Raw genomic sequence first — 89,694 nt, forward strand, 5'->3', positions numbered from 1 at the left:
AACAGGCTGATCTCCCCCGAGAGCTCACATCGACGGGGAGGTTTGGCACCTCGATGTCGGCTCATCGCATCCTGGGGCTGGAGCAGGTCCCAAGGGTATGGCTGTTCGCCATTTAAAGCGGTACGCGAGCTGGGTTCAGAACGTCGTGAGACAGTTCGGTCCCTATCTGCCGTGGGCGCAGGAAGGTTGAGGAGAGCTAACCCTAGTACGAGAGGACCGGGTTGGACGAGCCACTGGTGTACCAGTTGTCCTGCCAAGGGCAGCGCTGGGTAGCCAAGCTCGGAAGGGATAACCGCTGAAAGCATCTAAGCGGGAAGCCCACTCCAAGATGAGCCTTCCCATGAGGGTGCAGGAAGACTACCTGCTTGATAGGCTGGGGGTGTAAGCCCTGCGAGGGGTTGAGCTGACCAGTACTAATAACCCGAATGGCTTTTAAGCGGACGTGAGACAAGACTTTTAACAGCTAAATATAATTAACAGCTGTTTATTATTAGTATCGGATTTAATCTATCTAAAGAGTTTAGAAAAAAGTAGAAATTATAAAAAATTATTGTAATTTATCTTTTAAATTTAATAATAAATTTTTTTAAGGTTATCCATTCTCCTAATTGAATTAATCATTAACATATCTGCAACTACACATGCTACCATAGATTCTGCCACTACCGCACCTCTGATTGCAACGATTGGATCGTGTCTTCCTTTTAAAGTTACTTCAACCTCATTTTTATTAATATCTATAGATTTTTGTGTTTGAAAAATTGATGGAGTCGGTTTAAAATAAATTTCAAGTTCAATATTTTCTCCGTTGCTTATTCCGCCCAAAATTCCGCCAGAATTATTGCTTAAAAACCCATTTTTACTAATTTCATCATTATTTTTACTGCCTTTTAATTTATGTGAATTAATATTTCCAATATAAATTCCTTTTACAGCATTAATGCTGAGTATTGCGCTTGCTAAAATATTATCAAGTTTACAATAAATCGGTTCACCAAGTCCAATAGGAGTATTTTTTATTCTAAGTTTTACAACTCCTCCTAGGGAATCGTGATTTTTTCTTGCTTCATCTATTAAATCCATCCAAATTTTTTCTTTTTCTTTATCTAAGGCTAAAATAGGAGAATTTTTTGAATAATTAAAATCAATATCTTCTGCTCTAATTCCTCCTATTTCAATAATTCCTGCTTCAATTTCAATGTCAAATTCTTTTAAAATCATTTTAGCTACTGCTCCGGCTGCTACCCTCGCGGCAGTCTCCCTTGCAGAGCTTCTACCACCGCCTCTGTAATCTCTTATTCCGTATTTGTTAAAATAAGTAAAGTCTGCGTGCCCCGGACGGAAAATATCTTTTATATTTGAATAATCGTTACTTTTAGCGTTTTTATTAAAAATTACTATTGCAATAGGAGTTCCTGTAGTTTTTCCTTCAAAAATCCCGCTTAAAACTTCCGGAAAATCCTCTTCTTTTCTTTGGGTCGCAAATCTGTTTTGCCCTGGTCTTCTTCTTTTAAGTTCATTTATTAAAAATTCTTCATCAAAATTGATTCCGGCCGGCACTCCGTCTATTACAACCCCTATTGCTTTTCCGTGCGATTCTCCAAAAGTTGTAAATCTGAAAATTTCTCCAAAACTGTTAAACATATTTCCCCTTTATTTTCTATTGACCATTAATTATAAATTAAGTTCTTTTTTTAAAATATCAATAGTTTTTTTAGCTCCTTCTTGTTGGGCGACTTTTTTACTTTTACCTTTTGCGCTTGCATATTTTTTACCCTGAATAAAAACTGCTATTTCGAATTCTTTTTTATGATCGGGCCCGGAAGTGTTTACAACCCTATATTCCGGTACTTCCCCAAAATATGCCTGAGTAATTTCCTGTAAATTTGTTTTATAATCTCTTAAAAGTTCTTCAGGCGTAATGGTAGGATAAACATTTTTTAATAAATTTAGGGCTATTTCTTTTGTTTTTTCAAAGCCTGCTTCCAAATACAATGCACCGATAAGTGCCTCAAATGCACTTGAAAGAATTGAAGGTTTCTCTCTTCCTTCGTTGTTTTCTTCAGCATTGGAAAGGAGAAGATAATTTCCCAAGTTTAGTTTTTTTGCTAATCTTGTAAAAGATTCCTCATTTACCAACGCCGCCCTCAGTTTTGATAAAATACCTTCTTCAGCTTTGGGAAAGATAAAAAAAAGATATTCCCCGACAATTAAATCCATAACCGCATCACCTAAAAATTCCAGTCTTTCATTATTAAAATCTTTAGAGTAACTTCTGTGTGTAAGAGCCTCGGTTATCAATTTTTCATTTTTAAACTGATACCCCAGACTCTTTTGCAAATCTTTAGCTATCATTGCTTATCCTTTCATATGTTTTTGGAATGTATTCAATACATTTTGGATTAAATTCTATTAAAGAATTTAAATCAAAAAAGGCCGGTTTACTTGTTAAATAAAAAAATATAAAATGATTAAGAGCTGAAAAGGGATTATCACATATTTCACATTCGCTTTTTTTAATTATTTCACATTTTTCTTTTTCTAAATCCCATATTTCAGCAATTTTGGCTGCAATACCAAATAGACTCTCACCTGTTAATCTTTTAAGTAAAGTTCCATATTCTATGGGTGTTGAACTTAAAATAATATTTAATTTCTCTTTTTTAACTCCGAGCAGAGAGTCACATACGCAAACACTTGCCGGAATTATCGCACCGATTTCAGCATATTTTTTGTATATGTTTTCTCCAAATTCTAATGAGGCAAATTCTTTATAAGAATTTAAAAATTCTTTTTGAAAATCTGTAAAATCAATTTTAAATATTTCCCAATTTTTAGGCGTAAGAAGGGATACTAAATATGAATATACAATTGCCCTAATATTCTCAATTCCTAAAAGAGTAAATAACTGTAATATGTCTTTAACTTCTTTTCTTAAGGAAAAAGCTGCTGAATTTACTATTTTTTCCAATTGTTTTTTTAATATTAAATCATTTTTGGCAGCATTTGCCGCTTTTTTTATATTGCCTTCTTTTAAAGCATTCAAACATTCAAGCGCATATTTTGGAATGGGAGGAATATTTTGTAAATATTTTTCAATGTCATTTTTGCTTACAAGCATTAATTTTTCCTTTTTTGTGCTTCCTCTTTTGCAATTTTATCACAAATTTCATTTTCCTTGTGGCCCGAATGTCCTTTTATCCAGTTTATATTGATTGTATGTAATTTTTTTAATTCATATAATTCTTGCCACATTTCTTTGTTTTTCACATTTTTAAAATTTTTTTTAACCCAGTTTTCCAACCATTCGTTTATTCCTTTTAATACATAAGTTGAATCGGAATATAAATTTATAATGCATGGTTTTTTTAATTGTTTTAATGCCTCAATTACTGCCATAAGCTCCATTTTATTATTAGTTGTATAATCTTCTCCTCCGCTTATTATTTTTTCATAATTTTTATACCTTAAAATGGCACACCATCCTCCAGGTCCCGGATTACCAAGAGAACTTCCGTCTGTAAAAACATCTATTTGTTTCATTTAGTAGCCTTTAATAATTTTTTTCTATTAATAAAATACTGATTTTGTCTTTTTTTATTTTTTGTGCTATAATATATTACAAATTTTAACAAAAGGAGGGCAAAATGCCAAAAATTAACAGATACGAAGATATTTCTCAAATTGACAGAGAAGCAAAAAGAGATTATATAGACAGACACTCACCATTTATTCATTGTGAAGACACAGCAAAAAAAGGTGAAAAATTTAAAGTTAAAGTAAAAGTCGGAAATGAATATTCTCATCCAGATGATTTTGACCATTATATTGCATATGTGCAATTATGGGATGGTGAAACACTACTTGGACAAGCTACATTTACTCCAGGTACTCTTGGAAATGAAAAAAGCCAAGTGGAAGTAGATTTTTATATTATTCCTAAAAAATCTAAACTTAAACTTACTGCAATGGCTTACTGTACAAAACACGGACTTTGGGAGAGTGAAACTAAGGAAGTAACCGTTAGCGAATAATTTTTCCTTTTTTCTTTCCTGTATAAAAAATGACCAAATTATATATAAATGAATCTTCATATGTATAAAAAGAGTATTTTTATTCTGTTTTTTTATTAATTTTTTATTAAAAACTATTGACACAATTTAATTTTTGATTTATAATTTTTACTAGCCTCGAAGGAGGGCTTATGTTTAAACGCATCTTGTTTTTTTACATTGACGGGTTTAAAAACCTGTCTGACCTGGGTAAAAAAATCTGGGTCATCGTTATTATTAAACTTGTTGTGATTTTTGTAGTGCTGAAAGTTTTCTTTTTCCCGACAATCAATTCGCAGGTAAAAGGGGAAAAAGCAAAAGCACAGCTTTATGTTAAACAACTTACAAAAATCACAACGAACCATAAAAAGGAGGAATAGAATGGATTATGCAATGCTAGAATGGGCAAGAGCCCAATTTGCAATGACAGCGTTGTTTCACTTCTTTTTCGTTCCATTTACATTAGGAATGTCGTTTTTAGTGGCATTTTTTGAAACTATCTATGTAAAAACCGGAAAAGAAGAGTGGAAAAACATTACACAGTTTTGGCAATTGATATTTGGTATTAACTTTGCCATAGGTTTAGCAACAGGTATTATTCACGAATTTGAATTTGGGACAAACTGGTCTACGTATTCATGGGTTGTAGGTGACTTGTTTGGAGCACCTCTTGCAGTTGAAGGTATTGTTGCATTCTTTATGGAAGCGACTTTTGCGGCAATAGCATTTTTCGGATGGAAAAGAGTCAGTAAAGGTGTTCATTTAAGTGCATCTTGGCTGCTTGCAATTGGTTCAAACCTTTCAGCGCTTTGGATACTAATTGCAAACGGATTTATGCAACATCCAAGCAGTGCGTTTTTAAGATTTTCTATTGACAACGCAAGAGCGGAAATGCAAAATTTCTGGGCATTGATTACCCAACCGGTTGCACAGGTTAAATTTTTACATACTATTAGTGCCAGTTATACATTGGCAGCGGTATTTGTACTTGGTATATCTTCACTTTATCTGCTTAGAAAAAAACATGTAGAATTTGCTAAAAAATCAGCTGCGGTAGCGGCTGCATTCGGTTTAATCGTTTCTATTTTCACTGTAGTTATAGGTGATGAACATGCTTATGAAGTTACAAATACACAACCTACAAAAATAGCTTCAGCAGAAGGGCTTTATGTAGGTGAAAAGGGTGCACCAATAGTGGCTTTTGGATTTCCAAAAGATTTAGATGCAAGAAATGTTAAATCAAATGATGAGGCATGGAGTTTTAAAATTGAAATTCCAGGATTATTATCACTTCTTGGAAAAAGAAATCCAAATGCTTATATTCCTGGACTTAGAGATTTAGTAAATGGAAATGATAAATACGGTATTTGGTCATTTGCCAAATTACATCAAGTTGGTAAAGAAGCTATTGAAGATTTGAAAGCATATCACGTGGCAAAAGCCAAAGGTGATGCTGCGGCAATGGAAGCAGCAAAAAGAGATTTTTATGCTCCGGTTACCACAGTTGACGGATGGACAGTTACAAAAGCAGATTTAATGGGTTACGGATATCTTGATGATCCAACTAAACTGTATCCCCCAGTACCACCAGTATTTTATGCATTCCATATTATGGTTACTTTAGGATTCTGGTTTATAATTTTATTTGCATGGGCATATATTGCAGTTACAAAAGGAACATTTGAAAACAGTGCAGTACTACAAAAGCTTGCAGTTTTATCAGTTCCACTTCCATGGATTGCAACAAGCTTTGGTTGGATGACAGCAGAACTTGGAAGACAACCTTGGACAGTATTCGGATTGCTTCCGACAAAAATTTCAGTAACACCGATTGCATTGCAAAATGTTCAGGCAACATTTTTCTTATTCTTAAGTGCATTTGTAATTTTAGGTATTGCTGAACTTAAAATCCTATTTACGGTCGTAAAAATCGGACCAAAAGGAGCGCACTGATGACTTGGGCACCAATTACAGTGGACGCGACACATTTTTATCTTCAGGTATATTTCTGGATAATTGTCGCGGTTTTAGGAGGACTTTTTTTATTTATGACATTTGTTCAAGGTGGACAAAGTCTAATGCATGTTGCAAAAGATGAAATGGAAGAAAGAGGTATTGTAAACTCCCTTGGTAGAAAATGGGAGCTTACATTTACTACTCTTGTATTATTTGGTGGTGCGTTGTATGCGGCATTTCCATTATTTTATTCTGTATCATTTGGTGGTGCATACTGGGTATGGATGTTAATTTTATTTACATTTGTATTTCAGGCGGTATCATATGAATATATGAATAAACCCAATAACTTAATTGGTAAAAATACATATAAATTCTTTTTATATGTAAACGGTATAGTCGGTATGATTCTAATTGGTGCTGCTGTCGGAACATTTTTTACAGGAAGTAATTTTACTTATGATCCTGTAACAAGAGTGTTACATTGGGGAACAGCAGCCAACGGATTTAATTTAAGAGGGCTTGAAGCTGCTATAGATTTTGGTCACGGAGCTTGGTTTAACTTGGCATTTGGTGTGTTAGCATTTAGTGCCGCTAGAATTTTAGGTGCTTTATGGCTCATGAATGATTTAGACCAAAATGAATTTTCAGCAGTTCATGAAAGATTAAGAGCAGTTTTAAAAAGATGTTTTGTTGTATTGTTGATTGCCCTATTAATAGTACTTTACGGTTTGTTGACAATGAAAGGATATTCTTATAATATCCATGATCCAGCCGGAAAAGTGACATTGGTTGATGGCAAATATTTGCAAAATTTACTTGCATTTGCAGCAATTCCTTTAATTTTATTCTTAGTTGGAGTAGTTCTTTTTGTTATTGGAATTTTCCAAGGAATCAAAGGTTCAACAAAAGGTATCTGGCCAGCAGGACTTGGAATTGTATTAATCGGAATTATTGTCTTTGTTATAGCAGGACTTAACGGAACTCCATTTTATCCAAGCTATGCTGATTTACAAAGCAGCTTAACTATTCAAAACAGTTCAGGAAGTAAATATACTCTTGAAGTTATGGCATGGGTTAGCGTTGCTGTGCCAATAGTATTGGCATATATTGTTTATGTCTGGTATCAGATGAAAAAAGGCGGACCTGTCAGTGTTGAAGAAATTAATGATTCTGAATCACATGCATATTAAGGAGTGGATATGAAAAAATTTTTAACATTAATAACAATTTTCTTCGGAAGTTTCCTTTTCGCTTCTGATAAATTGTTGCCAAACGGGATTAATCCGGAAGCACAACAGATTAATACGACATGGGGAGTTATCTTATTTTTCATGTGGCCTGTATTGATTATAATTGCTTACAAATTTATAGAATTTACACTTAAAAAAACAGGTCTTGAAAAAGACCTTTAATCTCCTCTTTTTTTCTTCATTTTTGTTATAATAATACTCCAAAAACCACATTAGATTAGGAGAATGTTATGTTAAATTTAGACGATTTGGGTATTACAGCCCAAAACATTATTCACAATCCAAGTTACGATAAAATAATAGAAGATACATTAAAAAAAGGTGAAGTTGTAATAACCAAAAGCGGGGCGACAGCAGTTGATACAGGTGAATTTACCGGAAGAAGCCCAGAAGATAAGTTTTTTGTAAAACAATCTCCAAGTGAAAAATATATAGCATGGGGGGAAATAAACCATCCTATAACTCTTGAAACATTCAGAAATCTGGAAGTATTTACAAAAGAAGAATTATCAAAAAAAGATGAATTGTATGTTGTTGATGTATTTGTAGGAGCCAGCAAAAACAGTAGAAGAGCAATAAGATTTATAACTCCTATAGCATGGCAGGCACATTTTGTAATGAATATGTTTATTTTACCGAGTGAAGAAGAATTTAAAAATTTTGAGCCGGATTTTACTTTTTTGGTTGCAGGGGAAGCAAGATATCCAAAATGGAAAGAGGACGGTTTAAACAGTGATATTTTTGTTGCATTTAATGTAGAAGAAAATACAGCTGTAATGACGGGTACTTTGTATGGGGGCGAGCTTAAAAAAGGTATTTTTACTATGATGAATTACTGGCTTCCGCTTGAAGGTAAACTATCAATGCACTGTTCTGCTAATGTAGGTGAAAAAGGTGATGTGGCATTGTTTTTCGGTCTTTCAGGAACAGGAAAAACTACACTCTCAACTGACCCAAACAGAAAACTTATAGGTGATGACGAACATGGATGGGATGATGAAGGTGTATTTAATTTCGAGGGCGGATGCTATGCAAAAGTAATAAATCTTGACAAAGAAAGCGAGCCTGAAATTTATAATGCTATTAAGAGAAATGCCCTTTTGGAAAATGTAGTAATAAATGAAGAGGGAGAAGTGGATTTTACCGACGCATCAAAAACAGAAAATACAAGGGTCAGTTATCCGATAGAACATATTGAAAATCATGAATGCACTCTAACAGGAGGACACCCTAAAAATATAATATTCTTAAGCGCCGATGCTTTTGGAGTATTGCCTCCGGTTTCTAAACTTACAAAAGAACAGGCAATGTATTATTTTTTAAGCGGATATACTGCAAAAGTAGCAGGGACAGAAAGAGGTATTACAGAACCGGTTGCAACATTCAGTGCATGTTTTGGTGAGCCGTTTTTACCTCTTCATCCAACAGTATACGCAAAACTACTTGGAGAAAAAATTGACAAACACGGAGTAAATGTATATTTAGTAAACACAGGATGGACAGGCGGTCCGTATGGTGTTGGAAAAAGAATGAGCATTAAAGACACAAGAGCATGTATTAATGCAATTCTTGACGGAAGTATAAAAATGGCTGAATTTGAAATTTTACCAGTATTTAATTTAGCTATGCCAAAAGAATTAGCAGGAGTTAATACAAAAGTTCTTAATCCGAGAAACACATGGGCAGATAAAAAAGCCTATGATGAGCAATTAAAAAAACTTGCAAATATGTTTATCGAAAATTTTAAAAGATATGAAGATGTAAAAGAAGGAAAAGAATACGAAAAAGCAGGTCCTAAACTTTAATTCTTCTTGCTTTTTTCACTATTTTTTTATATAATTCTATTCCTTAAGCGGGCTTAGCTCAGTTGGCTAGAGCGCCACCTTGCCAAGGTGGAGGCCGCGGGTTCGAGTCCCGTAGCCCGCTCCAGTAAGGCGCCATAGCCAAGTGGCTAAGGCGGGGGCCTGCAAAGCCCTGATCCCCGGTTCGAATCCGGGTGGCGCCTCCACTTGACATAGGTATATATTTTAATTATAATTCCTTTCACATTTGCCCGGGTGGCGGAAATGGTAGACGCAAGGGACTTAAAATCCCTCGGGAGTTTTTCCCGTGCCGGTTCAAGTCCGGCCCCGGGCACCACCGTCAATCAAATATTTAAAATTATTTGTTTTGATTCATTGGAGAGGTGGGTGAGTGGTTGAAACCGGCGGCCTTGAAAGCCGTTGAACGGGCAACCGTTCCGTGGGTTCGAATCCCACCCTCTCCGCCACTGTTAATTTTATACTTTGTCTTTCTTCAAAAATATTTTATCAGTAATTAATTTAGATATGGTATAATATATTCAAATCTTAATATTCAATTGTTTTTTATTTAAATAATTTTTTTAATTTTTTAAAAAATTAACGGAGCTTTAAAAAATGAATATTCATTTAGAAAAAAAGAATAAAAAAATAATTATTTTTTATTCATCTATCGGTTATGGGCATATTAGCGCGGCTCAGGCTATTAAAAAAGAGATACATAAGCATAATCCCTATGCTGTTATTGTTTTGAAAGATATTCGTGATTTTATGAATCCATTGTGGCGTAAAATTGATGAAAAGCTTTATTGGCTCGTGGCCGGAAACTGTCCGGAGTTGTTTGATGTACTTTTTCAAGAAATTCAAATGCGAGGTAACAGTGTTCCTTCACTTGCTTTATTGCCAAATGATTATCCCGATGAAAAGGTTTTTGAATTTATACAATCCCAACAACCGGATGTAATTTTATCCACGCATTACGGAGCGGCACAGGTTCTTGGTAACTTAAGAGAAAAAGGTAAATTAAAAAACATTAAAATAGGATGGCTTCACACTGATTTTTTTCAAGGTTATTTTCCAAGAATTTCCAAACGGATAGATCAGACGTTTCTTGCACACAGGAAACTGTATAAAATGTGGCTTTCGGCAGGTGTTCCTTCTGAAAAAATTATTACAACTGGTATGCCCGTATATGTGCCTGAATATGAGCATAAAGATCAAAAAACAATTTTAGACAAATATAATTTGGCAGAGGATATACCAATAGTATTAATAACTTCCGGAAAAGAAGGGGTTGGAAATTATGCCGCTTTGGTTAAAGATATTGTGGCACATTATAAAGGAGCGCTGCAAATTGTCGCTGTTTGCGGAAAAAATAAAAAACAGCAGTTTTTGCTTAAAACGTTAAAAAAAAATCTGCCGGATAATGTAAAACTGAAAATTTTTTCTTTATTAACGCATGATGATTTGCTCTCTTTAATGAATATAGCCGATGTTTTAATAACTAAAGCCGGAGGGTTAACACCTGTGGAAGCATTTTCTATAGGCGTTCCTACTATTCTTTTAAATATACTCAGCGGGCATGAAAGGGAAAACGCTTCTTTTTTTGCCAGGCTTGGAGTTGCCAAGCTTGCCTCCAATACAAATCAGGCTGCCGAACTGCTGCAGACATTTTTGTTTAACCCTGCGGAGAAAGAAGCTATCTGCAGAGCGCAGAAAAAATTTAAAGAAAATTTTAAAATTGAGCATATTGTCAGGTTTGCGCTTAATGATAATTTTATTTCATGTTCTTTACCGGGGGATTTTGGTGCTGAAAATGGCAAGCCGGTTATTAATGTCAATGATGCTTTATCACAGCTTGATGCCAATTCTCCGGCTGAAGTTGAATTGCTTTTATCATATGCTACTTCCCATTCTCCGCAGCGAATTATTTGGGAAAATCCATTCGGACACATTGCTATTCGCATAGATAAAACTGTTTACAGTGCAAATTATATTGCAAACCCTTCTGTTGATTCCAATTTTTTACAACATTTAAGTCTTGCGGATTATCTTTATGGGGTAAAGCCGCCGTCTCCTTCACAAATACATACCAACACATATGGTATGGCTTACGGAAGGGAGACAATAGGCCTTCGTGTAGCCGGTGTTCCCGCACAGAATTTAACAGCTATGATAGCAGAAATTTATCGTATTGAAAATGATTTTAAACAGGGAATTATAAAATGGGATAAAACAAAATTTAACTGTGCCGATGTTGTTGATAGGATTCTTCAGGCCGGAGGTTACGGAGAGTCAAACATTTATGAAAAATTTAAATTACCTTCAATGCCTCTGGATTCATTTGAAAAAGCCAAAAAAATTTTTGAATCCGATGCCTCTTTAAAAACAGACCTTGTGGCTTATCATATGGTTCCTGGAGCTAATGCCGATTATAACTATTGCCGTTTTCCTCTTTCATTGAAACAGCCCATACGTTCTTTAACTCGTACACTAAGCAATTCAAAAGATTTTCTTGAAATGTCAATTTCTAAGCACTTAGTAGTATATTACGGTGATCCCCGTGTTTATTTTGAAAATTTACGCAGTGATTTTGAAAATAAAAATGCTCATTTTTATAATTCTCATCATTATGTTTATTATAAAGCTTTGGCAAACGATCTCAAAAAATTTTTTAAATTTAAAAAAGCTCCTCCAAAAATTAATTTTTGGAAAATGAGTTTTTTAAAGCAGTGAATTATTATTGTGATAAAGCTTTGTAAATAATATTTTCAATATTGGGATAGTTATATACATTCCCGTGTTTTACCTTATCAAGATAATAAATATTTTTAAGATTTTTAATCTTTTTAATAAGACTATTTAAACATTTTTGTGGAATTTTATCATCATCTTTTAAAGCAATAATACTAACAGGCATATTTGCGTTTGAAATAAATTTTGCTTCATTAAATTTGTATTTTAAAAGGAAAGACACAGGAAAAAAGGGGTATTCCATTTTTGCTATACATCCAATAGAACTAAAAGGTGTAATTAATAAAACTTTTTTAACCTTTCTTTTGCCGGCTACATAACCCGCAACTGCGCTTCCTAAACTTCTGCCTATTAAAATATCCGGTTTATATTTATCGAATATTTCAAGGGCGTATTTTTCAATGCATTTTTCACACGGCTTTCCAACGCTGCCTGCATATCCTGGATAATTAAAACCTAAAAAGTTAAAATTTTTTATTTTTGGGGCGGTTTTATCTAAAAATTCAATTGCATTGTTTGCATTACCGCTGAAATATAGAACTAAAGGGAGATTTTCCCCATTTTTTGTCATTGCTCCTTCAAGTTTAACTCCATCGCTTGTTTTAAAATATATTTTTTTAGCTATTTTTGGAACGTAGGGTTTTGCCCATTTTTTATTAAAAATTTTTTTATCCTGAATCAGGTATAAATAAATACATGCTGCTATATAAAGAAAGAAAAAAAGAAAAAAAAACATAAAGATTAATTTGAGAAGTTTCAAAATTCTATAAGTCCTTCAAGTGGTGAAGAAGCTGTTGCATAAGGTTTTTTAGGAATTCTACCTGCCTTGTAAGCCATTCTACCTGCCATTACCGCATGTTTCATAGCTTCTGCCATTGCAATAGGATTAGAAGCCTTGGCTATGGCAGTATTTGTCAATACTCCGTCGGCTCCAAGTTCCATTGCAACTGCCGCATCGCTTGCAGTTCCTATCCCAGCATCCACAATTACAGGCACATTTACAGCATCTTTAATAAATACCACATTATATCTGTTTTGAATACCAAGGCCACTTCCTATGGGTGCGGCAAGAGGCATTATGGCTGCTGCTCCTGAGTTTTCAAGTCTTTTGGCCATAATTGGGTCGTCATTAGTATATGCCATAATGGTAAAATCTTCTTTTGCCAATGTTTCGCATGCCTTAAGTGTTTCCATAACATCAGGATAGAGTGTTTTTGCCGTATCTCCTATTATTTCCAATTTAATCAAATCGATTCCGATGGCTTCTTTTACCAGTCTGAAAAGAGTTATTGCCTCATCGGCTTTTGTGCAGCCTGCAGAATTTGGCAGAATTTTTACATCGGTATCTTTGAAATAATCCATTAGATTTTCTTCATTAGAATCAAGAATGTTAACCCTTCTGACCGCTACGGTTATCATTTCGGCACCACTTGCAAGTGTAGCGTCCCTTGTTGTTTTAAAGTCCGGGTATTTCCCGCTTCCAACTATAAGTCTACTTGTAAATTCATATTTACCAATTTTCAAAATATCACTCATTTATTTCTCCTTATTTTAATATAATCCCAGATTTCCTTATTTCCCATAATACCACGTCTTGCAAAAAGCATAATTAAAAGTAAAATTAAACTAAATACAACCATTCTAAGACCTGGAATTCCATGAATTGCACCAATACTCCAGTTAGCGTCATCAAGAGGTCTTAAAACTTCCATGCCGCCAATGAGTAAAAATGTACCAATAATACTTCCGCTCATACTTCCGAGTCCGCCTAAAACAATTATAATTAGCAGCTGGAATGTAAGCATAAATGTAAATTGGTCGGGACTGATTGAACCGATTGAGCTTGCTAAAAGCCCGCCTCCGACCCCTTCAAAAAATGCACTTGTCATAAAAGCCTGCGTTTTTGTTTTAAATGTATTAACTCCCATTGCAAGTGCCGCATCTTCATCGTCTCTAACAGCTTTCATAGCACGGCCGTGTTTGGAATAAACGATATTATACACTAAAATAACAGTAATTAAACAAACTATTCCTATCCAAAAATAACTTGCAAATCCGGGGATAGAATCGAGCCCCATTGAACCGTTTGAAATGGAAGGGTTGTTAATTAAGAATATTCTTATAATAAATCCAAATCCTAATGTTACAATTGCCAAATAATCCCCTCTTACCCTAAAAACGGGAAATGCAAGGGTAAGGGCTATAAGAGAAGAAACTATACCGCTGATTAATAACGTAAAAAACGGATTTGGAAGATAAATATCTTTTATTAAAGGAAGCGGATCGGCTATCATATACATATCCGCTTTAACATCGGGGCTCAACATAAGAAGAGCCGTAACATATGCACCGATTGCCACAAAACCGTTCGGTTCCAATGAAAACTGGCCGGCAACCCCGTTTATTAAATTATAGCTGACGGCTAAAATTATAAATATATAAACATTTCCCAAAACAGTGGTGGTGTAATCACTGAATATTTTTGGAGAAATATATAAAAATCCGATAAAAACAGCTGTAACTATGGCAATTAAAGTAAAATATTTACCAAGAGATAAATTATTCATTTTCTCACTCCATTTTTAATTTTTAATTTTATACTTTCCATTTCTAAAATCTTTGTCTTTCAAAATCAATTCCCATAATACCTGTAGGTTTAAATAATAAAACAAAAATTAAGAAAATAAATGCAAATGCGTCTTTCCATCCTCCGAGTTCCGGGAAAAAACCGGGAATTGCAACTTCGGCAAAACCTAAAATAAAGCCTCCTATTACCGCACCTGTTACGCTTCCGATTCCTCCAACAACCGCAGCGGCAAATGCTTTAAGACCGACAAGCATTCCCATATAAGGATCAATACTCGGATAAGCCATTGCATAAGAAATTCCCCCTATTGCCGCAAGGGCAGAGCCAAGCGCAAATACAAAAGCGATTATTTTGTTTGAATCTGCACCCATTAATTTAACCGTATTTATATCAAAAGCCAAAGCTCTTATGGCGATACCTATTTTTGTTTTATAAAGAATATATAAAACAACCAATAATAAAATTAATGTTATTATAGGAATAATTAAAGTAAGCACGGGAATTGTTAATGATTTTATATGTAATATTGTAGAAAACCATTTTGGAAAATAAAATGCCTGATACGTTCCTCCCAAATATTGATTTGCTATAACATTAAAAAGGGATTCCAGGAAAAAAGAAATACCAATCGCTGTAATTAAGAGTGAAATTTTAGGAGCATTCTTATCAAGAAGGGGTTTATATGCACTGACATATGTCAATATTCCGACAATAGCAGTTACTATAATAGATAAAGTTACGGCCACATAAAAATTAAGCCCCATAATTTTGAAAAAAATAAAAGCCATAAAAGCTCCTACCATCATAATGTCACCGTGAGCAAAATTGATAAGTCTTAAAACTCCGTAAACTAATGTATATCCTATTGCAATCAGGGCATACATACTTCCGAGTGAAAATCCGTTTATTATTTGCTGCAATATAAAACTTAAACTCATTTTTTTCCTTTAACAGATTATTTTATTTCTTCCGCAATTTTTTGCAATATATAATTTTTTATCTGTTTTGTCAATAAAATCCTTAATTTTATAGTTGGAATTATACTCAACAACCCCGCCGCTTATTGTAATTTTTATATTTTTTTTGCAAAAACTTTTATTTTCAATAAATTCTCTGAATTTTTCCATTTTTATACAGGCGTCTTTTTGTTTTGTAAAAGGCATTATAATTAAAAATTCTTCCCCTCCGTATCTGAAAGCATAATCACTTTGTCTAAAATTTTTTTCCATTTCTTTTGCCAATGATTTTAAAATACAATCACCCGTTATGTGCCCATAAGCGTCATTTACTTTTTTAAAGCATACTTCATTTTTTTTGACAGGGTTAATACCGCAGATTTCAATTTCCTCTATTGAGGGTATGTTTTGTTTTAAATAAAACAGAAAGCTTTTTAATATAAGATTTAAATCATACTGTGTTAATAAATTGTGAAAGATTTTTTTAATTAATTCATCTGCTTTATTTAATATTTTTAAATCGCTTTCATAATCTCCCATCAAATACAAACCGCATTCTGTCTGGCACTGAAACGGATCGTTTGGTATCAAATAACCTACCCAGTATATATCCGGCATTATTTCTATGGGCTTAGAATAATCTATTTTCATTTATTTCCTTATATAACAGTTAAAAAATGCTTATAAAGCACTTTTTAACTGTTAATCCCCAAAGGGGAGAAAATTAATTAAGGCTGTACTAATTCTTTAAATACTGTTTTACCGTTTACAATTTGTTCTACAACGGCAGGTTTGTTAACTGGATTTCCAGTTTTTGGGTCGATTGTAAGATTTCCTGTTACAGCTTCGAGGTTTTTAGTATGCCTTATTGCATTGTTTACACATTGTTTAAATTGAAGGTTATTTTTTGTATTTGCTTTTGTGTCACATTGTTTAATTCCGTTATAAATCAATAAGTATCCGTCAGCCCCTGTTGCAGCAAACGCACTTGGAAGCCTTCCGTATTTAGCTTTAAAATCTTTAATAAATTCTTTTGATAACGGAGTCGGAGCTTTTGCTGCGTCAAAATGGTCAGTATACATTACGCCGTTTGCCGCTTTTCCAGCAAGTTTTGTAAGTAGTCCTGGGTCTGCAATCCCGTCTCCGCCCATTACAGGTGCTTTTACTCCGGCGGCTCTGAGTTGTCTTAAAAATAAACCTTCTTCAGGTGCATAAATTGGTGTATAAATAAACGCTGGATTTAATCTTTTAATCTGGGCAACTTGTGCGTTAAAGTCTTTGTCTCCTGTGTTTATAAACAGTTTTTTAAGGACTTTTCCTCCGCCTTTTTTATAAGCTTTTTCAAATGCTTTTGCAAGGCCTACTGAATAATCCTGTTTCATATCGAATAGAATTACTGCATTTTTAAGACCGTGTTCAAGGGCGTATTTCGCCGCAACAGTTCCTTGGAAATCATCTGTAAAACACGCACGTGTAAGATATTTGCTCCCTTTTGTAACCCTTGGGTTTGTGGCAATTTGTGTTACAGTCGGAGTTTTAGTGGCCCCCGCAAATCTTTTAACTGCAAGAGCCATGGATGAAGCAAGAGGTCCTTCAATTGCTACAACTTTTTCTCCGCTGGCAAGTCTTTTATAACCGTTAACAGTTTGAACTTTGTCAAATTGGTTATCTACAATAACTAATTTAATGGTATCTCCGTTTGGGAGTGTTGCATATTTTGAATGGATAAGTTTAATACCGTCAAGAGTTTTTTGTCCAAATGATGCAATAGGTCCTGTTAAAGGTTGAAGAATACCTACTTTGATTTCTTTTGCAAATAATGTCGAAGCAACTAATGCACTGAGTCCGAGAGCGATTACTTTTTTCATTTATCCTCCTTTTATGTTAAAATTCTCTAAATTATACCAAAATAACATTTTAATGACAAAGGAATTTAATGCTAAATTTAAAATTACTTGATAGGGATTTTGAAAATATTACTAAAAAACTTAAATTAAAGGGAATTAACGAAAATCTATTAAAAGAAATTAAACAACTTTTTTCCAAAAAGAAAGAATTAAAAACCAGGCTTGATAAATTATTTGAAAAAAGAAACATGCTTTCAAAGCAGATTGGAAATCTTGTAAAAGAGGGTAAAAAAGAAGAAGCTGAGAATTTAAAAAAAGAAGTGGCCGCATTAAAAGAAGAAATAGAAAAATTAAATACAAAATCCAAACAGATAGAGACTGAATTGGAAAATAAAGCATTAAATATTCCCAATATTCCGGATGATGATGTTCCTGTAGGAAAAGACGAAAATGATAATGTGGAAATAAAAAGATGGGGCAAAATTCCAGAGTTTGATTTTGAAATAAAGCCCCATGACGAACTTGGAGAAAAGCTAAACTGGCTGGATTTTAAAAAGGGCGTGAAACTTGCAAAAAGCCGTTTTACTGTGTTAAAGAGCGATGCGGCAAGACTTGAGAGGGCTTTGATTAATTTCTTTTTAAACCACAACAGGGAATACGGATTCGAAGAAGTTTATGTTCCTTTTATTGTAAACAGGGAGACTATGACGGCCACGGGTCAGCTTCCAAAATTTGAAGAGGATCTATTTAAAATAGAGGGGGAAGAGCTTTATTTAATACCTACGGCCGAAGTGCCTTTAACTAATCTTTTCAGAGATGAAATAATTGATGATTTAAGCAAACCAGTAAAACTTACGGCATATACACCGTGTTTTAGAAAAGAAGCCGGAAGTTACGGGAAAGATACAAAAGGAATTATCCGTCAGCATCAGTTTGACAAGGTGGAACTCGTTGCCATTACCCGTCCGGAAGAGAGCGATAAAATGTTTGAGGAAATGGTTGAATGTGCAAGCAGGGCCCTTGAGAAATTAAATTTGCCTTACAGGCAGGTAATGCTCTGCACAGGGGATTTGGGATTCAGTGCGGCGAAAACAATTGATTTGGAAGTATGGATTCCGTCTCAAAACAGATACAGGGAAATAAGTTCTGTTTCCAATACCAGGGATTTTCAAGCCAGACGCGGAAAAATAAGATTTAAAGACGGTAAAAAAAACCGCCTTGTCCATACACTTAATGGAAGCTCTTTAGCAGTCGGCAGGACACTTGTAGCTATTATGGAAAATTATCAAAGAAAAGATGGAACAATTGAAATTCCTGAAGCGTTAAGAAGATATTTATAAAATTATGAATGTTGAATGATGAATTATGAATGCAATAATTAAAATTCAACATCTAACATTCAAAACTTAACATTTAAAGGTAATAAGTGGCGGAAGAAGAAAATGTAATAATCATTGAAGAAGACAATAAGAAAAAAAAGAAATATTTTTTAATTATCATTATTCTTCTGTTAATTGCATTAATACTGCTTTTGGCTTTGGCTTTCGCAGTAATAAAAAAGAAAAAAGAAAATAATGTCGAAAATAAAGAAATTACAGAAATTGCCAAAAAACTTGAAAAAAAGCATATACAAAAAGACACCCTTAAAACAATAATTAAAAAAGCCGCAATTCTTTATAAAAACGGGCAGAAAAAAAAAGCCCTGGAATTATTGAATAAAGTTTCTTCTTTTTCCCAGTCTCTTTCAAATTACAATCTCGGTGTGATTAAAATGAAAGAGGGTAAATTTAATAAAGCTTTAAAATTTTTTCAAAAAGCGATAAACAATAAAGAAAATAGGGTTGTGAGTGCTATAAATGCTGCTGTATGTGCATTGAAGCTTAAAAATAAAAAACTTTTTGATTATTATATAAATTTGGCATATATTACTTTACCTGAAATTGCCAAATCAAAAAGTTATCCTTATTATTATGCCCTTGTGATGTATTATATGGGATATGAGCAAGAAGCGATTCCCGCTCTTAAAATGAACACTCCTTACAGAGAAGATTCTCAAAGGCTTTTAAGCGCAATTTACGAATATAATAATAATTTTATAAAAGCTCAGGATATTCAGAGGGCCCCTTTTTATAAAGGTCTTGATTTGGCGGAAATAGGTGAATATTCTTTGGCAAAACATTATTTGTCCATTTCAGATAAAAAAAAGGCCAAATTTGCCTTGGCTTTGGTGGATTTAAAACTTTCAGAATTTAAAGAAGCTTCAATACTCTTTAAAAATTTCGATGAAAACAATGTTTATCCTATCCGAATAAATTTAAAACCAAGTTTGTTTGACGTGAAAGTGGCACAAAAAGAGTTTAAAAACAGTTTTTTAGCTAAAAAAAGTGATTATTACGATTTGTTTTTTTATTTTGCCCCGTTTAAGGTTTACAGCCTGAACCAGACTATTGCATATTTAAAAAAGGGAATTGCCGGGATACCTATTGGGGCGATTGAAGAATCAAATTCATATCTTTCAAAAAGCGCTGTTTATTCAGGGCTGAATTTGGAAATTTCAAAAGCAATAAAATTAGCTCTAAACGGGCATATTTATCTGGCGAATAAAAAATTTCAGACACTTATAAAAAAAAGGGACACTTCTTATATTCTGCATTATAATCTTGCTTTGACTTATGCGCAGCTTGGGGATTACAAACAAGCCTATTTTCATTTTTTAAGGGCCTATCATTTGAATCCAGGTGATATGCTAAGCGGTATTTATGCACTTATGGCAGTTAGAAAAACAGGCAGAGACGATTCTAATTTACTTGCTTCTCTAAAAGAGGATTTAAACGGCAAAAATGTTTTGGAATATGGGCTTATTTCTTTAATAAACAATAATACCGTGGGCATAGCCGCATTTTTGGAAAAAAACGAAAAGCCAAATCCTCTGTGGATTTTGGCAAAACTTGCCGGTAAAGCTGTTTTAAATGAAAATTATCTTGATGAAGCATTAAAATTAAAAAGTATGTTTAACAGGGATATTATTGCAAATTTACTCTATTTTTATGCTGAGAATAAAAATTTAAGTGTTAAAAAATTAGCTCTTAATTTTCAGAGTCTGTTTCTGGAAAAAAACTGGGATATGAATGATTTTTATTACGGTGCTAAAGTTGTGAGAGACTGGTATTTTGAATTTGCCAAAATTTCCGGACTTTTAAACAAGGTAAGGTTTGATTTAGAAAAAAAAGCTAAAATAGAAAATTTTGATGTTATACCTCTTTTAAAAAGACTTGCTTTTGCAAATCTATATACCAAACATTTTGAAGAATCTTATGTTATTTACAATGATTTAATCAATAACAAAAATGTAGATGATCCTTTTACATTATACCAGGCTGCAGTTGCGGGAATAGGTGCCAATCATCATGCAAATGCAGTAGCTTTAATGGAACTTGCAAAATTAAAAAACCCGACATATTCAGAAGCAAGATACGGACTTGGACTTTTATGGCAGGAAGCCAATAACATTAGGGCAGCAAGAATTCAGTATTCAAAAATTCCTGACGGTTTTGAGAGTAAATATTTCGATTTTAATATAAAACCTCCAAATTCATACTAAATTCATCAATATATAATAAAATCTTATAAAATAAAACTGAGGAGGTAAAATGAAATTTAGTTCAAGTGATTTTAAACAAGGGCTTTTTAATAAAACTATCACAAATGAAACAAATCATGCAACAGAAGATATTAATGTTTTTGTTAAAAAAACATATCAACTTTTAGCCGGAAGTTTAATTGCCGGGGCCGTTGGTGCATATGTAGGAATGGGTTTTGTATCTAATATGATAAACCCGATAAGCGGAGGGCTTACATTTACATATTGGGGTTCTGTAATTTTGGAATTTGTTTTGCTTTTTGGATTATTGGCGGCGAAAAACAAGACACCGCTTAATTTGGTTTTACTTTTTGCGTTTACTTTTATGACAGGGTTTACATTAGCCCCGAGTTTGGCTGTTTTTATAGCAAGAAATATGGGCTATGTAATTGGAGAGGCGTTTGGTTTAACTGCTGTTGCTTTCGGTGCTTTAACTGTTTTTGCAATGAATACAAAAAAAGATTTTACCACTATGGGGAAAATGCTTTTTATTACATTAATTGTTTTAATAGTAGCAAGTATTGCCAATATTTTCTTACATCTGCCTATGCTTCAATTAATAATTGCAAGTGTAGGGGCGGTTTTGTTTAGTATGTTTATTTTATTTGACACTCAAAATATAATAAGGGGAAATGTAAGCAATGAAATAGAGGCTGCCGTTGCGCTTTATCTTGATTTTCTAAACTTGTTTATATCTCTTCTTCAGATTTTGGGATTTTTAAATAATGAAGAATAATTTGTATAGAAGCATTGATGCAAATATAAACAGGTTTAAAGAGGGTATAAGGGTGGTTGAGGATATTTTAAGATATGAATTTTCTTCTCCCCTTGCTTTTAAACTAAAAGAACTTAGACATATTAAAATTCCTGATTATGAAAAATATATAAAATACAGAGACTCAGCAGAGGATATTTTAAAAAAATCCACAAAAGATGAACTAACCCGTAAAGACTTAAAAGAGATAATTATTTCCAATTTAAAAAGAAGCCAGGAGAGTGCAAGGGTTTTAGAAGAGATTTTTAAATTATTTGATATTAATTTATCAGAAAAGTTTAAAAAAGCGAGATATTTATTGTATAATTACGAAAAAGAAATCCTCTCTCTAATAGAGAGTGAAAAGTTAAAAAATAAAAATAATTAAACTTTCCATTTTATACTTTTAATTTTTAGAAGGGGACATGGCTCAGTTGGTAGAGCACTACGCTGGCAGCGTAGGGGTCACGGGTTCGAGTCCCGTTGTCTCCACCAAATATCCATAATCACTGAAAATTCCGTAAACTCCCATTGAAAACAGTTTATTGGCTTCATTCTTAGAATTCATTGTATATACTAAAACTCTGTATTTTTTTAATTTTTCTAAAAATTTTTTTGTGACCAGTTTTTTTGAAATATGAATTGAATCTATGTTTAATGTTTTTAAGTATTCCATTGAAAAAGGCTTGTCAAAAAGTGCTGCGGTGGAAATATTGTTTTGTTTAAAAAATCTTAAATATTTGTGTTCAAAACTTGAAATTAACACTTTATTTTCAAATTCAAATTTTTTTATAGATTTTAATACTTTTTCCAAAAAGACAGGTTCATTTTTAAATACTTTTTTCAGTTCAATATTTACAGGCATATTCATTTCTTTGCACAATTCTAACGTTTCTTTAAGTGTTGGTATTTTTTCATCAGGATATATTGTAAAATTTTTTAATTCTTTCAGTGTAAATTTGCAAACTTCCCCTTTGCCGTTTGTGGTTCTGTCAATTGTGTCATCATGTATTACAACTATTTGATTGTCTTTTGTAAATGTAACGTCAAATTCTATAAAATCGGCGTTGTTTTTAGCTGCTTTGAACGCATTTAACGTATTTTCCGGATACAAAGCGCTTAATCCTCTGTGGGCACCTATAATATGAGGTTTATTAAAATTATCAAAAAAATTCATTATAATTCCTTAAAAAAGGCTTGGTTTGCTTACATTTAAAAAAATATTAAAAGAAATTCAAAAATATAAAAAAGAATTTATTACTGCTCAAATTATAGCACTTTTGGCTACACTTATCTCCATTCCTATACCACTTTTAATGCCTCTTTTAATTGATGAGGTATTACTCCATAAAGGTGGCTGGTGGATAGATTTTATTAACCGTTTCGGGAATTGCAATCCGTTTTGTTATGTGATGATAACTTTGTTTGCGGTGCTGATATTAAGGGGCTCTTTTATGTTTTTGAATATAGCCCAGGCATTTTTTTTTGAAAAAATAACAAAAGATATAACTTATAAAATAAGGTTGAGGGTAATTGAGCATTTAAAAAGAATTTCCCTTAATGAATATGAAAATTTAAAAACGGGGGATATTGCAAGCAGACTTATAAGCGATGTAAATACTCTGGAGGATTTTTTAATAAAATCGGTTTCGAAATTTGTAATTTCATTTTTGACGCTGATTGGAGTCGCTGTAGTTTTACTAAGTATTAATTTAAAACTTGGGCTTTTTATACTTTTGCTTAATCCTTTTGTTGTTGTTTTTTCAGGAAAACTGGCCAGAAAAGTTAAAAAATATAAACTTTCCCAAAATAAAACAATTTCTGTGTTTCAGGAAACTTTAATAGAAACTCTGGAACTGTTTGACCAGATAAAAGCATACAATAAAGAAAATTTTTTCTTTAAAAGACTGTTTTTACTGGCGGGGGAGATGAAGAAAAAAGCATTTGAGTTCAGCTACAAAAGCGAAGCTTTTAACAAAATGAGTTTTTTAATGTTTTTGGTGGGATATGAAATATTCAGGGCTGCCGGAATTTTGGCGGTTGCATATGATGATTTAAGTATCGGTATGATGATAGCGGTTTTCAGTTATCTGTGGTTTATGATGAGCCCTATTCAGGAAATTATAAATATTCAGTACTCTTTTTTCAGTGCAAAAGCGGCACTTGAGAGGATAAATAAATTGTTTGAACTTAAAAAAGAGCCTGTTTATGAGCATCAAAAGAACCCTTTTAGTAAAGAAGTTACTATTGAAACAAAAAATTTATATTTTAAATATAAAGAGATTCAGATTTTGGAAAATGTGAACGTGAAAATAAATCCTTTTAAGATTACGGCATTAATTGGTGCAAGCGGAGGCGGGAAAACTACATTTGCAAAAATTATTTCAGGACTTTTGGTGGCTGATAAGGGAGATATTTTATATAACAGTGTAAGTTATAAAGAGATAGGTTTAAATGAAATAAGAAAACATGTGGCCTTAATCTTGCAGGAAACTAAACTTTTTAATGACACATTAAGATTTAATTTGACTCTGGGTGAAAATTTTAGCGATGATGAAATCAAAGAAGCCCTAAAAAAAGCAGAGCTTTTAAATGTAGTAAATAAACTTCCAAAAGGACTGGATACGTTTATAGGTAAAAACGGAGTGAAACTGAGCGGCGGGGAAAGGCAGAGGGTTGCAATAGCAAGGGCAATTCTTTTTAAACCCGAAGTTGTAATTTTGGATGAATCCACCTCAGCCCTTGATATAGACACAGAAGACAGGGTTTTTAAAAATATAGAAAATTTTTTAAAACAAAGAACATCAATTATTATTGCCCACAGGGCTGAAACAATTGCAAAAGCGGATGAAATTTTAATGGTAAAAGAAAGAAATATTATAAAAGTTTCTTAAATTTATATTTTTTGCATTTTTTAGCTTAAAGTGTTAAAATACAAGGAAAAAAAGGACATAAAATGAGAAGTGATGAAGTAAAAAAAGGATGGCACAGAGCTCCTCACAGAAGTTTATTCAGAGCTACAGGACTTAAAGATGAAGATTTTGAAAAACCTTTTATTGCCGTTGCAAACTCTTTTATAGAAGTAGTTCCAGGGCACTTTTTTTTAAATAAATATGCGGAAATTGTAAAAGATGAAATTAGAAAAAACGGATGTGTGCCTTTTGAATTTAATACAATCGGTGTAGACGACGGTATTGCAATGGGGCACGACGGTATGCTTTATTCTCTGCCAAGCCGTGAGCTTATTGCAAATTCAGTAGAAACCATGATGAATGCTCATAAATTTGATGCGCTTATCTGTATTCCAAACTGTGATAAAATAACTCCGGGAATGGTTATGGGGGCACTCAGGGTAAATGTGCCTACTATTGTAGTGACAGGCGGACCTATGAGAGCTGGACATATGAAAGACGGAACTCCGATTGACCTTGCTACAGTATTTGAAGGTCTTGGTAAATTTGAAAAAGGTGAAATTGATGAGAATACTTTATACGAATTAGAATGTAATGCATGTCCGGGGGGAGGAAGCTGTTCTGGTATGTTTACAGCCAACTCTATGAATACATTAATAGAAGCTATGGGACTTGCCCTTAAAGGAAATGGAACCGTTCCTGCGCTTACATCTGAGAGGGAAGAGCTTCTAAGACTTGCGGCCAGAAGAATCTGCGAAATTGCAAAAGACGAAAAACTTTATGAACAGTATAGAATAAAAAATATTATCAATGAAAAAGCGGTTCATAATGCGTTTGTTGTGGATATGGCGATGGGTGGAAGTACAAATACGGTTTTACATATGATGGCTATTGCAAAAGAAGCCGGGGTTGATTTTGATTTGGCTAAAATTAATGAAATTGCAAGACATGTAAGCCATATTGCAAAAATTTCCCCTTCACTTCAGACAGTTCATATGGAAGATATTAATAAAGCCGGCGGGATCAGTGCGGTTATGAAAGAAATTTCAAAAAGAAGCGATGTAATACTTTACACTGATAATCCTGTAATTGAAGGCGGAAGTGTTGCCGATAGAATTAAAGATGCTAAAGTGCTTGATTATTCTATAATTAAACCTGTTGAAAAACCGTTTAGTAAAGTGGGCGGGCTTGCCGTTTTATTCGGTAATTTGGCTGAAGAAGGATGTGTTATTAAAACAGCCGGAATTGTCGGAAGTAGAAAATTTACTGGTCGTGCGGTATGCTTTAATTCCCAACAGGAGGCAATTGACGGAATTACAGGTGGAAAAGTAAAAGAAGGAGATGTTGTCGTAATCAGATACGAAGGACCAAAAGGCGGACCTGGAATGCAGGAAATGCTGGCACCTACCAGTTTAATTATGGGTATGGGGCTTGGAGACAAAGTTGCCCTTATAACTGATGGGAGATTTTCAGGTGCCACAAGAGGATTAAGCGTCGGGCATGTAAGTCCTGAAGCGGCCGAGGGCGGAATGATTGGACTTTTGAAAGACGGGGATATTATAGAAATTGATGCCGATAATTTTTCTATAAATGTAAAATTAAGCGATGAAGAAATTGAAAAAAGAAAAAAAGAATTTACCCCTATTAAAAAAGAGGTGCCAGGAAAATGGTTAAGGGAATACCGTGCCCTTGTTACAAACGCTGCTAACGGGGCGATACTTAAAGCGGATTAGTGAAAAAATATTTTTTTATTTTCTCTTCTTTTGTTTTTCTTACAAGTATAATACTGCTTTTTTTTATTGTTTTTGATTCTATAAATTATGCAAAAGCCAAAATGAATGAGGGAATTCATCAAAAAAGGATAAAAGAATATAATCTAATAATAAAAGAAAACAGAGACTATTTGTTTTCAATTGCCAAATATTTTGCCAATTCTCCTTTGGTTAAAAAAGCATATAAAGAAAATAATCCTAATTTAATTTATAATGAATTTTTGTCGCTTTTTAATATTATGCATAAAAAAAATCTTATTGAGGAACTTCATTTTTTTAAATATCCCGCTGTTAATTTTTTGGATTTTCCAAACGACAATACAAAAATGTTTGATGTCTCAAAAAAAAGACTTGATATTTTAAATATAGAAACTGCAAAAAAACCTGATGTATTTTATTATATTTGTGCAAAATATCCGGGATTTAGGGCCGTCTTTCCAATAGAGGTTGATTCAAAAATTGTTGGCAGCGTTTCTTTCGCTCAAAATATAGATTTTTTAATAAACAGATTTAAACTTTTGGGGGTTAAAAAAATATCTATTCTTTTAAATGACAAACTGCTTAAATTTTCTTTAATGCCGAAATTTTATAAAAGTTATAAAAAATGCCCTTTAATTGAAAATAAATATAGACTGTTGGGGGATAAAATAGAAAAGAATAGATATTTTATTACCAAAATTGATTTAAAAGATTATTTTGGAAACGAACTGGGAAAAATAATTTTAGCCGATAGAAATGAAATAATGTTTAAAGATATTGTTGTACATATTTTAGGTTATGTTTTTATATTTGTATTAATACTGCTTATGGGATGGTTTTTTTATTTTAGAATGTTAAATTATGTTATAAAAGAGCTTAATAAAACAGATATTTATGTAAAGTTGTTAAAAAATCAGGAGTTTGACAAACTTCCTAAAACTTTTGAGGTAAAAAATGAAATTAACGCTCATCAAAAAGCTATAATAGACGCTGCAAAGGAAATAAAAGCATTTATAAATATTTTACGCTCAAAAAACGAAGAATATTACAATAAAGCTTATATTGATGTTTTAACCGGTGCATTCAACAGAAGATTTTTGGAAGAAAAAGAACATGAATTATTTTTGAAATACAAAACTTTAAAAAAACAGGTTTCAGTATTAATGTTTGATATAGACGATTTTAAAAAAGTAAACGATACATACGGACATGATGTAGGAGATATGGTTTTAAGTGAAATAGGAGAAATTGTAAGAGGGATTTTAAGAAAAGATGATATTTTTATACGTTACGGAGGGGAAGAGTTTGTAATTATTTTAGAAGATGTAAAATTAAAAGAAGCTATAAAAATCGCTGAAAAATTAAGAAAAGCCATAGAAGAGGAAAAAATAAAAATAAATGACGAAAAAGAGATAAGTGTCAGCGTTTCCATTGGAATAAGCGAATTAAATTACGAAACTGACAACAATTTGTTTGATACGATAAAACGGGCGGATGAAAAACTGTATATAGCAAAAAGAAACGGTAAAAACAGGTGGGAAGTATAATAAAAACAGCTTTAGTTATAATAAAACTTGTTATTCCTTTTTATATTTTGGCTGATGTTTTAATCTATTTTCATGTTTTAGAACATATGTCTTTTTTGTTTAAACCTTTTACGTTTATTTTGGGCTTCGATGATAAGCTTGCTTTGAGTTTGGCTGCTGGGATGCTTTTTAATATTTATGCCGGGATTGCATTTGCCGCACCTTTAAATCTTAACCCATACGAATGGACTGCCCTTGGGCTTTTTATGGGAATAGCGCATGCTTTGCCTGTGGAAAATGCAATAATGAAAAAACTTGGTATTTCTGTTTTGTATTCTACAGTTTTAAGAATAAGCGTTGCGACCTTGGCTGTTTATATTTTTAAACTGTTTAATTTTAATTTCAGCGGGGGGGCAGTTTCAAAAAATATTGAAATAAGCCACTATAACAGTTTTTTTGATATGCTTTTGCATTCTGTTTATAATGCTTCAATACTTGCATTAAAAATTATTGTTTTAATCTCAGTTATCATAATCTTTATGGATTTTATAAAAGCTAAATTTTTTAAAGATAAAAATATAAGTTCACATTTTTCAATTGTAACAGGTTTGATTCTCGGAATAACTTACGGGGCAGGAATATTGATTAAAGAAAAAGAAAAACTCTCAAAAAAAGATATACTGTTTATCGGAACTTTTTTAATGATATGTCATTCGGTTATTGAAGATACCGCCCTTTTTGCCATTTTTGGGGCAAGCATATGGATATTGATTTCTATCAGGCTGATTTTGGCAATAATTATCTCTTTTTTAGTTGTAAAACTATATAACAAATCTAATTTTTGATTTTTAAAAAAATTTTCTATTATTTTTGTGTTTTATCTTCTGTCTGCAAAAAAGAAGAAAAATTAATCCTCTTTAACTTCTATTGCCTGATAGGTATAAATTACCGGATGGTATTGTAAACAGTCTCCCGGAAGTCCCGCTTTTAAGCAAAGATGTGCAAAAAACAGATCAAAATTTGGAAGCTCTTCCCATACGCTTGGCAGGAATGTCGCCTGATTGTTTGCAAGCTGTAAAATTACTCCGTCAACGCCCGGTCTGATTTTATTTCTTAAATCGTTTACATCTTCATATTCAAGTTTTTCCGGGATAGTAAGTACGCTTACTTCTATTTCAATCTCATCGAATTCTTCCTCTCTTAATGGTTCAAATCTTGGGTCGCCAAAAGCTGCTGATTTTGCATTTTCAATTACATCATCTATTAAAGGTCTGTATGGTAAAATTGAACCTATACACCCTCTAAGGTTAGAGCCTCTTGGCAGATTTTTCTTTTTTAAAGTTACAAAACAGGCTCTTTTTTCAGCCAAAAAAGGATATTTTTTTAACCATTCGTCTCTATCAATTAATTTTTTGCCTTCAAATTCTTCTAAAATTGAAAGTCTTGCAATTTTTGATAAAATTTTTAAATCTTCCATTTCCCCTCCTTTTTTATTATTTTACCAAAATTCTACACTTTTCATCGTGGCCGCTTTTTTATCAGCCAGATGAGCAAAGCTTATTTTTAACTTTTCACTTAGGTACTGACTAAATGGTAAAATATACAAGGATAACTACAAAGATAAAAATATGACAGCTTCAGAGCTTCATTTTGCTAACGCACCGCTCAAATTTTGCTAAAAATTGCAAACAGCTACGCAGGCCCTAAGGGTTCGGTGCAATTTTTTAAACGCAAAATTTTCGCTAAATTCCGCTACGCTGTCATATTTTTACTTTTTCATTATTTAGTCAGTGTCTTTCACTTAAAACTTGGCCACTTGGAACTTGTTTACTCGGCACTTGGAACTTTTTTATTTACTAAGCTGTGCCCTTTCTTCAAGTTTATAAAGCCATATAAAAACTTCCACGACAGCTTCATACATTTTTGGAGGTATTTCCTCTCCTACTTCAATATTTAAAAGCATATCGGCAAGTTCTTCATTTTGAAAAAGAGGCACATCAAATTCTTTGGCTTTTTGAATGATTTTTTGTGCAATTTCGCCTTTTCCTTTTGCAATAACTTTTGGAGCGTTTTGCTCATAAGCTTTATATTTAAGAGCTACCGCTTTAGTATTTGTAAATTTTTTCATATATAGGGCCTTTTTTTGTTAAAGTTGATTTGTAAAGGTATACTTCAAGCGGAAATTCAAAATTAATATGTTGCCATTTTTGTATTTTTTCTTTTAATTTATCTTTATCTTTTATGTTTTTAATTCTGCAAAGTGTAATGTGAGCTAAAAAGGGTTTATCGTTTTTTAGATTAAATTTTTTATTTATTTCTCTGTTTATTGAATCATTTCCTTCAACTTGCAAATATAAAATTTTATTTTTTAATAGATTTATCCCATTAATTTTCCATTTTCCATTTTGCATTTTCAATTTAATTTTATATTTCTCCGGTTCGTCTTCCCCTATAAATTTATGAGTTAAATGTAAATTCCAACCTTCCACCCATTTGCCATCAATCACATCTTTAAAATCGTTTTTAATAGTCTGATAAACCGGCAGATTAACAGGTGTTGCAATAAACAGTCTCAATGCATAAACCTTGATATGATATAAAAAACAGCACTTAAAACAATTGAAATAATAATTGAAGAAGTTATAGGAAAATAAAAACTAAAATTTTCTTTTTGAATTACAATATCACCCGGCAGATGAAACAGCGGAAAATCTTTAAAAAAATATAAAATAAGGCCTATAACTATAAAAATCACTCCAATAAAAATAAATATTTTTGCCATAAAAAGCCTTTTTGTTATTATTATAGCAAATTGATATAATTCCAATAAAAAAAGGATTTTTATGCCTATGACAATTACTGAAAAAATATTTGCTCAGCATTTAGGTAGAGTTGTTAAACCTGGTGAAATTATAATGTGTGATGTTGATATGACAATAGGAAACGATATTACCACCCCAATTTCAATTAAAGCTTTTAAAGAAAGCGGGGCTAAAAAACTGGCAAAACCGGATAATTTTGCAATAGTTTTGGACCATTTCATTCCCCCAAAAGACATAGCAAGTGCAAATCAGGCAAAAATAAACAGGGATTTTGCGTATGAGCATAATTTAAAAAACTTTTTTGATGAAAAAGATATGGGAATTGAACACAGATTATTACCTGAAAAAGGACTTGTAATTCCAGGAGACATAATAATCGGAGCTGATTCTCATACCTGTACTCACGGGGCGCTTGGGGCTTTTTCTACAGGAATGGGAAGTACTGATATTGCCTTTTGTATGATTACCGGAAAAAGCTGGTTTAAAATACCAGAAAGCATAAAAGTGGTATTTACCGGCAAAAGAGGCGAGCACGTTTATGGAAAAGATTTGATACTTGAGTTAATCAGAAGAATAGGAGTTGCCGGGGCGTTATATAAAGCTCTTGAATTTACAGGCGAAGTAATAGAAGAATTGCCGATGGATGACAGGATGAGTTTGTGTAATATGGCAATAGAAGCCGGGGCAAAAAACGGAATTATTGCTTATGATAAAATAACTGAGGCTTTTTTAGAAGAAGTAAAAAAATTTAATCCATTGAGGTCTGAGCCGAAAATCCACTACTCAGACCTTGATGCTAAATATTCAAAAATAATTGAAATAGATGTTAGCAAACTTGAACCGCTTGTTGCCTATCCATTCCTGCCGAGTAATGGAAAACCGATAAGTAAGGCGGTAAAAGATGATATTGAAATTGACCAGGTATATATAGGAAGCTGTACAAACGGAACTTTAAGCGACCTTAGAACTGCGGCAAACATTCTAAAAGGAAAAAAAGTTCATAAAAGAGTTAGGTTAATAGTAACTCCTGCAACCCAGAGAATTTACAAACAGGCTGAGCATGAAGGAATTCTCGATACGTTAATAGATGCGGGCGCTGTTGTCGCCAATCCTACCTGCGGAGCTTGTCTTGGCGGATATATGGGGATTTTGGGAGACGGAGAAAGGGCTGTTGCCACTACAAACAGAAATTTCCGAGGAAGAATGGGAAGCAGGGAAAGTGAAGTGTATCTTAGCAATTCAGCGGTAGCGGCGGCAAGTGCAATCGCAGGAAAAATTGCAGACCCAAGGAATATATAGTGAGTGGTGAGTAGTGAGTTGTGAGTTGTGCATTATGAAATAAGGAGAATTAATGAATATAATTGATAGTGTTGTGTTAGGGATAGTAGAGGGGATTACAGAATTTTTACCAATTTCTTCTACTGCTCATATGATTATAGTTTCCACTCTTCTTGGTTTAAAACAGACTGTTAGCAATGTGGCTTTTGAGGTTATCATTCAGCTTGGTGCTACATTGGCTATTGTAATGATATATCTTAATAAAATCAATTTTAAAGAATTTGAACTTTGGAAAAAGGTAATTTTGGCATTTTTGCCTCTTGCCGTTGTCGGATTTATACTCAGGCATCAGATAAAAGAGCTTTTTACTGTCACAACTGCCGCCTGGATGTTTATAATAGGCGGGATTGTCTTTTTTATAGTTGAAAAACTGTATAATGAAGAAAATAAAATAAATGAGGTTGAAAAAATAAATTTCAAACAGGCATTTATAATAGGTGTTTTTCAAGTTTTTGCCTTAATTCCTGGCACCAGTAGAAGCGGTGCTACCATCGTAGGCGGAATGCTTGGGGGACTTACAAGAAAAACGGCTGCTGATTTTAGTTTTTTGCTTGCAATTCCGACAATGTTTGCGGCAAGCGGGTATGAGTTTGTAAAAAATATCCACAATTTCAAAGACCAAAACGGCCTTATTTTAGCCGTTGGATTTATTGTAAGTTTTGTTTCGGCCTATATTGCCGTTAAATGGTTTTTAAAATTTGTTGAAAAATATACGCTTATACCTTTTGGAGTTTATAGGATTATTTTTGGATTGGCTTTACTTTATTTGATTCATATAGGATATATTGCATGAAAAAAATAGGATTTTGGGAAGCCTATTCCATAGGTATCGGCGGTATGATAGGAGGCGGTATTTTTGCCGTTTTGGGACTTACAATCCTTTTGGCAAAAGGCGGGGCTCCAATTTCATTTATTTTTGCGGGCATTATAGCCCTTATAACTTCTTATTCATATGCCAAGCTTTCTGTCAGATACCCATCAGAAGGCGGAACGGTTGAATTCTTGGTGAGGGCTTTTAAAAATAATCTGTTTACAGGTTATTTAAATACTCTTTTACTTGCTTCTTATATAATAATGCTTGCACTTTATTCTTATGCTTTTGGCAGTTATGCATCTGCTTTGTTTTTAGGCGGTGAAATGGATTTGGCCAAAAAAATATTTATAGTTATAGTAATTTCATTTTTTACCATAATTAATTTTTTTGGTGCATATGTGAGCGGGAAAGCCGAAGATGTAATGGTTTTTGTAAAAGTTGGAATACTTCTTATATTTTCTGTGTTGGGATTTTTTACAGGGGATTTTAGTAAACTTTCGCCTTCTCATTGGGAGAGTTTATTAAATTTAATGACAGGCGGTCTTATAATATTTTTAGCTTATGAGGGGTTTGAACTTATCGCAAATACAGCCCAGGATGTGGAAGATCCTGAAAAAACACTTCCAAAAGCCTTTTACGCAGCTGTGTCTACAACTATTTTTATTTACGTTTTAGTCAGTATTGTAACGGTTGCAAATGTATCTTACGAAGATGTTCAAAAATACCAGGATTATGTCTTGGCTGTGGCGGCCAAACCTTTTTTGGGAAAAGCGGGATTTATATTAATAGGAATTGCCGCACTTCTATCCACTTCTTCCGCTATTAACGCCACATTATACGGGAGTGCCAGGGTCAGTTATCTGATAGCCAAATTTGGGGAACTTCCAAAAAATTTAACTAAAAATATCTGGAAACACGGAACCGAGGGTCTTTTAATCTTAGCTGTTCTTACCATTGTTTTTGCACTTACATTTAATCTGGAAAATATTTCAATTGCAGGAAGTCTGGGATTTTTGATGATATTTTCTTTTGTTAATCTTGCCAATTTTAAACTTTCAAAATACACAGATTCTAATCCTTTTATACCGTTGGCTGGATTTTTACTTTGTTTAGTTTCTATCATTACTTTAATATCTTATAATTTAAAAACAAATCCTAATTCCCTTGCTTCATCCTTTGTAGTGTTGGTGCTTACTTTTTTGTTTGAGGTCGCTTACAGGTTTTTTACAGACGTGAGGCTTAAAGAAACTGTTGATGTAAAACTTAAAGAAAGAGAAGATTTGTTAAAAGATGCTGAAAAATATATAGATAAAATTTCATCCGCCGTTAAAAACAGTGTTTCTGATTCTGAAGTTTATCTTGTGGGTAAATATCTCTCACATGATAAATTAAAAGTGGGACATGTAAATTTTTATATCTTTTCAGACAAAAATAAGGAAAAAATAAACAGTGCCGTGGAAAAAATAGAAAAAGATTTGAATTTGCCGACATATAGCCCCTTTAATATTAAAGTTTTAAATAAATCTCAAAAAAATCAACTTCCAAAAGAAAATAAAAAACTATGAATTATCTGTTGCCTGAATGGGAAAAACAAAGCTTTATCCAGCTTGTTTTTCCACATAAAAATACAGACTGGGCCTGTTGTTTAAATGAAGCAATAGAGACTTTTAGCGAAATTGCGTATGCCATAGCGAGACATCAAAAAGTTTTGATCTGCTATGAAGATGAAAATACCATAAAGCATTTAAAGCATAAAAATTTTATTTTTAAAAAAATTAAAAACAATGATACATGGGCCAGGGATTTTGGCGCTATCAGCGTAAAAATTGATAATGAAGTTAAGCTGCTTGATTTTAAATTTAACGGCTGGGGGCTTAAATTTCCAAGCAATTTGGATAATGTAATTAATAGAAAAATTTTTAAGTTACATAAAAGCTATAATTTCGTGCTTGAAGGCGGAAGTATTGATACAAACGGGGAAGTTTTACTTACAACATCTCAGTGTCTTTTAGAGGAAAATAGAAATTATCCAATGAGTAAAGAAGAAATTGAGGAATTTTTAAAAAGTGAACTTTTTGTAAAAGAAGTTATTTGGCTAAATCACGGATCTTTGGAAGGGGATGATACAGATTCTCATGTTGATACACTTGCAAGATTTATAAATAAAGATACAATAGTTTACTCTTTATGTGAAGATAAAAATGATATTCACTATAATGAACTTAAGAAAATGGAAAAAGAGCTTAAAAAAACAAAGTTTAATTTAATCCCTCTGCCTCTGCCTTCCCCTAAAATATATGAAGGTGAAAGGCTTCCTGCAACGTATGCCAATTTTTTAATAATAAACAATGCGGTTTTGCTTCCTGTTTATGAGGATGAAAAAGACAAATATGTTTATGATTTGTTTTGCGAAATTTTTCCGGACAGGGAAATTGTTCCGATAAATGCAAATGTGTTAATCAGACAGCATGGAAGTGTTCACTGTATAAGTAAAGAGTATTTTAATGAACCTGAGCAAATTATCATTAGATGAGCTAAAAGAACTTTTAGAAGATGTAAAAGCTGAGATTAAAAAAAGAAAAACAAATTGGTTTTCTTTTAAAACTCCCAAATGTTTTAACCCTTTAAAACACGGTCCGGCTTACATTGCAAAACTTTATATGGCGGATGAGCGGGTTGAGAGGGAATTTTTTAACGATAACGGGAAAGAATGGTGTAAAAAGAAAAAATATTACAAAACTTCGTGGGATGTTGAGCTTAATGAAGACGATGTAATTGAATGCAGGCTTGAAAACGGGGGCAAATTTGACAAAAGAGAGTGGTATATAGTGGAAAATGGAGAATTACAACCTCTTAGCGATTTAAGCGAGGCTATTGAAAAACTTAAAAACTAATAGTTAGTAAAAAACTACAAAGATAAAAATATTACAGTTCAATGCTTCATTTTGCTAACGCACCATTCAAATTTTGCTAAAAATTGCAAACAGCTACGCAGCCCTTACGGGTTAAATGCAATTTTTTAACGCAAAATTTTCGTTAAATTCCGCAACGCTGTAATATTTTTACTTTTTCGTTATTTAAAAGTATTATATATATGAATAGCAAGCCAGATGGCAATTTTTTTGGTTTTTAAAAGAGTATGCGGTGTATTTGCAGGAATAAATAAAGTATCTCCACTTTTTAGCTTTTTAACAACTCCGTTTATTTCTATTTTGGCACATCCTTTTAGTAAAACCACAAATTCATCCTCTTTTTGAATAAAAGTCTGGGGAGTTTTTAGAGTGTTTGAGATAATTTTTTTAATTTCAATGTTTTTGTGTTTTAATAAAGTTTTAAATAGTTCGTTGTCAATTTCTGGTAATTTTTCTATTTCGTAAATATTCATCTGATTTTCTCCAAAACAGTTTAAGGGCTTTTTTCTCCCTCCATCCGAGAGGATAATAAATAATATTGTCTAAATAATCTTTTGCCTCTTTTGTGGAAATTCCAAGTCTTGTAGCATATTTTTTAAGTGTAAGAAAAGGCACTTTTTGTTTTTTTCTTAAAAATTCGTTTATCAGTTTTTCGTATTTTTTATGGTTTTTGTTTGCACAAAAGCAGGCAAATACAAAAGGCAGTTTATATTTTTTATGCCATACTTCTGCCAAATCGATACAGTTTTTCTGCCTGAATGCTTTATCCCCTATTACAACCTGCCCTTTTAAATTTAAAATATTTTTTAACATATTGGATGTATCGCTTTCTGTATCAAACCCTTCACCAGGACACAAAAGTACGGTTTTTACTTTTCTTTTTACAGCAATACCTGCATTAAAACATTGTTCGTTTTTTGCTTTGACTGAAGATATAAAAGCCGCATCAATAATTCTTTTTTTATATAATTTATTTATCTTTGAAGGTACACCTTTTATTATAGGGATATTCTTTTTTTTCAAAAATTGGTAAAATGGTAAAAGATTTAAATAATTGATATGACCGATTTTCATATTGACCTTTTTTTGGAATTTTAACATAAAGGAATCAAATGGTAAAAGTAGAATTTTTAGGACCAATTAACAAAAAAGCCATAGAAGTGGAAGTTAAGAGTTTAAAAGAATTAAGAGAAATTTTGAATAAAGACGAAAATTTAAAAAAATGGCTTGAAAATTCGGCTGTAGCCTTAAATGATAAATTGATTAATACGCTTGAAATAGAATTAAAAGACGGAGATAAAATATCTATTTTACCTCCTGTTTGCGGTGGGTGAAATAGTGAGTGGTGAGTAGTGAGTGGAGAATGCAAAATTAAGTAAAGTGAAAAATGAAAGGAATATAATGGTCGAGGTTTTTAACGGCGGTGTTCCCGTAATTGAAACGGTTGAGAGATGGTATGAGAATTTTAAATTGGAAGGTTTTGGCGCAATGATTCCGTTTATCGGCATAGTCAGACCCGATAAAGGGATTGATGGGCTTAGTTTTGATTTATATCTTCCTATGCTGAATCAGTGGTTTAAAAAATGGAATAATCTAGAAGATGCGAAAATAATGATGGCCCACAGTTTTGGTGATGTTATGGTAGGGGAAACAAGCTTTTTGTGTGCGGTTTTTACAAAACACAGGCGCGAGGGTTTTAAATATTTAGAAGAATTTGTAGAAGATTTTAAAGCAAACGCACCTATTTGGAAATACGATTTAATTAACGGTAAAAGAATTTTTGCAAGCGATAGGGCAAAACCACTGCCACAGGCTGGGATACTTAGATAGTTAAAAGTTAAAAATGAAAAGTTTAAAGTTAAGGAGAATAAATGGCACATATAAGTTTTGAAGAATCACAAAAAATTTTAAAAGAGAATTTGCCAAAAACTAAAGATTCTGAAAAAGTTTTTTTGGATAATGCCCTGAATAGAATTTTAGCCGAAGATATTGCCGCAAAATATGACAATCCTTATATGCCGACCGCCTCTATGGACGGGTATGCAATCAGATATGAGGATATAGAAAAAGAAATAAAAATAATAGGACGAAACCCTGCCGGAAGTTTTGAATTTAATAAAATAAGTAACGGTGAAGCCGTTAAAACATTTACAGGTTCTTTTATGCCGGAAGGTAGCGATACGTTAGTGCCTATTGAAAATGTTGAGGTCAAGGGAGATAAATTAATAGTAAAAGAAAAAGTAGAAAAAGGATATTCGGTTAGACCTATAGGAGAAGATTTTAGAAAAGGTGAAGTTTTAATAAAAAAAGGAACAGTAATTAAAGCCGGAGAAATTGGCGTTTTGGCAAGTCTTGGAATAAGCAGCGTATATGTGGTAAGAAAACCTGTTGTTTCAATTATTGCCACCGGGGAGGAAATTGCAGATATTAATGATGAAGTAAGGCTCGGGCAAATCAGAAGCTCCAATAATTATACCCTGAATGCTCTTGCACGAAGTTTGGGGTATGATTCTCATAATTTGGGAATTGCTGGGGATAAAAAAAATGAAATAAAAGAAAAAATTTTAAATGCGCTTGATTCAAGTGATATTGTTGTTACCACGGGGGGTGTCAGTGTGGGGGATTTTGATTTTGTAAAAGAAGTTACGGGTGAATTTGATGTTTTGTTTCACGGGGTCAATATAAAGCCCGGCCAGTGGATTATGGTGGCAAGGGCCGGCAGTAAATATATAGTTTCGCTTCCGGGATTTCCATACAGTTCGTTTGTTACGTTTCTTTTGTATGTGGCGCCTATTGCCGACAGTTTTGAAAATAAAAAATCTGTTGAGTTTTTAAGCGCGACTCTAAGGGATGATTTTAAAAAGGTTTTTAAAAAAACACAGTTTGTTGCTGTGAATTTATCTTTTGAAAACGGTAAATATGTTGTAGATGTTAGAGGTAAAAAAAGCGGCAGCAGTGCCATTTTGACCAATCTTATAACAACAAAGGCCCTGATGTGGCTTGATGAGGGGCTTTATGAATTAAAAGCGGGAAGCGAAGTTAAAATTATTAAATTTTATTAAAAAGGATTTAAATGATAAAAACTCCGGCTTATATAATAGAAGAAGAAAAATTAGAAAACAATTTAAAAATACTTGAATATGTACAAAAACAGGCAAATTGTAAAATACTTGTGGCTCTTAAAGGATATGCCGCATGGTCTACATTTGATTTATTGGAAAAATATTTAAGCGGAGCTACCGCGAGCGGTCTTTGGGAAGCAAAGCTTGGGAATATGAAACCCTGGGAAGTTCATACCTACTCACCAGCATATAAAGAAGATGAAATAGATGAAATAGCCGATATTTCCCATACAGTTGTTTTTAATTCATTTAATCAGCTTGAAAGATTTGAAAACAGGGTTAAGGATAAAGCTTTAATAGGGCTTAGGATAAATCCCGGTGTTTCAAGCGCCCCTGTGGCGCTTTACGACCCTTGTGCCCTTTTTAGCCGTCTTGGAATTACAAAGGAAAATTTTAAAGCAAATAAATTAAAAAATATAAGCGGTCTGCATTTTCATGCTCTCTGCGAGCAGTTAGACACTGCTTTGGAGAAAACTCTTGAAGGGTTTGAGAACAATTTCGGTGAATACATTAAAGATATGGAATGGGTAAATTTCGGTGGGGGTCATCATATTACAAGAAAAGAATATAATGTTGAAAATTTAATAAAATTAATTAAGGAATTTAAAAACCGTTATCCTAATATCAAAGATGTTTATCTCGAACCGGGCGAAGCTGTTGGGTTAAATGCAGGATATCTTGAAACAGAGGTGCTTGATATAATTGACAACGGAATGAAAATAGCAATTCTTGACACGTCGGCGGAAGCCCATATGCCAGATGTCTTAGCGATGCCATACCGCCCGGAAGTCAGAGGTGCGGGAAAACCGGGTGAGAAAAAATATACTTACAGGTTCGGGGGAGTTACATGCTTAGCCGGTGATGTTATAGGGGATTACAGTTTTGATGAGCCTCTTAAAGTGGGTGAACGGGTTATTTTTGAAGATATGGCGATTTATACTTATGTGAAAAACACCGCATTTAACGGGGTAAGACTTCCTTCAATTATAATAAAAAGAAAAAATGGAGAGTTTTTTGTATCCCGTGAATTTCATTACGAGGATTTCAGGGATAGGCTCAGTTGATTTTTTAATAAATAATTAATATAATTTAAGTCATAAAAAATTAAAGGAGAAAGAGATGAAAGGAAAAGTGTTAGATTTTAATCTTCAGGAGGGAAAAGGTGTAATAAGCGGGGATGACGGCAAACGATATGAATTTGAAATAAAAGAGTGGAAGGAACAGACCCCTCCGCAAAAAAACGATACTGTGGATTTTGAAGTAAATGAAGAAGGCAGGGCTGTAGGAATTTATTATGATTTGGAAAATTCTCCTTCATCAGGTGAAAAAAGTAAAATAGTCGCATTTTTGTTGGCTTTCTTTTTAGGAGGTTTTGGAATACATAAGTTTTATTTGGGATGCAATAAAGAAGGCATAATAATGCTGGTTGTTTTTCTTGTGGGTATTTTTTTAGCGGGAATTCCCTCTTTTGTAATTGCGGTAATCGCATTTATTGAATCATTAATATATATATTTAAATCCGATAAAGATTTTGAAGAAATTTATGTTAAAAATAAACGATGCTGGTTTTAGTAAATGAAAGGAAAAGTGTTAGATTTTAATCTTCAGGAGGGGAAAGGTGTAATAAGCGGAGATGACGGCAAAAGATACGAATTTGAAATAAAAGAGTGGAAGGAACAGACCCCTCCGCAAAAAAACGATACTGTGGATTTTGAAGTAAATGAAGAAAAAGCACTAAAAATTTATCTGTTGGAAACTCCGGATAAAAAAATAAAAGAAAATATTAAAACATTTGGAGGCAGCGGGGGAGTATTGCTGCTGATAGCCGGATTTTTTTCACCCATTCCACATATAGGGGCGGCTATTTCTTTGCTTGCGAGTGTGGTCGGGTTTATACTGATGGCTATTGCAATCAAGCAGCTTTCCGAATTTAAAAAAGATGAAAAAGCTTTTAAAAATTTTATAATAGCAACAGTGCTTTATTTTGTAAATTCTTTTCTGTTTTTATTTTTGATACTCGGTTTTATTATTGCAATAATGGCCGGAAGCGACAATTCTTCCGATGAAATGACTTCCGTTTTGGTTTTTGTCTCAATTATTGGAATTGTGTTATATATTTTGGGCATAGTTAGTTCGCTGTTTTTTAAAAAATGTTTTAATTCTTTAAGCAAAATAACAAATGAAAAAATGTTTTCAACGGGTGGAAATCTTATTTTTATCGGAAGTTTTTTAACAATAATAGTTGTTGGTTTTATAATTATATTAATAGGCTGGATTTTTGTTACCGTGGGATTTTTTTCTTTAAATTCAAACAGTTAATTTGACTTTTTTTCTTTTCATAAATATAATTGCGGCTAAAAAAGGCCTGTATTGAGTAAGAATTTGATAATAGTGGAATCTCCCGCAAAAGCAAAAACAATTAAAAATTTTTTAGGTAAAAATTATGAAGTTGTTGCGAGTAAAGGGCATATAAGGGATTTGCCCAAAACTTCATTTGGTATAAAAATAGAAGATGATAAATTCTTTCCTCAGTATCGCGTTACCAAAGACCATCAGGATATTGCAAAAAAACTGAAAGAACTTGCAAAAAAATCAGAAAATATCTATATAGCTACCGATGAAGACAGAGAAGGTGAGGCGATAGGGTTTCACATAGCAAACGTAATAGGCAAAAATCCGGAAGAACTTCCTAGAATTGTGTTTCATGAAATTACAAAAACCGCTATAAAAAATGCGTTAAAAACACCGAAAAAGCTTGATATTAACAGAGTAAACGCCCAGCAGGCAAGAAGACTTCTTGATCGAATTGTGGGTTATAAACTTTCACCTTTACTTAATAAAAAAATTCAAAAAGGTTTAAGCGCCGGCAGGGTTCAAAGTTCTGCGCTTAAACTTATAGTGGACAGGGAAAGGGAAATCAAAGCGTTTGTTCCTCAGGAATACTGGAGTATAGAAGCCGTTTTTAAAAACAAGGCCGGCAGTTTAATTAAATATAACGGCAAAAAACTTGATAAATTTGATATAAAAACAAAAGATGAAGCGGAAAAAGTAGTAAAAGAGCTTAAGCCTCTTGAATATACGGTTTCTAAAATAGAAAAGAAAAAAACAAAAGTAAAATCACCCGCTCCGTTTATGACTTCAACTCTTCAGCAGGTTGCAAGCAGCGAGCTGGGATTTGGCCCGAGAAGAACAATGCAGATAGCGCAAAAACTTTATGAAGGTGTTAAAACCCCTGTGGGCGAGAGCGGTATTATCACCTATATGAGAACTGACAGTTTAAATATTGCAAAAGAAGCCCGGGAGGGGGCAGTGAAATTTATAAAAGAAAATATAGGTGAGAATTATGCCCAGGCTAAAACATACAAAACAAAATCATCAGGTGCACAGGAGGCGCATGAAGCAATAAGACCGGTTGATGTGAGACTGACCCCGGAGGATTTAAAAAACTATTTAACTAAAGATGAATTAAAATTATATACTCTGATTTATAACAGATTTTTGGCATCTCAGATGAAAGATGCCGAATATGAAACCCAAAATATTTATATTTCCAATGAATTGGGCGAATTTAAAATAAGCGGTAAAAAACTGATTTTTGACGGATTTTATAAAGTTTACGGAAAACCGAGCGCAGATGAATTATTGCCTGAATTCAGAAAAGGCGAAAAATTAAAACCGGATGATGTAAAAGCAATCCAGCATTTTACAAAACCGCCTGAAAGATACACGGAGGCAAGTCTTATTAAAAAACTCGAATCTCTTGGAATCGGAAGGCCTTCCACTTACGCCCCGACCGTCACTTTGCTTCAAAACAGAAATTATGTTGAGGTAAAAGATAAAAAACTTTATCCTACAGAAATTGCCTTTAATGTTATTGAAACGCTTGAAAAACATTTTCCAAATATAGTGGATGCGAATTTTACTGCGAATATGGAAGAAATGCTTGATAAAATTGCGGAAAACAAAAAAGACTGGCAGGAAGTGTTAAAAGAATTTTACAAACCTTTTATGGATATGATTGATAAAGGATATAAAGAAATCCCCTCACAAAAAATTGCAAAACCAATTGATGAGACATGCCCTTTATGCGGGGCGCCTCTTGTTATCAGAAAAGGGAGATTCGGAGAGTTTATAGCCTGCAGCAGCTACCCGAAATGTAAATATACAAGGCCATTGAAAGAAGAAAAAGTAAAAAAAGCCGATGTCAAATGTGACAAATGCGGGGCCGACATGGTTATTAAAAAAGGAAAAAACGGGGAGTTTTTGGCATGCAGCAATTATCCGAAATGTAAAAACACAAAACCGCTTAACCCTCCTGAAATTCTTGAAGATGTAAAATGCCCGGAATGTGGCGGGGATATAATAAAAAGAAAATCCCGTAGAGGCGAGTTTTACGGTTGCAGCAATTATCCGAAATGCAAATTTATTTCCAAATATCGTCCCACCAATGAAAAATGTCCGGAATGCGGATATTTAATGGCCAAGCGTACATACAGGGGAAAAGAAGTACTTGAATGTATAAAATGCAAAACAAGGAAAGATATTTGAAAATAGGTATTATTTCAGATACACATAAAAAACCGGGAAGGGCCAAAAAAGCAATAGATTTGCTTTTGAGCAAAAATATAGAATTTATGCTTCATGCGGGAGATATTGTTAGAGTCGAAGTTTTGGAATATTTAGAAAAGAAAATCAGATATGTGGCTGTTCTTGGTAATAACGACCACCATTTATACAGTGTAATTGATAAGTATAATCTTGTAACTGAACCTTATTATTTTAAACTTGCAAACAAAACATGGAAATTAATGCATTATCCAAAATATATGTTTCCTTTGGATACCGATATAATTGTTTACGGACACACGCATGATGTGGATATAAGCTATAACGGTAAAAATTTGATTCTTAATCCGGGTGAAGTTTGTGCAAGAGACCACGGATTTTCTACATGTATGAGTCTGGATATTGAAGAAAATAAATACATAGTAACTCTTTATTACAGAAAAATTGATGATGGTGAATGGAAAGAAAAGAAAAAAGAATTTATTTTTTAATGCTATAATTAATAAAAAGAAAAATTATGGAATTAAGATTAATTGAAGCTGTTTTACCAAAAGAAAAAAAAGAAGATATACAAACCTTGCTTTCAAAAGAAAATATTGTCGATTTTTGGCGTGAAGAAATTGTTGAAGATAAAATTATTTTTCAAATTTTGGTAGATGCGATATTATCCGAAAAACTGATTGATAAGCTTTCAAGAAAATTTTCAAAAGACGAGAGATTTAGAATTGTCAGCATGGATGTAAAAACAACCCTTCCGCTCCCCCAGCAGGAAATTTCAAAAACCAAACATATAAGAGTAAGTATTCCGGAGCTTTACAATGCCATTGTTTCATCGATTGAAATAAATTATATTTTTATAACAATGATTGTTCTTTCAACAATAATTGCAGCATTTGGGCTTTATAAAAACAGCGGGGCAATTATAATCGGCGCCATGGTGATAGCCCCTTTGCTCTCTCCGAATATTGCCGTTTCGTTTGCCACGGTTTTAGGAGATTTGGAACTTGAAAAAAAAGGAATTGCGGCTTTTTTGATCGGCTGTTTTATTGCTCTGCTTTTATCGGTTGCAATAGGGTGTTTTCTAAATATTGATGTTGACAATTTTGAAATAAAAAGCAGAATAGCTGTAAATTATCCTGATTTGATTATTGCTTTTGTTTCAGGGGTTGCCGGAACATTGGCGTTTACCACAGGTCAAATGATGGGACTTGTGGGTGTTATGGTTGCAATTTCCCTGCTTCCCCCTTTGGTTAACACGGGATTATTAATATCTAACGGATATTTTTTATATGCAACAGGGAGTTTTTTACTTTTTTTGGCAAACTTTGCAAGTTTAAATCTTGCCGGTGTTTTGACATTTTTGTTTCAGGGTGTTAAACCGAGAAAATGGTGGGAAGAAAAAAAAGCAAAAGAGCATAGAATAAAAGCTATTATTTTATGGATGATTTTAATTTTTATTTTAATATTTGCAATTTTTGCGGAAAAAAAATTTTTGGCAAAGAAAAGACTGTTTCAGGAGAATAAAATATATTATTTTAAAAAGTGACCCGTGTATCTACTGTTATAATTGTTCTGATTATTTAGTTTTTATAAAATTGGGCTTTAAGCAAAGTGAAATATTATATTAATAATATGCTATAATAATGTAATACAATAATACAAGGAGTAATAATGCTAAGTATTAGGCTTGATAAAGAATTAGAGAATAAACTTGAAACAATAGTAAAGCAGACTAAAAAATCAAAAAGTTTTTTTATCAGGGAGGCTTTAAAAGAATATCTTCAAAAGTTAGAAGATGAAAGACTTAAAAATAAAAAAGAAGCATTAGAGTATTTTATGAACAATCCGGTTGATACAGGGATAAAAGAATTAAAAGCCATTCAAAAGGTTAAAAGTGAAAAAGATATTCATTGATGCAAATATTCTTATTGATTTTATTGATCCAAAAAGAGCAAAACATAATGCAGCAGTTGACTTTTTTAGAACTCATTTAGAAGATTATTTTTATACCAGTTGCGATATTTTAACCACAATTTATTATATAACTTCTAAAACTCAAAATCCATTACAAGCTATTGAAAATCTTTTAAAATTAGTTAAGATTATACCTTTTGGTAATAAAGAAGCCAAACAAGCCATTGATTTAATGAATGAAGATAAAAAATTTAAAGACTTTGAAGACACCATTCAATATATTTTGGCTAAAAAAGTAAAATCTGATTATATAGCGACAAATGATAAAGGATTTTATTCCTCGGATATTGAAATAATTTCAGTTTAAAATGACCCGTGTGGGAATCGAACCCACAACCCTCGGATTAAGAGTCCGATGCTCTGCCAGTTGAGCTAACGAGTCGTGTGGTATAATTATATCAAAAAAGAAGGTTTATGGATAAGGTATATTTATGTGCTATATCAAATATTAGAAGTGGGGCGTGCAGGGAAGACTGCAGGTTTTGTATCCAGAGTGTCAAATGGGGTGCTAATATAAACAGATACAGGGAAAAAAGTATTAAAACTATTGTTTATGAGGCAAAACTTGCAAAAAAAAACCGGGCAAGCGGATTTTGTCTTGTTACAAGCGGGAAAGGTCTTGATGACAAAACACTTGAATATGTAGGCAGGGCAAGTAAGGCAATACTCAAAGAAGTGGATATAACTATTATTGCATGCAACGGAATTGCAAGCAAAGTTGCATTAAAGGAACTTAAAAACTGCGGTGTAAAAATTTATAACCACAATCTTGAAACAAGTCAGGAATATTATCCTAAAATCTGTTCAACCCACAGCTGGGATGAAAGATTTAAAACATGTGAAAATATAAAATCAGTGGGTCTTGGACTTTGCTGCGGAGGAATTTTTGGAATGGGAGAAAGTGAAGAGGATAGAATAAGTCTTATTAATTCACTAAAAAAACTTAATCCTGAAGGAATACCGATAAACTTTTTTATAGAAAATCCAAAACTGCCTCTAAAAGCAACCCACACAAAAGAATTTGCAGTTAATATAATTAAAAAAATAAGGAGCGAATTTCCAAATTCTATTGTAATGATGGCGGGAGGCCGGGAAATTGTATTTAAAGAGACTTGGATTGAAGGAATAAAAGCAGGTGCTAACTCTATAGTTATCGGGGATTATCTGACAACAAAAGGCGAGAGACCCGACAGGGATATAGAAATATTAAAAAAAGAAAATATAGAGATAGCAAATGCATGCTGAGTTTATTTTGATTTTATCATTAGCAGTAATTATTCTTATTTCACCTTTTATAAGTTCTATATTTCGTTTTCCCATTTTGGCGGTTGAAATTATTTTGGGAGCAATTTTCAGTTTTATAGGATTAATTGGGGAAAATGAAATTTTTAGCTTACTTTCTGAAACAGGTTTTTTATATTTAATGCTGCTTGCCGGGATGGAAATAAACTTAAAAGAGATGTTTAAACTTGAAAAAAAGATATTTATCTATGCTGTTTTATTTTTGATATTAATGTATCTGCTTAGTTTATTGAGCGTTTTTTTCTTAGGATTCAGTAAAATATTTATTGTTGTTTTTCCTCTGGTTTCGGTTGGGCTTATACTCTCTTTGCAACAGGAAATCGGCAAAAAAGAGTGGCTTGAACTTGCAATGAAAGTAGGGGTAATTGCCGAGGTTGTTTCTATTATTGTTTTGACACTTCTTAGCAGTTATTTTGAATTTGGCTTTACATACAGATTTTTTGTAAATATTTCTATATTAATGGCAGTTTTAATTTCCCTTGCGGTTTTGTTTTTTATAATGAGAACACTTTTTTGGTGGTTTCCCGAGATTAAATTTTATCTGATGCCGGGAATTGATAAATATCATCAGGATGTGAGAATTGCAATTAGCCTCTTTTTTATAGTAATTGTTCTTTTGTATAAAATAGGTATTGATGTGGTTTTGGGGGCTTTTGTGGTAGGGGTGTTTTTGAAAACGTTTTTTGAGCATAATAAATCGCTTGAGCACAAATTGGCGCCTTTTGGATTCGGTTTTTTGATTCCAATATTTTTTGTGCATGTGGGTTCAAGTCTTGATATAAAACTTCTTTCTTCAAAAATGTTGATTGACAGTTTTTATATCGTGCTTTTAATGATTTTAATAAGAATTTTTGCTTCATCTGTTTTTTTCCGTATTTTGAATTTAAAAAGTATATTGTTTGGTATAAGCCTTTCCATGCCTCTTACTCTAATGATTGCTGTTGCCGCTCTTGCACATCAGAATCATACAATAAATGATTATTGGTATAATGTTTTGGTTGTTGCGGCTGTAATTGAAGTTATTGTTGTGATGGTAGGAGTTAAAATATTGAATAAATTAATAGTTAAAAGTGAAAAATGAAAAATTTAAAATATTAAGATATTGTTCTTAACTTTTCACTTTTAATTTTTCATTATTAATTGTTGGTATAATTTCACAAAAAAAGGAAAATAATGGTAATTACAAGATTTGCTCCCTCCCCTACAGGATATCTGCATATCGGCGGGCTTAGAACTGCTCTTTTTAACTGGCTTTGGGCCAGAAAAAACAACGGAAAATTCAGACTAAGAATAGAAGATACGGACCGGAAAAGAAATAAACAAGAAGCAGTTGAAGCCATAATAAAAGCGTTTGAGTGGACTGGGCTTAATTATGACGGGGAAGTGGTTTTTCAAAGTGAGAGGTTTGATATTTATAAAGAATTTGTAAACGAACTGCTGCAAAAAGGTCTTGCATATAAATGTTACCTCACAAAAGAAGAGCTTGAAATAATAAGAAACGCCAAAATGAAAGGCGGGGAACCCCCTATTGACATAAGAAAATACAGAGATTTTAAGGGTGAACTTGATAAGCCTTATGTAATAAGATTTAAAACGCCTCTTGAGGGAAAAATTTGTTTTGAAGATGGTGTAAAGGGAATGCAGTGTGTGGATGCAAAAGAAATTGAAGATTTTGTAATTGCCAGGGGTGACGGAACTCCTACATATAATTTTGTGGTTGTAATTGACGACCATGAAATGAGTTTGACGGATATTATAAGGGGGGATGACCATTTAAGAAATACATTCAAACAGATGCTGCTTTATGAAGCTTTCGGATGGAAAATGCCGAAATTTTACCATGTGCCTATGATTCATAATGAAAAAGGCGGCAAAATGAGTAAGCGTGACGGTGCTGTGGATGTGATGGAATATAAGAAAGAAGGCTTTCTTCCGGAAGCTTTGCTTAACTTTTTAGTGCGCCTCGGATGGTCTCACGGGGATCAGGAAATTTTCAGCATGGAAGAAATGATAAACCTGTTTGACCCGAAAGACATTAATAAAGCCCCAAGCAGATTCAATAAAGAAAAGCTTGAGTGGTTAAACTCCCATTATATTAAAAATTCGCCGAATGAAAGATTGGAAATTATATTAAGAGACGATTTTGGTGTTGACATTGTAAATCATGACAGAAAAGAGATTTTAATAGATGAATTGAAAGAGAGGGTAAAAACCCTAAAAGAAATGGCCACAGAAATTGAAAAAATACTAAACGCTCCGGGTGAATATAATGAAAAAGCGGTTAAAAAATTTATAAAAGATGATGTTTTGGCCAATTTAAATGGATTTGTAGTCTTTTTAGAAGATAAAAATCCAAAACTGCCAAATGAATGGCATGATATCATGCATGAATTTTTGGAATTAAAACAGATTAAACCCAAATTTTTAATGCCGCCTCTTAGAATCGCAATGGTGGGGGATACCAAAGGAATTGACCTTGCGGCAATGTTAAGCGTCCTTGGAAAAGAAAAAGTGATAAAAAGAATAGATAAATTACTCGCAAATTTCGAGGTTTTTTAAACCTCTTTTTTGTAAAATTATAAATATTAAAAATACAGCTGTCGCATAAAACATATCAAATCCTATTACAAAGATAATTAAGCTCATTGAAACAACTGCAAAAAAAGAGATTTTGTTTTTTAAAATTTTCAAAGCCGAAAGTGATACCAAAAAATAGATTAATACAAAAACCCCGTTTGCATATGTAATAAGCAAATCCACTTTAAAATTGATTTTAAATTTTAAAATGCTTACAACTAAAATTATTCCCATAATAATAAAAAGTGCTTTTTTAAATTCTATATTCAGGGTGGTTGCTAAGCGTGTAAGAGCCGCAACATATAAATTAAGAGCCATTATGCATATGCTAAAAGCGATAATTGCCATTAATTTGTCGGTATAAGGCATTACTTTTGATGCAATTATTACAAGTGAGTGGAGATTTTTTGATTCGTTTCCATATGCATTGAATACCAAAACCGAAAAAGTTACGGCCATATACAAAAAAGCAACGGTTATTATTCCTGTAACAACCGCTTTAAAAAAGTCGTTTTCATTTTTAAATTCATGTGATATATGGCTCAGTGCCTCTATACCCACAAAACACCAAAACACAATTCCGAGAGTTTTAATAATATGTAATTTGTGATTTGTGATGTGGAAGTTTTGAAAAAGTGCATATATGAAAAAACAGATAATAATACTTGTGATTGTAATTGTTATAAAAATATTTATATTTGATGATATATTAAGAGATAATAGGTTTAATATCAAAATTATTACTGCCGCCAGAATAATAAAATCAACAAGATATTCTTTTCCAAAAGCACCGGCAAGATATGATGCAGCGGTAATTATTACAACAGGTGGGCCTATAGGGATTATTGAAAGATATAAAAATGATGTCGCCTTTTCAAATTTTTTACCAAAAGCCGTACCAACAAATGTAGCGCTTCCTCCTGCACTGGGATACATTTTGCCAAATTTTCCGAATACAAACGCCACAGGTAAAATCATAACCGCTGTTAAAAACCATGCAATTAACGCTGTCCATCCGCTGTAAGTTGCGCTTATTGCGGGGACTATAAACACTCCGCTTCCAAGAAGTGTAATTACAATGGTGGCGATTCCTTGAATTAAATTCATTAAATATCTTTTTTAAAATTATATTTGTTTTATTTGTATTAGTCAATAAGAAACAAATATTTTGTTATAATTCTTAAAAGAAACAAAAGGCTTAATATGACACTTGGAGAGAAAATAAAGTTTCTAAGAGAAAACAAAGGATTAAATTTAAGCGAACTTGCAAAAAGAGCCGGGATTGCAAAATCCACACTTTTTAAAATAGAAGAGAATAAAACAAATCCGACTATCAAAACAATCTGGGCCATTGCCGAAATTTTAGGTGTTCCTTTTGGAGAGCTTGTAGGCGAGGGTGAAATAAAAGAAGAGGGTGTGAGCGTTACACTAATTGAAAAAAACGATTCATTTGAAAGTTATAAAATGAATTTAAAAGAAAATGCAACTTACATTGCGAAACCTCATTTTGCAGGTACAAAAGAAAAAATTTTTGTTTTAAACGGAAGTATCACAGTAGGGAAAGTGGATGATCCAAAAGAAATTAACCAGGGAGATGTTGTTGAATTTGATGCCGATTGTACCCATTTATACAGTGCTAAAAGCGCTTCAACGCTTATAATTACTATTTATTATTCTAAAAGCAGGTATTTTAGTGAAGATGTTTTTGTTGATGTATTTGACAGGGATGTTTATGAAGAACTGAATAATTTAGTTAATTCAGGAGTTGAGGTTATAAGAGTTATTGCCAAACATGACAAATATGATGGGGAAAATGTAATTAAAAATGAAAACGGCATTTTTATATATAAAAAAAGAAATTTAAATTTTTTTGAAGTAAAAAATATAAATTTTGAAAAAATTGAGGGGATTTATCATTTTTTACCAAGTTTTTATACACAAAAAGAGATGGATAGAAGTATTATTTTGCATTTTACAGCGTTTAGGGAAGAACTGATTTTTGAAAGATATCTTGCACTCATTGGGGAAATTAACCTGGCTAAAAGCCTTGCATTAAAAAGTTCTTTTAAAGAACTTGTTGAGTGTATTGATAGGAAAATATATTTGACACACCTTAATAATTTTTTGGATAAAGTAAGAAAAAAAAATATTGAAGTTGAAATTACAAAACTGTTTTCAACTTATACCGATGGGGGGATATATGGAATAAAGTTGAAAAAATGAAAAAAAGAGGTATAATTGAAATGTTTAGTGCCGCCTTTTTATGGGGCAGCACTCCGATAATGTCTATTCTCTCACATCTTCCAAGCGGGGTTTTTGTATTTTTTAGGGTCGTTTTTGCTTTTCCTTTTTTGCTCTATTTTGCTATTAAAAAAACAGGAATTAAAGAATTTTTTAAATTAAGACCTTTTTGGCCAATTTTTTTATCGGGAATTATGCTAAGTTTTAACTGGATTTTTCTATTCTGGGCGGTAAATTTTATAAGTGTTTCAACTGTTATAGTAATGTATTATACGGGTCCTATATTTACCATTATTTTATCTGTAATTTTTTTAAAAGAAAAACTAACAATTAATTTGATAATTGCCATGTTTTTTGCCCTTTTAGGTGTGATTTTCAGTGTAAAAGGCGAAATTGAAGTAAATAAATTTGTTTTTATTGCCTTGCTTTCAGGAGTTTTTTACGGATTTTTGGGTTTTTTTTCCAAAATAGCCACAAAATATCATAAAGCTTTGGATGTTACTGCCTGGCAGGTTTTTATTTCCATTTTTTTAACATTCCCGTTTTTGTTTATAAATAATTATCATATTACAATTCAGGGAATTGTCGTTTCAGCCGTTACCGGAGTTGTCCATACCGCACTGGCACTTTTTCTCTGGTATGATTCCCTAAATTATATAAAACTTTCGGCCGCTTCTATTATTGCATTTACGGATCTTTTTTTTGCAATGATTCTTGCGTGGCTTATTTTAGGCCAAGTGCCTAATATTTATCAGATAACAGGTGGATTTTTAGTGTTTTTGGCAGGTGTGTTTATGAGTATGGGGGAAATAAGGAAGAGAAAATGAAAATATTGTTAGTGGAAGATGATATAGATTTAAATGAGACTATAAAAGAATATCTGCAAAATTTTTATGAAATAGATAGTGTGTTTGACGGGGAAGAAGCTCTAAAAAAAGCTTACGAAAATAATTATGATTTAATGATTTTTGATGTAAAACTTCCAAAAATGGACGGATTTAGTGCAGTAAAAGAGATCAGGAAATTTAAAAACACACCTGTTATTTTTTTAACTTCACTTGATAGTGAAAAAGATGTTGAAGAAGGTTTTTTAAGCGGCGGGGATGATTATATAAAAAAACCTTTTTCCTTAAAAGAACTCAAATACAGAATTGATGCAATTATCAAAAGGGTATATGGAGATTCAAATATAGTAAGATTAAAAAACGGATTTGAATTTGATTTGAATAATTTAGAATTGAAAAAAGATAATAAAACTATTCATTTAAAACCGAAAGTTGCAGAGCTTTTAAAATTTTTTATACAAAACAGAAACAGGGTTGTAAGTAAGGAGGAAATTTTTGAATATCTGTATGGATTAGATGAACCAAATGAAAAATCATTAAGGACTTTTATCAATAATTTAAGGTTTGTTTTAGGAAAAGATAGTATTGAGACAATAAGTGGCAGGGGATATAAATTTGTTGGCTGAAAAGAAGGCTTTAAGGAGGTTTTTGCTAATTTATCTAGTATCTACAATTTTTTTGATAGGTATAGGAGAGTTTTTTTATTATAAATTAGCTTATAAAAATATTATTGAAAGTGAAATTAAGTCAATTGAAACAGAAATAAAGGTTTTTTTAGAACAAAACAGAGGAATGTTTATAAAAATAATCAATTATAAATTTACTTCTCCAACAAATTTAAAAATTGTAATATATAAAGATAAAAAATTAATATATTCGAATTTTAATCCTGAAAAAGTATATTTTGATAAAACGTTTTGGATTAAAAGAAAATATATTTATTACAGGTTTGAAATGATTAAAAGATGGGGAATAATAGATGTTATCGCTGAAAAACCACTTAATAAAACAAAATTTAATATTTTATATAAAAATTTGTTGATATTTAATATTTTCTTTTTATTTTTTTTAACTTTTGTTTCTTTTTGGTTAGGAAGAGTATTTTTAGCTCCTATGAAAGAGGTTATAAATAGTTTAGAAGACTTTATACGAGATTCAACTCATGAAATGAATACTCCTATTAGCATAATTCTTACAAATATTGAGATGATTAAAGAAAAACCAAATAAAAAAGCTATAAAAAGAATAGAAAATGCTAGTATGAGACTTAGTAAAATTTTTGAAGACTTAAAATATATAAGGTTGTATCATAAAAAGAAAAAAGAGTTAAAAAAGATTGATTTAAAAGAGCTTGTTTCTAGGAGGATTTTAGTTTTTGAAACTCAAATTGAAAATAAAAACTTAAAAGTTATAAAAGATTGTGAAAGTTTTGAAGTAATTTTTGATGAAGAAGATTTAATTAGAATTATTGATAATTTACTTTCAAATGCAATTAAATATGCTCCTAATAATTCAACTATTGAGATTAAACTTAAAAAAGGAAAATTTTGTACAAAAAATATTGGTGAAATTAAAAATATTGAAAACATTACAAAAAAATTTGTAAGAGAAAATAGTAGTGAGGGCGGTTTTGGGCTTGGACTTTATATTGTTAAAAAAATAGCAGATGAATATAAAATAAAGTTTGAAATTAGAAATATAGATAAAAAAGTAGCAGTCTGTTTACATTTTGTTTAACTTCCTCTTTTATAATTTTAGAAAAAATTAAGGAGAAAGAAATGAAAAAATTATTAAGCGCATTAGTTTTAGGAGTTTTATTAAGTAGTGCTTATGCAAAAACGCCGATTGAAAATTATGTATTAAGTTTACCTAAAGAGAGTTTATCAAAAGTTGAAATTAATGACTTACTTCATATGAGAGAAGAAGAAAAATTAGCAAGGGATGTTTATCTGACTTTATATAAAAAATGGAAACTGCCGGTATTTAAAAATATTTCAAAAAGTGAAAATTGGCATATGCATATGATTAAATTGCTTTTAGATAAATATGGTTTAAATGACCCGGTTGAAAAAACAGGAGACAGGGTAGGTGTATTTGAGAGTAAAAAGCTTCAAAAACTTTATAATGAATTGGTTGAGAAAGGCTCAATGAGTTTAAAAGACGCTTTAATGGTAGGAGCTACAATAGAAGATTTGGATATTAAAGATTTAGAAGAAGCAATTAAAAGAAGTAATAATAAAGATATAAACTTAGTTTATCAAAATCTTGAAAAAGGAAGCCGTAATCATATGAGAGCTTTTGTTGGAGTGTTAAGAAGATATGGCGGGGATTATACTCCACAATTTATTTCTATGAGTGAATTTAATCAAATTATAAGTTCAAAACACGAAATGGGAATGATGAAAAGTTCTAAGTACTACAATAATGAGTTTTATGGAGTTGTTGAGAGAGTTTATACATTACCTGGTCTTAGAAAAGGTATTTATTGGTGGATGGCAGATGTAAAAACTGATAATGCTACTTTAAAAGTAGCAATTGCACCTACTTGGACTTTACAAAATATCAATATAAGGCCTGGGGATAGAGTAGAAGTAAAAGGTTATAAGGGAATGTATAGTTTTATAACTTGTGAAATAGAAGATAAAACAACAAGTTTGGAGTATAAAAGTAAATCTAGGAGATGTAAATGAGAAAATGGATTGATCTGTTTTTGTTTTATGCAACGATAATTATCATTTTTAGTGGAATTGTATTATACATAATGCCTCATGGAAGGGTGGCTTATTTTACAGGCTGGAAGTTTTTAGGTATTGATAAAGACGGATGGGATAATTTGCATGTAATTTTTGGATTTTTTATGGTTATTGTAGCAATTTGGCATATTGTTGTTAATTGGAGGGCTTTAAAAAAATATCTTTTTTTACAAAAAGAATCAGTGTTTGCTCTTTTAATTATAGCTTTGGTATCTATTGGGACAATAAAGAATATCCAACCCTTTAAGAGTGTAAGTGATTTAGAAGAGTATATTAAAAATTCTTGGGAAGTTTCAAAAAGTGAGATACCAATTGCACACGGAGAGCTTTTGAGTTTAAAAGATTTTTGTGATAAATTGAATATTCCTTTAAATCAAGCGACAGATAAATTAAAAGAAAAAGGAATTAAATTTAATGTAAACGAAACTTTAAAAGAAATTGCCAATAAAAATAACTTAACCCCTGTTAAAATTTATGAAATAATAAAACCTAAAAAAAATAGCAATTTTCAAAATGTAAAGTTTATACCGGGAAGCGGAATTGGAAAAATGACTCTTAGCGATTTTTGTAAAAAATACGGTTGTAATGTAAATGAAACTATTAAAACTCTAAAATCTAAGGGAATAAATGCTAAAAAGACTCAAACTTTAAGAGAAATTGCAGAAGATAATAAAATAACACCTATAGACATAGTAAAAATTATTACTAAATATAATTAAAAAACCGGTACGTAAGAGCTTTGTTTTGGAGGAGGAGAGAGAGGGGTAAAGAGTTCTTTTTTACCGTTTGGCAATGTAAATGTTTTTACTTTTTGAGGTTTTTTAAAATGTCTAATCAGTTCCGGATGAAGGTTTAACAGTTTTTTATAAAATTCTTTGAATACCGGGGCACTTACCCTGCCGCCTGGCATTTTATCTCCGAGTGTTGAATAATCGTCGTTTCCAAACCATATGAGAGTTTGAGTGTTTGGTGTAAATCCGCAAAACCATGCGTCTGTAAAGTTATTTGTTGTCCCTGTTTTACCCGCTATTTCAATGCCTTTTACCCTGGCTTTTCTACCTGTTCCGTGTTTGACTACATCTTTTAATATATCTATCATTAAATATGCCTGATAATCAGGTTCAATATATTCGTATTTCGGCTCTGTTTTTATAATAAGCCCTTCTTTTGGCAAAATGATTTTTTTTACTATATGAATATAACTTTTTGTGCCGTAGTTGCTAAATATTGTATAAAGCTGGGCAAATTTCCACATTGGAATCCCGGCGCTTCCAAGTGCAATGCTTAAATTGTTGGGAAGTTTGTCAAATCCGAAATTATAAAGATTTTTTATAACATTATCTAATCCCATAGACATAACAAGGTTTATGGTTGCAAGATTTCTTGAATGGACAAGGGCTTCTCTTAATGTAATAAGTCCGAGAGCGTTTTTTTCATAATTTTTAGGCTTCCAGTATTTATCTTCTTGAGGGGTATTGCTTGGGATTTTAAATGTTCTTTTAATATCCGGGATAAGACTTGCCGGATTATAGCCTATATTCAAAGCTGTTTGATAAATGAACGGTTTTATTGCGCTTCCCACGCTTCTTCTTGACTGAATAACTCTGTTGAATTTGCTTTTTTTATAATCGACACCCCCGATTAGAGCCAAAACTTCACCTGTTTTTTGGTTTAAGCTTATCATTGCGCCGTTAAGCTCGTTTTTATTTAATTTTGGATTAAGTTTTAACAGTCTTTCATAATTTTCTTTTATGGATTCATTTGCAATTTTTTGTATATTGGTATCTATTGTCAGATAAATATCATATCCACGTGAAAGCAGATTTTTGTATTTTTTAGAGAGTCTGTAAATTGCGCTGTCCACTGCATAGCCTACTAAATTTTTTATTTTCGGCTCAATCATGTATTTATATACTTTCGGGTGTGAAAGTATCGCTTTTTTATATTCTTCGGGGGTAATCCATCCCAAAAGATACAGTCTTTTAATAATGGAATCGGCTCTTTTTAAATTAAGCTCATAATGTCTGGTGGGGTCATATAGACTCGGACCTTTTGGAAGGGCAATTAGCATTGCAATTTCTTTTAAGCTCAAATTTTTCAATTTTTTGTGAAAATATCCGTAAGCCGCCGTGGCAATCCCGTAATATCCATTACCAAAATAGATTTGGTTTAAATATCTCTCGAGAATTTCCTCTTTGGTTAAAAAATGTTCGACTTTTAAAGATATTATTATTTCTTTTAGTTTTCTTTTTAATGTTTTTTTTCTGTTTAAATAAATGTTTCTTACAAGCTGCTGGGTTATTGTCGAAGCCCCTTCAACTTTTCTGCCGGCTTTTATATCCGTAATGAGGGCTCTTAAAATTGCATTTATATTTATACCTTCATGCTCAAAAAAAGAGGTGTCTTCTGTGGCAACCAGTGTTTCTATGACACGTCCGGGAATGTCTTTGTATTTTACATAAAAACGGTTTTGTTTAGAAAACCTGACATCTATTAACTTTCCGTTTCTGTCAAAAAACCGGGCTGAAACAGGCGGGTTGTAATATATTATTTTTGCCGCAACAAACCTTGTGTCGTTATATAAATATAAAAAATACCCTAAACCTGCAATAACTGCCGCCGTTAAAGACATCAATAAAAAAGTAAATATTTTTTTTATCATTTTTCTCCCAAAGAATTTAATGTTTCATGTATTATATCAAGACTTACATTTAATCTTAAAATTATTCTGAAAATGGGGCTTTTTACGGTAGGGGGTCGTATTGCCCCTATTAAAATATTTTTTTCTAAAAGTTCTTTTTGTTTTTTTAGTAAATCTTTGTTTGAAAGGGAAGGGATTATTTTTATTAAGGATTGGGAATCAAATAATTTTTGTCTTTTTTTTATTTTTTCTTTATAAAAATTAAGATTATTTGTAATATCTTCAATGGCATAAAAAGCCAAAAGGGAATCAACGGGGCTCAGGGCTGTTGTATAAATAATGCTTCTTGCTTTATTAAGTAAAAATTCTATTATTTCCTTATTTGCCAGAATATATGCCCCGTAACTTCCGAGTGCTTTTCCGAGGGTCCCCATTTTGATGGTGTTTGTCGGGCTTAATTTATATTCATCGGTAATCCCCATTAAATTGTCTCCACAAATTCCTACGCTGTGAGCCTCGTCTATAATCAGGTATCCGATTTTCTGGGCGTAATCGGTAATTTCTTTTTTTACCTTGTCCCCCATCATGGAATAAATCCCTTCTACCACTGTAAAAACCCTGTTGTATTTTTTATAATTTACGCTTATTTTTTTTAAATTTTCAAAATCGTTGTGTTTAAAAAATTTGACTTCGGCATTTGTCAACCTGCTTCCCGCTATTCCGCTTGCATGATATTCTTCATCTACATAAAAAACGTCCCCCCCTCTTCCAAGCTCAAACAAAGCCATATTTGCCAAAAATCCGCTTCCTACAATTATTGCTTCTTCAAAATTATTAAGTTCTTTTAGTTTCTCTTCAAGTATTTTATGGGCCGGATGATATCCGTTTACAAGCATTGACGCTTTTGCCGAATGGGAGTGGTATTCTTTTGCCTTTTCATATGCTTTATCTAAAATGTCTTTTTTTCAGCAAGACCCAGATAATCGTTGCTTGCCAAATCTATAATATTATCATCATATATTTTTCTTTTACGCAGTCTGTTTTTTTTCTTTAAAATATTCAGTTCTTTTTCATATAACTTTTCACTTTTCATTTTTCACTTTTCATTTTTATTTTATTTAGTTAAAATTTTATCAAAAAAGGCCATTTATGGATATAAGAAAAGAATTTTTAAATTTTTTTGAAAAAAAAGGGCATAAGGTCTACCCTTCATCACCTCTTGTGCCGGATGATCCGAGTTTACTGTTTACAAATGCAGGAATGGTTCAGTTTAAACCTATTTTTACAGGTGAAAAACCGGCCCCTACACCTCCTAGGGCATGCTCTTCTCAGCTTTGTATGAGGGCGGGCGGAAAGCATAATGATTTGGAAAATGTGGGTTATACAAACCGCCACCATACACTTTTTGAAATGCTTGGAAATTTTAGTTTCGGAGATTATTTTAAAGAAAAAGCAATTGAATATGCGTGGGAGTTTGTAACGGATGTTTTAAACTTTGATAAAAGCAGGCTCTGGATTACGATTCACGAAAGTGATGATGAGGCCGGCAAAATCTGGGAGAAGTATGTTCCAAAAAACAGAATTGTAAAAATGGGGGATAAAGACAATTTCTGGCAGATGGGAGATACCGGTCCTTGCGGCCCTTGCAGTGAAATACATTACGACCAGGGGGCGGATAAATTCAATTCTCCTGAAGATTATTTAGGAGGTGAAGGGGACAGATTTCTTGAAATATGGAATCTGGTTTTTATGCAGTATAACAGAGATGAAAAAGGCAAATTATCTCCTTTGCCACGCCCGAGTATTGATACGGGAATGGGACTTGAAAGAATTACGGCTATAAAAGAAGGGGTTACAAGCAATTATGAAACGTCTATTTTTAAGCCTTTAATAAACAAGGTTGTTGAAATTACAGGAAAAGAATATTTTACGGATTCAAAAGGAGCGTCACACAGGGTAATAGCCGATCATATAAGAGCCGTTACGTTTCTTTTGGCCCAGGGGGTCAGGTTTGACAGAGAAGGAAGGGGTTATGTTTTAAGAAGAATTTTAAGAAGGGGCGTAAGACACGGATATATGCTGGGAATGAAAGAACCTTTTATGTATAAAATCGTAGATACCCTGGTTCAGGAGATGGGGCATCAGTATCCTTATTTAATTGAAAAAAAAGAGGCCGTTAAAAACGCTATGAAAATGGAGGAAGAGAGATTTTTTGCCACAATTGATAAGGGAATGGAGCTGTTTAAAGAGGCTCTTTCTAAAACTGCCGGGGATGTTTTCAGCGGGGAAATAGCATTTAAACTTTATGATACATATGGATTTCCTCTTGATTTGACTCAGGATATGCTAAGAGAAGTGGGGAAAAAAGTTGATGTAAACACATTCGAAAAACTTATGCAGGAGCAAAAGACAAGAGCCAGGGCAAACTGGAAAGGAAGCGGGGATAAAAAGATTAATTTAAAAGATTTAGTTAAATATCCGGTAAATAAGTTTGTGGGTTATGAAAAAACGGAACATAAAACAAAAATAAAAGCCCTTTTTGACGAAGATTTTAATGAAGTAAATGAACTTAACGCAAACGGCTGGGTGATGCTGGAAGTTACTCCTTTTTATGCCGAAAGCGGAGGACAGGTCGGAGACAGGGGAGTAATTAAATGTAAAATGGATAACGGAGAATGGAGAGAGTGTGCAAAAGTAATTGATACTAAAAAATTTGAAGAAAAAAACCTTTCAAGAGTAGTTGATGCCGAGTTGAAAGCAGGTGATGAGGTTGAAGCTGTTGTGGATGAATCAAGAAGAGAAATTGCCAAACACCATTCAGCCACGCATTTATTGCAGGCGGCTTTAAGAAAAGTGTTGGGTGAACATGTAACGCAGGCCGGAAGTTTAGTGGAAGCAAACAGGTTAAGATTTGATTTTACCCATCCAAAAGCATTGAGTGCAGAAGAACTTGATAAAATTGAAAATATGGTAAATAATGTAATAGCAAGAGGAATTGAAGGGGAAGTTGCCGAGATGCCGATTGATGAAGCTAAAAAAGCTGGAGCAATGGCACTTTTTGGGGAAAAATACGGCGACATTGTAAGGGTTGTTAAGTTCGGGGATTTTTCGATAGAGCTTTGCGGTGGTACGCATGTAAAAAATACATCTGAAATTGGAAGTTTTTATATAACAAAAGAAAGCGGCGTAAGTGCAGGGGTCAGAAGAATTGAAGCAGTTGCAGGGATAAGTGCATATAAATATGCCAAAGCTTACAGGGACATGGTGGAAGAGATTAAGGCTGAAAATAAAGCAAAAGACATAAAAGCATTTATTGAAAAACAAAAAGATGAGATTAAAAAATTAAAAGATGAAATTAAAATTCTTCAAAAAGCTGCTGTTAAAGAGATAAAGCCAACTGAAAAAGACGGAATAAATTTTGTAATTGAGAGAATTGATAATGCAAATTTAAGAGAAATTGCTACTGATTTAAAAGGGAAAATAGATAATTTAGTTGCATTTTTGGCAGGAAGTAATAACGGAAAAGTTTCAATTGTGGCCGCAAGCGGTGTGGATGGAATTAAAGCGGGGGATTTAATTAAAGAATTTGCCCCAATTGTAGGAGGAAAAGGCGGAGGAAAGAGAGATTTTGCCCAGGGCGGAGGAAAAGATGCAGATAAAATAGATGAAATGATAGAAAAAGTAAAAGAAAAATTTTTATAAAAGGAGTAAAAAGGGGGATGGATATATTAATAGTAGAAGATGATTTGCCTTTGGCAAATGTATTAAAAAAGGTATTGGAAAAAAATGGATTTAATGTAAAAATTGCAAATGACGGTAAAGAGGCATTTAATGAAATTCTGGAAAAAAATTACAATTTGTATTTGTTGGATATTAATTTACCGAAACTTAACGGGCATAAATTATTAAAACTTATAAAACACAAAGACGAAAATGCCATTGTAACAATGATTACGGCTTCGGCCGAAATAGAAGATATAGAAAAAGCGTACAGCTACGGATGCAGTGAATATATAAAAAAACCGTTTCACGCCAAGGAATTGTTGATAAGAATAAACAATTTAATAAATAAAAACGAAATAAATGATGAGATAATTGTTGATAACATAAAATTTGTAAAAAGTACTATGGATTTGTTTATAGACAACAAACCGGTGGAACTTAGAAAAAAAGAAAAAAGACTTTTATATATTCTTTTGGACAATCTTGATAAAACGGTTACAAAAGAAAAAATTATTGAATTTGTCTGGGAAGGTGAAAAAAAAGATTCCTATCCCCTCAGGCAATTGGTAAGTACTTTAAAAGCAAAACTTTCAAACCATAATATAGTCAGTGTCGTAGGAATAGGATATAAGTTTGTCAAAGTATAAATTTTCAATTAACCAAATTATAGTAATTTTTTTCTTTACCTTTTTTTTATTAATGGGGTCTATAGTATATATTCAATATTATAAATCTGAACAAATTCTGAGAAACAATTTTATAAACAAACATAAAATAGAAGCCCTTAAAATTAAAGACAAATTTAAAAATATTTTTGATAAGGCTTTATATATATATAAAATCCATGAACAATTAAACATCAAAAATACATTTAAATTAAATAAGTTTTATAAAAACGGAAAATTTAATATTTCTCAGGCGGCAAAAATTTTAAATTCATCTCTTGAGAGGGGGAAATATGAGATTTTTCAAATAGACAGAAATTATAAAATAATAAACGGCACGTATCAGCCGGATATAGGTTATGATTTAGGCCATTTCCCAGCTTATAAGAAAGTTTTGGACAATGTTTTCAACGGCAAAGAAAAAATAGATATTTCTTATATACATCTGGATATTGCTTCAAAAAATTTAAAAAAATATTATTTAATCCGTTCTTCGGACGGTAAATATCTGCTTCAGTTGGCTTATGTGGTGGATATTTACCCAAAATTAAAAAAAATTTATAAATTTTTAAAGCCTGCTCTTAACAATTTAAAAATTTATTTTGTGGACAGATATCTAGTCTATCCCATAAATTTCAAAAACCGTTATCAGAAAAAACTTTCTGTAAATGAGCTTTGTAATTATTCAAAAAATTTTTTATTGTATTTTAGTAATAATAAAGACATCGCAAAAAAAAGCAATATTGAAATATTAAATAAAATCGTATCTGTTTTTAAAAAGCATAACAATATGATTTATAAAATAAGAGGCAACACCCTTAAAATATTTGTATTAATAAACGGGATTATAAACAATAAAGACAATAGAATGATAATTGAAACAGATTTTAACCTAACTCCTTTAAAAACGGCTGAAAGAAGACTTTTTAAAAATTTTTGGATAATTTTTGTTTTAATGGCTGTATTTATTATTTTAATGTATTTTTTTGCAAAAAAATATTTTATTAAAAAGTTGGATTTATTGGCCAAAGCGTTTAAAGACAACAGAAAATGTAAAATGAATGAATCTTTTATAAAAGAAATAGCGGAATTTCAAACCAGTTATAATAAACTTTTTGAAAAATTAAATGATGAAATAGAAAAAAATAAAAAACTTTTATATTTAAACAGAAGATTTGTTGTAGACACCATACATCAGATAAGAACACCTCTTAATGTTATTTTGTTAAATGTGGAACTGCTAAGGGAATCCTGCGGGGAAGAAGAAATTTTAGATGAAATAGAAGCTTCTGTTTCCATGCTCAGTAATTCTTATGAGGATTTGGCTTATATATCTTCGAATAATGTTGTTGAATATAAACCAGAAAATATTGACATTGCATCGGTACTGAAAGAAAGAATAGAATATTTTTTCAGCATCGCAAAATCTCATAATAAAAATTTTCTCTCAGATATTGATGAAAACTGTATATTTAATATAAACAAAATAGAGCTTGAGAGGGTTATTGACAATAATATTTCAAATGCCGTTAAATATTCAAAAGGTAAAGAGATTATTGTTTCATTAAAAAAATATAAAAATAAATTTGTTTTAAAATTTGCTACCATCGGTGAAAAAATAAAAGATTCAAAAAATATTTTTGAAAAAAATTACAGAGAGCAGCCCCATAAAAGAGGTTTGGGAATAGGGTTGAATATTGTTAAAAAAATTTGTGAAAAATATAATATTAAATATTCTCATTTTTATCAAAATGAAAAAAATATTTTTGAATATCAATTTTTGGTAAAATTTTAGTTAAAAAGGGTTTTATGCTGATACTTTGTTCTTCTTCTGTTACAAGGGCTGAATTATTAAAAAACGCCGGTATTGATTTTATTCAAAAAAACTGTAGTTTTGATGAAGACAAACTGGTGTTTAAAGACCCGTATGAATTTGTGGTAAATGCAAGTTTTGGAAAATTTAAAGAATGTATCAAATGTTTTAATGATAATATTATAACCGCCGATACGGTTGTAAGTGACGGCAGGAATATTTTAAGAAAAGCAAAATCCCGTGAAGATGCAAGAAAAATACTTTTACAACAAAGTGGAGAAAATATTAAAATCATAACTTCCATGTGGATTAAAATAAATTCTAAAGTTTACGGAAGAGTTGATGAAACCATTTATGAATTTTATGAATTTGATAAAACTGATTTGGAAAATTATTTAAATTCCAATGAATGGGTAGGAAAAGCCGGAGCATGTATGGTGGAAGGGTTTTGTAAAAAATATATAAAAAATGTAAAAGGGTATGAATCAACAGCAATGGGACTTTGCATTGAAGAATTAGTAAAAATATTAAAGGAAGAAAAATGTATATAAAAGAAATTCAGGATTTTCAAAAAATCAGAAAAGAGGCAAGAGCCTATTTTTGTTATTTAATGCAAAGAAACATACCAAACAAATTGCCAAATATCGGGGTTGATGTAATATATGAAGGGTTAAAAAGAATTATAAATGAACTTCCCGAAGCCAACGCCGCTTATATTTTGGATGCGAGCGGAAAACAGATAAGCAAAATGATTACAAATAAAGAGAGTTTTAAAAATTATGATATAGAATTTAACCAGTCAAACAGGACATATTTTTATAAAGCTGTAAAAGAGAAAAAATGTATTTTGACAGATCCTTATCCGAGTCTTATAGGAGGGGAAATTGTTGTAAGTGCGGCTTTACCTGTTTTTAACAATAAAGGTGAATTGCTCTATGTGGCTGTAATTGATATTCCTTTGGAGAAAATTTTGAAATTTATTCACAAAGAAAAAGGTGATGTCTGGTTTAATAATTTCAACAGACTTATTTATGCAATGTTCAGCGCCGCACTGTTTGCCATTGTGGTTTTATTGTTTTATTACGGTGTTAAAATGTTTTTTGTGTATACGATTAACAATATCGATGTCAAAAAAATGTTTGAATCGACAATTTTAATAACACTTTCTTTAGCAATATTTGATTTGGTTAAAACCATATTGAGCGAAGAAGTGGTCGGAGAAAAGGAAGAACACCCTTTTGCCATTCATAAAACGATGATTAAATTTTTGGGAAGTATTATAATAGCTTTGGCAATCGAAGGGCTTATGCTTGTATTTAAATTTGCCATGGTCGCCCCGCAAATGCTTATTTATGCGGCAATTTTGATAAGTGCTGTAACACTTCTTTTATTCGCTCTGGCTTATTATATGAAAAATGTGGGTAAGGATATAAAATAGTGAGTTGTGAGTTGTGAGAAAAAAAAAGGAAATAAATGATAGGAATAGTTGATTATAATATGGGAAATTTGGCAAGTGTAAAAAACGCTTTTGATAAAATCGGTGTAAAAGCTGAGGTTGTCAAAGCACCTGAAAGGCTGAAAATTTTTGACAAATTAATTTTTCCGGGAGTCGGAGCTTTTGGCGATGCGGCCGATTTTTTAAAAAAAACGGGTCTGGATGAGGCCATGAGGGAATTTATAAATACCGGCAGGCCTGTTTTGGGTGTGTGTCTCGGGATGCAGCTGCTGTTTGAAAAAAGTGAAGAATTCGGCATACATGAAGGGCTTGGAATTATAGAGGGTGAAGTGGTTAAATTTGATAAAAGCAGGGTGAAAGGGCATAAAATTCCGCATATGGGATGGAATAAAATGTTTTTTGCCAAAAATTCGCCTCTTTTTAATGATTTGGACAATCCGTATTTATATTTCGTCCATTCTTATCATGTGGTATGTGATGAAAAATATGTTATAGGTAAAACAATTTACGGTTATGAATTTGTCAGTGCGGTGAATAAAGACAATGTATACGGCTTTCAGCCCCATCCTGAAAAAAGCCACAACGCCGGGCTTAAAATACTCGAGAATTTTGTAAAAGGCATAAAATGATAATTTTTCCTGCAATAGATTTAAAAGACGGTAAGGCCGTAAGGCTTACAAAAGGTGAAATGAACAGTGCAAAAATATACAGCGAAAATCCGCTAAATTTTGCAAAACAGTTTGAAGATATGGGGGCAAAATGGCTTCATATGGTGGATTTAAACGGAGCATTTAAAGGAAGCCCCCAGAATATTAAAGCAATTGAGGAAATTAGAAAAAACACATCTTTGAAAATTCAGCTCGGAGGTGGAATAAGAGATGAAGATACAATAAAAAAATATTTGGATTTGGGTATTAACAGATTGATTTTGGGAAGTGTCGCCGCAAAAAATCCCGAAATGGTTATAGAATTGGCTGAAAAATATCCTATTGCCGTCGGAATAGACGCAAAAGACGGATATGTGGCCGTAAGCGGATGGGGGAAAAAAGAAAATATAAAAGCCGAAGAACTGGCTAAAAAGTTTGAAAAATCCCAAATTGAATGTATAATTGCAACAGATATAAGTAAAGACGGCACTTTAAAAGGGCTTAATCTCGATTTTGTTTTAAATATTCAAAACGCTTCTAAAAAAAAGGTTATTGCAAGCGGCGGGGTGGCAAGTGAAGAAGACATAATAAAAGCCAAAGAAAAAAATATTTACGGAGTAATTGTCGGAAAAGCTTTTTATGAGGGAAAAATAGATTTAAAAAAATTATTTGAGTTATTTAAGGAGGAAAAATGAAAATTTTAGTTGTGGACGACAGCTCAACTATGAGAAGAATTATTCAAAATACGTTGGCAAGACTCGGATATAAAGATGTAATTCAGGCGGGAGACGGTATTGAGGCATGGGACGCACTTCAGTCAAATCCCGATATTAGGGTGGTTATAACGGACTGGAATATGCCCAATATGAACGGACTTGAGCTTGTGAAAAAAATAAGGGCTGAAGAGAGATATAAATCTCTGCCTATAATTATGGTAACAACAGAAGGCGGTAAAAAAGAGGTTATCACAGCACTTAAAGCTGGCGTAAACAATTATATTGTAAAGCCTTTCACACCACAGGTTTTAAAAGAAAAGCTTGAAGGGGTTCTCGGTAAAAATGAAGGATAATTATTTTGAATTAAGTGTGCAGACTGATTCTTTTAAAGATGAAATAGAAAATTTTTTGATTGAAAGGTTTAATAACGGTATCGAAGAGAAAGAAAACACTCTTGTTTTAAGGAGTGAAGATAATTTTGAACCTTTAATTGAAGAATTAAAAGAATATGTGAGTGCATTGGAAGAGATTTTTAATACAAATATAAATATAAAAACAAATGTAGAAAAAAAATCAAATATTGACTGGATAGAAAATTATAAAAAATCGATAAAACCTATTGAAATAGGCGGGTTTTATATTCATCCGAGCTGGTATAAAAATAAAAATGATAAAGAAAATATAATAATTGACCCCGCACTTGCTTTTGGAAGCGGGCATCATGAAACAACCAGAAGCTGTGTAAAGGCGATTAACAAATATGTAAAAAAAGATAATACATTACTGGATGTCGGGTGCGGCAGCGGTATTTTATCCATTGTGGCTGCAAAAAAAGGAGCTGTCGTAAATTTGTGCGATACAGATGAACTGGCTGTTAAAAGTGCAAAAGAAAATTTTAGGCTAAACAATGTTGAATTTAATAAAATTTGGGTGGGAAGTGCAGGAGATACCGATGAAAAATATGATGTGGTCGTTGCAAATATAATAGCCGATATTTTAATTTTTATGGCGAATGATTTAAAAAAACGGGTTAACGGTTATTTAATTCTTTCTGGTATAATTAACAAATATAAAAACATAGTTTTGGAAAAATATAAAGAATTTGAATTTATTGAGGAAATACCCGATAATGAATGGGTAACACTGATTTTAAAAAATGTTGAATGATAAATGTTGAATGTTGAATTTAAATTAAAGGATATAGATGCCAAAAAACAATAAAAATAACAATGATAATTTTTTTAATAAAAATCCGCTTCTTTTATTTATAATTTTTGCGGTTGTTATAATTTTAATTTTTAGAAGTATTGCACCAAGTGCCGAAAGCAGCGTTTCCGAGCTTGTTTCCGGAAAACCGGCCGTTATGAGTATAACATATTCCGATGTTAAAAAACTTGCAAAAGAAAAACAGTTAAGCTATGTTGCTATAGGAAAAACATATTTAAAAGTTAAATTAAAAGACGGAACAATTATAACAGTTCCTAAAGTTCCGAATGATCCGAGTTTAATTACAATTCTGGATAAAAATTCTATTCCTTACGGCGCCCTGCCAGAATCCAGCAACTGGCTTAACGATTTGATTTTCGGCTGGATTATTCCTATATTTATATTTTTTGCAATTTGGATGTTTTTGGCAAGCAGAATGCAAAAAGGTATGGGGGGAGTTTTCGGCGCAGGAAGTGCAAAAGGGCTTATAAAAAGCGAAAAACCAGATGTTACATTTGATGATGTCGCCGGAAACGATGAAGCCAAAGAAGAGGTAAAAGAAATAGTGGATTTTCTTAAAAATCCTGACAGATATACGGCTTTAGGTGCAAAAATTCCAAAAGGTGTTTTACTCATCGGGCCTCCCGGGACAGGAAAAACTCTTCTTGCAAAAGCGGTTGCGGGTGAGGCAGATGTTCCGTTTTTCGCCGTAAACGGCAGCAGTTTTATAGAAATGTTTGTAGGTGTCGGTGCGGCAAGGGTCAGGGATTTGTTTAACCAGGCTAAAAAAGAGGCGCCGAGCATAATTTTTATAGATGAAATTGACGCTATCGGTAAAAGCAGGGCTGCAGCCGGTCAGTTTGGCGGAAATGACGAAAGGGAGCAGACTTTAAACCAGCTGCTTGCGGAAATGGACGGGTTTGATTCAAACGACCCTGTAATTGTTTTAGCGGCGACAAACAGGCCTGAAATATTAGACCCTGCTTTACTTAGACCCGGAAGATTTGACAGACAGGTATTGGTGGATAAACCTGATTTTGAAGGAAGGGTACAGATATTAAAAGTCCATGTTAAAAAAATTAAAATGGGCAGTGACGTTAATCTGGAAGAAATAGCCAGAATGACGGCGGGACTTGCCGGGGCAGACCTTGCGAATATAGTAAACGAAGCCGCTTTGCTTGCGGGTAGAAAAAATAAAAAAGAAGTAAACCAAAGTGAATTTGTCGAAGCGGTTGAAAGACAGATTGCGGGACTTGAAAAGAAAAGTAGACGTCTTAACGAAAACGATAAAAAAACAGTGGCATATCATGAAAGCGGGCATGCAATAATTGCAGAAGTTACTCCTAAAGCCAGAAAAGTAAAAAAAGTTTCAATCGTTCCAAGAGGTCTGGCCGCGCTCGGTTATACATTAAACCTTCCCGAAGAAGACAAATATCTGATGAGCAAAAGCGAACTTATTGCTCAAATTGATACACTGCTCGGAGGCAGGGCCAGTGAAGAGGTGTTTATTAAAGAAATTTCAACAGGTGCAAGTAACGACTTAGAGAGGGCAACCGACATTATAAAATCAATGGTAATGATTTACGGTATGAGTGATGTGGCCGGGTTAATGGTTTTAGAAAAACAGACAAACAGATTTTTAGGCGGAGGGTTTGGACAAAGCCGTGATTATTCAGAAAAAACCCAGGAAGAAATTGACGTTTTTGTAAAAAATTTTTTAAGCGAGCGTTATGGGCATGTTAAAAATATACTTAAAGAATATGCGCCTGTTATTGAACAAATGGTAAAAGAGCTTTATGAAAAAGAGGTTATAGACGGTTCAAGGGTAAGAGAACTTATAAAAGAGTATAAAGATTCTAAAAAAGAAGGTGATAATGAAGAAAACGGAAATAATTCTTAAAGAAGGGTATCCCTTTATTATTCCTGCAGGTGTAATATTTTTAATCAGCCTTATTTTTGGATTCGGTGCATTTTGGCAGATACTCTTTTTTATTATTTTTGCATTTTTTGTATATTTTTTCAGAAATCCGGAAAGAATTCCCGATGAAGTTGGTGAAAATGTAATAATTTCTCCGGCCGACGGGGAAATTGTAGAGATAACAGAGACCAAAGCCCCTATTTTAAATAAAGAAATGATTAAAATTTCGATAAGGCTATCCATTTTTGATGTGCATGTACAAAGAAGTCCTATAGATGGGAAGATTGATGCAAGAGAATATATTCACGGGTTGTTTTTAAATATTGCAGATGAAAAATCAAGTGAGCTTAACGAACAAAACAGGGTTTTGTTTGAAGGGGCACAAAGTGTTGTTGTTAATCAGATAGCCGGTTTTTTAACAAGAAGGATTATAATGTTTAGAGATTTAGGAAAAATAAAACTCTCCGAGCGTTATGGTATGATAATGTTTGGAAGTCAGGTTGATTTGTATGTGCCTAAAAACTCTGTAATAAAAATAACCGAATTTCAAAAAGTAAAAGCAGGGGAGAGTTTAATAGGATATTTGAATGAAAATTAAATTGGCATATATTTTACCTAATTTTTTTACGGCCCTTAGTGCTTTTTTTGGTGTAATGAGCGTGATTGCCGCATCTCAGGGTAAATTTGAAAAAGCTTATATTTATATACTTTTTTCGCTGGTTGCCGACGGACTTGACGGAAGAATAGCAAGAATTACAAACACAACTTCAAAATTTGGCGTAGAATTTGATTCATTGGCTGATTTAATTGCATTTGGAATGGCACCTGCTATGATGCTTTTTTTCTCAATCGGTAAGAATTACGGAAGATTTGGGGCACTGATCAGCGGACTTTTTGTTGTTTTTGGCGCAATAAGACTTGCAAGATTCAATGTGACAACTTCCATGAACGACCCGAGATTTTTTATAGGGCTTCCAATTCCGACGGCGGCGGTGGTTTTAAGCTCGTGGATAATGCTTGATATAAGATATCAGAGTCATTTTAATATTCTAATTTTAACAGGGGCTTTGTTTTTGGCTTTTTTAATGGTCAGTAATTTCAGATATCCAAGTTTTAAAAAAATTGATTTTAATAAAAATCTGGCAATAAAAATTTTGGTTTTAATTATCTTGGCGGCTTCTTTACTTTATCTTTTCCCTACCGAAGCAATAGCCCTGTATTTGAGCATTTATGCTTTTTACGGGGTATACAGGGGAATAAAAGGATACATTAAAGCCGGGAAATATAAAGGATAATTTTTTTCCATTGAAAAAATTTTTAAAATATGATAAAATTTTATAAAAATTTTTTATAAAAAGGATATATTATGGAAATGGTTAAAATTTTTGATACCACATTAAGAGACGGGGAGCAATCCCCAGGCGCATCTATGACTATCGAAGAAAAAATAAAAGTTGCACTTCAGCTTGAAAAATTAAAAGTTGATATTATCGAAGCAGGATTTGCCGCAGCAAGTCCGGGTGATTTTGAAGCAATAAACAATATTGCAAAAGAGGTTAATAATTCAACTGTCTGTTCTTTGGCCAGGGCTTTGGATAAGGATATTGAAGCCGCTGCTAAGGCGATAGAGCCGGCCCCTTTTAAACGAATTCACACATTTATTGCAACAAGTCCAATTCATATGGAATATAAACTAAAAATGAGCCCCGATGAAGTAATAAAAAGAGCCGTCAGGGCGGTTGAATATTCAAGAAGCTTTGTTGATGACGTGGAATTTTCCTGCGAAGATGCGGGAAGAAGCGAGATGGGCTTTTTAAAAGAGATTATCAGTGCCGTTATTGAAGCGGGGGCAAAAACGATTAATATTCCTGATACGGTAGGTTACAGATTTCCAACAGAAATGGGGGAAATGATAAAAGAACTGGTTGAATATTTTCCAAAAGATATTATTTTTTCAGTACATTGTCATAACGATCTCGGGCTTGCCACCGCCAATTCACTTTACAGTGTGTTAAACGGGGCGAGACAGGTTGAATGTACCATTAACGGTTTGGGAGAGAGGGCTGGAAACGCCGCACTTGAAGAAATTGTAATGGCCATTAAAGTAAGAAGGGATTTGTTTGATGGAATTGATACAAGGATAAATACAAAAGAAATTTATCCGACAAGCAGGCTTGTCTCAAACGTTACTGGAATAGAACCGCAACCGAATAAGGCCATAGTGGGAAGAAACGCATTTGCCCATGAAAGCGGAATCCACCAGGACGGTGTACTTAAACATAAAGAAACATATGAGATTATGAAGGCGGAGGATATAGGGCTTGATATAAAAGACACCCTTGTTCTTGGAAAACACAGCGGAAGACATGCGTTTAAGAAAAAACTTGAGGCTTTGGGATTTAGTAACTTAAGTGATGAAGAATTGAATGAAATATTTATGAAATTTAAAAAACTTGCAGATAAGAAAAAAGAAGTTTATGATGAAGATATTTTGGCACTCATGAATGATGCGTTTGATAAAACACCTAAAACTTATGAACTCCTTTCACTTCAGCTAAGTGATTGCAGTGACGGTATGGCGAGTGCCGCTGCCAAGATTAAATTCGAAGATAAAATTTACGTAGATGCGGCAATAGGTAAAGGTACCATTGATGCCATATTTAAAGTAATAGACAGGATAAGCGGTATTAACGGAAAACTAATGGATTATAAAGTTGAAGCTGTAAGCGAAGGTAAAGACGCTTTGGCCAAAGTTATGGTAAAAGTTGTTTTTGATGAAAATAAACCCGCGGTTATGGGGCATGGACTAAGCATCGATACAATGGTAGCAAGTGCAAAAGCATATATAAACGCACTTAACAATTATTTGCATATGAAAGATTTACTGTCTAAAAAAATCAGTTATAAAGACAGTATTTAAATAATGAAAAGTGAAAAATTAAAAATTAAAGATGAGGAATAAAGTTGAAAAAAATAGCCATTCTCGGTAAGCCGAATGTTGGTAAAAGCTCTCTTTTTAACAGAATTTTAAGAAAGAGAGATGCTGTAATCAGTGAAAAAGCCGGAACCACAAGAGATATAAAAAAAAGAATTATCAGTTTGGATGATGAACTTGAAGATGTTGTTATAATGGATACGGGAGGGCTTGAAGAGCGGGATGAACTGTTTGAGAAAGTAAAAGACAAAGCCCTTCAAATAGCAAAAGATACAGATATACTGCTTTATATGGTTGACGGGAGAAGTCTGCCCGATGAAGATGAAAAAAAATATATAAGAACTCTTCAGAAATTAAATAAAAATATTATATTGGTTGTAAACAAAATAGATAACGACAAATTAAAAGAAAAAGTTTATGATTTTTATGAACTGGGTGTAAAAGAAATATACCCTATTTCCGTTTCCCATAACAGGGGTGTAGGAAAACTGATTGAAAGAATAAAAAAATTTATCCCTAAAAAACAGGTATTTGAAGTAAGCGAATTTGAACAAGACATTCCTTTGGAAGAACTGTTAAGTGAGAGTAATGAAAATTTAGAGGATATTAAAGAGATAAAAGTGGCAATTATAGGCAGGGTAAATGTGGGTAAAAGTTCACTTCTTAACGCACTGGTTGGGGAAGAGCGGGCAATAGTAAGCGAAGTTGACGGGACTACAATCGACCCTATTGATGAAAATATTTATTTCAACGGATATCATATAACTTTTGTTGATACCGCAGGTATCAGAAGAAGAAGCAAAATTAAAGATATAGAAAAATATGCCCTGATTAGAACGGAAGAAGTTTTAAAAGAAGCCGATATCGCCGTATTGGTTATTGACGCCAAAGAAGGTATAGTTGAACTTGATGAAAAAATAGGCTCTCTTATCCAAAAATTTAAAACCGGGGCGATAATTGTTGCAAATAAATGGGATGAAACGTCTATGGATTATAAAAAGTTTGAAAGTGAAGTAAGATACAGGTTTAAATATTTAGATTTTGCCCCTTTTATGGCTGTAAGCGCCAAGACAAAAAGAAATATAGACAAATTAAAAGAAAAGCTTTCTTTTGTTTATAAAAATTATTCAAAAAGAATTCCTACTTCGCTTCTCAACGAATGGATTAAAGAAGCGACTATAAGGCATCATCTGCCTACGGATGTAAGAGGTAGGGAGAGTAAAATTTATTATGCAACCCAGTTTAAAACAAAGCCTCCTACCATAGCTTTAATTATGAACAGAGCTAAACTTCATTTTTCTTATGAGAGATATCTGATAAATTTCTTAAGGAATAAAGAAGATTTTAGAGGAACACCTATTGTATTAATCCCAAAAGAAAAAGGAGAAAAAAAATGAAAAAATTATCTTTAGCTTTAATTTGTGCGGGAGCGGTTACTTTTGCAAATGCTGATATGTTGAGTGTCAGTGCGGGTGCGGGATACGAGCAGCAAAAAATAGACGGATATGTAAAAAACGGAAATGTGATAAATTATTTTAATAATTCATCCGCTCAAAATGACGGAAATCAAAACACAGGGGATTTAGGGTTTGATAATAAAAACAACCCTTATATCTGGGTAAAACTGATTCATCCTGTGCCAATTTTGCCAAATATTAAATTACAATATACAAAATACAACACAACTGGCCATAGTAAATGGGTTGCAGGAGGAGTAAAAATTTTCGGAGATGTAAATATTCCCTCTGGACTCACCGATGTAAGTTCCAAAATGAATATAAACTCTTATGATTTAACACTGTTTTATGAATTTAAACCGGTGGTTGCCGATATAGAAGCCGGATTTGGCGCTGATTTGTGGCAAGGTAATACCAAAATTGACGGTGACAATGCTGCGATTGTTAACGGAAATATTGTAAAAACTCTTGGAAGCACCCATATTAATAAAAACTGGTTTGTGGCGCTTCCATATCTGTATGCAAATGTTGAAACAATGAGTTTTTTCGGGTTTTCAGCCCTTGGATATGTAAAATGGGCAAAAGCGGGGGATAATCACCATTATGATTATTTAGCGGGAATTAAGTATAAATTTGATAAAATTCCTTTGTTTCTAAAAATGGGATACAGATATAAAGAAGCTTACGGGGTAGATGGAGATAATAAAACAAAATTACAATACAAAGGCTATTTTGCCGAAATAGGAGCTAAGTTTTGAGAATTGTAAGCGGAATGAGGCCAACAGGTAAACTTCATTTGGGACATTTTATAGGGGTTCTTAAAAACTGGGTTGCACTTCAAGAAAAATATGACACTTTTTATTTTGTGGCCGACTGGCATGCACTTTCCACGAAATATGACGAAGGGCTTGATTTAAATGAACTCAGCATTGAACTTGTAAAAGAATGGATAGCATGCGGAATTGATCCAAAAAAATCAATTCTTTTCAGACAGAGTGATATAAAAGCTCATGCCGAGCTTTATTTAGTTTTAAATATGATAACGCCTGTTAGCTGGTTAGAGAGAAACCCCACATATAAAGACGCAATGAATCAGCCTGAATACAGAGAAAAAAATAATGCGGGATTTTTAACATATCCTGTACTGCAGACAGCAGACATTATTCTTTATGATGCAAATCTGGTGCCTATCGGTGAAGATCAGAAACCCCATCTTGAGCTTGCTAGGGAAATTGTAAGAAGGTTTCATTATATGTTTAAAAAAGAAATATTTACTGAACCAAAAGAACTTCTGACAGAAATACCTAGACTTCCCGGGCTTGACGGCAGAAAAATGTCCAAAAGTTTTAATAACGCAATATATCTGGATGACGATGAAAAAACCATTTGGGCTAAAGTTAGGATGGCTAAAACGGACCCTGCAAGGATTAAAAAAACAGACCCCGGGCATCCTGAAGTGTGTATAATTTTTGATTACCATAATGCATTTAACAAAGAAGAAGTCGTGGAAATTGAAAAAGAATGCAGGGCGGGAACTATTGGATGTGTGGAATGTAAAAAAAGATGTGCCGCCAAAATAAATGAATTGCTTTCTCCAATCAGAGAAAAAAAGGCATCTTTAAATGAGAGTATGATTTTGGATATAATAAATGAAGGAAATAAAAAAGCTGGAAATATTGCAAACGAAAAAATGGAAGAAGTTAATAAGGTAATATTTTAAAGGAGAAAAATGAAAGCTAAAAAATTTGCATGTGGCGAAAGACTTCAAAGATTTTTAATAGCGTTTATGATGCTTTTAATTTTGGGTTTGCTTGCAAAAGGATACAATTTAGCAGCACTTATTTTGCTTGCATTTATTGCAATAATGTTTGTTATTTACGGTGTTTTTGATTTTTGTCCGTCAACATGGCTGCTTAATAAAATTTTTGGAAGCTGTTACTGCGAATGTAAGGAAGAAAAAAATGAAAATCAGTTATAAAGAAGCGGGGGTTGATATTGACAAAGGAAACAGTTTTGTTGAAAAAATAAAACCTTTTGTAAAAGAGACGTTTAATAAAAATGTTGTCGGTAACATAGGAAGTTTTGCAGGAGCTTTCAGGCTTCCAGCCGGATATAAAAAACCTGTTTTACTCGGTGCAACAGACGGGGTCGGCACAAAACTAAAACTTGCGATTGACGCTAAAAAGTTTGATTGCATAGGAATTGATTTAGTTGCAATGTGTGTAAATGATTTAATCTGTAATTTCGGGGAGCCTCTTTTCTTTTTAGATTATTATGCAACAGCAAAACTCGAAGTAAATGAGGCTGCAGATGTGGTTAAAGGAATTGCCAAGGGTTGTAAACTAAGCGAGTGTGCCCTAATCGGGGGAGAGACTGCAGAAATGCCTGGAATGTATAATGAAGGGGATTTTGATTTGGCAGGATTTGCCGTCGGAATTGCAGAGGAAGACGAACTTAACCCGAAAGTAAAAGAAGGTGATATTCTTTTGGCACTGCCAAGCAGCGGAATACATTCAAACGGATATTCGCTTGTCAGAAAACTGTTTTTTGATAAATTAAACATGAAATTTGATGATGAAATTAACGGAAAAAAACTTATTGATATTCTTTTAACCCCAACAAGAATTTATGTAAAAGAATTTAAACAATTCAAGCCTCTGCTTCATGCTCTTGCTCATATTACAGGAGGAGGAATAGTTGAAAATTTCCCAAGGGTATTGCCTGAAAATTTAGAAGCAGTTGTTTACAAAGATAAAATAAAAGTGTTACCTATTTTTGAATATATGAGAAAATATATAGATGAAGAAGAGATGTTCAGAACGTTTAATATGGGTGTTGGAATGATTTTTGCAATAAGTGAAGAAAATGCGGATGAAATAATAAAAAACTCTGATGCTTATTTTATAGGAAAAATTCAACAAGGTAAAAAAGGAGTAAAACTAAAATGAACCCCTCCCGTTTTATTTCTAATATCGCAGTTAAAATAGCAACCACCTCTTTCCCTAAATTGATTCAATGTTTTATCAATAAAATGTATGTTAAGTTTTATAAAATAGATATGTCAGAATTTGAACCGGAAGATCCCTGTAAATATAAAACATTGAATAATTTATTTACAAGACATAAAAAATATACCGAGTTTTATGAAGAAGACGATATAGTCGTCAGCCCTAGTGACAGTGAAATCATTGCGCATGACGATATAGAAGAAAATCGGGTTTATCAGATAAAAGGAAAAGAATATTCCCTAAAAGAACTTATTCCTTATGATACAAAATTAAATAATGGGTATTTTATTAATTTATATCTTTCACCAAGTGACTATCATAGATTTCATGTTCCTATAGATTTGGAAATTGTGAGGGCTACATTTATCCCCGGTGAACTTAATCCGGTAAAACCGTCTTTTTTGGAAAAAGAGCTTGTATTTCCAAAAAATAAAAGAGTGGTTTTAAGATGCAGGGATTCTAAAGAAAGATATTTTTATATTGTTTTGGTGGGGGCTATGATAGTAGGGAAAATTATTTTAAATTTTGATGAAAAATTTCAAAAAGATTATAACGAGATTTTTGATATAGAATATGAAAAACCTTTAAAACTTAAAAAAGGCGATGAACTTGGAAGGTTTGAATTTGGAAGTTCAATTTTGCTGTTTTTCGGAAAAGAACATTTTAAATATTTAAATCAAAAAGATTATGTTGAAGTAGGAGATATTCTTGGGGAAATTTATTAAAAGTAAAAAATTAAAAGTGAAAAATAAAAAATTAAAAAATATTTTATTTACTGCTTTCACCTTTTTCACCATTTTTACTATTTTCACTCCTCTTTTTGCAGTTGACAATCAGAAACTTCTTGAGTGTTATGAGATATTTGACCAAAAAAAAGCAGAACTTGAAGCAGAGGCTGAAAAAATACTTGAACAAAAAGAGGCTCTTGAATCTTTGAAAAACACATATATGGCTTTAATGAAGAAAAAAGAGTCAAAACTAAAAGAAAAAGAAAAAGAAATTAATAACACTTTGCAAAAAATAGAAAATGAAAAAAAAGAAATTCAAAAATTAATAACTCAAAATCAAAAAATCCTTGAGCAAATAAAAAATGCAAAAATGGATAAAATTACCCAGAGTTATGCAAAGATGAGGCCAAAAAATGCCGCAGGCGTACTTTCTCAGATGAAAGAAAAAGATGCCCTTGCAATTTTAAAAAAGCTCCCTCCTAAAAATGTCGCCAAAATTTTTTCAAAAATGGACCCAGCCAAAGCAGCAAAACTTACAGAAATGATGCAAAAAGATGAGAATAATGAAAGCACAAATACTTCTGACAACGGCGGGGGCTAAACATTTAATAGCAAAAGCCCTGTGTCAATATATAGATTTAAAAAAAAGAATTTATATTGCTTACGGTACAACAAACGAATATCTTTTATATCATTTAGGGATAAATACAGATACTTTATATGCCGCCGGGTGTAATGTAAGAGGCAAATTTAATGTGACTCAAAAAAGAGACAGGCCGATTGTGCTTGAAAACAGTAAGCCGATTGATATAAGCGGATTTGATATAACAAATAATGATTATTTTATAAAAGGTGCAAATGCTCTTTGGTATGAAAACGCTAAAAAGTGTGCCGCCGTAGCGGCTGCCGATAAAAACGGAGGAACTTATGGTAATTTTTATATAAAAGCTGCAAGCAGGGGTGCTAAAGTTATAATTCCTGTAGGACATGAAAAGCTTATTCCTTTTTTTAAAGAAACTTCTCAGGACGTAGATATTTCAACAGGTTCTAAAATTGCGATGCTCAGGTTTTTTTACGGGATGATATTTACTGAAATAGAAGCCTTTAAAACACTTTTTAATTTAAAAGCAAATATTATCTGTGCAGGGGGGATTTTTGATTCAAAAGGTGCGGTAGGTTTTGAAGTTGAAGGAGATGAAGTTAAAGCGGTAGTTGAATTTAGCAAAAAATATAATAATCTGTTTTTAGAAGAGAGTAAGCGGGTTGATTTTCAATTTTAAAGCTTCTTTTTTGATATAATTTTAAAAAAAGGTTTAGTATGCTGATAAAAGAAGCTCAAGTGCCTTTTCTTTCCAGAAAAATTGCATATGATTTATTAAATTCAGGATTTGTGAATTATCCCAAAGGCATTGATAATGCTATTAAAGAAATTGAAGATATTATAATGGATGATGCTTTGTGGGAAAGGGAAATAGAAGATAAAGCCAGAGAAATATTAGCAAAACAGGAAGAAGAAAATGAATTTTTATTTTATGATGTTGACAGAAGAGAAGTGTTTAAACTTATAAAAAAAGAAATTGCAAATGAAGAGGGGTTTAATTTAAAAAGAGATGAAAGAATAGATGATTTGGCACATTTTTTGGTAAAAGAATTATGGGATAAAGAATTAATTGATTATGATGTAAGGGATGGAAAAATAAAAAATATTGTTTTTAAATCTATAATGGATTTTTTAAAAAGGGAAATTGAAGCAAGGGACGAAGTTTATAAAAAGCTTGAAAACTACAAAAGGCCTTTGGTTCCTGGAAGTGAAGAGTGGGAACTTGTATTTAACAGACTTTACGAGCAGGAGTTAAGAAAAAGAGGACTAATTTAGAGGTGAAAATAGTGAAAATGGTGAGTAGTAAAAAGTTGCCAAGCGGCTACGGTGAAAAATTAAAAGTGAAAAGTAAAGGTTTAAAATGAAAGTTACTGTTTTGCTGGAAAACGGAATGAGTTTTACTGCCCGCGGATTTGGGGCAGGCGGAACAAAAGTCGGGGAAATTGTATTTAACACATCAATGACCGGATATCAGGAAATCATTACAGACCCGAGTTATGCCGGCCAGTTTGTGGTTTTTACCATGCCTGAAATCGGGAATGTAGGGGTAAATAAAGATGACAATGAAAGTAAAAAAGCCTATCTTAAAGGTATAATTGTCAGAGAATATGTTGATAACTGGTCAAATTTCAGGGGAGAAAAAAGTCTAAATGAATTTTTAAAAGAGCAAAATATTCTTGGAATCAGCGAAATTGACACAAGGTTTTTAACAAAGCTTATAAGAAAAGAAGGGGCTATGATGATGATAGCCTCAAGCAAAATTCATAATATTCAAAAATTAAAAGAAATTTTAAATCAAACCCCCAGAATTGAAGAAATTGATTATATAAAAGAGGTAAGTACAAAAGAGGCTTATATTCATCCACACGGGGCATGGAACGATAAAGAGTTTAAATATAATCCTAAAAAAACAGATAAAAAAATAGCAGTACTTGATTTTGGGGTAAAAAGAAATATTTTAAACGAACTGACCCAGGCCGGAATGGAGTGTAAAGTAATGCCGGCTTCAACAAAGGCGGAAGAAATTATTGAAATGTATAAAAGTGGGGAAATTCAGGGGGTGTTTTTAAGTAACGGTCCGGGTGATCCTCTGATTTTGAACGAAATTCATAAAGAAATTCAAAAAATATTAAAAGAAAAAATACCGATGTTTGGAATATGTTTGGGACATCAATTACTGAGTATTTCTCACGGATACCCTACGTTTAAACTTAAATTCGGGCATCACGGGGGAAATCATCCGGTAAAAAATTATATAAACAGAAAACCTGTTGTGGAAATAACCGCTCAAAATCATAATTATAATGTCCCGGAAGAGATTGAGAAAATTGCCGAGGTCACACATAAAAATCTTTTTGACGGTTCAATTGAGGGTGTTAAATACAAAAATGAACCTGTTTTTTCTGTTCAGCATCATCCGGAAGCATCACCAGGGCCGCATGACAGTAAATATATATTTAAAGAATTTTATAATATGCTATGAAAAATTTTGATTTTATCCAAAAAATCCTTTTTGGAATTTTTGAACTGTTTTTATTATTTAGCGCTATAGTGATTTTAATAGCCACTTTTACAACTTCTCCTGTTATCTCTTTTATTGTTTTTATTTTTTTAATTTATCTTGTTTATTATTTGGCTTTGAAATATCTGTTTAATTAAAAAATCAATTACCAGCTTCCGCCTCCTCCACCGCCGCTTCCCCCTCCCGATGAATCGCTTCCCCCAAAACTTATTGATGAGCTTTCATTTGGAGAATAATTTTTTGTTGTTTCAAATGACGAATGTAAATTTTTATCTAGATTAAAAAATGAATCCATATCCCCTTCAAACCATAAAATTTGAGTGTTGAAATGTATGTATATTTTTAACCTTCTTCAAGTAATCTGTTAAATAATTTTAAAGTCGCTTTTACGTCTTCTAAAGCGTTATGATAATTTATATTTTTTCTTCCAAAAAAAAATGCTATCGCCTCTTCAAGACGGGGCATTTTCTTTTTTTCAAGCACTACAACGTCGGCGGCGTAATACATTGTGTCAAATATAGGAATATCAATTATGTTCGGATAATGATTAATTCTTTCAAGCTCTCTTTTCATTACGCCGAAATCATATAAAACATTATGTCCCACAACCATATCGAGAGAATTAAAAATATTTAAAATTTCATCTTTTTTTTCTTTAAAGGTCGGCTTGTCTTTCAGCTCTTCCTGAGAAATTTTATGAACGCCGAAAGCTTCTTCTGAAATTTTAGCTTCAGGATTTAGCAGTTCGTAAATTTCTTTTGTGCTCAAATCTTGCATATCCTGTATAACAATCGCATAAGAAATTACATATCCGGTAATATCGGTTGTTTCCGTGTCAAATCCCCCTATTTTTTTTATTTTATTTTCTTTTGGGGTTTTTTTTAAATCATTTATATAATATCTTAAAAAATCTTTACTTGAAAATGCTTTTTGTCTTGGAAACGGTTTGAAACGCTCCATTTTATTTTCTTCTTCTAAAACGACTGAAATTAAATAATCATTGTAATTTCTAAAAATTACATTTTCTTTTATATCTTCTCTTAGGCATTTTATTAAATATGTCTTATCATTTTTTAATTTCTCATATGCTTTTTTTCTTGTTTCTTTATTAAATACACTGGCCTTTCTTAAAGTCTCTGTTTTTGGAGGCAGATTCAAATTTATCCTTTTTTATAAAATTATAACATTTTCTACTTACCACTCAACATTCACCATTTTCACTTTTTTAAGATATAATTACATATAAAAAAGGTTTTTTATGCCAAAAAGAGAAGATATCCATTCAATCCTTCTGATAGGCTCCGGTCCGATTGTCATTGGTCAGGCTTGTGAGTTTGACTATTCGGGCGTTCAAGCGGCAAAAACTCTCAAATCTCTTGGTTACAGGGTCGTTCTTGTTAATTCAAACCCTGCTACAATAATGACTGATCCTGAATTTGCAGATGCCACATATATTGAACCGATTATCCCCGAAGTAGTGGCAAAAATTATTGAAAAAGAAAATATTGATGCAATTCTTCCTACAATGGGGGGTCAGACTGCCCTTAATGTTGCTATGCAAATGTACGAAAGGGGAATGCTTGAGGGGGTTGAATTTTTAGGCGCTAACCCGGAAGCAATTAAAAAAGGCGAAGACAGACAGGCTTTCAAAGAAGCGATGCTGAAAATTGGTATGGATTTGCCTAAAAGCAGATACGCCTATTCCCTTGAAGAAGCCGAACAGGCTGCAAAAGAAATAGGATTTCCGATTATAATAAGGGCAAGTTATACGCTTGGAGGGCTTGGAAGCGGTGTTGCTTACAATATGGAGGAATTTAAAAAACTTGCCAAATTCGGTTTGGAGGCAAGTCCTATAGGGGAGATTTTAATAGAAGAATCTCTTCTTGGATGGAAAGAATATGAGATGGAGGTTATCCGCGACAGAAACGATAACTGCATAATAGTGTGTTCTATTGAAAATATCGATCCGATGGGTGTTCATACAGGGGATTCCATTACTGTTGCCCCGGCTCTTACACTCACTGATAAAGAATATCAGAAAATGAGGGATGCATCTTTTGCAATACTTCGTGAAATAGGCGTTGATACCGGAGGTAGCAACGTTCAGTTTGCCGTAAATCCGGATACCGGCAGAATGATAGTAATAGAAATGAATCCCAGGGTAAGTAGAAGTTCCGCACTTGCAAGTAAGGCGACAGGTTATCCTATTGCGAAAGTCGCAACGCTTCTTGCGCTCGGATATACATTAGACGAAATTAAAAACGATATTACAGGAACTGCCGCAAGTTTTGAGCCTACAATAGATTATATTGTCACAAAAATACCACGTTTTACATTTGAAAAATTTCCTCAGGCCGATTCAACACTTACGACTTCTATGAAAAGTGTCGGGGAAGTAATGGCGATAGGAAGGACATTTAAAGAATCATTGCAAAAGGCGATTTATTCTCTTGAAACAGGTCTTGACGGATTTGAAAAAATTGACTGCGGCGAAGATGAGCTGATTAAAAACATAAGAATTCCAAATGATAAAAGGCTTTTATATATCGGTGAGGCTTTCAGAAGAGAAAAAAGTGTTGAGGAAATTTATGAAATTTGTAAAATAGACAGATGGTTTTTAAATCAGATAAAAGAAATAATCGAACTTGAAAAAGAGATAACTCTTGATATTTTAGAAAATGAAACTCTGCTAAGACGTGCCAAAACATACGGGTTCAGTGATACAATGCTGGCTAAATTAATAAACAAAAGTGAAGAAGATGTATATAAAGCAAGAAAAAAATTCGGAATTGAAATCGATTATAACGAAGTGGACACATGTGCGGCGGAATTTGACACAACTACAAGTTATTTATATTCAAGCGTAAATGTTACAAAAAACGTGCCGCCAAGAAAACCGGATTTTGATGATAAAAAAGTGTTAATCCTTGGAGGCGGTCCAAACAGAATAGGTCAGGGAATTGAATTTGACTACTGCTGTGTTCATGCAGCATTTGCCCTTAATGATTTGAGTGTCAAAACTATTATGTATAACTGCAACCCGGAAACTGTTTCAACAGATTATGACACAAGCGATGTATTGTATTTTGAACCTATTACGTTTGAAAGGGTCAGAAATGTGGTTGAACTTGAAAATCCACACGGCGTAATTGTTCAGTTTGGCGGTCAGACTCCTCTTAAACTTGCAAAACCTTTAACTAAAATAAATGCAAAAATAATAGGAACTTCCGCTGAGGTTATAGATATGGCGGAAGATAGGGAAAAATTTGCCGAATTTATTAACACTCTTGGATTAAATCAGCCTCAAAACGGCACCGCCTTTAAAAAAGAAGAGGCTTTTAAAATTGCAAATACAATAGGATATCCGGTACTTGTAAGACCGAGTTACGTTCTTGGTGGCAGGGCTATGAGAATTGTCTATAATGATGATGAACTTAATGAATATATGAGCGAAGCCGTAAAAGTAAGCGAAGATTCCCCGGTGCTTATAGATAAGTTTCTTGACAGGGCAATTGAACTTGATGTAGATGCAATTAGCGACACAAAAGATGTATATATCGGCGGGATAATGCAGCATATTGAAGAGGCAGGCATTCACAGCGGAGACAGCGCCTGTTCTTTACCTACTGTAAGTATAAGCGAGGAAAAAATAAAAGAAATAGAAAACGCCACAAAAAAGATAGCTCTAAAACTTGGAGTAAAAGGACTTTTAAATATCCAATATGCTCTGCATCGTGATAAACTATATTTGATTGAGGTAAATCCAAGAGCAAGCCGAACTGTACCTTTTGTATCCAAAGCCACAGGACTTCCTCTTGCAAAAGTCGCAACAAGGGTTATGTGGAATTTGGCATATAATCCTGAAATCAATAACGGGAAAGTTTTATTGGAAGCGCTTAATTTTTATGACAAATTTAATGTCGTAACATTTGACAGTAATGTGTATAAACCGAAAATTCATTCTCACATTGCGGTAAAAGAAGCGGTTTTTCCTTTTAATAAACTTACGGGGGCCGATTTAATATTAGGGCCTGAAATGAAATCAACCGGGGAGGTTATGGGAATAAGCTCAAGTTTTGGAGAGAGCTTTGCTAAATCTCAGCTTGCGGTTAAATTCAATCTGCCTAAAAACGGAAAAGTTTTTGTTTCCTTAACCGATTTGGATAAGGAATTTGCCCCTAAACTGGCCAGAAGCTTAAAAAATCTCGGATTTGACATTGTAGCCACAAGCGGAACATACAAAAAAATCAAAGATGCGGGAATTGAAGTTACAAAAGTTTTGAAAATAAGCGAAGGAAGACCGAATATTGTAGATATGATTAAAAACGAAGAAATAGTTCTTGTTATAAATACAAGCGACAATAAAGCAAGCAAAGACGACGCCAAAATCATAAGACGTGAAGTTTTAAACCAGGGAGTTCCGTATTTTACAACCATTGCAGCGGCATTCGCAGCCGTTGAGGCGATTGAATTTTTACAGACAAACGATATAAAAGTGGAATCTCTTCAAAATTATTTTAAAAAATAAAATAATGAGTAAAAAAATTTCACAACTGGAAAGTTTTGACAAACCTCGGGAAAAATTGCTTTCGAAAGGACCGGGTTTTTTAAAAGATTATGAACTGGTTGCTATAATCCTCGGCAGCGGAGTTAAAGGGAAAGATGTTATTAAACTTTCCCGTGAAATTGTTAAATTACTAAAAAACGATTTTAATTCGCTTACGGTTGAGAAATTAATGAATATCAGAGGACTCGGCATGGCAAAGGCCTCCACCATTATAAGTGCCATAGAACTTTCAAAACGCTATCTCATCAAGCAAAACAAAAAAATAACTTCTTCAAAAGACGTTTATGACGAGCTAAAAGAATACCGCAATAAAAAACAGGAATATTTTATAGCTATCTATCTTGACGGAGCAAATCATATCTGTTTTAAACGTGTTATTACAATAGGCACGCTAAATCAAAGCCTTGTGCACCCGAGAGAAGTATTTGCCCCCGCAATTGAACACAGGTGTGCGGGTGTAATCGTTGCCCATAATCATCCATCAGGGCAGTTGGAAGCGAGCGGGGCTGATATTTCGGTTACCAAAAGATTAAAAGAGAGCGGCAGACTGCTTGGAATTGAATTAATTGATCATCTTATTTTTACTCAAAATGGATTTTTAAGTTTTATTGAAGAGGAGATGTTATAACAATTCCCCTATACCTTTAAATTTTTCCACAAATGCGGATATTTTTTCAAACACATTTCTTTTTTTAGTAAGATATTCTGGGTTCAAAGGACTCATTTTAGGGAGTATTTCATTAAGTTCCGTTCCGTTTTCGCTTGCGTATTTTCTCTTTAGTGAAATATTAATATAGCGTTTAGCTGCTTCGGCGTTTAGATTTTCTTCATTTATTAAATTTTTGGCTTCTTCTTTTTGTTTTTGCTGGGCGAATTTGAAAAACGATTCTATAATTTCACTTTTATCTTTGAAACTGTTTAAATCGCTTTTATTTATAAATTCCACTATTAAGCCTTCTTTTGCACGGTTGCCGAGGCTTGCTCTTATAACGCGTTTAATTTCGTCTATAAGGGCGGATTTGTTTTTTTGGAGTTTATGTTTTTCAAAAATAAGCTCAAGTATATAATCGAGATTTATCTCCTGGGATTTTAATAAATCTATCTCGAATTCCACATCGTCCCAGTTTATATCTGATTTTTCTGCGTTTTTTCCGTTTTTTTGCACTCTTATCCAATCTCTTATATCATTGTATGTCGATTTATAATCCTGAATTTCTCTTTCGGGGAGTAAATGTATATTTTGAAGAGTTTTTATATCCTCATTGTTTAATCCGTATTCAATTTTTACGTTTTCAAGTGCGTTTTTATCGTTTTTATCTATATTTTGTAGTTGTTTAAGCGCAATAAATTCATCATAATTTTGAAGTATGTTTTCAAGTTTTAAATATTCTCCGAAAAGTTTAACAAATTCTTTTTTGTCGCTCTCTTTTTCAATTTCAGTAGGGTTTGGAAATTTTTGTTTTAGGCTTTTTACAATTTCTAAAAAACCTTTTTGTATTTTTCCGTTTTCTTCAAAACCTTCGATATATTCTCTGTAACTTTTTTCAAGCACTACATTTCTGGTGTTTTTATCCCCGAAAAGTGAAATGGCGTCTATTGTAGCCTGTTCTAAATCTCTAAACGTTATGATGTTTCCGAAAGGTTTGGTTGCATCATAAATCCTGTTTGTTCTTGAATATGCCTGAATTAATCCGTGATACCTTAAATTTTTATCCACAAACAGAGTATTCAATCGCGGAGCGTCAAAACCGGTTAAAAACATTCCCACAACTATCAATAAATCTATTTCGCCGTTTTTAACTCTTTTTGACAAATCCCGGTAATAATTTTGAAACGATTTGCCGTCGACTCCGAAATTTGTAGAAAACATTTGATTGTAATCGTTTATTGCTTTTGCCAAAAACTCTTTTGCACTTGAATTCATAGCCGACAACTCAAAACTTTCATCGGCAATTTCACCTATTGCGTCTTGTTCTTCGTTGGGGGCGTAAGAAAAAATTGTCGCTATTTTTAATTGATTATTTTTTGCGATTGAAATCGCATCTCCATTTTGTTTTTTATTTAGGAGTTGCGGTTTTAACCGCTTATTATCATTTATTCGCTTATTTTGTAACTCTTTAAATTTTTCGTAATACAATTTTGCCGCATCGATATTGCTAACGGCAAACATTGCGTTAAATCCCTTGCCGTTTTGTAAACGGTGTGTTTTTAGATGAAAGTTTTTCAAAATATACTCTGCTATTTCATTAATTCTCTCTGGATGTAAAAGCGCTTTTTTGTTTTCAAGCGCGCTTAGTTTTTTTTCATCTATTTCTTTTTCAAACTCTTTAAATTTAGGTCTGACGTCGTTGTAATCAACTTTAAATTTAAGAACTTTCTCATCGCGTATTGCATCGGTAATCACATAAGAATGAAGCTGACGGCCAAATACACTTGCCGTTGTTTCACTCCCGAGTGCGTTTTCAGGAAAAATTGGAGTTCCCGTAAATCCGAACTGATAATATTTTGTAAATCTTTTTTTAAGATTTTTCTGAGCTTCACCAAACTGACTGCGGTGAGCTTCGTCGAATATAAAAACAACGTGTTTATTGTAAATTTCGAGATTTTTTTCAGTTTTTAGGAGATTATTTAGTTTTTGAATGGTGGTTACTACAATTTTATTGTCTTTTTTCTCCAAATTTCTTTTAAGTCCCGCTGTATTTTCAGAACCGTTTACGCTATCGGGTGAAAATCTCTGATACTCTTTCATTGTTTGATAATCAAGGTCTTTTCTGTCCACCACAAATAAAACCTTGTCTATAAAAGGAAGCTCTGTGGCAAGTCTTGCCGCTTTGAAACTTGTTAGTGTTTTACCTGAACCGGTGGTGTGCCAGATATATCCGCCCGCTTCAACACTTCCCCATTTTTTTGCATTATATGCTGAATTGATTTTCCACAAAATTCTCTCGGTTGCAGCTATCTGATATGGTCTCATAACAAGCAGGGTGTTGTTTACATCAAAAACCGAGTATTTTAAAATAATATTTAAAAGAGTGTTTTTTTCAAAAAAAGTGGCGGTAAAATCTTTCAAATCTTTTATCGGTGTATTGTCCGAAAGCGCCCAGTTCATTGTAAAATCGAAACTGTTTTTATCCCTTTTTACCGTGTTTGCAAAATATCTGGTATCCGTGCCGTTTGAAATAACGAAAATCTGCAAAAATTTATAAAGTGAACTTTCGGAGTTAAAACTCTCTTTTGAATACCTGTGAATCTGGTTAAACGCTTCGCGGATGGCAACACCCCTTCTTTTGAGCTCTATTTGCACCATCGGCAGGCCGTTTACCAAGATCGTTACATCATATCGGTTTTTGTAATTGCCTCTTTGTTCAAACTGCCTTATAACTTGCGCGCTGTTTTTTGATATGTTTTGTTTATCTACAATATAAATATTTTCTATATGCCCGTCGTCGAAAACAAAATCGTAAATATAATCGTCGTGAATTTTGCGAGTTTTTTCTGTTATTCCATCACCTGGTTTATCAAGATATTCATCTAAAAACCTTTGCCACTCCATATTGCTAAATTTTACATTATTTAATGATTCTATCTGCTCTCTTGCATTTTCGAGCAGTTTTTTGGGTGTTTTTATATCAGGAGAGAGTGTTAGCAATTCCGTGTCAGTCAAGGTAAAATACTAAAGAAGAAAGGACTGACATGGAGAAATTTAATTTTGACAAAGCAGTAAAAGATTTATTAGCAGGTAAGAAGATAGGTGGAAAAGATGGAGTATTAGCTCCATTAATTAAAGAATTAGTAGAAGCTGCACTTGAAGCAGAGATTGAATCTCATATTGCAGATGAAGTTTTACAAGGTAAAAGAAATAGAAGAAACGGTTACAACAGGAAAACAGTTAAATCAACATCAGGAGAATTTGAACTTGCTACCCCAAGAGATAGAGAAGGTAGATTTGAGCCTCAAATAGTAAAAAAACATCAAACAACAATAAGTGATGAAATAGAAGAGAAGATATTATCATTATATGCACTTGGAATGAGCTATA

91 protein-coding genes, 6 tRNA genes and 1 rRNA gene are annotated in these 89,694 nt (G+C 32.8%); 73 read left to right on the forward strand and 25 right to left on the reverse strand.

Features of this window, described 5'->3' with window-relative positions:
- A 23S ribosomal RNA gene (locus DZ67_RS0108460) occupies nt 1-438 on the forward strand; the annotation flags it as partial.
- A gap of 132 nt (nt 439-570) precedes the next feature.
- Here DZ67_RS0108460 and aroC read toward each other — a convergent pair.
- Genes aroC through rnhA form a run of 4 tightly spaced genes read right to left on the reverse strand, consistent with a single transcriptional unit; the run spans nt 571 to nt 3,543 of the window.
- Complete coding sequence (gene aroC, locus DZ67_RS0108465; RefSeq protein ID WP_024788203.1) at nt 571-1,644, reverse strand: chorismate synthase; 1,074 nt, start codon at nt 1,642-1,644, stop codon at nt 571-573.
- A 30-nt stretch (nt 1,645-1,674) separates the two neighbouring features.
- The gene (gene rnc / locus DZ67_RS0108470; RefSeq protein ID WP_024788204.1) at nt 1,675-2,355 is read right to left on the reverse strand and encodes a ribonuclease III; all 681 of its coding nucleotides are present in this window, start codon (nt 2,353-2,355) and stop codon (nt 1,675-1,677) included.
- Entirely contained in the window at nt 2,345-3,121 is a 777-nt protein-coding gene (locus DZ67_RS0108475) for an HDOD domain-containing protein (RefSeq protein ID WP_024788205.1), read from the reverse strand. The genes rnc and DZ67_RS0108475 overlap by 11 nt, the downstream gene beginning before the upstream one ends.
- Nucleotides 3,121-3,543: a ribonuclease HI gene (rnhA, locus tag DZ67_RS0108480; protein WP_024788206.1), complete on the reverse strand. Its 423-nt coding sequence runs from the start codon at nt 3,541-3,543 to the stop codon at nt 3,121-3,123. The genes DZ67_RS0108475 and rnhA overlap by 1 nt, the downstream gene beginning before the upstream one ends.
- Nucleotides 3,544-3,647: 104 nt before the next feature.
- On the opposite strand from rnhA, the gene DZ67_RS0108485 reads away from it, so the two are divergent.
- The 11 genes from DZ67_RS0108485 (at nt 3,648) to DZ67_RS0108535 (ending at nt 11,796) form a co-directional block, all read left to right on the forward strand.
- Entirely contained in the window at nt 3,648-4,034 is a 387-nt protein-coding gene (locus DZ67_RS0108485; RefSeq protein ID WP_024791034.1) for a class II SORL domain-containing protein, read from the forward strand.
- Between the two features lie 170 nt (nt 4,035-4,204).
- Nucleotides 4,205-4,432: a DUF4492 domain-containing protein gene (locus DZ67_RS0108490; protein WP_024788208.1), complete on the forward strand. Its 228-nt coding sequence runs from the start codon at nt 4,205-4,207 to the stop codon at nt 4,430-4,432.
- Nucleotide 4,433: 1 nt separating this feature from the next.
- Nucleotides 4,434-6,005: a cytochrome ubiquinol oxidase subunit I gene (locus tag DZ67_RS0108495; RefSeq protein ID WP_024788209.1), complete on the forward strand. Its 1,572-nt coding sequence runs from the start codon at nt 4,434-4,436 to the stop codon at nt 6,003-6,005.
- Nucleotides 6,005-7,201, forward strand: coding sequence for a cytochrome d ubiquinol oxidase subunit II (locus tag DZ67_RS0108500; RefSeq protein ID WP_024788210.1), 1,197 nt, complete (start codon nt 6,005-6,007; stop codon nt 7,199-7,201). Before DZ67_RS0108495 ends, DZ67_RS0108500 begins: the two co-directional genes overlap by 1 nt.
- Nucleotides 7,202-7,210: 9 nt before the next feature.
- Entirely contained in the window at nt 7,211-7,423 is a 213-nt protein-coding gene (locus DZ67_RS0108505; RefSeq protein ID WP_024788211.1) for a hypothetical protein, read from the forward strand.
- Nucleotides 7,424-7,491: 68 nt separating this feature from the next.
- Complete coding sequence (gene pckA / locus DZ67_RS0108510) at nt 7,492-9,066, forward strand: phosphoenolpyruvate carboxykinase (ATP) (RefSeq protein ID WP_024788212.1); 1,575 nt, start codon at nt 7,492-7,494, stop codon at nt 9,064-9,066.
- A 47-nt stretch (nt 9,067-9,113) separates the two neighbouring features.
- Nucleotides 9,114-9,190 (forward strand) — tRNA-Gly (locus tag DZ67_RS0108515).
- A 4-nt stretch (nt 9,191-9,194) separates the two neighbouring features.
- Nucleotides 9,195-9,269, forward strand: a tRNA-Cys gene (locus DZ67_RS0108520).
- 43 nt (nt 9,270-9,312) lie between these two features.
- Nucleotides 9,313-9,400: transfer RNA gene (locus DZ67_RS0108525), tRNA-Leu, on the forward strand.
- 40 nt (nt 9,401-9,440) lie between these two features.
- Nucleotides 9,441-9,530: transfer RNA gene (locus DZ67_RS0108530), tRNA-Ser, on the forward strand.
- A gap of 148 nt (nt 9,531-9,678) precedes the next feature.
- Nucleotides 9,679-11,796, forward strand: a complete 2,118-nt coding sequence (locus DZ67_RS0108535) for an MGDG synthase family glycosyltransferase (RefSeq protein ID WP_024788213.1) — start codon at nt 9,679-9,681, stop codon at nt 11,794-11,796.
- Nucleotides 11,797-11,800: 4 nt separating this feature from the next.
- On the opposite strand, the gene DZ67_RS10095 is transcribed toward DZ67_RS0108535, so the two are convergent.
- From DZ67_RS10095 to DZ67_RS0108565, 6 genes are all read right to left on the reverse strand, one after another.
- Complete coding sequence (locus tag DZ67_RS10095; RefSeq protein ID WP_024788214.1) at nt 11,801-12,574, reverse strand: alpha/beta fold hydrolase; 774 nt, start codon at nt 12,572-12,574, stop codon at nt 11,801-11,803.
- Entirely contained in the window at nt 12,571-13,350 is a 780-nt protein-coding gene (locus DZ67_RS0108545; RefSeq protein ID WP_024788215.1) for a thiazole synthase, read from the reverse strand. The genes DZ67_RS10095 and DZ67_RS0108545 overlap by 4 nt, the downstream gene beginning before the upstream one ends.
- The gene (locus tag DZ67_RS0108550; protein ID WP_024788216.1) at nt 13,347-14,381 is read right to left on the reverse strand and encodes a branched-chain amino acid ABC transporter permease; all 1,035 of its coding nucleotides are present in this window, start codon (nt 14,379-14,381) and stop codon (nt 13,347-13,349) included. Before DZ67_RS0108550 ends, DZ67_RS0108545 begins: the two co-directional genes overlap by 4 nt.
- A 43-nt stretch (nt 14,382-14,424) precedes the next feature.
- Complete coding sequence (locus DZ67_RS0108555) at nt 14,425-15,339, reverse strand: branched-chain amino acid ABC transporter permease (protein WP_024788217.1); 915 nt, start codon at nt 15,337-15,339, stop codon at nt 14,425-14,427.
- A gap of 9 nt (nt 15,340-15,348) precedes the next feature.
- Nucleotides 15,349-16,008, reverse strand: a complete 660-nt coding sequence (locus DZ67_RS10310) for a GGDEF domain-containing protein (protein ID WP_024788218.1) — start codon at nt 16,006-16,008, stop codon at nt 15,349-15,351.
- A 77-nt stretch (nt 16,009-16,085) separates the two neighbouring features.
- On the reverse strand, nt 16,086-17,225 hold the full coding sequence (locus tag DZ67_RS0108565) for an ABC transporter substrate-binding protein (protein WP_024788219.1): 1,140 nt from the start codon (nt 17,223-17,225) through the stop codon (nt 16,086-16,088).
- A 68-nt stretch (nt 17,226-17,293) separates the two neighbouring features.
- Here DZ67_RS0108565 and serS point away from each other — a divergent pair, with 68 nt between their 5' ends.
- The 5 genes from serS (at nt 17,294) to DZ67_RS0108590 (ending at nt 22,093) form a co-directional block, all read left to right on the forward strand.
- A complete protein-coding gene (serS, locus tag DZ67_RS0108570; protein WP_024788220.1) occupies nt 17,294-18,544 on the forward strand; it encodes a serine--tRNA ligase in 1,251 nt (416 codons plus the stop codon).
- Nucleotides 18,545-18,630: 86 nt separating this feature from the next.
- Nucleotides 18,631-20,805 (forward strand): tetratricopeptide repeat protein, encoded by a 2,175-nt coding sequence (locus DZ67_RS0108575; protein ID WP_024788221.1) that lies wholly within the window; start codon nt 18,631-18,633, stop codon nt 20,803-20,805.
- A gap of 49 nt (nt 20,806-20,854) precedes the next feature.
- Nucleotides 20,855-21,580 carry a Bax inhibitor-1/YccA family protein gene (locus DZ67_RS0108580; RefSeq protein WP_024788222.1) on the forward strand — a complete coding sequence of 242 codons (726 nt, stop codon included), beginning with the start codon at nt 20,855-20,857 and terminating at the stop codon, nt 21,578-21,580.
- A complete protein-coding gene (locus tag DZ67_RS0108585) occupies nt 21,570-21,986 on the forward strand; it encodes a thiamine-phosphate pyrophosphorylase (RefSeq protein WP_024791035.1) in 417 nt (138 codons plus the stop codon). Before DZ67_RS0108580 ends, DZ67_RS0108585 begins: the two co-directional genes overlap by 11 nt.
- Nucleotides 21,987-22,017: 31 nt before the next feature.
- Nucleotides 22,018-22,093 (forward strand) — tRNA-Ala (locus DZ67_RS0108590).
- Here the strand turns inward: DZ67_RS0108590 and DZ67_RS11335 are convergent.
- Nucleotides 22,044-22,775 (reverse strand): glycerophosphodiester phosphodiesterase, encoded by a 732-nt coding sequence (locus DZ67_RS11335; RefSeq protein WP_084023942.1) that lies wholly within the window; start codon nt 22,773-22,775, stop codon nt 22,044-22,046. The two genes, DZ67_RS0108590 and DZ67_RS11335, sit on opposite strands and share 50 nt — an antisense overlap.
- Before the next feature lie 25 nt (nt 22,776-22,800).
- On the opposite strand from DZ67_RS11335, the gene DZ67_RS0108600 reads away from it, so the two are divergent.
- The 4 genes from DZ67_RS0108600 (at nt 22,801) to DZ67_RS0108615 (ending at nt 28,632) form a co-directional block, all read left to right on the forward strand.
- A complete protein-coding gene (locus DZ67_RS0108600) occupies nt 22,801-24,492 on the forward strand; it encodes an ABC transporter ATP-binding protein (protein ID WP_024788225.1) in 1,692 nt (563 codons plus the stop codon).
- Nucleotides 24,493-24,554: 62 nt separating this feature from the next.
- Complete coding sequence (gene ilvD, locus DZ67_RS0108605) at nt 24,555-26,243, forward strand: dihydroxy-acid dehydratase (RefSeq protein ID WP_024791036.1); 1,689 nt, start codon at nt 24,555-24,557, stop codon at nt 26,241-26,243.
- Nucleotides 26,243-27,808 (forward strand): sensor domain-containing diguanylate cyclase, encoded by a 1,566-nt coding sequence (locus DZ67_RS10315; protein ID WP_024791991.1) that lies wholly within the window; start codon nt 26,243-26,245, stop codon nt 27,806-27,808. Before ilvD ends, DZ67_RS10315 begins: the two co-directional genes overlap by 1 nt.
- Nucleotides 27,796-28,632 carry a hypothetical protein gene (locus DZ67_RS0108615; RefSeq protein ID WP_024788228.1) on the forward strand — a complete coding sequence of 279 codons (837 nt, stop codon included), beginning with the start codon at nt 27,796-27,798 and terminating at the stop codon, nt 28,630-28,632. The genes DZ67_RS10315 and DZ67_RS0108615 overlap by 13 nt, the downstream gene beginning before the upstream one ends.
- Nucleotides 28,633-28,694: 62 nt before the next feature.
- Here the strand turns inward: DZ67_RS0108615 and amrA are convergent, their stop codons facing one another.
- From amrA to DZ67_RS0108635, 4 genes are all read right to left on the reverse strand, one after another.
- On the reverse strand, nt 28,695-29,264 hold the full coding sequence (amrA, locus tag DZ67_RS0108620) for an AmmeMemoRadiSam system protein A (protein ID WP_024791992.1): 570 nt from the start codon (nt 29,262-29,264) through the stop codon (nt 28,695-28,697).
- A 372-nt stretch (nt 29,265-29,636) separates the two neighbouring features.
- Nucleotides 29,637-29,915 (reverse strand): EscU/YscU/HrcU family type III secretion system export apparatus switch protein, encoded by a 279-nt coding sequence (locus tag DZ67_RS0108625; protein ID WP_024791585.1) that lies wholly within the window; start codon nt 29,913-29,915, stop codon nt 29,637-29,639.
- Nucleotides 29,893-30,363, reverse strand: coding sequence for an RNA 2',3'-cyclic phosphodiesterase (thpR, locus tag DZ67_RS0108630; protein ID WP_024788231.1), 471 nt, complete (start codon nt 30,361-30,363; stop codon nt 29,893-29,895). The genes DZ67_RS0108625 and thpR overlap by 23 nt, the downstream gene beginning before the upstream one ends.
- Complete coding sequence (locus DZ67_RS0108635) at nt 30,360-30,569, reverse strand: DUF2905 domain-containing protein (protein ID WP_024788232.1); 210 nt, start codon at nt 30,567-30,569, stop codon at nt 30,360-30,362. The genes thpR and DZ67_RS0108635 overlap by 4 nt, the downstream gene beginning before the upstream one ends.
- A 61-nt stretch (nt 30,570-30,630) precedes the next feature.
- Between DZ67_RS0108635 and leuC the strand changes: the two genes are divergently transcribed.
- The 5 genes from leuC to DZ67_RS0108660 are packed head-to-tail and all read left to right on the forward strand — an operon-like array spanning nt 30,631 to nt 35,655.
- Nucleotides 30,631-31,908 (forward strand): 3-isopropylmalate dehydratase large subunit, encoded by a 1,278-nt coding sequence (gene leuC, locus DZ67_RS0108640; RefSeq protein ID WP_024791586.1) that lies wholly within the window; start codon nt 30,631-30,633, stop codon nt 31,906-31,908.
- A 52-nt stretch (nt 31,909-31,960) separates the two neighbouring features.
- Entirely contained in the window at nt 31,961-32,740 is a 780-nt protein-coding gene (locus DZ67_RS0108645) for an undecaprenyl-diphosphate phosphatase (RefSeq protein ID WP_024791587.1), read from the forward strand.
- Nucleotides 32,737-34,326, forward strand: coding sequence for an APC family permease (locus DZ67_RS0108650; protein WP_024791588.1), 1,590 nt, complete (start codon nt 32,737-32,739; stop codon nt 34,324-34,326). The genes DZ67_RS0108645 and DZ67_RS0108650 overlap by 4 nt, the downstream gene beginning before the upstream one ends.
- Complete coding sequence (locus DZ67_RS0108655) at nt 34,323-35,294, forward strand: agmatine deiminase family protein (RefSeq protein WP_024791589.1); 972 nt, start codon at nt 34,323-34,325, stop codon at nt 35,292-35,294. The genes DZ67_RS0108650 and DZ67_RS0108655 overlap by 4 nt, the downstream gene beginning before the upstream one ends.
- Nucleotides 35,266-35,655 carry a hypothetical protein gene (locus DZ67_RS0108660; protein ID WP_024791590.1) on the forward strand — a complete coding sequence of 130 codons (390 nt, stop codon included), beginning with the start codon at nt 35,266-35,268 and terminating at the stop codon, nt 35,653-35,655. The genes DZ67_RS0108655 and DZ67_RS0108660 overlap by 29 nt, the downstream gene beginning before the upstream one ends.
- 179 nt (nt 35,656-35,834) lie before the next feature.
- On the opposite strand, the gene DZ67_RS0108665 is transcribed toward DZ67_RS0108660, so the two are convergent.
- On the reverse strand, nt 35,835-36,146 hold the full coding sequence (locus tag DZ67_RS0108665; protein ID WP_024790325.1) for a cupin domain-containing protein: 312 nt from the start codon (nt 36,144-36,146) through the stop codon (nt 35,835-35,837).
- Nucleotides 36,109-36,747 (reverse strand): MqnA/MqnD/SBP family protein, encoded by a 639-nt coding sequence (locus tag DZ67_RS0108670; RefSeq protein WP_024791591.1) that lies wholly within the window; start codon nt 36,745-36,747, stop codon nt 36,109-36,111. Before DZ67_RS0108670 ends, DZ67_RS0108665 begins: the two co-directional genes overlap by 38 nt.
- Before the next feature lie 38 nt (nt 36,748-36,785).
- Here DZ67_RS0108670 and DZ67_RS0108675 point away from each other — a divergent pair, with 38 nt between their 5' ends.
- From DZ67_RS0108675 to DZ67_RS0108725, 11 genes are all read left to right on the forward strand, one after another.
- Nucleotides 36,786-37,007: a MoaD/ThiS family protein gene (locus tag DZ67_RS0108675; RefSeq protein WP_024788239.1), complete on the forward strand. Its 222-nt coding sequence runs from the start codon at nt 36,786-36,788 to the stop codon at nt 37,005-37,007.
- A gap of 67 nt (nt 37,008-37,074) precedes the next feature.
- Complete coding sequence (locus DZ67_RS0108680; protein ID WP_024788240.1) at nt 37,075-37,503, forward strand: molybdopterin synthase catalytic subunit; 429 nt, start codon at nt 37,075-37,077, stop codon at nt 37,501-37,503.
- A 41-nt stretch (nt 37,504-37,544) separates the two neighbouring features.
- Nucleotides 37,545-38,735: a molybdopterin molybdotransferase MoeA gene (locus DZ67_RS0108685; RefSeq protein ID WP_024791592.1), complete on the forward strand. Its 1,191-nt coding sequence runs from the start codon at nt 37,545-37,547 to the stop codon at nt 38,733-38,735.
- 11 nt (nt 38,736-38,746) lie between these two features.
- On the forward strand, nt 38,747-39,859 hold the full coding sequence (nspC, locus tag DZ67_RS0108690; RefSeq protein ID WP_024791593.1) for a carboxynorspermidine decarboxylase: 1,113 nt from the start codon (nt 38,747-38,749) through the stop codon (nt 39,857-39,859).
- Nucleotides 39,860-39,914: 55 nt separating this feature from the next.
- Nucleotides 39,915-40,367, forward strand: coding sequence for a TM2 domain-containing protein (locus DZ67_RS0108695; protein WP_024790330.1), 453 nt, complete (start codon nt 39,915-39,917; stop codon nt 40,365-40,367).
- 15 nt (nt 40,368-40,382) lie between these two features.
- Nucleotides 40,383-41,114, forward strand: coding sequence for a DUF996 domain-containing protein (locus DZ67_RS0108700; RefSeq protein ID WP_024788244.1), 732 nt, complete (start codon nt 40,383-40,385; stop codon nt 41,112-41,114).
- A gap of 51 nt (nt 41,115-41,165) precedes the next feature.
- Nucleotides 41,166-43,343, forward strand: a complete 2,178-nt coding sequence (gene topA / locus DZ67_RS0108705; protein WP_024791993.1) for a type I DNA topoisomerase — start codon at nt 41,166-41,168, stop codon at nt 43,341-43,343.
- Nucleotides 43,340-43,852, forward strand: a complete 513-nt coding sequence (locus tag DZ67_RS0108710; RefSeq protein WP_024788246.1) for a metallophosphoesterase family protein — start codon at nt 43,340-43,342, stop codon at nt 43,850-43,852. The genes topA and DZ67_RS0108710 overlap by 4 nt, the downstream gene beginning before the upstream one ends.
- Nucleotides 43,853-43,878: 26 nt before the next feature.
- Nucleotides 43,879-44,907, forward strand: a complete 1,029-nt coding sequence (locus tag DZ67_RS0108715; RefSeq protein WP_024788247.1) for a TIGR00341 family protein — start codon at nt 43,879-43,881, stop codon at nt 44,905-44,907.
- Nucleotides 44,908-45,032: 125 nt separating this feature from the next.
- Entirely contained in the window at nt 45,033-45,275 is a 243-nt protein-coding gene (locus tag DZ67_RS0108720) for a ribbon-helix-helix protein, CopG family (protein WP_024788248.1), read from the forward strand.
- Nucleotides 45,256-45,642, forward strand: a complete 387-nt coding sequence (locus tag DZ67_RS0108725; protein ID WP_024788249.1) for a type II toxin-antitoxin system VapC family toxin — start codon at nt 45,256-45,258, stop codon at nt 45,640-45,642. Before DZ67_RS0108720 ends, DZ67_RS0108725 begins: the two co-directional genes overlap by 20 nt.
- Before the next feature lie 2 nt (nt 45,643-45,644).
- Here DZ67_RS0108725 and DZ67_RS0108730 read toward each other — a convergent pair.
- Nucleotides 45,645-45,717 (reverse strand) — tRNA-Lys (locus DZ67_RS0108730).
- 32 nt (nt 45,718-45,749) lie between these two features.
- On the opposite strand from DZ67_RS0108730, the gene DZ67_RS0108735 reads away from it, so the two are divergent.
- The 3 genes from DZ67_RS0108735 (at nt 45,750) to gltX (ending at nt 49,196) form a co-directional block, all read left to right on the forward strand.
- Entirely contained in the window at nt 45,750-46,580 is an 831-nt protein-coding gene (locus DZ67_RS0108735; RefSeq protein ID WP_024788250.1) for a biotin synthase, read from the forward strand.
- Nucleotides 46,570-47,718 (forward strand): cation:proton antiporter, encoded by a 1,149-nt coding sequence (locus DZ67_RS0108740; protein ID WP_024788251.1) that lies wholly within the window; start codon nt 46,570-46,572, stop codon nt 47,716-47,718. The genes DZ67_RS0108735 and DZ67_RS0108740 overlap by 11 nt, the downstream gene beginning before the upstream one ends.
- Nucleotides 47,719-47,810: 92 nt before the next feature.
- Complete coding sequence (gene gltX, locus DZ67_RS0108745) at nt 47,811-49,196, forward strand: glutamate--tRNA ligase (RefSeq protein WP_024788252.1); 1,386 nt, start codon at nt 47,811-47,813, stop codon at nt 49,194-49,196.
- Here gltX and DZ67_RS0108750 read toward each other — a convergent pair.
- Nucleotides 49,170-50,321, reverse strand: a complete 1,152-nt coding sequence (locus DZ67_RS0108750) for an amino acid permease (protein ID WP_024788253.1) — start codon at nt 50,319-50,321, stop codon at nt 49,170-49,172. The two genes, gltX and DZ67_RS0108750, sit on opposite strands and share 27 nt — an antisense overlap.
- 96 nt (nt 50,322-50,417) lie before the next feature.
- Between DZ67_RS0108750 and DZ67_RS10320 the strand changes: the two genes are divergently transcribed.
- From DZ67_RS10320 to DZ67_RS0108780, 6 genes are read left to right on the forward strand one after another with little or no spacing between them, the layout of a single operon-like run.
- A complete protein-coding gene (locus tag DZ67_RS10320) occupies nt 50,418-51,437 on the forward strand; it encodes a helix-turn-helix domain-containing protein (protein WP_024788254.1) in 1,020 nt (339 codons plus the stop codon).
- Nucleotides 51,434-52,282 carry a DMT family transporter gene (locus DZ67_RS0108760; RefSeq protein WP_024788255.1) on the forward strand — a complete coding sequence of 283 codons (849 nt, stop codon included), beginning with the start codon at nt 51,434-51,436 and terminating at the stop codon, nt 52,280-52,282. Before DZ67_RS10320 ends, DZ67_RS0108760 begins: the two co-directional genes overlap by 4 nt.
- Complete coding sequence (locus DZ67_RS0108765) at nt 52,279-52,926, forward strand: response regulator transcription factor (protein WP_024788256.1); 648 nt, start codon at nt 52,279-52,281, stop codon at nt 52,924-52,926. The genes DZ67_RS0108760 and DZ67_RS0108765 overlap by 4 nt, the downstream gene beginning before the upstream one ends.
- A 22-nt stretch (nt 52,927-52,948) precedes the next feature.
- On the forward strand, nt 52,949-54,037 hold the full coding sequence (locus tag DZ67_RS0108770) for a sensor histidine kinase (RefSeq protein ID WP_024791039.1): 1,089 nt from the start codon (nt 52,949-52,951) through the stop codon (nt 54,035-54,037).
- Between the two features lie 41 nt (nt 54,038-54,078).
- Nucleotides 54,079-54,990, forward strand: a complete 912-nt coding sequence (locus DZ67_RS10480) for a DUF2202 domain-containing protein (protein ID WP_024788258.1) — start codon at nt 54,079-54,081, stop codon at nt 54,988-54,990.
- On the forward strand, nt 54,987-55,772 hold the full coding sequence (locus DZ67_RS0108780) for a DUF4405 domain-containing protein (protein ID WP_024791040.1): 786 nt from the start codon (nt 54,987-54,989) through the stop codon (nt 55,770-55,772). Before DZ67_RS10480 ends, DZ67_RS0108780 begins: the two co-directional genes overlap by 4 nt.
- On the opposite strand, the gene DZ67_RS0108785 is transcribed toward DZ67_RS0108780, so the two are convergent.
- The 3 genes from DZ67_RS0108785 to DZ67_RS10990 are packed head-to-tail and all read right to left on the reverse strand — an operon-like array spanning nt 55,769 to nt 58,787.
- A complete protein-coding gene (locus DZ67_RS0108785; protein WP_024788260.1) occupies nt 55,769-57,715 on the reverse strand; it encodes a transglycosylase domain-containing protein in 1,947 nt (648 codons plus the stop codon). The genes DZ67_RS0108780 and DZ67_RS0108785 overlap by 4 nt on opposite strands.
- Entirely contained in the window at nt 57,712-58,590 is an 879-nt protein-coding gene (locus DZ67_RS10120) for an aminotransferase class I/II-fold pyridoxal phosphate-dependent enzyme (RefSeq protein WP_236620025.1), read from the reverse strand. Before DZ67_RS10120 ends, DZ67_RS0108785 begins: the two co-directional genes overlap by 4 nt.
- A 53-nt stretch (nt 58,591-58,643) precedes the next feature.
- Nucleotides 58,644-58,787 (reverse strand): hypothetical protein, encoded by a 144-nt coding sequence (locus DZ67_RS10990; protein ID WP_236620026.1) that lies wholly within the window; start codon nt 58,785-58,787, stop codon nt 58,644-58,646.
- A 56-nt stretch (nt 58,788-58,843) separates the two neighbouring features.
- On the opposite strand from DZ67_RS10990, the gene alaS reads away from it, so the two are divergent.
- From alaS to DZ67_RS0108915, 24 genes are all read left to right on the forward strand, one after another.
- Nucleotides 58,844-61,396 (forward strand): alanine--tRNA ligase, encoded by a 2,553-nt coding sequence (gene alaS / locus DZ67_RS0108795; RefSeq protein WP_024791042.1) that lies wholly within the window; start codon nt 58,844-58,846, stop codon nt 61,394-61,396.
- Nucleotides 61,397-61,413: 17 nt separating this feature from the next.
- Nucleotides 61,414-62,064, forward strand: a complete 651-nt coding sequence (locus DZ67_RS0108800; protein WP_024788263.1) for a response regulator transcription factor — start codon at nt 61,414-61,416, stop codon at nt 62,062-62,064.
- A complete protein-coding gene (locus DZ67_RS10325) occupies nt 62,051-63,877 on the forward strand; it encodes a sensor histidine kinase (RefSeq protein ID WP_024788264.1) in 1,827 nt (608 codons plus the stop codon). Before DZ67_RS0108800 ends, DZ67_RS10325 begins: the two co-directional genes overlap by 14 nt.
- 14 nt (nt 63,878-63,891) lie before the next feature.
- Complete coding sequence (gene maf, locus DZ67_RS0108810; protein WP_024788265.1) at nt 63,892-64,446, forward strand: septum formation inhibitor Maf; 555 nt, start codon at nt 63,892-63,894, stop codon at nt 64,444-64,446.
- Nucleotides 64,437-65,333: a PDC sensor domain-containing protein gene (locus DZ67_RS0108815; protein WP_024788266.1), complete on the forward strand. Its 897-nt coding sequence runs from the start codon at nt 64,437-64,439 to the stop codon at nt 65,331-65,333. Before maf ends, DZ67_RS0108815 begins: the two co-directional genes overlap by 10 nt.
- Nucleotides 65,334-65,368: 35 nt before the next feature.
- The gene (hisH, locus tag DZ67_RS0108820) at nt 65,369-65,980 is read left to right on the forward strand and encodes an imidazole glycerol phosphate synthase subunit HisH (protein WP_024788267.1); all 612 of its coding nucleotides are present in this window, start codon (nt 65,369-65,371) and stop codon (nt 65,978-65,980) included.
- Complete coding sequence (gene hisA / locus DZ67_RS0108825; RefSeq protein WP_024788268.1) at nt 65,977-66,693, forward strand: 1-(5-phosphoribosyl)-5-[(5-phosphoribosylamino)methylideneamino]imidazole-4-carboxamide isomerase; 717 nt, start codon at nt 65,977-65,979, stop codon at nt 66,691-66,693. Before hisH ends, hisA begins: the two co-directional genes overlap by 4 nt.
- Nucleotides 66,690-67,067, forward strand: coding sequence for a chemotaxis response regulator CheY (locus DZ67_RS0108830; RefSeq protein WP_024788269.1), 378 nt, complete (start codon nt 66,690-66,692; stop codon nt 67,065-67,067). The genes hisA and DZ67_RS0108830 overlap by 4 nt, the downstream gene beginning before the upstream one ends.
- On the forward strand, nt 67,057-67,881 hold the full coding sequence (locus DZ67_RS0108835) for a 50S ribosomal protein L11 methyltransferase (RefSeq protein WP_024788270.1): 825 nt from the start codon (nt 67,057-67,059) through the stop codon (nt 67,879-67,881). The genes DZ67_RS0108830 and DZ67_RS0108835 overlap by 11 nt, the downstream gene beginning before the upstream one ends.
- A 37-nt stretch (nt 67,882-67,918) precedes the next feature.
- A complete protein-coding gene (gene ftsH / locus DZ67_RS0108840; RefSeq protein WP_024791044.1) occupies nt 67,919-69,820 on the forward strand; it encodes an ATP-dependent zinc metalloprotease FtsH in 1,902 nt (633 codons plus the stop codon).
- Nucleotides 69,795-70,436 (forward strand): phosphatidylserine decarboxylase, encoded by a 642-nt coding sequence (locus tag DZ67_RS0108845; protein ID WP_024788272.1) that lies wholly within the window; start codon nt 69,795-69,797, stop codon nt 70,434-70,436. The genes ftsH and DZ67_RS0108845 overlap by 26 nt, the downstream gene beginning before the upstream one ends.
- Complete coding sequence (pssA, locus tag DZ67_RS0108850; RefSeq protein WP_024788273.1) at nt 70,426-71,133, forward strand: CDP-diacylglycerol--serine O-phosphatidyltransferase; 708 nt, start codon at nt 70,426-70,428, stop codon at nt 71,131-71,133. Before DZ67_RS0108845 ends, pssA begins: the two co-directional genes overlap by 11 nt.
- A 71-nt stretch (nt 71,134-71,204) precedes the next feature.
- Nucleotides 71,205-72,758 (forward strand): 2-isopropylmalate synthase, encoded by a 1,554-nt coding sequence (locus DZ67_RS0108855; protein ID WP_024788274.1) that lies wholly within the window; start codon nt 71,205-71,207, stop codon nt 72,756-72,758.
- Between the two features lie 44 nt (nt 72,759-72,802).
- The gene (gene der / locus DZ67_RS10130; RefSeq protein WP_035907585.1) at nt 72,803-74,170 is read left to right on the forward strand and encodes a ribosome biogenesis GTPase Der; all 1,368 of its coding nucleotides are present in this window, start codon (nt 72,803-72,805) and stop codon (nt 74,168-74,170) included.
- Nucleotides 74,167-74,988 carry a TIGR04219 family outer membrane beta-barrel protein gene (locus DZ67_RS0108865; RefSeq protein ID WP_035907586.1) on the forward strand — a complete coding sequence of 274 codons (822 nt, stop codon included), beginning with the start codon at nt 74,167-74,169 and terminating at the stop codon, nt 74,986-74,988. Before der ends, DZ67_RS0108865 begins: the two co-directional genes overlap by 4 nt.
- On the forward strand, nt 74,985-75,950 hold the full coding sequence (gene trpS, locus DZ67_RS0108870) for a tryptophan--tRNA ligase (protein ID WP_024788276.1): 966 nt from the start codon (nt 74,985-74,987) through the stop codon (nt 75,948-75,950). The genes DZ67_RS0108865 and trpS overlap by 4 nt, the downstream gene beginning before the upstream one ends.
- Nucleotides 75,951-75,959: 9 nt before the next feature.
- Nucleotides 75,960-76,208: a YgaP-like transmembrane domain gene (locus tag DZ67_RS0108875; RefSeq protein ID WP_024788277.1), complete on the forward strand. Its 249-nt coding sequence runs from the start codon at nt 75,960-75,962 to the stop codon at nt 76,206-76,208.
- The gene (purM, locus tag DZ67_RS0108880; RefSeq protein ID WP_024788278.1) at nt 76,192-77,178 is read left to right on the forward strand and encodes a phosphoribosylformylglycinamidine cyclo-ligase; all 987 of its coding nucleotides are present in this window, start codon (nt 76,192-76,194) and stop codon (nt 77,176-77,178) included. Before DZ67_RS0108875 ends, purM begins: the two co-directional genes overlap by 17 nt.
- Complete coding sequence (locus DZ67_RS0108885; RefSeq protein ID WP_024788279.1) at nt 77,175-77,963, forward strand: phosphatidylserine decarboxylase; 789 nt, start codon at nt 77,175-77,177, stop codon at nt 77,961-77,963. Before purM ends, DZ67_RS0108885 begins: the two co-directional genes overlap by 4 nt.
- The gene (locus DZ67_RS0108890) at nt 77,947-78,567 is read left to right on the forward strand and encodes a MotE family protein (protein WP_024788280.1); all 621 of its coding nucleotides are present in this window, start codon (nt 77,947-77,949) and stop codon (nt 78,565-78,567) included. Before DZ67_RS0108885 ends, DZ67_RS0108890 begins: the two co-directional genes overlap by 17 nt.
- Nucleotides 78,530-79,246, forward strand: a complete 717-nt coding sequence (locus DZ67_RS0108895; RefSeq protein WP_024788281.1) for a hypothetical protein — start codon at nt 78,530-78,532, stop codon at nt 79,244-79,246. The genes DZ67_RS0108890 and DZ67_RS0108895 overlap by 38 nt, the downstream gene beginning before the upstream one ends.
- 38 nt (nt 79,247-79,284) lie before the next feature.
- A complete protein-coding gene (locus tag DZ67_RS0108900) occupies nt 79,285-79,842 on the forward strand; it encodes a DUF507 family protein (RefSeq protein WP_024788282.1) in 558 nt (185 codons plus the stop codon).
- 85 nt (nt 79,843-79,927) lie between these two features.
- A complete protein-coding gene (carA, locus tag DZ67_RS0108910) occupies nt 79,928-81,049 on the forward strand; it encodes a glutamine-hydrolyzing carbamoyl-phosphate synthase small subunit (protein WP_024788283.1) in 1,122 nt (373 codons plus the stop codon).
- A complete protein-coding gene (locus DZ67_RS0108915) occupies nt 81,046-81,225 on the forward strand; it encodes a hypothetical protein (protein WP_024788284.1) in 180 nt (59 codons plus the stop codon). Before carA ends, DZ67_RS0108915 begins: the two co-directional genes overlap by 4 nt.
- An 8-nt stretch (nt 81,226-81,233) precedes the next feature.
- On the opposite strand, the gene DZ67_RS10605 is transcribed toward DZ67_RS0108915, so the two are convergent.
- Together DZ67_RS10605 and DZ67_RS0108925 are read right to left on the reverse strand one after the other, a co-directional pair.
- Nucleotides 81,234-81,383 (reverse strand): hypothetical protein, encoded by a 150-nt coding sequence (locus tag DZ67_RS10605; RefSeq protein ID WP_156919597.1) that lies wholly within the window; start codon nt 81,381-81,383, stop codon nt 81,234-81,236.
- Between the two features lie 47 nt (nt 81,384-81,430).
- A complete protein-coding gene (locus tag DZ67_RS0108925) occupies nt 81,431-82,246 on the reverse strand; it encodes an exonuclease domain-containing protein (protein ID WP_024788285.1) in 816 nt (271 codons plus the stop codon).
- A gap of 100 nt (nt 82,247-82,346) precedes the next feature.
- Here DZ67_RS0108925 and carB point away from each other — a divergent pair, with 100 nt between their 5' ends.
- Nucleotides 82,347-85,616, forward strand: a complete 3,270-nt coding sequence (gene carB / locus DZ67_RS0108930; RefSeq protein ID WP_024788286.1) for a carbamoyl-phosphate synthase large subunit — start codon at nt 82,347-82,349, stop codon at nt 85,614-85,616.
- 4 nt (nt 85,617-85,620) lie between these two features.
- Nucleotides 85,621-86,283 carry a RadC family protein gene (radC, locus tag DZ67_RS0108935; protein ID WP_024788287.1) on the forward strand — a complete coding sequence of 221 codons (663 nt, stop codon included), beginning with the start codon at nt 85,621-85,623 and terminating at the stop codon, nt 86,281-86,283.
- Here the strand turns inward: radC and DZ67_RS0108940 are convergent.
- A complete protein-coding gene (locus DZ67_RS0108940; protein ID WP_024788288.1) occupies nt 86,278-89,304 on the reverse strand; it encodes a type I restriction endonuclease subunit R in 3,027 nt (1,008 codons plus the stop codon). The two genes, radC and DZ67_RS0108940, sit on opposite strands and share 6 nt — an antisense overlap.
- 44 nt (nt 89,305-89,348) lie before the next feature.
- On the opposite strand from DZ67_RS0108940, the gene DZ67_RS10135 reads away from it, so the two are divergent.
- On the forward strand, nt 89,349-89,694 hold a 346-nt coding region (locus DZ67_RS10135), incomplete at its 3' end, for a transposase (RefSeq protein ID WP_035907588.1).

The sequence above is a fragment of the Lebetimonas sp. JS138 genome, from assembly GCF_000523335.1.
Lineage (GTDB): Bacteria > Campylobacterota > Campylobacteria > Campylobacterales > Nautiliaceae > Lebetimonas.

What these genes read in the sequence shown, in the direction of transcription:
- aroC (WP_024788203.1), bottom strand. Translation starts at nt 1,644, where the DNA reads ATGTTTAACAGTTTTGGAGAAATTTTCAGATTTACAACTTTTGGAGAA.
- rnc (WP_024788204.1), bottom strand. Translation starts at nt 2,355, where the DNA reads ATGATAGCTAAAGATTTGCAAAAGAGTCTGGGGTATCAGTTTAAAAAT.
- DZ67_RS0108475 (WP_024788205.1), bottom strand. Translation starts at nt 3,121, where the DNA reads ATGCTTGTAAGCAAAAATGACATTGAAAAATATTTACAAAATATTCCT.
- rnhA (WP_024788206.1), bottom strand. Translation starts at nt 3,543, where the DNA reads ATGAAACAAATAGATGTTTTTACAGACGGAAGTTCTCTTGGTAATCCG.
- DZ67_RS0108485 (WP_024791034.1), top strand. Translation starts at nt 3,648, where the DNA reads ATGCCAAAAATTAACAGATACGAAGATATTTCTCAAATTGACAGAGAA.
- DZ67_RS0108490 (WP_024788208.1), top strand. Translation starts at nt 4,205, where the DNA reads ATGTTTAAACGCATCTTGTTTTTTTACATTGACGGGTTTAAAAACCTG.
- DZ67_RS0108495 (WP_024788209.1), top strand. Translation starts at nt 4,434, where the DNA reads ATGGATTATGCAATGCTAGAATGGGCAAGAGCCCAATTTGCAATGACA.
- DZ67_RS0108500 (WP_024788210.1), top strand. Translation starts at nt 6,005, where the DNA reads ATGACTTGGGCACCAATTACAGTGGACGCGACACATTTTTATCTTCAG.
- DZ67_RS0108505 (WP_024788211.1), top strand. Translation starts at nt 7,211, where the DNA reads ATGAAAAAATTTTTAACATTAATAACAATTTTCTTCGGAAGTTTCCTT.
- pckA (WP_024788212.1), top strand. Translation starts at nt 7,492, where the DNA reads ATGTTAAATTTAGACGATTTGGGTATTACAGCCCAAAACATTATTCAC.
- DZ67_RS0108535 (WP_024788213.1), top strand. Translation starts at nt 9,679, where the DNA reads ATGAATATTCATTTAGAAAAAAAGAATAAAAAAATAATTATTTTTTAT.
- DZ67_RS0108545 (WP_024788215.1), bottom strand. Translation starts at nt 13,350, where the DNA reads ATGAGTGATATTTTGAAAATTGGTAAATATGAATTTACAAGTAGACTT.
- DZ67_RS0108550 (WP_024788216.1), bottom strand. Translation starts at nt 14,381, where the DNA reads ATGAATAATTTATCTCTTGGTAAATATTTTACTTTAATTGCCATAGTT.
- DZ67_RS0108555 (WP_024788217.1), bottom strand. Translation starts at nt 15,339, where the DNA reads ATGAGTTTAAGTTTTATATTGCAGCAAATAATAAACGGATTTTCACTC.
- DZ67_RS10310 (WP_024788218.1), bottom strand. Translation starts at nt 16,008, where the DNA reads ATGAAAATAGATTATTCTAAGCCCATAGAAATAATGCCGGATATATAC.
- DZ67_RS0108565 (WP_024788219.1), bottom strand. Translation starts at nt 17,225, where the DNA reads ATGAAAAAAGTAATCGCTCTCGGACTCAGTGCATTAGTTGCTTCGACA.
- serS (WP_024788220.1), top strand. Translation starts at nt 17,294, where the DNA reads ATGCTAAATTTAAAATTACTTGATAGGGATTTTGAAAATATTACTAAA.
- DZ67_RS0108580 (WP_024788222.1), top strand. Translation starts at nt 20,855, where the DNA reads ATGAAATTTAGTTCAAGTGATTTTAAACAAGGGCTTTTTAATAAAACT.
- DZ67_RS0108585 (WP_024791035.1), top strand. Translation starts at nt 21,570, where the DNA reads ATGAAGAATAATTTGTATAGAAGCATTGATGCAAATATAAACAGGTTT.
- DZ67_RS11335 (WP_084023942.1), bottom strand. Translation starts at nt 22,775, where the DNA reads ATGAATTTTTTTGATAATTTTAATAAACCTCATATTATAGGTGCCCAC.
- ilvD (WP_024791036.1), top strand. Translation starts at nt 24,555, where the DNA reads ATGAGAAGTGATGAAGTAAAAAAAGGATGGCACAGAGCTCCTCACAGA.
- amrA (WP_024791992.1), bottom strand. Translation starts at nt 29,264, where the DNA reads ATGGAAGATTTAAAAATTTTATCAAAAATTGCAAGACTTTCAATTTTA.
- DZ67_RS0108625 (WP_024791585.1), bottom strand. Translation starts at nt 29,915, where the DNA reads ATGAAAAAATTTACAAATACTAAAGCGGTAGCTCTTAAATATAAAGCT.
- DZ67_RS0108635 (WP_024788232.1), bottom strand. Translation starts at nt 30,569, where the DNA reads ATGGCAAAAATATTTATTTTTATTGGAGTGATTTTTATAGTTATAGGC.
- leuC (WP_024791586.1), top strand. Translation starts at nt 30,631, where the DNA reads ATGCCTATGACAATTACTGAAAAAATATTTGCTCAGCATTTAGGTAGA.
- DZ67_RS0108645 (WP_024791587.1), top strand. Translation starts at nt 31,961, where the DNA reads ATGAATATAATTGATAGTGTTGTGTTAGGGATAGTAGAGGGGATTACA.
- DZ67_RS0108650 (WP_024791588.1), top strand. Translation starts at nt 32,737, where the DNA reads ATGAAAAAAATAGGATTTTGGGAAGCCTATTCCATAGGTATCGGCGGT.
- DZ67_RS0108655 (WP_024791589.1), top strand. Translation starts at nt 34,323, where the DNA reads ATGAATTATCTGTTGCCTGAATGGGAAAAACAAAGCTTTATCCAGCTT.
- DZ67_RS0108660 (WP_024791590.1), top strand. Translation starts at nt 35,266, where the DNA reads ATGAACCTGAGCAAATTATCATTAGATGAGCTAAAAGAACTTTTAGAA.
- DZ67_RS0108665 (WP_024790325.1), bottom strand. Translation starts at nt 36,146, where the DNA reads ATGAATATTTACGAAATAGAAAAATTACCAGAAATTGACAACGAACTA.
- DZ67_RS0108670 (WP_024791591.1), bottom strand. Translation starts at nt 36,747, where the DNA reads ATGAAAATCGGTCATATCAATTATTTAAATCTTTTACCATTTTACCAA.
- DZ67_RS0108675 (WP_024788239.1), top strand. Translation starts at nt 36,786, where the DNA reads ATGGTAAAAGTAGAATTTTTAGGACCAATTAACAAAAAAGCCATAGAA.
- DZ67_RS0108680 (WP_024788240.1), top strand. Translation starts at nt 37,075, where the DNA reads ATGGTCGAGGTTTTTAACGGCGGTGTTCCCGTAATTGAAACGGTTGAG.
- DZ67_RS0108685 (WP_024791592.1), top strand. Translation starts at nt 37,545, where the DNA reads ATGGCACATATAAGTTTTGAAGAATCACAAAAAATTTTAAAAGAGAAT.
- nspC (WP_024791593.1), top strand. Translation starts at nt 38,747, where the DNA reads ATGATAAAAACTCCGGCTTATATAATAGAAGAAGAAAAATTAGAAAAC.
- DZ67_RS0108695 (WP_024790330.1), top strand. Translation starts at nt 39,915, where the DNA reads ATGAAAGGAAAAGTGTTAGATTTTAATCTTCAGGAGGGAAAAGGTGTA.
- DZ67_RS0108715 (WP_024788247.1), top strand. Translation starts at nt 43,879, where the DNA reads ATGGAATTAAGATTAATTGAAGCTGTTTTACCAAAAGAAAAAAAAGAA.
- DZ67_RS0108720 (WP_024788248.1), top strand. Translation starts at nt 45,033, where the DNA reads ATGCTAAGTATTAGGCTTGATAAAGAATTAGAGAATAAACTTGAAACA.
- DZ67_RS0108735 (WP_024788250.1), top strand. Translation starts at nt 45,750, where the DNA reads ATGGATAAGGTATATTTATGTGCTATATCAAATATTAGAAGTGGGGCG.
- DZ67_RS0108740 (WP_024788251.1), top strand. Translation starts at nt 46,570, where the DNA reads ATGCATGCTGAGTTTATTTTGATTTTATCATTAGCAGTAATTATTCTT.
- gltX (WP_024788252.1), top strand. Translation starts at nt 47,811, where the DNA reads ATGGTAATTACAAGATTTGCTCCCTCCCCTACAGGATATCTGCATATC.
- DZ67_RS0108750 (WP_024788253.1), bottom strand. Translation starts at nt 50,321, where the DNA reads ATGAATTTAATTCAAGGAATCGCCACCATTGTAATTACACTTCTTGGA.
- DZ67_RS10320 (WP_024788254.1), top strand. Translation starts at nt 50,418, where the DNA reads ATGACACTTGGAGAGAAAATAAAGTTTCTAAGAGAAAACAAAGGATTA.
- DZ67_RS0108760 (WP_024788255.1), top strand. Translation starts at nt 51,434, where the DNA reads ATGAAAAAAAGAGGTATAATTGAAATGTTTAGTGCCGCCTTTTTATGG.
- DZ67_RS0108765 (WP_024788256.1), top strand. Translation starts at nt 52,279, where the DNA reads ATGAAAATATTGTTAGTGGAAGATGATATAGATTTAAATGAGACTATA.
- DZ67_RS10480 (WP_024788258.1), top strand. Translation starts at nt 54,079, where the DNA reads ATGAAAAAATTATTAAGCGCATTAGTTTTAGGAGTTTTATTAAGTAGT.
- DZ67_RS0108780 (WP_024791040.1), top strand. Translation starts at nt 54,987, where the DNA reads ATGAGAAAATGGATTGATCTGTTTTTGTTTTATGCAACGATAATTATC.
- DZ67_RS0108785 (WP_024788260.1), bottom strand. Translation starts at nt 57,715, where the DNA reads ATGATAAAAAAAATATTTACTTTTTTATTGATGTCTTTAACGGCGGCA.
- DZ67_RS10120 (WP_236620025.1), bottom strand. Translation starts at nt 58,590, where the DNA reads ATGCTTGTAAACGGATATCATCCGGCCCATAAAATACTTGAAGAGAAA.
- DZ67_RS10990 (WP_236620026.1), bottom strand. Translation starts at nt 58,787, where the DNA reads ATGAAAAGTGAAAAGTTATATGAAAAAGAACTGAATATTTTAAAGAAA.
- alaS (WP_024791042.1), top strand. Translation starts at nt 58,844, where the DNA reads ATGGATATAAGAAAAGAATTTTTAAATTTTTTTGAAAAAAAAGGGCAT.
- DZ67_RS0108800 (WP_024788263.1), top strand. Translation starts at nt 61,414, where the DNA reads ATGGATATATTAATAGTAGAAGATGATTTGCCTTTGGCAAATGTATTA.
- maf (WP_024788265.1), top strand. Translation starts at nt 63,892, where the DNA reads ATGCTGATACTTTGTTCTTCTTCTGTTACAAGGGCTGAATTATTAAAA.
- DZ67_RS0108815 (WP_024788266.1), top strand. Translation starts at nt 64,437, where the DNA reads ATGTATATAAAAGAAATTCAGGATTTTCAAAAAATCAGAAAAGAGGCA.
- hisH (WP_024788267.1), top strand. Translation starts at nt 65,369, where the DNA reads ATGATAGGAATAGTTGATTATAATATGGGAAATTTGGCAAGTGTAAAA.
- hisA (WP_024788268.1), top strand. Translation starts at nt 65,977, where the DNA reads ATGATAATTTTTCCTGCAATAGATTTAAAAGACGGTAAGGCCGTAAGG.
- DZ67_RS0108830 (WP_024788269.1), top strand. Translation starts at nt 66,690, where the DNA reads ATGAAAATTTTAGTTGTGGACGACAGCTCAACTATGAGAAGAATTATT.
- DZ67_RS0108835 (WP_024788270.1), top strand. Translation starts at nt 67,057, where the DNA reads ATGAAGGATAATTATTTTGAATTAAGTGTGCAGACTGATTCTTTTAAA.
- ftsH (WP_024791044.1), top strand. Translation starts at nt 67,919, where the DNA reads ATGCCAAAAAACAATAAAAATAACAATGATAATTTTTTTAATAAAAAT.
- DZ67_RS0108845 (WP_024788272.1), top strand. Translation starts at nt 69,795, where the DNA reads ATGAAGAAAACGGAAATAATTCTTAAAGAAGGGTATCCCTTTATTATT.
- pssA (WP_024788273.1), top strand. Translation starts at nt 70,426, where the DNA reads ATGAAAATTAAATTGGCATATATTTTACCTAATTTTTTTACGGCCCTT.
- DZ67_RS0108855 (WP_024788274.1), top strand. Translation starts at nt 71,205, where the DNA reads ATGGAAATGGTTAAAATTTTTGATACCACATTAAGAGACGGGGAGCAA.
- DZ67_RS0108865 (WP_035907586.1), top strand. Translation starts at nt 74,167, where the DNA reads ATGAAAAAATTATCTTTAGCTTTAATTTGTGCGGGAGCGGTTACTTTT.
- DZ67_RS0108875 (WP_024788277.1), top strand. Translation starts at nt 75,960, where the DNA reads ATGAAAGCTAAAAAATTTGCATGTGGCGAAAGACTTCAAAGATTTTTA.
- purM (WP_024788278.1), top strand. Translation starts at nt 76,192, where the DNA reads ATGAAAATCAGTTATAAAGAAGCGGGGGTTGATATTGACAAAGGAAAC.
- DZ67_RS0108885 (WP_024788279.1), top strand. Translation starts at nt 77,175, where the DNA reads ATGAACCCCTCCCGTTTTATTTCTAATATCGCAGTTAAAATAGCAACC.
- DZ67_RS0108895 (WP_024788281.1), top strand. Translation starts at nt 78,530, where the DNA reads ATGAAAGCACAAATACTTCTGACAACGGCGGGGGCTAAACATTTAATA.
- DZ67_RS0108900 (WP_024788282.1), top strand. Translation starts at nt 79,285, where the DNA reads ATGCTGATAAAAGAAGCTCAAGTGCCTTTTCTTTCCAGAAAAATTGCA.
- carA (WP_024788283.1), top strand. Translation starts at nt 79,928, where the DNA reads ATGAAAGTTACTGTTTTGCTGGAAAACGGAATGAGTTTTACTGCCCGC.
- DZ67_RS0108915 (WP_024788284.1), top strand. Translation starts at nt 81,046, where the DNA reads ATGAAAAATTTTGATTTTATCCAAAAAATCCTTTTTGGAATTTTTGAA.
- DZ67_RS10605 (WP_156919597.1), bottom strand. Translation starts at nt 81,383, where the DNA reads ATGGATTCATTTTTTAATCTAGATAAAAATTTACATTCGTCATTTGAA.
- carB (WP_024788286.1), top strand. Translation starts at nt 82,347, where the DNA reads ATGCCAAAAAGAGAAGATATCCATTCAATCCTTCTGATAGGCTCCGGT.
- radC (WP_024788287.1), top strand. Translation starts at nt 85,621, where the DNA reads ATGAGTAAAAAAATTTCACAACTGGAAAGTTTTGACAAACCTCGGGAA.